The sequence below is a fragment of the Aerococcus sp. NPDC058936 genome (assembly GCF_042741995.1).
In the GTDB taxonomy this organism is placed as follows: Bacteria; Bacillota; Bacilli; order Lactobacillales; family Aerococcaceae; genus Aerococcus.
Window position 1 is genome coordinate 1 of sequence record NZ_JBHYKZ010000007.1, and the last position, 115,343, is coordinate 115,343.

The following is a 115,343-nucleotide window of genomic DNA, read 5'->3' on the forward strand; positions in this document are numbered from 1 at the left end:
TGAAAATGAATAATGGAAAAGAATATATAAAAAGCCAGGCAATCTAATGATTACCTGGTAGAAATTACTCATCAGTCCTATTTGACGAAGAGCCATAATCTAAAAAACGCTACTGATGTTCTTAGTTTCCTAAGTGCATTAGTAGCGTTTTTGTTTTGCTTTAGTTATTGCCTTCTTCTAAGCTTTCTACTTGGCTTTCCAAGGCTTCGATACGGGTTTCCATTTCCTGGATTTGAAGATTGATTTCTTCGGCAGTATCGATTGTTGGCGCCACATCTTCATTAGGGTTCATTACCATAATTAACCAAATTAAAAGAAAAATAATGGCCACGGCAAGGGTGATGTATAACCAGTTTAACTTGGGGGACCCTTTGTCTAGATATTCCAGAGTTTCCTCAACTTTTTGTCGGTCCATGTTCTTTAAACGATTATATAGTTCATTCAAGTCGTTTTCGTTATTTTTTTGATTGTGTGACATGGTCAACCTCCTTTAATTTGTGTGCAAAAGTAAGTGAGAGCTAAATGCTTAGAAAGCCCATTCTCCTTGTCGGAAGATAGGGAATACATTACCATCTGCATCGATACCATCGATATCCATTTCTGCTGAACCAATCATAAAGTCAACATGAACATGGCTGCGGTTAACGCCTGCTGCCTGTAATTCTTCTTCTGACATGTTAGTTCCGCCTTTAACATTAGTTGGGTAAGCAGCACCGATTGCCAAGTGGTTTGAAGCATTCTCATCAAATAGCGTGTTGTAAAATGTTAGATTACTTTGAGAAATTGGTGATTTATGTGGCACTAGGGCAACTTCACCTAAACCCTGCGCGCCATCATTGTTGAAGACTAAATCTTTCATGATTTGCTCACCTTTATCAGCTGTAACGTCTACAATTTTACCGTCTGCAAAGGTTACTTTGATGCCTTCAATTGTAGAACCAGCGTAAGATAGTGGTTTTGTTGAAGTCACGTAACCATCCATTACGTTTGTATCTGGTGCTGTGAAAACTTCTTCAGTTGGCATATTAGCGATAAATGGTGAACCTTCAGGGTTAAAGCTTTGAGCAGATACCCAGATGTGACCATCAGGTAAACCTAATGTTAAATCTGTACCAGGTGCAGTGTAATGTAATTTTTTGAATTGTTTGTCGTTTAATTTTTGTGCTTTTTCGTCTAATAAGTCACGGTGGTTGTTCCAAGCTTCTACTGGATCAGCTTCGTATACACGACTAGCTTTGAAGATGGCATCCCATAATGCATCTGTTGCCGCTTGATTATCTTCAGCTAATTCAGGGAAAACGTGTTTCGCCCAGCCGTAGTCAGCCGCTGCTGCAACTGTCCATTTAACTTGATCGTTCATTGTCGCATTACGGACAACTTTTAATTTCTGACCGCGACTTGTTTGAACGGTATCAATTTTGCTTGGGTCAATACCATTCAATAAATCTGGGTCACCAGAAACGATAGAAAGGCGTGATACTTTTTGATTTAAAATTAAATCTTCTTGGCGGGCTACAGTATAGTCTGCAACTTCAGCTAAATCTTCTGTAGTTTGGTATTCGAAGTCTAAGCGATTAGTGTAATCATCTTTCCAAGTGAAGTGTACACGACGAGCACCGTTTTCATAAGCATGTTTTGCTAAGAAGTGGGCTAGAGGGGCTTGGTCGACAGCAATGTAAATCATTACATTGTCACCTCTTTGTACGTTAATGCCTTTTTCGATTAATAGGTTTGCATATTTGTCTAATAATTGGTCAAAATTTTCCATGTAAATGATGTCCTCCTAGGATTGTTTTTTATTGATGTTGTTGATAGCTGTCTACACATTGCTGGGCAAGTCGTTCAATTAAAGGGATATCCTCATCTTCAGGATACAACTCAATCTTCACAGCTTCACCAGCTTGAGTAGCACCGGTTTGTTTGAATTGTTCGGTAAAATCATCAACAGATTTACAGAATTCTTCGTAATCATATTCGCCTGAACCTAAGGTCGCAAAAACCTTACCTGTTAAATCAACGTCCGCCAATTCTTCGTATAAGTCTACAATTTCATCCGGCAAGTCTGCAGCAGCGCCGTATGTATAAGTGACGACAACGCAGATGTCTTCCTCTAGAAAATCGGTCGCATATACAGATTGGCATTCCACCATACGTGCATCTACGCCCAAATTAACTAAGGATTTGGTCATAATATTTGCTATTTCTTCATCGTTTCCCGTTAAAGAAGCAAAGGTAACTAGTGCCTTTGGCAATGTGATTCGCTCCTTTCAATTTAAAATTTCATTCCCATATTAAAATTATAGCAAAAAAAGCACTCTTTTACGATATAGAGTGCTTTCATTCATTGGATATTCACTTTTTTATGCTAAACGGTAAGTATCGATATTTTCAAAAGCTTCTTGCGTTTCTTTTGGTAGTTGCATTTTCATATAGTTGATAATGATTTCAAATAAGACACGTGCATCATTGAAGCGGTTTTCTGCAATCAACCGTACTAAGTCACCTAGGTACATCATGAAAGGATACATATCCAAAATGAAATCTTTTGGTTCATCCGTATGGTATTTCTCTAAAATAGCTGTCATCACAGTACGTGAACACTCTAAAGCTTCCTTAACTAGGAAGTCATGATTACCGATATCCAAAATTGTTTTTAATAATGCTTCACTAGTAGTAATGAAGTCATCGAAATGTTTTACTTCGTATGCTTTTTTTACTGCTTGAACTTTCTCTTCTAAGATGTCTTGGTAGTCTTCGCCTTTAACCTTTTGTTTAATCATTTGATCCAACATCCGGTAACTGATAATTAATTCATAGCGTAAACGGTGGGCTACGAAGTCAACTTTCAGCGCATGATCTCCGACGAAGAATCCGCGATACGGAATCATATCTACAAAGCCTTCATCTGCTAAGGTACTTAAAGCAGCACGAATAGGACTTCGACTGATATCTAAATCTTCAGAAATAAAGGCTTCAACAATATGAAAGCCGGATTTCCAGTTTTCACTAAGTATCTGATCTTTAATATGTAAGTAGGCAACTTGTTCTAATTTTTGCGTTTTTCCCATGCCATTCACCTCGCTCAGGTCATTGGTAGATACGTTTCATATTTGGTTTCTTAAAATATGCAATAACGTTTTCTTGCTTCTTTAATCATACCAGTTAAATCGAGAAAAAGCCAAAGATTATCATTAAAAGTTATAAAAAATAAAACGGTTACATGATATAATGGATGATTGATTAATTTTATTCCGTTTGATTTTAGGGTATAATGAACGTGAATATAAAGGAAGGACGAGAGTGAATGATAACATTAAAATCTGCCCGTGAAATAGAAGGCATGAAAAAAGCAGGAGCTTTACTAGCTAGTATCCATGAACAATTGCGTCCAATGATGGTTCCTGGTGTAACCACAATGGAAATAGAAGCTTTTTTCGATAAGAAAATTACTGAAGCAGGTGCTATTCGGGAACAAGTAGGCTTTGAAGGTTATGAATATGTAACTTGTATATCTATTAATGATGAAATCTGTCATGGATTCCCTGCACCTAACCGCGCATTAAAAGATGGCGATATCGTCAGTGTTGATACTGTCTTATCATTAGACGGCTATTTTGCTGATTCTTGCTGGACATACGGGATTGGTCAAGTTGACGAAGAGGGTCAACGTCTAATGGACGTAACGAAGAAAGCCTTAGAATTAGGGATTGAGCAAGCACGTGTTGGTAACCGTATTGGCGATATTGGTGCGGCTATTCAATCTTATGTCGAAGGGGAAGGTTTCTCTGTGGTACGTGAGTTTGTGGGTCACGGTATTCAACCAACTATGCATGAGGGTCCATCAGTACCACATTTTGGTGTGGCTGGAAAAGGGCAACGTTTACGTGCCGGCATGACGATTACCATTGAACCAATGGTAAATACTGGTAAATGGCAATCCAAAATGGACGCTAACGGTTGGACTGCCCGCACAATTGACGGCGGACGTTCAGCACAGTATGAGCACACCTTAGCTATCACTGAAGATGGGCCAATTATTTTAACGCAACAAAAAGATTAAGTACCATAACGGAACCATTAAGGGCAGTCTTGCAAACTTAATGGTTTTTTTTGGCATAAATAATTATTAAGATTATTTAAATTGAAATGAAGTTAAATTTCATTATGCTATAATGTAAATTGGTATAGATTGCTTAAGTTTCACAAGACAAACTAGATATTTTTAGCAAAGAAAACCCAGCAATTTTCCTAATAATTCTCCAGAGGAGCGCTTATGACAAAGCAAGATAATCAAAACAATCAAGCCCCTAGCCGGCACAAAAATAGAAAAGAGAAATCGTCATTTTTGAGTACTATATTTTCAGCTAAGTGGTTACCCAAAGAAAAAAGAACTTATTGGATTTTAGGGGCTGCCACTTTAGTAGTCCTTATATGTGCGATTGCTTTTAAAGTATATGCTGATATTTCAGGTTTTGGTTCTGATATTTATGAGGATGTGAATTCAGAGCAACTCCGTGATGCAGATACCCAATTAAAAAATGGCGAACCGATTACGATTTTACTAACAGGTCTTGATAGTGGGGCGCTTTATTACGCGGATGTTGAGGAGTCACGGACGGATGTGATGATGGTCTTCACCATTAATCCAAAGACCAACGAATCAACTGTCGTATCTATTCCAAGGGATGCCTTAGGGGTCCAAAGTAATACGGATGAATTTGACAAATTAAACCACGCATATATGAATTATGATGGGATTGAAGGAACAATTAACTCCCTACAACGCTATTTAGATATGCCAATTGATTATTATGTGAATGTCAATATGCAAGGGTTTATGGACGTGATTGATGCCTTGGGTGGTGTCGATATTACGCCAACCTTAACTTTTACTCAAAACGATGTTTCTTTTACAGAAGGCGAAACACGTACCTTATCTGGAATAGAAGCAATGCAATACGTCCGGATGCGTAAATCGGATCCTGAAGGTGATATTGGCCGTGAAAAACGACAACAACAATTGATCGAAGCAGTAGTAGATAAGGTCATTTCACTTGGAACAATTACCAATTACAATGACATCTTAGATGCCGTCGGTGATGATATTAAAACAAATATTACAGTAGATAATATGTTTGCCTTACAAGCCAATTACCTACCAGCTATGGATAATTTAAATAAATTAGTCTTTGATGACTACGTTGACCTAAACCTTGATTTTGGTTATTACATGTTAATTCCTGAATTAGAGCGTTTAGAAAATGTATCCATCATGCAAGACAACATCGATTATGAAACAACCAATTCAGCCGTAGTTTATCCTGTTGAGTATGGGGTTGAATCAACCTACTTCCCAGTGTCTGACTTAAATTGGGACGGCGTCTTGACAGATGACGAGATGGCCATTCAACCAGGTATATATTCAAGGGAGGACTTGAACGAACTGGTCAAATACATCTTTGGTTATTCAATTAATGACTACTTAGAATCAACAGGGAACACAGACTTAATCGATGAAAATGAAGATCAAACGATTCCGACGACTTTAGATGATGAATTGCTAGAACATATTACTGCTGGTTTTGACCCGAGTGGCACTGTGACTGAGGACACAAGTGATGACTTGGATACTTACGGTGGTACAACTATTAAAGAAGACACGGGCACATATTACGATTCATCTACTTATTCGGAAACATCTGATTATACAGATACTTATAGTGATGAAGCGTCGGCAACGGGTACAGAAAGTTATGAAGCACCGGTGCCATCTGAATCAACGACAGTACCTGAAGGAAGTGTGCCGGAAACGAGTCAAGAGGCAACTGCTACTTCAGAAGTGTCGGTTACATCTGAAGAACCTGTGACTGATACACCTGTTGAAGAAAGTACTGTTACAGAATAAATCATAGAAATAAACAGCATAGAATTTGTAAAAGTTTTTATATCTATCTTTGAGGAGGAGGGTTTATATGGCAAATAGAGAAAGTCGCCATCGTAGAAGTCAAGGGGAAGCGTATTATAAGGAGCGTCCTCGTAAGAAACGTCGTGGTTTATTGGGGTGTTTTGGTTGGATATTGTTAGCCTTTTTAATTATTGGGGGCGGGATTCTTGCATACTCATACTACCGAATTGACCAAACAGGAGACGCGATTTATCAACCAGCGGACGCTGATGGTGCGGATCCGGTAGAAGAAGTCCGCGATGAAGAAGTGACTGTTTCGGATAAAGAGCCAATTTCTATTTTACTCATGGGGATGGACTCAGGGGGGACAAGAACAACTGGTGAACAAAATACTGACGTCATGATTCTTATGACCATTAACCCGAATACACAAACTGCTAAAATGGTATCCATTCCACGTGACACTTATATTTCAAGTATTGATTTCAAGATTAACGGTGCTTATGCCATGGCCGGTGGGGCGTCTGGTTCAATCAATGCAGTCCAAAACCTATTGAATGTGCCAGTTGACTACTATGCCTTAGTGAATATGACAGGTATGATGAACATCATAGATGCGATTGGTGGGGTGTCCTTATACAACAACTTCACTTTCTCTCAAGATGAATATACCTTCCCAGAAGGTCAAATTACCTTGGAAACAGGTGCTGAAGCTCTAGCATACGTTCGTAACCGTTACGATGATCCAAATGGTGACTATGGTCGTGCTGACCGTCAGCGTCAAGTGCTATTAGCCATCTTAGATAAGTATTCTGATGTGTCTAATATTGGGTCTCTAGGTAGCTTGTTTGACACAGTACAAACCAATGTGGTTACTGACTTAACTGTTTCAGATATGACCCAATTAGCCTTGAACTACCGAGTTGATTCTGAAAATGTTGAATCTACTACCTTAGTGGGTACTGGCGATATGTCGACAGGTATTTACTACAATATCTTATCTGAATCACAAATTTCAGAAACCTCTGCAGAACTTAGAGAACATTTAGAGTTAGATTAGCTTTATGCTTGTAAAAGGGGAGTCGTGTGTAGAGCACGGCTTCTTTTTTTTGAAAAATTCTGCCTAGTTGGCATTTATAACGTATAATAAAGGTAATATTCATACATGAGGAGGAATGTTTAAATGATTGGTGTAATTGGTAGTATTTCGACAGATTTCGTTGTAACGACAAATCGCGTACCAAAGCAGGGAGAAACTGTATACGGGCAGGCTTTTGAAACAACTTTTGGTGGTAAAGGGGCCAACCAAGCGGTAGCAGCAGCAAGACTAGGTGGACAAGTGCAAATGTTTGGTTGCGTTGGTGGCGACCAATTTGGACAAGAAACTAAGGCGAATTTAGCGCGAAATGGTGTGGATGTGACAGCTGTTAAAACAATTGAAAATACGACAACAGGTTCAGCCCATATTACTGTTTTTGAAGGGGATAATGCCATCGTTTATGTGCCTGGTGCTAACCAAGAAGTGACCATTGACTACTTGAAATCAGTGGAAGCGGACTTGTTAGCTTGTACCTATTTCGTGATTCAAAATGAAATCCCTATGCCATCTATTCAATATTTAATCGATTTGGCAGACACGCATGACATTAAGGTGACTTATGACCCAGCGCCTTTTATTGAGATTGACAAGGCCTATTTAGAGAAAGTAGACTATTTATTGCCAAATGAAACAGAAGCTAAAGAGATGTTTGGTGATTTGGATACGGATGTATTATTAGGCCAATACCCAGCTCAGTTATTGGTTACAATGGGTGGCGACGGGGTCCGTTACCATGATGGAGAAGCAGCTGTCCATGTGCCAGCGATTAAAGGGAATGTAGTGGATACAACTGGTGCTGGCGACACCTTCTCAGGTGCTTTTACCGTGGCCTTATCTAAAGGTAATAGCTTAGCTGACGCCATTCAATTTGCCTCAATTGCAGGTTCTTTATCTGTTCAAAAATTTGGTGCCCAAGGTGGGATGCCAACGATTGATGCCTTAAAAGCACACGAAAAATTTAATGATAGCTGGAAAGTATAATAATAGATTTTTTTTTGCAATAGGGAGACTAGTGATAAGCTAGTTTCTTTTTTTGTTAAAATAAAAATGTTATGAGATTAAAAGTTCGTCTTTCAATATAAATTCTGCGAGGGTTAAGTTGCTCGTTTTGAATTTAGTAATGTTCGGGTTATTTTCAAAGGGTAATGTTCGTTAATTGACGAAAAAGTCAGTCCGTTTATGCCTTGATTTGGATAAAATATGACAAATTGCTGAAAAAACGAATAGATAAAGCTTGCAATTCAGAAAGTAGGTGTGTAGAATACGAATTGGTGTTTACGGACACCTTTTGTTGTTGAAGATATTGATAGAGAGAAAGGCGAGTTGAATTCGTGGAAACTTTTGATTATGAACAAGTCCAATTAATACCTGCTAAATGTGTGATTACAAGCCGTAGCCAGGCAGATACTTCAATTGAATTTGGAGGTCGTGAATTTAAAATACCAGTTGTGCCAGCAAACATGCAAACTGTATTAAATGAAGAGTTAGCTGAGGAATTGGCGCGCAAAGGTTACTTCTATATTATGCACCGTTTTGAACCAGAAAAACGTATGCCATTTATCAAGCACATGAATGCTGAAGGTTTATTTGCGTCAATTTCTGTTGGTGTAAAACCAGAAGAATATACTTTCATCGATGAAATCAAAGCAAGTGGTGAACGCGTAGACTACATTACAATTGACATTGCTCACGGTCATTCTGAGACTGTTATCGATATGATTAAATACATTAAAGAACAAATTCCGGAAACATTTGTGATTGCTGGTAACGTGGCAACACCTGAAGCTGTGCGTGATTTAGAAAACGCCGGTGCTGACGCGACTAAAGTAGGGGTTGGACCTGGTCGTGTATGTATCACTAAAATCAAAACTGGTTTTGGTACTGCTGGTTGGCAATTACAAGCGATTAAATTATGTGCTAAAGCAGCGCGTAAACCAATTATCGCTGATGGTGGTATCCGTACAAACGGTGATATCGCGAAATCTGTACGTTTCGGTGCATCAATGGTTATGGTTGGTTCATTATTAGCTGCCCACATTGAATCACCAGGTGAAACTGTAGAGGAAGATGGTGTAACTTACAAAGAGTACTTTGGTTCAGCATCTCAATTCCAAAAAGGCATCTACAAAAACGTTGAAGGTAAGAAAATGTTGATCGAAAGTCGCGGTAGCTTATGGCACACAATGCGTGAAATGGAAGAAGATTTACAATCAAGTATTTCATATGCTGGTGGTCGTGACCTAGGAGCTTTACGTACGGTTGACTACATGATCGTACCAACTATTTACAACGGTGACTAATTTTAAGCCCGATGTTATAACCATCGTTAATCATAAAGCTTTCAAAGGGGCTGTGGCTAAAAGCTACAGCCCTTTTCTTGACGAAAAAATTGGTCAATATTGGCTTGTTAGCCATGAAATTGTAGGTCCTTTTGCCCAGAAAAAATGGAAATATGGTATGATAATAGGCAGATATTTTGTGAGAGGGAGGTGTTGTTGGTGGCTGGTAAAAATCAAAAGAAACCTAAGGATAAGCGGTTATTTGCCATGTTGGTTTTGGCGGGATTGATCCTATTTCTATGGGTTGGTAACCGGATGGCGGAAGAACGATTGGCTGAGCCGGTTGAGGTGGCCAAAGAGGTGTCCCGGACGTCGTCGATTTACCAAGAGATTTTGGAGGACCACCAATTAGCGTCGTCGTCGTCGCGCGTGCGTCAGGCGGAGGAAGGAAACAAGAACGACCAGACATCTTCTTCTATAGAAGAAAGTAGTGGGAATGGGGCAAGTTCTTCAACTGAATCAAGTGTTGACTCGACATCTGAAAGCCAACAAGGAGCATCTTCGCTGGAAGAAGCTGAGGATTTAGGTCAGCTCTACCATCAGAATCCGCCTAGTGTGCCGGACGGGCAGGCCTATGTTGAAGTGAATGACAATGTGCCCATTTTTACGGATGCGGATTTGACGAATGTTGAAGAGTCTTGGGAGCGGTATAGCCCTTTGGATGATCTGGGTCGGGTGTCTGAAGCCAATGCCTTGTTAGGGGTGGACTTGATGCCGGCTGAATCGGAACAACGAGAAGCTTTGACCGCAATTACCCCAACTGGTTGGCAACAAAACCGGTATGATATTGTATCGGCAGGCTGGTTGTATAACCGAAGTCATTTAATTGGTTTTCAGTTGACTGGTCAGCAGGATAATTTGCTGAACTTGATGACTGGGACTAGGTATTTCAATGTGGAAGGTATGCTTCCTTTTGAAAACTATGTGGCTGCCTACGTGGAAGATAGTGAAAATCATGTCCGCTATCGGATTACCCCTTTATTCATGGGGGGTGAACTCCTGGCGCGCGGGATTTTCATGGAGGCCTATTCCATTGAGGATGAGGGAGAATTGCAGTTTCATGTCTATATTCCAAATATTCAACCAGGGATTGAGATTGATTATAGCGATGGTTCCAATCAATTAGCAGTATAAAATAAAGAGTCTGACTTGATTAAGAAGCATTGAGATCAAGTCAGACTCTTTATTTATTTATATGCTTTTACTTGCCGCTCTAGAAATTGCTCGGCGATTTGTTGTCCAAAGGCAAAAGACATTTGTGCATTATTGTTGCCGTATTGTGTAGTCATAATCCAACGACCTGTTAAGAAGAGGTTGTCGAGCGTTCCATACCGTTGAGAAATGACTTGTCCTTGAGGCCAGGTTATAAGCACACCACCGTCCAAGGCAGGGGTAAATAAGTCACGGTCAACCATGTTTTTTATGAATATATCTTGCTGTGTTGCCGGCAGTAATTGACTTTCAAATCCAGCTGCATTCACTAAAATATCCACATGCTTGCTTGAACCGTTCTCAAAAATCAGTTCAAACCCCCCATCACTATGCGGTTTGATATCCGCCAGTTTACTTTGGAAGGTCACCTTTCCCTCATCATACCACCGCATAATATCCTCAAGGGCTTCATGTGTCATTTGACTTCTGAAATGTTCAAAAATAGGCATATATTCTTGCTTATATATATTGCGGTCAAGTACCGACATGCCCATGTATATATAAGGCAAATAAGGGGTGACAATACCCGTATAAATTTGGAATATATGTAAATCGCGATCGTAGTGGGTTAATTCTTGACGAATCTCCGTGATAGCGCCACTACCATATCGGTCGATTACGCGTTTAACATCTACTTTATTAACTGCCATATCTGCCATAAAAGTTTCCAAAATATTATCTAGTGGAATATAACCATTATGGGCTGACTGTTGATTTTTAACCCAATCCATATTAAAAGTAGCCTGAATATAACCATCATATGGCCCTTGTTTGACAGAGGAGAATGGTGTAGATCGTGTAAAGAAAGTAATGGAACGAGCGAGCTGATTTCCATAGTGGTATTGAAGGTATCGCATAACATCTAGACCAGTTAAGCCGGATCCAATGATGCCAATCTTTTTACTTGGATCAATGGTAGCAAGTTTATCCTTTACCGGGTATGGATCATGGATGTATCCACTGTGCCCCATTAAATGATAGTGATCCGCATAAGGTGGATGCCCAATATTTAAGAAAACGGCGTTATAGATGGTGTTTTGCCAATGACCATCAGCTGTTTGTAATTGGTAGTAGCCATTCTTTTCCTGGCTACCTGTAATATGACTGCCTGCTTGATCGACAACTTGGATGTCTTGAATACGTTGGTAATGGATATGAATATGGTCATTGTCTAAATAATGTTTCATGCGGTCCTTTAAATAATCACCGTATATTGCACGGGGGATAAAGGCTCCTGGATTACAGTATTCTTTGTGGTAGTATGACAACCAGTCTAATAAATCATTAGGATTATCTGCTTCGATAGATAAATCTTTCGCATATGAATTCATTACTAACTTATGGTCGTCCTCTTGATAGGGGAAACCGTTGCCTAAGGAAGTAGCTTCATCATAAATATCAATGGTTAAGGGTTGTTGTGGATATTGGTTTTTAAAATCAATTAGGGCTTTTAGGCTGCCATTTCCAGCTACACCTAATCCTACAATCGCGATTTGCATAGTGTTCTCCTTGTAAGTTGTTTAAAAAATTTGTTGTAGGGACGAAAGGATATTGAAATATATTTAATTATTGCGTCTGCATTCCCCATTTTAATATCGCTATAGATTATAGCATATTCCTATAGTTTATAAGAAAATCCTACGAGATATTTGTAAATCAAAAGAGGATAGGATTAAAATTCCCTAAATTTTATCTTAATGTAATGTTGTTTTATGTTAGGATATGGTATTTTTGTTGAATACGAAAAGGAGTTACAATAATGAAACCAAATTTGAAGAAACAACTGACAATGCGTGAGCTCGTTGTCGTAGCGTCGACTTTGTTTGGCCTATTTTTTGGTGCCGGTAATATCATTTTCCCTGTCTTGATGGGACAAATGGCCGGCGACAATGTTTGGCAAGCGAGTCTTGGCTTTATCATCACTGCAACAGGTTTACCGTTATTAGCGGTAGCTGCTATGGGGATGACTCACTCAGAAGGGGTCTTTCATTTAGCGAGTAAGATTTCTAGAAAATATGCCTTATTCTTTACAGTGGCGCTTTACTTAACGATTGGTCCATTCTTCGCTAGTCCAAGGACAGCATCCGTATCTTTTGAAGTGGGTTTTGCGACCACTAGTTTCGCTGATTCACCTGTGGCGCTATTGATTTATTCGATCTTATTCTTCGGGGTGGCCTTATCCTTATCTCTTCGTCCGTCTAATATCATGGATTATATTGGTAAGTTCTTAAACCCCGTCTTCTTAGTTTTCCTAGCGATCATTTTTGTTCGTGCATTTACTATGCCAGAAACGAGTGTGGCTGAAGTTGACGCAATTGGCAACTATACAAATCAAGCCTTTTTCCAAGGGTTCCTAGAAGGGTATAATACCATGGATGTCTTGGCGGCCTTGGCATTTGGGATTATCATTATCCGGTCAATCCGCAAATTAGGGGTCAACGAACCTAAAGCCTTGGCCAATTCAACCGTTAAATCAGGGTTATTAACAGCGATTTTAATGGGCCTAATTTACTTCAGTTTAGCCATCTTAGGCACACAAAGTCGTGGCTTTATTGATGTTCAGGAAAATGGGGGCGTAGCGCTTTCATTGATTACCCAACACTACTTCGGTACAGCAGGTTCAATCTTGTTAGCCATTGTGATGGTATTTGCTTGTTTGAAAACAGCTATTGGATTAATCGTAGCCTGTGCAGAAACATTTGAAGAGCTATTCCCAAATAAATTATCATTAACACAATGGACGATTTTATTTGCTGGCTTATCATTTATCGTTTCAAATGTTGGTTTAACCACGATAATCGGCTTATCAACACCAGTATTAATGTTCCTATATCCACTGGCAATCTCACTTGTGATTTTAGCCCTATGTGAACCCGTCTACACCAGTAAGCATGTCTACCGATGGGTAACTGGCTTTACGATGGTTGCGGCCTTGTTTGACTTCATTAAAACATTACCAGAGGGCATATTCAACCTAGTTGGTGGAGACGCAATTGGTCATTTCGCCCAAGCAGTCTTACCGTTTTACGCCTACGGATTCGGCTGGCTAGTCCCAGCACTTCTTGGACTTGTTATAGGTATTATCCTTACTGAAAAAGATAAAATAGCTAGTTAAACGAATCGATAACACCTCTACTTCTTGATTTGAAGTGGGGTGTTTTTTGTTTGCAACATTCAACTATCGTTTATAAACTTTATAGAGACTATTTTTTATTGCATATATTAACTGTTACAGATGCCAACAAAATATAGTAAATGTACATTTTCTTCTAGTGCCCTGGTAACAGTATCCTTTAAACGCTTATCATCTGTAATAAAAATACTACTGAACTTGAAGCGCGCTGTAATGACTAATGAAACTTTACGAACAATCTAGTTATGGGAACTAGGAAAAGGGGTAAGTGTTAAAACTAGCCCTTTTTTTTGACTCGCGGTCATGGTAAACTATGTCGACACCATTTTTAGTACAATGATGTATTTTTAAGGAGACTCATATATATGAAAACAGCAATTATCGTTGATTCAACAGCAACTTTACCAGAAGACCTTAGCAACTTGGAAAATGTATTCCAAATTAAACTGAGCGTTATATTTCCAGACGGGGAAGTCCGTGAAGATTCTAGTGATCCCCAAGTGATTTCCGACTACTACAATCAACTAGAAACAATGACAGTACTGCCTACAACATCACAACCGACAAACGGCCAAATCTATGACGTATATGAAGAAATCGTCAAAGCGGGCTACGATGAAGTGTATGGCGTGGTCATTTCAGGTCAATTAAGTGGGACTAAATCGTCATTAGAAGCTGTGTCACGTGAATTTACTGATCAAGTAACGACGCATATTATCGATGCTAAATCGACTTCAGGGGTATCGCAACACCTTGTTCGCGAATGCTTACGTTTACTAGAAGCAGGCTACGAGGCGGAAAAAATCGTCCCAGCTTTAAAAAAGGTAGCAGATGAGACAGAAACTTATATTATGGTAGGATCATTGGATAACCTAGTAAAAGGAGGCCGGTTATCAGCTGCCGGTGCCTTCTTTGGTAACCTATTAAAAATCACACCTTTAATTAAAATTGATCAAACGGGTGCGCTAGAAGTGATTGATAAAATCCGTACTGACCGTAAAATGAAAGAAAAATTCAAAGGAATTTACGAGACTGCCCACGCTAGATATGGTCACCGGTTACATGTGTCTGTAGCCCACTCAAATGCTTCAGAACGTGCCTTAGAGCTTGTTGCCAATATGTCAGATGATATGGATATGTCACAAGTAACTGTCTCTGCATTAACGCCGGTTGTAGGGACCCATGTAGGGAACGGTTCGATTGGAATCTTTTTAGTGGTAGATGCCGAATTGTAAAACGAGAGAAAAATGCGATTTATCGCATTTTTTTTGTTATAATATACTGTAAATCAACACAGGAACCAAGTGTTACAAGGAGGAAAATATTATGCGCTCAGCAATCATTGTAGATAGTACATCCAGTTTGCCTGACGAATTAAAAAACCATCCCGATGTGTACGAGGTAACTTTAAAGATTGCTTTTAAAGATGGCGAAGTGATGGATGATACCACTAACGAAATGAGTTTAAAACACTTTTACCACAAAATGGTGAGTGAAGACGAATTGCCAACCTCATCTCAACCCGAACCAGCGGACTATTACCGAATTATGGATGAACTAGTAGCTAAGGGTTACGACGAGGTTTACGGGGTCTTTATGTCTAGTAAACTGAGCGGGACCTTCCAAACAGCCCGTATGGTCATGCAAGAATATCAAGATCGAATCAAAGTTCACTTAATCGATACCAAGGCTGTATCCATTATCATTACCCACGAAGTGAAAGAATTGATTCGTTTGATTGAATCAGGCTATAAAGCTGAACAAATTATTCCAGCCATCAACCAAATGATTCAAGATTCAGAAATTTATGTCTTTATTGAAGATTTAAACAACTTGGTCAAAGGTGGCCGGGCTAAGGCAGCCTCAGCCTTTATCGGCTCTGTATTAAAAATCTATCCTATTCTACGATTTGAAGATGACGGGACAGTAGATGTTTTTGAGAAGATCCGTACTGAAGGAAAGATTAAAAAATCTTGGTTGCGTATCTATGAAGAAGCCCGTGCGCAATTTGGTGACCGTCTGCATTTAGGCTTTGCCCACGGTGATGCCTATGATAAAGCCATTGAATTCAGAGACTTTTTCCTAGAAAACTATCCAAATGAAGACATCATTATCCGTTATTTAACACCAGTTATAGGGGTTCACGGCGGTAAGGGTGCCTTAGGTATGGGGTTACTGGTAGACGCTGACTTAGACTAAGTGGAGGCTATATGTTATCAACACTAATTTACTTGGAAAATGACTTGGATCAATACTTGATGCTCCACCGGACGAAAAAAGCCAACGACGTCAACCATGGGAAATGGATTGGTATCGGCGGCAAATTTGAACAGGGTGAATCACCTATGGAATGCTTGGAAAGAGAAGTCAAAGAAGAAGCTGGCCAGAAATTAAAAGCAGCCGTTTTCCGGGGGATAGTCACTTTTATCTATGCTGACCAGGAACCCATGTATATTTTCTTATATACAGGTCGACTAGAAAATAATAAGGTCGGGCAAACCAGAGAAGGGGACCTAGCTTGGGTAGATAAGGACAAGATTTTTGACTTAACCCTTTGGGAAGGCGACCGTATTTTCCTCAAAGAATTGATTGGGTCATCTACATTGATGGATATTAAATTGGTATATGATGAAAATGATGTTTTAAAATTGGTTGAAAAGCGGTAGAGTATATAGTAGTGAAAAATGAATGATTGTTGTGAAATTGTAAGGTGACTTTACCAATTTTTTACATATAAATTGTTTACATATAGTATATTGTAGAAATGAAAATTGCCCTAATTAAAAAAAGATTCAAGTATTCTGGATCTTTTTTGTGTATATAGTGATCACAGTACTTCATTCACTACATGAAAAGGAGGGAATGTAATGATAGATATCCATAATCATATATTACCAGGCGTGGATGATGGCGCTAAAGATATTGAAATGGCAATAGAGATGGCGAATGTCGCTGTTCAAGAAGGGATTACCCATATCTTAGCCACACCTCACCACCGTAATTCAGAGTTTGTTAATGAACGTAGCAAGGTTGAAGAAGCTGTTGGGCAACTGCAAGTAGAACTTGACCGCAGAGGCATTGATTTAGTTGTATTCCCTGGTCAAGAAATCAGACTCCACGGTGAGTTGTTAGACCACATTGATCAAGGTGAAGTTTTATTTACAGATTTAGATGGCCATTATGTTTTAATTGAATTTCCAAGTCATGAAGTACCACATTATGCGGAACAAGTATTCTTTGATTTATTGTCACGAAATATCCGCCCAATCATCGTTCATCCGGAACGAAATCAAAAGATTATTGAAAAACCAGAAATATTAAAACGTTTTGTGGACATGGGTTGCTACGCACAGTTAACAGCAGCTTCGTATTTAGGGGAGTTTGGTTCTGGTGTGGAAGAAACGAGTCGTTTGTTGATTGAGGAAAATCTAGTCCATATGCTCGCTTCAGATGCCCACCGTCCACATGGACCTAGGGGCTTTAATATGGAGGCAGCTTTCAATAAAATGCAGGCTGAGTATGGGACTCGTATTGTATTTGATTTTAAAGCCAATGCGAAAAGTTTGGTGAATGGGGATCCAATGATTACCAATTTTGATTTAGACCAACCAAAACGTAAGAAGAAATTTTTTGGTTTGTTTTAGTTTGTTGGATTATAGTTTTAAATCAATTGATCAGGAAAAAGAAAAGCACAAGTTGGGAGCGTAACGCGTAAATGAATTTTTCTAAATACCAAAAATATTCGATACTAGCGATTGCTGATTTTGTATCGATATTAGTCGCTGGTTTTGCCGCATATCTATTACTTGAAATTTATGTTGGTTTAACCTTATCAGTGACGTTAGGTTTATCTATTATCTATTTCATTACTTATATGTTAGCTAGTTTAGGAACAAAAAACTACAATTTGATTATCCGTTATATGAGTTTTAAAGGGGCTTCAGATTTACTGATTACCCATTTTATTGCGTCAATTTTAACCCTAGCGTCAGCAGCAATCATTTATAGAAGTTTTTCCATTCGTTTTGTTTTTTTATTAACTGTATTTGCTATAGGCCTAACCTTTTTATCGCGAGCTACATGGCGATTAACAATGGACCGTAGAGAAAACGCACAAAACGGTGAAGGGGTCTTTGAGCCAACTTTACTTGTAGGTGCAGGTCGAGGTGGGAATACTTTCCTTAAACAATTTAAAAATGATGGAGCTTACCGATTCGTTGGCTTTGTAGATGATGATAAAGAGTTATTACATAAGAAATTGGATAACTTGAGCATCTTAGGTTGCATTAAAGATATTCCAAGTATTATCGAACAATATCATTTACAAAACATCATTATTACGGCACCAACCTTACCAAGTGAAAAGATTGAACAAATCTTAGACTGGGGTATTGAATACGACGTGGATGTTCGTCAAATGCCTTCAGTTGAAAAAACGCTATTGGGCTATCAAATGGATACAGTATCTGGACCTAAAGAAATTGAAATTTCTGATCTTTTGGGCCGTGACGAGGTTGAGTTAGATGATGAAGATGCCTTCCGTCAAATCTCTGGTAAAGATATCTTAGTAACAGGTGCTGGGGGTTCAATTGGTTCTGAAATATGTCGCCAGGTAGCTAAATTCGCACCTCAAACGATTTATCTTTTAGGTCACGGAGAAAACTCAATCTACTTGATCAACCAAGAGTTCGCTCAAAAAGACTTACCAAATACTCGGATTATTCCAATTATTGCGGACGTTCAAGATAAAGAACACATTGAACAAATCATGCAAACCTACAAACCAGATATCGTTTACCATGCAGCAGCCCATAAACATGTGCCGTTAATGGAAGCAAACCCAACTGAAGCAGTGAAGAACAATGTCTTCGGAACAATGAATGTTGCGAATGCGGCTAAAAATGCTGATGTAGATGTCTTCGTTATGGTATCAACAGATAAAGCAAATAATCCACCAAATGTAATGGGTGCTTCAAAACGAATTGCGGAGATGCTAGTTACTGGAATGGATAAAGTTTCAACGCACACAAAATTTGCTGCCGTACGTTTTGGTAACGTACTAGGCTCACGAGGATCTGTTATACCTGTGTTCAAGAAACAAATTGAAAAAGGTGGACCAGTTACAGTCACTGACTTTAGAATGCGTCGTTACTTTATGACGATTCCTGAAGCTAGTCGCTTAGTTATCCAAGCTGGCGCTAAAGCAGAAGGTGGGGAATTGTTTATCTTAGATATGGGTAAAGAAGTTCTGATCCTAGATCTTGCTAAAAAAATGATTAAATTATCAGGATTTACTGAAAAGGAAATTCCAATTGTAGAAAGTGGTATCCGTCCTGGAGAGAAACTATATGAAGAATTACTGCTAACAGACGAAACAACTGGTCAAAAAGTAGATGATAAGATTTTTGTTGGGAAAATTACGAGCCAGCCAATTGAAGAAATCTATGAATTTGTTGAATCCTTAGATTTAACTGCTGTAGATGATGATCGTTTAAATAAAAAATTAATTGAATTTGTTCATCGTGATGCGAAAACGTCGGAAAATGGATAATGAGAAATAAGTAAAAATCATAAATAAATCAATATCTTATTGAAAACTTAAAAACTGATATGGTAGACTGACATAGTTATGATAATATATTCAAATAGGAAGTAAATAATATAAATTATATTTGCTCGAGGAGGACGAGATGAACGACACCCAAGAAATCTCTTTAATTGAGATACTGAATATTCTTACTGCGAATATTTGGAAGATTATTTCAACCACAGTTATTGGGATTGTATTAGCAGCTTTAGTGACATTTTTCTTGATGACACCAAAATATACATCTACAACTGATATTGTTGTGAATAACACTGCTACCGCCACTACAGAAAATACAATCACTCAATCAGGCCTACAAGCGAACTTGACACTTTTAAACACTTACCAATCATTGGTAAGCCGTCCATTAGTTCTTGATCCCGCCATTGCAGAGGTACCTGAAGCAGAAGGTATGACGGCTACTGAATTAGCAGAAAACGTGACAGTTTCTATGGATTCAGATTCATTACTATTTACCATTTCTGTAGAAAATGAATCACCCTATGTTGCTGCTAACTTAGCCAACGCAATTGCTGTATCTTTCTCTGAAATTGTACAACAAGTATTACAAGTAGAGAACGTTTCGATTGTAACCCCAGCTGAACCTGGTCAATCGCCAACTTCACCAAATGTGATTTTAAACATCATCATTGGTGCGTTATTAGGATTGATTGTCGGTGTTGTATTGCAATTAGTCAATGCAATGTTAGATAATTCAGTTAAGAGCAGTGATATCGTTGAAGAGCTTGGTTGGACTTTATTAGGATCTATTCCACAAATGGATAAAAGTAAGGTTGAAGATACGCGCTTCAAAGGTAATACAGTTAAAGATGGTTCTAGAAACCGTCGTCGTGTCTAGGAGGTTCAATTTTGTTTAAGAATAATAGAAAACATTTTGACAAGATGAATGCAGAACAACGCCGAGGCGCTAGTTTAATTACTGTTACGCAACCAAATGACGTCATTTCTGAATCTTTCCGTCAAATCCGTACGAATATCCAATTCTCAATGGTTGACCGTGATTTTAAATCAATCATGTTCACATCATCTGGTGTTTGGGAAGGTAAATCAACTGTTACAGCCAATACTGCTGCTGTAATGGCACAACAAGGCTTGCGTGTCTTATTAGTAGATGCTGATTTACGTAAACCAACAGTAGCCAAAACATTTAATATCAACACAACTGTTGGATTGACTAGTTTACTAACAGATCGTGATGCTAACATCATGGATACTGTAAACTATGTTGCCGATGCAAATATTTACATTTTAGCAGCTGGTCCAATTCCGCCAAACCCATCTGAACTACTAGGTTCAAACCGGATGGCTGAATTAATCGGTGAATTAGAAGAAATGTTTGACTTAGTTATTTTTGATACACCACCGATCCTAGCTGTTACCGACGCACAAGTTGTTGCAACGCGTGTAGATGGCGTGATTGTGGTTGTTCGTTCTGGAATTGCTAACAAAAACGAAGTACGCAAAACAAAAGATTTATTGGACGTGGTAAATGCCAACGTGATTGGTGCCGTATATAACGGGGAAGATGCCAATAAATTGGGCTATGGTTATGGATATGGCTACGGTTATGGCTATGGTCAAAGCGAAACAAGCAAATAATCGATTTCAAATTAAGGGATAGGGTTTCGGCTCTATCTTTTTTTTGCGCTTGCGCATCGGAGTAGTCCAGATGGCTAGGGATTTCGATTGCTTTTTGGACGTCTTTTGATAATGATTTTGATTCTGGGTGTGTTATTCTAGTCAAAGAAGTAAAATAACTTGTGAATTTTGACAAAGGAGAATAAGCAAATGGATTATAGACGATTTGGCGATGTGTTAGTTGTACGACTTGATAGAGGCGAAGAGATTATTTCTACTTTAGCAGAATTAGCTAAGCGTGAGAAAATCTCTTTAGCAACTGTTCAAGGGATTGGGGCTTGTGACCAGGTGAAATACAGCCTATACAATGTGGCAGAGCGTTCATACAGTCCTAACGAATTAAGTGAAGAGTTAGAGCTAACTTCATTGAACGGCAATATGTCGATGATGGACGGCGAACAATATAACCACCTACATGCTACGTTTGGCCGTGCAGATGGGTCAGTAGTTGGTGGCCACTTAAACGAAGCCATTATTTCAGGTACTGGAGAAATTTTTGTTCATATGATTTCTGGGGAAGTGGAACGGTCGAAGGACCAAGCAGAAACCGGTTTGAACTTGTTCGATTTCAATAAATAAGATCTTTGTTCGTCTGATTGGAAAATGAAGATCATCTTATTAACAGAAAGTTCCCTAACTAACAAATTGTAAGCTGAATTCTTGTATTAATTCGGATTTGAAATTATAATAGAACTATCTAAAAATATATTCAAAAATGAACGGAGAATAACGATGACAACAATGAAAGAGAAGTTTGGTTTTAAACCAAATGAAGGCTTGCAATTTGGCCTGTATTCTTTAGGTGACTATGCCCCAAATCCACATACCAACCAAGGGGTAGGGGAACAAAGAAGAATTCAAGAATTAATCGAAACAGCTAAGCATGCTGAACAAGCAGGCTTAGATATTTTTGCCCTTGGTGAATCTCATCAAGAACACTTTGTCTCTCAAGCCCATGCAGTCATTTTAGGGGCCATTGCCCAAGCGACGAATAAGATTAAATTATCATCTTCATCAACTGTTGTATCGACATCTGACCCGGTTCGAATTTATGAAAACTTTGCGACTTTAGATTTAATTTCTGACGGGCGGGTTGAATTAGTAGGTGGTCGTGCCTCTCGAATTGGTTTATTTGAGCTGTTAGGTTATGAATTACGCGACTATGAAGAATTGTTCGAAGAAAAATTTGAGTTATTAAATTACATAAACCAACAAGTTGAAAAGGGTGAAAAAATCACTTGGGAAGGGCAATTCCGCCACCGTTTAAACCAAGCAGAAATTTTCCCTAAACCAAAAGACAACTTCATTCCAATTTGGCGAGGTGTAGGTGGCCCTTCAGCGTCAGCAGTGAAAGCAGGGCGTGCGGGTATCCCGATGGTCCTAACGACTCTAGCTGGACCAGCGATGGCCTTTTATCCAGCTGTAGAGGCTTACCACGAAGAGCTAGCGAATCTTGGTATAGACCCAACAACTTATCCGTTAACAACAGCTAGCCCCATGTATATTGCCCCTACAGGTCAAGAAGCATTGGCAGAGTTTTACCCACATGTGAAATCATCATTCTTACATTCAAATGGCTCTATTTTCCCTAAGCAGCAATTCGCTCAGTCAAGATCTGTTCAAGATACGATGATGGCGGGCAGTCCAGAAATGATTGTTGATAAATTGATTTATCAATATGAAGTTTATGGTATGGATCGGTACATCGGCCAAATTGATATGGGTGGTGTTCCGATAGATAAAATCAAACGAACCATTGATTTACTAGGTGAAAAGGTCATTCCTGAAGTGAAGAAGTACACCAAAAAAACTAGTGTAGATCAACAATTGCAATAGAAAATAACAAGGAGCTGAATATCACTAATTCAGCTCTTTTTCTTTGTTCAAAAAAATACAGACCACTATTAAAACCGCTATCTTCTTGCTGTTTAAATCTCATCGTAAGTACTTACAACAATATTTACCAAGTAAATATTTAAATAAGGTTGACGAAAATGTGATTTGCGCGTTATCTAATAATGTGCCAAGTTAAGACAAGGAATTATACAGGGACCGTCCCTTTACTTATCAAGATAGTTAGGGCAATAAATATGCATACAGCTTTGGGTGAACCACTCATAAAACTACTTTAATCAAAAACGCTTAAATAAAAAGAGCAGGTGCACCCACTTACTTCAATAGGGGATACCTGTTTTTTTTTTCTACTTCAAATAATCATAATCAACGGGGCTTTGGATCATGGTCTTAAACTGGTTAAAATCTGCCGAATTCCCAAGCGCCCACATAGCCTTCATGACTAGGGCTTCGCTGGTGATATTCGCTGTTTCAATAATATGCTTTTCCCCTAGGATTGACTGACCAACTGCATAGACCTCATAATCAGAACCTTCCATTGGTACTTGAGTGGTTAAAATCACATATTTTCCATGGTTAACGGCTGCCCGAATTTGCCCTGCATAATCAAGAGCTGTCAATTGTGGAATCCCGCCGATCCCAAAACCTTCAATAATGATGACATCCACCAACTGACAATAGGATTCAATGACTTGGGCAGGAAGGCCTGGCGTTAATTTAATCAAGCCCACGCGCGGATTCAGTTGGTTGTAGAATTTAACTGGCCCTAAATCACTAGATTGATTTAAGATAGGTAAAACCCTTTGTGACCGGACAACTGCCCGGTTGGCGAAATCAATGGTTTGGAAAGCTTGGTAAGACCGCGACCGGACTTTGCGCGACCGGGTGCCCAGTAAGACCTCCCCGTGGAATACAATCGATACGGCGTAGGCCTGGTCAGAAATGGCATAGGTTACGGCGTCTAGGATATTTTTCACGCCATCATTACCAATTTTTGATAGGGGCACTTGTGACCCAGTAAAGACAATTGGTTTGGTACTGTTTTGAACCAGGTAAGATAAAGCAGCAGCCCCGTAGGCCATAGTATCTGTCCCGTGCACGACAACAAAGCCGTCATAGGCCTCGTATTGGTCCTGGATAACTTGGGCCATCTGCAGCCAGTTTTCCGGTTGCATATTGGTTGAATCGATAGACAATAGGTTGACTGCCTCATAAGTAAAGTCTAACCCAGAAGATGCTAGGATTTCAGTCAGTTCTTGGTTGATAGTCCCGGCAACAAGCCCGTGGTCGGAATCCTGAGCCGAAATCGTCCCACCAGTCAGTATAAATAAAACGCGCTTGGTCATGAAATGCTCCTTATTAAAAATATTTACGCCCATTATACCACGAAAAAGCGTACCAGAAAGGATCTCCGGTACGCACGTTTCCGTTATCATATGATGATTATTGACGGATTTGCCCATCCCCATAAATCACATATTTATAAGTCGTTAAGGCTTCAATCCCCATTGGTCCGCGGGCATGCAATTTCTGAGTCGAAATCCCTATTTCACCACCAAAACCAAATTTATCGCCATCTGTAAAGCGAGAAGAGGCGTTAACAACCACCGCAGCAGCATCAATATCATCTACGAATTGACGGGCTACCGAGTAGTCTTGAGTTACAATCACTTCTGTGTGGGCAGATGAATAAGTTTGGATATGTTCAACCGCTTCATCATAGCCAGAAGTTACCTTGACCGCAATTTCATAAGCCAAGAATTCCGTCGCATAATCTTCCTCATTGACAGGTAGGATATCGATCTTTCCTTGCAAGATTTCCCGGGTTCTTTGATCCCCGTGCACCACAACCTTGTCCGCCGTAAAGGATTCAACGATTTGTGGCAAAAAGGCTTCCGCGACTTTTTCGTCGACTAGTAGGTTTTCTAAAGCATTACATACTGAAACCCGCTGTAGCTTGCCATTTTTCAAAATGGCTAAAGCATTATCTAAATCAGCCGCTTCATGCACGTACAGGTGGTCGTTTCCGATACCTGTCTCAATTGTTGGCACAGTCGCATTTTTCACGACATTTTGAATCAAGGCTGCACCACCACGTGGAATTAAGACATCTAAATATTGATTCATCTGCATAAATTGAGTCGCTAAGGCCCGGTCAGGATTGTCGATCAAGTTGACCGCATCTGTTGTTACGCCAGCTTCAGATAAACCAGCTTTAATGGCTTCAATAATGGCCAAGTTGGATTGAATCGTTTCGCTACCCCCACGTAAAATGACCGCGTTACCGGCTTTAAAGGTTAGGGCAGTAGCGTCTGCTGTTACATTTGGACGTGATTCAAAAATAATCCCGATAACCCCAAGAGGTACACGTTTCTTCCCAATCTCAATGCCATCTTCCGTAAACCACATTTCATCCGTTTGCCCGATAATATCCGGTAAATTCGCCACCTTTTCAAAACCAGCGGCCATATCGTCAATCCGACTTTTAGTTAAGGTCATGCGCTCAATAAAGCTTTCGGGGCGCCGATCAGCCTCTCGTGTATTTTCAATATCGGCCTGGTTCGCCTCTAAAATCGCCGCTTGCTTGGCCCGCAAGGACTTGGCCATTGCTAATAAAGCTGCATTTTTTTGTTGGCTTGGCAATTTGCCTAATTCTCGTGAAGCCACTTTTGCAGCTTTACCAAGATTCACTAAACCTTGTGCATCAATCATGTCTGTACCTCCATTACATTAGAATTATGAGTATTTTCTCATGTTGTTCATTAATTATAACCATTTCTCTTGAGAAAGGCTATTGGATTTGCTTATTCTGGCATGAAAAGTGTCCCAATTGATTCTCCTTTAACTAAGTCTAAAATCTGCATAGGGTCTTCTGATGACATAATTACCGTCATTTGTCCAGATTTTAAAGATTCATTAGCAGCCGTCAATTTCGTTTCCATTCCACCAGTTGAAAAAGCAGAAACATCGCCTTTAGCCATATCCATTAAGTCGTCAGTCACCTCATGCAAGACATCAAAGCGAACCGCATCAGGATTTCGCTTCGGATTGTCATCATAAAAGCCGTCTACATCTGTTAGGAAAATCAACAAGTCCGCATCCATAGTGGAAGCAACCAAGGCAGATAGGGTATCGTTATCACCAAAACGGGTTTGGTGGTCCATTTCATCAACTGCTACTGCATCGTTTTCATTGATAATCGGTAAGATTTTTTGCCCTAATAAGGCATTCATGGCATTCTTGTAGTTGTTGTAAGAATCCGGGAAGTCGATAATGTCCCGTGTTAACAAGATTTGCCCGATAAATTGGCTGTAGTAGTTAAATGACCGACTATATAAATTCATCAAAGCTACTTGTCCAACAGCGGCAGTCGCTTGCTGTGACGCCATATCGGTAGGTCGGCTGGTTAAGCCCATTTTGACAGAACCAACACCAATCGCACCTGAGGTTACAAGAATCACTTCCTTACCATCTTGAATTAAGGTGGAAAGAGCCAAAGCTAGGCGGTCAATCCGGTAATAATTGATTTGATTTTGACTATCCAAAAGAGAATGTGTCCCAATTTTCACAACAATTCTCTCTGCGCTTAAAATTCCTTCACGATTCATCTCATTCATCCTCATCTAAAAATTTTATATATTAAAATTAGTTTTACTCTTTTTTAATCGAATTGAAATCTCACTCTGTTATTATATCATAGAGGGCCTGTGATTTTTAGGCAGGTAAAAGAGAAATGGGAAAAAACGAGGAGTGACTTTTGTGTCAAAAATGAATATCAGTCTATTTAACAAGGCCTATATTGCTGTTGTATTGGCTTTTATCTTAGTTATTGCAGCCTACGATGTCAGCTATAGTAAGACCAATGCAGACGAAGAAATGACTAGTAGCCAAGAAGTAAATACTCAGCAAGCAACAGACGGTAGCACTGACCAGACAAGTGGTGATAATGCTACTGATGATGCAGAAAAAAAGGCTGAAGCACGAAAAGCTGAACTAGCAGAAACCATTACTACACCAGTCGCATCAAATGCGACAACCGATGAAGAAGCAAGCCAAATGGCTGAGTTTTCAGCTGACTATGCTGATGATATCCAAACTTATTCTGTGAAGGATATCGCAACAAATGTAGCTGCTGCGCTGGAAATGGACGAAACTGCAGCCTTAGCCCAGTTGCTGGCAGACCTACCTAAAGAAGTTGACGTAGATTCAGCACAATATCAATTAGTCAACAAACTTAACCCATTACTAACCGAACCAGTGGTGGATTTTGCTTATGCAAATTCAGGGAAATTATATAACGCTGCAATCACAGATGCTTATACTGCACTAATGGACGGAGCAACAAATGCTGGATATACACTTGCTACTATTTCTGCCCACCGAACAATTGCTTACCAAGCACAAAATGTGGAGAATGGTTTTCGAGATTATTTAGCCCAAGGCTATTCAGAATCAGAAGCGCGTGACCTAACAAATGCTTATTTTGCACCAGCTCAAGCCAGTGAACATTCAACTGGACTAGCCTTTGACTGGTTAGGAACTGAATGGACAGGTATCGGTGGCAGTTTAGATGAGGCTTATGCAGACCAACCATCAGCTCAATGGCTCTCAGAAAATGCCCAAGATTATGGCTTTATTTTACGGTACCCACAAGGAAAAGAGCAGGTAACGGGGTATAGCTTTGAGCCATGGCACTACCGTTATGTCGGGGTAGAAGCTGCGCAATATATCACTAAGTATGACATCACATTAGAAGAATTCTTAGCCCTAGTAAACTATCAAACAACATTAACAGCAGAAGGATTAGTTTAATGGGCTGACTTGATTGTGAACAAACTAAAAGAATCCAGCAAAAAGCGCCCGAACATCATGATCGAGCGCTTTTTTAATGGATATTATCTTTAGAAATTAAAGTCCATTGTTGCAAAGTAGTCTTCTGGTGTTTCTGGGCGACGTATTTGTTTAAATGTGCCGTCTTCTTTTAACATGACTTCTGCTGAACGTAATTTAGCGTTGTATTGGTAACCCATTGAGGCACCGTGTGCACCTGCGTCGTGGATCCAGATGTAGTCGCCAATGTTTGTTTTTGGTAATTGACGGTCGATAGCGAATTTATCGTTGTTTTCACATAGACCACCTGTTACATCGTATGTTTGGTCGGCAGTTTCGTCTTCTTTGCCTAAAACAGAGATGTGGTGGTAAGCACCGTACATTGCTGGACGTAATAGGTCAGAGGCTGATGCGTCTAATCCTAGGTAGTCTTTATAAGTGATTTTTTCATGTAGGACTTTGGCTACTAAACCACCATTTTCAGCTAACATCCAACGACCTAATTCGGTAAAGATGGCGACGTCGCCTAGGCCAGCTGGTTCCATGATGTCTTCGTAAGCTTGGCGCACACCGTCACCGATGATATCGATGTCTGCTGGTGTTTCTTCTGGTTTGTAAGCAACCCCAACACCACCAGATAGATTGATGAAGGCAATGTTTAAATCAGTTTGGTCTTTTAATTCAACCGCTAATTCAAATAAGGTACGGGCTAATTTTGGATAGTATTCGTTTGATGTCGAACCAGAAACTAAGAATGAGTGGATACCAATATTTTTCACGCCGTAGTCTGCTAATTTTTGGAAGGCTTGGCGGGTTTGTTCTGGTGTCATACCGTATTTGGCGTCACCAGGATTATCCATGATGCCGTTAGCGACTTCGAATGTCCCACCCGGATTGTAACGGATACAAACTGTTTCTGGGAATTCACCTACATGTTCTTTGAAGAAATCAATATGGGTGATGTCATCAAAGTTAATGATCGCACCAAGTTCAGCCGCTTTCTTGAAGTCGGCTGCTGGCGTAACGTTAGATGAAAACATAATATCGTGACCTGAAAAGCCAACTTTGTCGGCTAGTACAAGTTCTGTATAAGATGCACAGTCTACGCCCATACCTTCTTCTTGCATAATTTTCAATACGTGTGGATTTGGTGTGGCTTTAACAGCGAAATATTCATGGAAGTTAGGGTTCCAAGAGAAAGCTTTTTTTAGACGACGACAGCGATCTCTGATACCGGCTTCGTCGTATAAATGGAATGGTGTAGGGATTTCAGCGGCAATTTCTTCAACTTTTGCCAGGCTAGTAAATGGACGTTTGTTTTGCATGAATTGTTGTCTCCTTTAAATTTAATCTTACTCTCATTATGAAGAAAAAGGGTGGTTTATGCAAGCCAAGAATCTTTGTCTGGTAATGACCTTATAAAAAAGACAACAATATGAAAAATCTATGTGAATTGGCTTGACAATTTTTTTAATTAAATCTATGATAATGCTATTGAAAGACGCAACTAGATGAATGACAGCCATATTCGAGGGGATTTTTTGATGAAAATGAACAGCCTACATACGAATAATCGCTTTTACTTTAGCTATTTTAGGTAGTTTGTATTTATGAAATCTGTTTTAGATCATAGATACAAACGTCAGTAAACAACTGAACCGTATCTATGATGGCTAAATATTTTGTTGCGTAACAAGTGGCCACGTAGAGATAAAATCTATTGTGGCATAGCTAGATATTTTAGCGCTATAAGCACCTATTTAGATTTTATCTGGATAGGTGCTTTTTTTCTTTGGATTGATTATAAAGGGGAGTAAATAATGAAAAGATTGAGCTTAAAGAAGGGCCTGGTAACTTTACTAGCCAGTTTGGCTATTTTTGCGGCTGGCTGTGAGAATGCTGAAGACAATGGCATTTTAGATATCGGTATTTTGTCAATTATGGACCACAATTCCTTAAATGATGCGGAGCAAGGTTTTATTGATGGGATGACTGAACTGGGTTATGAAGAGGGCGTTGACGTGGTTTACCACCGGATGAATGCCCAGGGTCAGCAAGCCAACTTGTATCCAATGGCAGGACAATTGTTGAAGAATTCTGAGCTGGTTTTAGGTATCGGAACGCCGACGATTCAGGCACTAGCCGTGACGGAAGAGGAGAAACCACTCCTTTTTACAGCCGTAACTGACCCTATAACAGCAGGTTTGGCGGAATCACTAGAGGGTTCGGGCCGAAATGTGACGGGAACAAGCGACCAGATGCCGGTTGAGAAGCAAGTTGAGCTCCTAATATCGATTAAACCTGAAGCGGAAAAAGTTGGCATCATCTACAATACAGGTGAGGTCAACTCGCAAATTCAAGCAGAACAAGCTGAAGCAGCCATTATAGCGGCCGGTAAAACGCCAGTCATTCGTACAGTCACCTCAACTAATGATGTACAACAAGCCTTGAATTCTGTGATGTCAGAAGCGGAATTGTTATATATTCCAACAGATAATATCATGGCAGGGGCAGCGTCAACGGTTGGTGCGGTTTCTGAACAATATCAAGTGCCGGTTGTTGCTGGATCAATTGACCAAGTGGAAGATGGTGGATTGGCGACTTATTCGTTAAACTACTACGAATTGGGACGTCAAACAGCTGAAATGGCAGCACGTGTAATTAAAGGCGAAGATCCTTCGACCATGCCGATTGAGCAAGCTGAAGAATTAGAATTATATGTAAATGAAGACGTGGCGGAAGCGCTGGGCATCGATCCTGACAGCATCCAAGTGGCAGAATAAAGGGAAGAGAGAGGATTTTAACATGAGTGTTATTTTAGGCAGTATATCAGAAGGCTTGTTATGGGGATTATTGGCGATGGGGGTTTACTTAACTTACCGAATCCTAAATGTGGCCGATATGACAGTTGAAGGATCGTTTTCTTTAGGGGCAGCCTTGGTATCACGGTTAATTTTTGAATTTGCCATGGAACCTTGGATGGCCACCTTACTATCATTTGTTATTGGGGCAGGTGCTGGACTAATTACTGGTTTATTACATACGAAATTGAAAGTACCAGCTTTGATTGCATCTATTATTACCATGACTGGTTTGTACTCTATTAACCTACGTATTTTAGGTCAAGCCAACTTGCCATTATTAAGTCAAAATACCTTGGTCACTCAAATGCGTCAATTAATTGAAGATAAGACTTTAGCAGTTATCGTTATTGGTTTAATCGTTGTTGTAGCCATCGTAGCCTTACTTAAATGGTTCTTCGATACGCAAATTGGTTTAGCCATCCGTGCCACAGGTGATAACTACATGATGAGTGAAGCCAACGGAATCAATACAGACTGGACAAAGATTATCGGCTTCATGGTAGCCAACGGATTGGTTGGTTTATCAGGTGGTTTATTAGCACAAAACAATGGCTATGCCGATGTCAACATGGGTGTTGGGGCCATGGTTATCGGTTTAGCCTCTGTAGTCATTGGTGAAGCCATCGGGAATAACATCACCTTTGTTAAACGATTATTAGCGATTGTATTAGGGTCAATCATTTACCGTTTACTATTACTATTGGTATTAGAACTAAACTTCAATCCAAACGACGTTCGTCTATTCTCAGCCTTAATCCTAGCCGTAGCGCTTGGGGTACCAGCTGTTCGTCAACACGGTAAAAAAGTTATGAAAAACTCAATCACAACCAAAGAAGATTAGAAAGGAGATTGACCAATGACTAGCGTATTAACATTACAAAACGTACATAAAACATTTGAAGCCAAAACACCAAACGAAAACCACGTATTAAAAGGGATCGACCTAAAGGTGGAAAAAGGGGATTTCATCACTATTATTGGGGGTAACGGGGCCGGAAAATCGACTTTCCTAAATGCCATCGCCGGTTCGCTGTTGGTAGACCGAGGGGCTATTAAAATTGAAGATAAGGACGTGACTAACCTAACTGCCAACAAACGCGCAGGCCTAGTATCACGCGTATTCCAAGACACACGAATGGGAACTGCTAGCCGTTTAACTATCGAAGAAAACATGGCTATTGCAGACCGTCGCGGACATTTATTTGGATTTGGACGAGGGGTCAACAACAAACAACGTGAACAATTTAAAGAAGCCTTGAAACTATTGGACTTAGACTTGGAAAATAGATTAACTGCTGAAGTTGGCTTGCTTTCTGGTGGACAACGTCAAGCATTAACATTATTGATGGCGACTTTGAAAAAACCAAAAGTCTTATTATTAGACGAGCATACAGCCGCCTTAGACCCTAAAACTTCGGATATGGTATTGAAACTAACAGAAGAAGTGATCGAGCGTGACCAATTAACAGCCTTGATGATTACCCATGATATGGAACAAGCTATCCAAATGGGTAACCGCTTGTTGATGATGGATAATGGCCGTATCTTGATTGATATCTCAGGTGAAGAGAAGAAACAATTAACCGTACAACAATTATTAGACATGTTCAAAAAACAATCAGGACGCGCATTAAACGATGACGCTTTAATACTAGGCTAAGAGCAGGACCGTTCAGCTCAATAACGATTGCAGTCTAAGTTGGTACTACACGCAGTGTGGTGCAACTTAAGTTGAATCGGACTTGGGTTTGTCGAGCAAACTCGACTTGATTGAACCCATGCAATTGTAGTTTAGAAGGTCTTCGGCTATCACAATATAAATGATCTTTCATAACTGTTGGGGATGATTCAAAATCATTCGTATACATTAGACTGTAGTGGTTAGGCCAACTAGCTCACTAAGATATGAGGACGGCCGCATCATGAAGAATATCGTCTTCCTTTAGACACAAAAAGACCGCCAGGGTTTTCCTAGCGGTCTTTTGATTTCTAAATTAGGCTTCTACGGTTAGTTGTTCACCGATTGCTGCTAAACGTGCAACGATTTCATCGTGTGACCAACCTTTAGCTTGTACGTAACGGTTGCGTGGGTGAACACGGCATTCGTGTGTACAACCACCAAGGTGTTTTTCTTGGTTTTCTTCTGAAGCTAAGATTTGTTTGTTGCATTCTGGGTTACCACAGTTTACGTAACGCTCACATGGTGTACCGTCGAAGTAGTCTTTACCAACGATTGATGGGTCAACGTGGTTGATTGGTACAGAGATGCGGTCGTCAAAGACGTACATTTTCCCTTCCCATAAGTCGCCACGTGTTTCTTCGTCTTGGCCGTAGTTTTCGATACCACCGTTTAATTGGCTAACGTTTTCGATACCTTCACGGATCATCCAACCTGAGAATTTCTCACAACGTACGCCACCAGTACAGTAAACAAGGACTTTTTTGTCCATGAATTTTTCTTTGTTTTCGCGTACCCATTCAGGTAATTCGCGGAAGTTACGGATATCAGGGCGGATAGCGCCTTTGAAGTGACCAAGATCATACTCATAGTCGTTTCGTGTATCTAATAAAACAGTATCTTCATCTAACATTGCTTCGCGGAAATCAGCTGGATCTAAGTGAGTACCAGATAATTCGTTGGGATTTAAATCTTCTTCTAAGTTTAAAGAAACGATTTCTTCACGGTAACGTACGAACATTTTTTTGTGTGCGTAGTCATCCGCTTCGTTAATTTTAAACCATAGGTCAGAAAATTCTTCCATAGCATGCATGTGGTCCATGTAGCGTTCGGTTGCTTCTTTTGGACCAGATACAGTACCGTTGATCCCTTCATCACCAATTAAAATACGGCCTTTTAAGCCGATTGATTTACAGAATTGTAATTCGTCTTTTGCGAATTGCTCTGCATCTTTAATAGGTACATATTTGTAGTAAAGTAGTACCTGGAATTCGTTGTTATTCATTTATTATTCCTCCATCATATTGCAGGTATGACTGCGAGTTTTTACGGATTATATTATAAGGCATAAATCAAGGATTAACAAGTACTAAATATGTTTCGATTGTTGAAAAAAGTCTACAAGCCTGTTTTTACATTAAAGAAACATGCTATAATAGATTGGGAAATATGGATCGATTACATGAATTTTTAAGTAAATCGTTAGTAGGGGTTAGTTATGAATCATAAAGGAACCAAGACAATAGAAACACAACATCTATTGTTGCGTAAGTTCAAAACAAGTGATGCCAAAGACATGTTCAAGAATTGGGCAGGGAATATAGCAGATACAGAATTTGTTACTTGGGACAAGCACCAATCCGTTTCTGATAGTAAGAGTATTTTAGAGAAATGGGATAAACGAAAGGACAGAAGTAAAACCTACAGATGGTGTGTGGAAGACAAAGATTCTGGAGAAGCAATAGGAGAAATCGCAGTGACTGAAGTGCATAAAGACACCCAGGCTGCAGACTTAACCTTCTGTATGGGTCAAGTCTATAAAGACCAGGGGTTGGCCAAGGAAGCTTTAGAAAATATTGTGCATTTCTTGTTTAAGGAAGTGCAAATGAACCGTTTGTCTTTTGATCAAGATAGTCGAAATGAAGCTGACAGACAATTGGCTTTAGCCTTAAACTTCGAATATGAAGGGCTACGAAAAGCAGCTTTAGCTAATAATTCAGGCATTTCGGACATGGCCTTGTATGGTGCTGTAAGATAGTGTTTAAAGTGAATAAAGAAAAAGGTATGTGATAGAAAACATCACATACCTTTTTCTTTTACAATATATTATAAAACTTTGTCTAAGAATTCTTTTGTACGGTTGTGTTGTGGATTACTGAAGATATCTTCAGGTTTACCTTCTTCAACAACATATCCACCGTCCATGAAGATTACACGGTCAGCTACTTCACGGGCAAAGCCCATTTCATGTGTTACAACGACCATGGTCATACCTTCTTTAGCAAGGTCCTTCATAACGTTTAATACGTCACCAACCATCTCTGGGTCAAGTGCTGATGTTGGTTCATCAAACAGCATGATATCAGGATTCATTGCTAAAGCGCGGGCGATGGCCACACGTTGTTTTTGTCCACCAGATAAAGAGTTTGGAAAAGCTTCTGCTTTATCCGCTAAGCCTACTTGTTCTAATAAAGACAAAGCTTGTTCTTTGCTGGCATCTTTTTGTGTCTTACCTAACTCAGTTGGCGCTAGGGTAATATTCTCCAAAACGCTTAAATGTGGGAATAGGTTAAAGTGTTGGAATACCATGCCGATATTTTGGCGGGCTTTATTAATATCAATAGATTTGTCGGCAATATTTGTGCCATCAACTAAAACTTCACCGCCGTTAATGTCTTCTAAACGGTTTAAACAACGTAAGAATGTTGATTTACCAGACCCTGATGGCCCGATGATACAAACTACCTCACCTTGGTTAATGGTTAAGTCGATCCCTTTAAGGACCTCATTTTTACCGAAGCTTTTCTTTAAATCATTTACAATAACTTTTGCAGTTGCTGTTGTTTCAGCCATTTTCTCATCCCTCTCGGAGTTCATTCTTATTCATCTACTCGTATATTTTCGATTGATAAATTTAATGGTATTTTAATTTGAAATGGTCACTTTGTCAACTTTTATCACAAGCTTTAATTGTAATGTAAACTTTGAGGGGCACTGATTGATTGATCTGGGGTATTTTGATATATTTTGTGTATTAGATTGGACAAGAAAGAGAGGTAGTAAATTGAAAAAAGTATTAGCTGCCGTAGATATTCAGCAATTATTCATCATCACTTTAGGGACTTTAAGCATGACCATCGGTTTGTATTTCTTTTTAGTACCTGATTCCCTTGTCGGTGGGGGTACTGGAGGTATGGCCCAGGTATTGGCACCTTTTATTCCGCTACCTTATTCAGTGATTCTTTTTGCCATTAATATAGTCTTACTGGTCATTGGGATTAAAGTGATTGGTAAGGAGTTTGGCGGGACAACCCTGTATTCTGTTATCCTCTATTCAGGCTTTTATGCCTTATTTGAACGGTTTGTGCCTGTGACAGGGGCAGTTGCTGATGATCCCTTGGTCAACTTGATTTTGGGGCAAGTCCTCCTGTCAACTGGTGTCGGCCTAGTTTTTAATGCCGGTGCCACAACTGGTGGGGTAGATATTATTGCCAAAATAATGAACATGTACCTACCTGTCAACTTTGCGACAGGGGTCATGATTTCTGATATGACCATCTTGTCTGCCAATATGCTAGTATTTGGGATTGAACGAGGATTGTATGCCGCAATCGGGGTTCTACTGGCCAATGTCGTTGTTGACCGCGTAATCACTGGTGGTTCCGCAAGATACAATGTGAATATTACGTCAGAAATTGCAGGGGAAATCAACGATTTTATTTTGATAGAATTGGCCCGTGCGACAACAATCTATACGGCTAAGGGTGGCTATACCAAGAAATCACGTGCGGTGATTACAACAGTTGTTGACCGTGAAGAATTATTACGTTTGAAAAACCAGGTAACTGAAATGGATGCGAATGCTTTTATGTATGTGTCGCCTGTATCTGAAGTGACTGGGCGCGGATTCTCCTTTGAAGTAAGAAGAAAACAGTCTCAAATTGCTAAACTAAGAGAGCGTGCGTTGAAAGGAAAAAATTCTAGTATCAAGAATTAGCCTTTTTGTTCCAATAATCATGTATAATAAATATATATATCATAAGAATGATAGCAATACGAACGGAGGGCTAGTGTGAGAACAGATGAATTATATTCAAAGTTGATCAATTTAGGATTTATAGAAAACTACTATGTAGCTAGCAAAGAATACAAGGATGGGTCAAAACATCGGATTTTGAAAATTTATGATGATGATTCCAAACTGGCCGAAGTAGCTTTAGACCAACCATACATGATTCGCACAACCTATGAAGGGTTTGAGGCTAGAAATGAACTTGAAAAACAAGCTTTATTAAACTTACTCATCAACTATGCACAAACACCAATTGAAGGACGACAGTCAGCCCTATATTTTGCCTATTACCATGATTTAAATAATATTGTGCATTTTATCAAACGTCTACGAAACAAACGTTTAACGGACGATATGATTCCATTAGCTTATTTTACTACGCTAACACCAGAACAAAGGGAGAGCTTCTTATTCTCAATGTCTGAATTTGATGATTTCCCAGAGGCATACCGACCACGATTTACACCAGATTCATTTGTTAAAGTGATTTCTTATGAAGAATTCTCGCAAAATATCCATGACCGCTATAACCTGGATATGCCTGAGGCAGAACCATCATACAGTAGAGCTGATGAAGAGGAAGATGATGTTAAAGAAGACGGCGATAACAACCAAGACAGCGACACGACACTTGGCGACGTCCATGATATCTTAGATTTTAGAAATAAATCTGACGATGACCAACCTGACCAATAGGATATATAACAAAAGAACCACTCTATCAGCGCTAGTCGGCATGGATAGGGTGGTTCTTCTTTTTGTAAATTTTAAAGAATAGTCTGCGTATTTTGTTGTGCATACTTCTTCGGAGAGGTGTTGAATACCTTCTTGAATGAACGGTAGAAAGTAGAGTAGTCACCGAATCCGGATGCGTCGGAAACGTCTTGTAAGGACATTTTGTTGGTGCTCATATGATTGATTAATTGTGCAGCATAGTTGGCACGTTTCGCAATTAAATATTCGTGGAAGTTTTGGTTCATTTCTTTACGGAATAGTTTTGATAAATAATATGGCGAAATATCAAATACTTGTGTAATCCGGTCTAATTGTAAGTCAGATTCTTTAAAGTGTTGATCGATATAGTAGATGATGTGACTAAAGTGTTTGTCCTCTTTATAATCACCAGACATAGACGGGATTTTCTTCGCATGGTAGACGTTCATCAATGAGTGGTATAGGTGAAAAGCAGTTGCGAAGGTAGTTTCTTCTACTTCTTCATCACTATAAGTAAGAATTTTATTTAAATGAGTAATTGTCTTATCCAGATTTTCTTTATCTAAACGGTAATGCCCCGGTTCATTATAAAAGCGAATAATATCTTCATAAAGATTATCATTTACCATAGCATATTGATGAATCAACTTCTCAGGTACCATGCAGCTAAAACGGGTATTATTAATACCTTCTTCACTAGTCATTAAATGCGGAATGTTAGGTGGAATGATCATAATATCACCATTGTAAAGTGTGTAACTGATATCATTTACGATAAACTGACATTGATTACCTAAGTAGAATAGAATTTCAAAATGGTCATGATAATGCATACTAGCAGTAATACTAGAGTATTCTGCAAGATCCATACCAATTTGCTCAAGTGAAGGAATATTATTATAAGATTTAAACATCATTGTGCGTCGTTCATCATGATAGCTAAGAGATAAATGTTTCTGAAATGTATTAACGGCAATTGCTTCCAAGAGTTCACCTTCTAATTTAACTTTCTTCATAATAATTTATACTTTGCAATATTTAACTTATGACTATAGTGTACTAAACTTGTACAAGCGGTTTCAAGACTTTTTATAATTTAATTTTAAGAAAGGCATTGTACCGTAAAAAACCTATTATATATGGTATAATTTAGGAGAAAATGAGGTCTTTGATAACCAATGCCAGTTATAATCAGATATCATATAGTATTTTACGACAGTCAGGAAAAATACACTTTTTAACACTGCGCAACTTTAGAATCTAAATTGAAAAAATATTTTAAAGGGTTTTTGGTTTCAATAGCACAAAAAAAACAGTACAATAAATTTTGGTGTAATGAAGAACCTATTTTATGCTGAAATTTATTGCTTTAGGAGACGAGCTTATGGATAAGGACCAAGAAAAACTTATACAAAGAATTCAAGCTGTGCCAACTGATGATTACAGCTACTGCATTCAAGTTATCTCTAAAATTTTAAGAGATAACCACAAACACACCAGCGATGATGAATTTATTAAAGCCTTTAATGAAGTGATGACGGAAAAATTCCCGAATCAATCAACAGATTACAATCAAATGATTGCTGAAATTAAAATGCAAGATGATGTCGAATTCGTTAAACGCATTCGCAATATTATGGCAATCGATCCAGTCCGCGCCAATTTTGAAATGTCATTATATATTCGCCGGATGGAAGACGATTTCGACCAATTCACACCTAAGAAAAACATAAAAAACTTAAGTATCTATGAGGAATTAGACTTATTCCAGTTTATTTACCATAATGAACCAGGTCTAGAATTAGCACCAACAACGCGTGACTATGCTGGGATGTATGTAGAATATGCCAAGGTGCAAATTCAAGCCAATGAATGGCGTGAAGCGATTGACTCATACCAACAAGCCTTATTATGGAATCCCTATGATGTAGACACTATCTACGCCTTAGCGGAACTATACCAAGAAATGGAACAGTACGGGATGTCTTACCCAACCGTTCTTAATGGCTTGAGTTATTCACTTAGAGTGGAAGACCTAGCTTATGGTTTTGCCTTAATTGGGGATTTCTATTACCATAAAGAAGACTTTGAGAAAGCCTACATGTTATACCATATTTCACTGATGTGGAATGAAAATGATAATGCCAGAGCAGGTTTAGAAGTCTTAGCAGAATTAGACCGTGAGTGGCCTGCAATTCTTGAAGGCAAGGAACAAGAAGCCTTCCTTGACGATCTGGGCTTAAACGACTACCCATCAGTGGATATGTTAACTGCTTTAAAAGAAGCCGCATTCCGCTTTAACGAGCACGGCGAATATGAAGCGGCCTACGAATATTTAGCCATTTATGAAGATATTCTGGGCAATGTTGACCCGCAAGTGACGGCAGTTTTAGACCAACTAGAAGCTGACCACCCTGATTTATTGATGGAAGAATTGGACCATGATCACGATCACCACCACCACCATCATTAAGCTATAAAAATTACAGAGACGAGACCAATTTGAGATTCATATCGGGACTCGTCTTTTTTTTTGCGAAAAATAATCACTGCCAGAAAGCTGGCTTGTGATATAATTGTTGCGTACAAAAATTGAGCGCGTGCAATAAAGGAGAATGTTATGATACCTAGATATACCCGTCCTGAAATGGGGCAAATCTGGTCACAAGAAAATAAATATGCCTCTTGGTTGGAAGTTGAAATTCTTGCAACAGAGGCATGGGCAGCCTTAGGGGAAGTCCCTAAAGAGGATGCGCAAGCTATTCGTGAAAAGGCCACTTTTGATACAAAACGAGTGGAAGAAATTGAAAAAGAAACCCGTCATGATGTGGTTGCCTTTACCCGTAATGTGTCTGAATCATTGGGCGAAGAACGTAAATGGGTGCATTATGGCTTAACGTCTACGGATGTTGTGGATACGGCTCAAGGTTACCAATTAAAACAAGCAAATGATTTAATTCGTAAAGGTTTAGACCGATTCTTGCAGGTGTTAAAAGCACGTGCGATTGAACATAAATATACTGTTACGATGGGGCGTACCCATGGTGTTCATGCTGAACCAACGACTTTTGGTTTGAAAGTAGCGCGTTGGTATTCAGAATGTAAACGAAATATCCAACGTTTTGAAGCGGCTGCGCGCGGTGTTGAAGCAGGTAAAATTTCTGGTGCAGTAGGTACATACGCCAATGTACCGCCATTTATTGAGACTTATGTGTGTGAACACCTAGGCATTAACCCACAAGAGATTTCAACGCAAATCCTACCACGTGACCTACATGCTGAATATATTTCATCACTCGCTTTAATTGCTACAATGATAGAAAATATTGCGACAGAAGTCCGTTCACTACAAAAATCGGAAACACGTGAAGTGGAGGAATTCTTTGCAAAAGGGCAAAAAGGGTCAAGCGCAATGCCACATAAGCGTAACCCAATCGGTTCAGAAAACATGGCTGGATTAGCCCGTGTTGTTCGCGGACATGTGATGACTGCTTATGAAAACGTGACTTTATGGCATGAAAGAGATATCTCTCATTCATCTGCCGAACGGATTATCCTACCAGATACAACGATCTTAGTAGATTATATGTTAAATCGTTTCGCAAACATTATGGAAAAACTCACCGTCTTCCCTGAAAATATGAAACGCAACATGGATGCTACTCACGGTTTAATCTACTCACAACGTGTATTGCTAAAATTGGTTGATGCAGGCTTATCACGCGAAGCAGCCTACGATTTAGTTCAACCATTAACAGCAATCGCTTGGGACGAAGGCAAGCACTTTAAAGGGCTTGTCGAAGCCAATGAAGAAATCGCTAGTCACCTAGACCAAGCAGCTATTGAAGACGCCTTCGACTACCACTACCACATCCAAAAAGTGGATGATATCTTCAAAAAATTAGGACTAGTTGAAAAATAATTTAATGCAAAACCGCAATGACAGCATACAAAAGGTCACAGTACTTAACCCAGATTAGGGCAAGTACCGTGACCTTTTTTGTTGGTATACGAAAAACTTGTTGCTAGTAGCAGGACTCATCATTATTTTTGCCCGAGGATAGACTATACCTTTCATCCTACTTTTAAGGCAACGATAGGTAAAGAAACAGTAGAAGGCTGAACATAATCAAAAAAGGAGATGCTTACGATTCTCCTTTTTTTGGTACCTCATGCGGTCTAATATGATAATGCTTAATAAAGGCTCTATAGAAGTTACTATAATCATTAAAGCCAGCTTTTTGCCATGACTCTGTGATAGACAAGCCACTTTCTATCAAGGTATAGGCATAGCCCAACCGCAAGTCCAAGATGAATTGATATATGGTTGAATGGAAGTAAGGCTGGAATACTCGGTTGACAGTTGACGTTGAAATGTCGAACTTGTCTGCAATGTCTTGAAGGGTTAAGTCTTTTCGGTAGGAATCAACAATAAAATGTTTAATTTCGTAGGCTAAAATCTCTCTTTCAGACATCTCTAACCGGTTTTGGTTTGAAGCAGAACAAAGTCGATACAATTCAAGGAATATGGTCGATACTATACTAAAGACCATTTTCTTTTGAATGTTGTCTTCAGGCCGTTTCAATTCCAACTGTAATTGAATCAAAGTTTGTAGTAGATGTTGCCAAGTGACGAAAGAGAAGCTGAAGACATGTGGTTCATCAAAAATGTGTTTAATTTCAGGTGTTTCCACAAAATCATTGGCAATGGCATCTATGTAAGGTTCGCCTAGGGATAAAATATAGGCGTATATTTTTTCTTCTGTTGGTTTATGGTCATCAACTTGAGGACTACAATCTTTTTCCGGTAAGATTAACCGTCTCATAATCGGTTCAGGTAAGACAACAATTTGGCGCACTGAGACGTCAATTTTTTTGTCGGCTAACTCAATAGAGAAGGGTCTAAGAGGAATCAAGAGTTCGTTTCGATGAAAAGAAGAACGATTATAAATGTCAACCATTTGCTGATCAACTTTTTTCAGTTTGATTCGAAATGGTGGTGTTCCAGTTGGCATAAATCAAAGCTCCTATTTTAAATATTCAATCTATCACTTATCAGTAGCAATAAAAGAAAGGGCGTGCACTGATAAGTTACACACCCTTTAATATACCACAATTTACTTTAGAATTGAAAAGACTATATCAAATTCAATCGTTTCATTTCAGCTTCTAGTGCAGCCACTGTTTCTTCTTGGGCAGGGACCAGTGGTAGACGCACTGAACCTGTATCGAAACCAAGCATGGACATGGCTTTTTTGATTGGAATTGGATTTGGCTCACTGAATAAAATGTCGATTAATGGTTTAAAAGCTGTTTGAATTTCAGCCGCTTTTTTAAAGTCACCATTTAAGGCATAATGCGTCATTTCGTGTACTTGTTTTGGTGCAATATTAGCCAAAACAGAAATCACCCCATGGCCACCCAAACTCATTAATGGAATAACTGTATCGTCGTTACCAGAGTACACATCAAAATCAGGACCGACGTGGTAGCGCGCATCTACTGCATTGGCTAAATCACCAGTTGCATCTTTAATGGCAACAATGTTATCGATGTTTTTAAGTTCCGACAATGTTTTAGGGGCAATAGACATTCCTGTACGACCTGGTACATCATATAAGATAATCGGCGTTGTTTTCACAGCATCTGCAATGGCGCTATAATGCGCCAATAAACCAGCTTGGCTCGTTTTTAAATAATAAGGCGTTACAGATAGAATAGCATCTGCACCTGCGGCTACACAGTCTTTCGTTAATTGGATTCCGTGGGCAGTATCATTAGAACCAGCACCGGCTATCACGGGTACCCGGCCATTGACTTTTTCCACGCAGAATTTTACTAATTCAACTTGTTCTTCGTCAGTTTGTGTTGAAGCTTCACCAGTTGTTCCTGCAACGACAATGGCATCTGTACCATTTTCAATTTGAAATTCAATCAACTCCGCAAACACATCGTAATTGATATTTTGTTCTAATGAATTATCATAAGGGGTAACGATGGCTACCGCAGAACCTTTAAAAATTGTCATGAGAATCCTCCTATATTGTGTGCAATTTGTAATTGTTTTTATGAAAAAACGATCAGATAGCTTGAGTATAAAAAAAGGCAGACAAGAGCATCACTCTATGTCTACCTAGGAAAACGTGTCAAAAAATACTGATAGCATTCAATAATCCTAACAGTTTTTAATCCCTAGCATAAGACAAGCGCTCCGCACCTTAATGGGTATTAAGGTTTGACAGGGATAACCCTCTTAGGTATTACCCCCAACACAGAAAATCTGCATTTCGGCACAACCACCTTTCACCATCGGCTACTGATTGGTTGCGCATCCTCTATATCTATACTTTCTATTCGTATAATCGTTAGTTTAAAACTAACATGACTACCAATTAAAGGCAAGGGCTAAATGAAAAAACTATTAGATTTCGCAATCGTTATTTCATTTTCTTTTTCTTATTAGACGTATAAGCTCTGGGCAATCGTTGACTTAAATTCGTCAATACTTCATGGGCAATCGTTCCAGCATGACTAGCAACGTCCACCACATCAACAGTTTGGCCGCCATTTGTCCCAATTAAGGTCACTTTAGCGCCCACAGGCATCTCATGGGGTAGGCGAATAATCATCTGGTCCATACAGATCCGGCCCACGCTCGGACACCGCTCGCCGTCAACAATGGCATCCAATCCCAAATAATTTCTTTGCCAGCCGTCCGCGTAGCCAATCGGTAGGGTAGCCACCCATTCATCCGAACCAGCCACATAATCAGCCCCGTAGGAAATCGTATCGCCCGCATGCATTTGTTTGACGTAGATAATTTCCGTCTCCAAGGTTAATGCTTGCTTGAAATCAACCGGCGACGCCACATCTTCCATACTTGGAATGGAACCGTATAAGCCCAGGCCAAGTCGCGCAACATCCAAAGTTTTTTCCGGGTACCAAAGGCTTAAGGCAGAGTTTGATTGATGGAAAAGGGGAGTGTACCCTAATGCTGAGTAGTCCAATTTCCCAAGCAAACTTTCAAAAAAGTCAGATTGGGCTTGAACCTTATCCTTACCATGGTCAGTGAAGGAATCAGCTGTAGCATAGTGGGTAAAGACTGAAGCCAACTTAAATTTCTTCGGATGTTTGGCAATGTAATCAATGATTTTCTGTGCTTCTTTAGCAGACCGCACGCCAATCCGTCCCATCCCAGAATCCACTTTAAGGTGGACATTCAATTGATGAAGGCGAGAAAAGTCTTTATCGTGTTTCTTGGCATATTTTAAATAGTCTAAGCTAGACACTGTCACACCAATTTCTAAATTGGCTAAAAGCCAAGCGTCGTCTGGATCAGTCAAGCCTAAAATCATGATAGGGGCAATAATCCCAGCGTCTCTTAATTCTAATGCTTCATCCGCAACCGCGACCGCAAAACCGTCGGCACCGCGAGATTGGAGGGCGTCGGCTATTTTGACGGCACCTAAACCATAGCCGTCAGCCTTAACAACTGCCATGACAGCTTTATTACCGATATGCTTTTTAATAGCGAAATAATTATGAATAATCGCATCTAGAGACACGATGGCCTTACTAGGGCGATGATAACCAATGGTCATAGTTTAAACCTCTCTTTAATCACATGGATTGATTGAAATAGATAGTAAATGACGTTAATACCGCGCATTCCACTTCTCATTTATTATACCACTTGTGGGTAAAAACTCGAAAGAAGGGTCTCTAACTTAAGGAAAAGCTAAGTTAGTCCAATCCTAAGCTCACCTTAGTGGTCATTTAAATTTTATCAGAGGTAGAGATTTGTAGAAACTTCGGTACATAACTATTGTAAGTAAGGATCCAAGGAACAACTCGGTCTCTTGGAAAAATGTACTCGATACCAACAGCGACAATGGCTCCCAAGAAGGTATCTAACACCCGAAGTAGGGCATAGACATATTGGTTGTGCTCTGGAATATTGAAGACAATGACAAGGAAAGTGGCGCTACCACCAATAACCCCTTGTGGATTCTTAACGAGAAGGTTAGTTTGAATCGTAATTAAAATACCTAAACCGCCTAAAAGTGCAGTAATCAAATAATGGTCAGGCAATAACTTATGTAAAAAAATATAAACTAATGAGGCAAAAGCCCCACAAACAATGGCTAAGGTTCTACGCAAACCAAAAGAAAGCGACGAAGTGACGTTAGCCCTTTGTGAAAATACCGCTGAAAGGGCAGCAATTTGCGGGTCAATAGGGATAAATGCTGAAATAAGAACAATAATAAAGACACTCAATGAAGTCTTTAGGGTCCGCATACCAATATGAAAACTTTGTTTCACTGAAATAAGCTCCTTTAATTAAGAGGGAAAGTTGAAAAATTTCCCTTCTCTACAATTTGAAATTTCTTGTAAATAGATTATACTAGGAATACTGGATAAAATGAACTAAATAATAAAGGTGGTGCATCAGGTGAAGCGGCAAACATATCGCCAAGCGAAAAAAGCGCTTGAACGCGAGAAGAAGAATAACCAAAAAAAGTATGGAAATCCTTTTTCAGATGACATTAAATCCTCAGTACCTGAGACAACACTCACACAGGATACTGCTGAATTTAACGTCGAAACGTTTGCGGAAACACCTGTGCCAAAAGAAACCTTCCAAGACTTAGACACCAATGAAATCTTCTTCGAAAGACAAAAACAAAAACAATACTTTTGGTCTGGTTCAAGCAATCACTCCCGCAAAGTACTGGTATGGATTATTCTAGCCCTCGCCATCCTAGCAGTAGTCTTGCTCGGACCGCGCGTTTTCGAATTCTTCCAAATGATCTTTAAGTAGAAAAGGTGCGACAGAAGTCGTTTAGAAATAAAACACTAGAATAATAGTAAAAAGCGCCCTTCACTTGTCGTGATGGGCGCTTTTTGAAGCTTATCATTTAAATATTTGGCATCATAAAATGAAAAATAGGGTATTGGTGGACTGTGTAACCAGTATTATTTTGGTTGTTTCTTAAAAGAGAAGCGATTGAAATGGCAGATACACCAAATCAGCAAGTCATAGGAAGAAGCGTTAGGAGGAGTTTCTTCATTTACCTGGCACGTCGTGTATATAAGTAGACTAGTATTTAGATGAAAAGTGGTTAGGATCCTGTAATATGAAATAAATCTAAATTACTACATAGGGTAGATGAATATTAATCTAAAAAACACGACGACTGTCGTGTTTTTAGTGTGCAATGTTTTATTTTGGTTGAATAATAAGCATATCTTTGGTGAAGTGGTTCAAGTTTTCAGTGCCACCATCATGCGCGATTACTAAATCTTCAATACGAACGGCTGTATTACCAGTCAGGTAAACACCGGGTTCGATTGAGAAGATATTGCCATCTTTAATGGTATCTGTATTAGCTTTTGACACATCGCCTTTCTCATGAACTTCGCGTCCGATGAAATGGCCTAGTCGGTGGGTAAATTGATCACCATATCCTTGGGCTGTAATGTAATCACGCGCTGCAGCGTCCACATTCGCCAAAGTTTCGCCAACCTTGACAGCGTTAATACCACGTAAATTGGCTTCAAGCACGATGTCATAAACCCTTTTGGCTTCAGCACTAGGCTCACCGTAATAAACGGTACGGGTCATGTCGGAACAGTATTCTTCATGTTTACAGCCGATATCAATGACAATCGAATCACCCAGTTTCGGCAAGGTATGGTCAGATTCATGGTGTGGGTCAGCACCGTTTGAACCGTAGGCGATAATGGGTTCGAATGAAAAGCCGGCATCTGCGCCTTCTTCATCGTAAATACGGGCTAATTGATCTACTGCAGCCAATTCGTCTAAACCAAGTGGTAAGACTTCTTCGATTAAACGAGCCATGGCACGGTCGTTAATATCTGAAGCTTTACGCATTTTTTCTTGTTCCTCATCGGTTTTAATGGCTCTTTGTGCATCCACTAAGTCAGAACCTACTTCAAAAGTGGCCTGGTTGTATGTTTTGGCGATGGCTAATAGTTGGTCAGCCCGCCACAATTTATCCACGCCGATTCGTAGTGGGGCGTCGGTTGCTGGGAAATCCGCTAGATTTGCAAAGGCTTCAGCGATTGTGTAGTTATCATCCACCCAAGTGACGTCAACATCAGCTAATTCGTCGAATACAAATAGTTTGTTAGCGATAATTTGTGGACCTTTGTCCGGCTGTATAATCAATAACCAAAAACGTTCCATGGGGTCAAAAATGACACCAGTGTAGTAGTCGATGGATGCCTTGTCGCTAATGATTAGGGCATCTAAGTTGTGGTTTTTAACTTGTTGTTGAATGGTTGTTAGTCTGTTGCTATGTTCTTGATCCATATATCCTCCATCTCTTCTTACAGATAGCCGTCAGAAGAATCTTCATTATATTTCTCTTCAGCTTCTGGATGTTCCTCAATATATTCCTCAAATTCATGTAAGGTCATACCATCATGGGTTTCAAGGAAGTCCTCGCGGCGGTCTTTACGGTATTTGACCATTTTTTCTTTAAATATTTCACCAGTAGTCGGCGGTGTCCAGGAAACGGCGTTAGCGCCTGCTTCAATTACCTTACGAATGGTGTCTTCATTATTACCACCAGTTGCGATAATCGGCACATCTGGGAAATCCCGGCGAATCCGTTCAACGATAGCGGCTGTTTCTTTGCCCCCTGAAACGTTAAGGATATCCGCACCGGCAGAAATTCGGGCTTCGATATCGTTATAGGCAGAGACAACTGTCGCTACAATTGGGGAGTCGACTGTGTGCTCAATATCTAGAATATTTTCTGCGGTCATCGGCGCATTCACCACCACCCCTTGGACCCCTGTCGCTTCGGCAAAAAGGGCAATATCTACGCTACGCTTACCCTGAGTTGTACCGCCACCAACACCGGCAAATACAGGTTGACTGGCTACTGATGTCACTGCTGAAATGATCGCAGGATGCGGGGAGAATGGGTAGACAGCTAAGACGGCATCCGCATTACAGTATAGGATTGTGGCGACGTCAGTTGTAAAGACAAATGATTTTAAAGTTCGTCCAAAAACGCGAATACCGGATGCTTCATTAATAACTTCTGGCACCATCACCATATCGCTTCTAAACTGAGAAGAGATATTTTGAGAGCCGTTTTTTGGTTGATTCAACGCTATAACCTCCATTTAATTGATTGAATGGGTGTTTCAGATAGTTTTAGTCTTATTATAGTACTTATATAAAAAGAATGACAATTCAAAATCTCGACATGGCGTCATATCAAGTAAAAAAGTGCTCAAATGATTCAAATATGAAATATAAAATAACATTGGTGCCCAAACATGTTAAGAAATCTATCAAATAAGTTGACACTTGCTTAAGAAATGATTAGAATTATTTTATCTTTATGCAAGAATCCTGTTTACATTCAAGTTTATTGCAATTGTATTCAAAAGGAAAAATCAAATAAGAAGAGGTGCTATGATGATTACATTTGATCATGTTGAAAAATATTATGGTAAATTCCACGCGTTGAAAGACATTAATCTGAAGATAAATGAGGGTGAAGTTGTGACCTTGATTGGACCTTCTGGTTCTGGTAAATCAACGTTGATTCGGACGATAAATGCTTTAGAGAAGGTAGACTCAGGCCATTTGATTGTTGACGGTAAAGATATTACAGACCGCAACACTGACATCCGTCAAATTCGTCGCGACTGCGGTATGGTGTTCCAACATTTCGAATTATATCCTCACATGACGGTGTTAGAAAACGTGACATTAGCACCTTTAAAAGTCTTGAAGAAAACCGATAAAGACGCCCAAGATAGAGCAGAGCGTTTATTACAACGTGTAAACATGTGGGATAAACGTGATGCTTACCCAGGTCAATTATCTGGTGGGCAAAAACAACGTGTGGCCATCGCTCGTGGCCTAGCTATGCGTCCAAAAATGATGCTATTTGACGAGCCAACTTCAGCCCTTGACCCAGAAATGGTTGGGGAAGTATTGGACCAAATGAAACGTATCGCTTTTGAGGACAACATGACTATGGTTGTTGTAACGCATGAGATGGGCTTTGCCAAAGAAGTATCGAATAGAACCATCTTTATGGCAGACGGAGAAATTTTAGAAGACCGTCCATCAAAAGAGTTCTTCGAAGATCCTCATGATGAACGGGCCATTCAATTCCTAAGCAAGATCTTAGTCTAATCACCAAGTCACGCTTAAGAAAAGAGGGAAATACTATGAAAAAACTATGGCGAATTGTCGCGCTAGTGGCTTTTGCTTTCTTGGCTACGGCTTGTACAAGCACTGCTGCTAGCCAACAGGATATTGCTGAGCGAATCGACAGCGAAGCCTACCCGGTCATCACTTGGGGGGTAAAAGTCGATACCAACTTATTTGGGAAATATAATATTGAGGAAAATCGTATCGAAGGTTTTGATATCGATATGGCGAAAGAGATTACTAAGCGTGTCGGTGGGGAAAATGCCGAAGCTGAATTTGTTGAGGTAACCTCTAAAACCCGTATTCCTTTACTGAAAAACGGGAACGTAGATGCTTTGATTGCAACCATGACCATCACAGAAGATCGGTTAAAACAAGTTGACTTTAGTCAAGTGTACTTTGATGCCGGGCAAGCCTTGATGGTACCTGAAGATTCTGATATCGAAGGTGTTGAGAGCTTGACAAGTGAACATACCATTTTGGCGGTAAAAGGGTCTACATCAGCCCAACGAATTAAAGAAGCAGCGCCGGATGCGAATATCTTAGAGTTAGAAAACTACGCTGAAGCTTTCACGGCCTTAAAATCAGGTCAAGGGGACGCGATGACCACGGATAATGCTATTTTATTAGGAATCATGGAACAAAATCCAGGTTACAAAATTGCTGGATCAACCTTTACAAAAGAACCATATGGTATTGCCATCAACAAGGGCCAAGATGACTTCTTAAATGAAGTAAACCAAGCCATTGATGACATGGTAGCTGATGGTACGTATCAAGAAATATATGCAAAATGGTTTGGTGACGATACTGAGTCATCAATTGCAGAGTAGGGAGGTTGAGCACATGTTTGAATTATTAACAAATTATTCTGATTTAATTATTGAAGGATTTATCAATACCTTGATTGCATCAGTGATCGCTCTGATTGCTTCCTTAATTCTTGGTGGTTTAGTGGGAATTATCCAGACCTTAGAAAACAAGGTTTTAGCTAAAATTGGAGATATCTTTGTAGAATTTTTCCGTAATATTCCTTTATTGATTATTGTGATGTTTTTCTATGTAGTTATTCCTTTATACGGGATGGATATTACCGGATTCCAATCAGGGATTATCGGTTTAACACTTTATACATCAGCCTTTATCGCGGACGTTGTGCGTTCAGGGATTGAAGCTGTACCTAAAGGTCAAAGAGAAGCAGGTATTTCACAAGGGATGACTTATGTACAAACGATGCAGTACGTGGTTTTACCACAAGCTGTGAAAATTGTGATTCCACCATTAGGTAACCAATTTATCAACTTAGTGAAAAACTCTTCTATTCTAGCTATGGTAGCTGGGTTAGATTTAATGTATTACGGTGATTTAATTGCCAGTGAAACCTTTAATACTCTAGGGACTTACACAATGATCGCATGTATATACTTGGTCATTACAGTACCTTTAACTTTATTAGTTTCATATATTGAAAAACGATTAGCACAACAGGACGTACGTTAGAAAGGAGCGGTAATAGATGGATTTTGCAGGTGCATTTCAATGGATGAATATCCAGTTTTTACTTGATGGTCTATGGGTTACGCTTCAAGTAACGTTTTACGCTATCATCTTCTCGTTAATTTTAGGTGGTATCTTTGGAGTTGTTCGTTATATGGGGATTCCAATTTTATCTAAAGCTTTAGGGCTTGTTGTCGATATTATTCGTAACTTACCTTTACTATTGATTATCTTCTTTACTTATTTTGCTTTGCCACAATTAGGGATTCGCTTAAATATTTTCTGGGCAGCAGTAGGGGCCTTGACCATATTTGAATCAGCCATGATTTCAGAAATTATTCGTGGTGGATTGAATGCTATTCCAAAAGGGCAGGCAGAAGCAGGGATTTCAACCGGTTTAACCCGTGTTCAAACCTTGGTATATATTTTATTACCGCAAGCTGTGCGGTCAATGGCACCTTCGATTGTGTCGCAATTGATTGCCTTGATTAAAGATACATCGCTTGCGACAATCATTTCCTTACCGGAATTGACGCATAATGCGAAGATTATCTACAACCAAAATACAGCATATGTGATACCAATGTTTGTGATCATGACCTTCCTATATTGGTTGGTATGTTATACCTTGTCTAAATTTTCAAAATACCTATCAAACCGACGTTCTAGCAAGGCCACAGCAAAAGATGGCGCTTTGAAAACACCGGCATAGTATAGTTCAATCGGTTGGTCTTCGTTTTTCCTATCATAGCCTTTGAACTAGGATGCGAACCAGGGCGTTAAGACAGATATGCGTCAGATTCATCCTCCATCATCGCGAAGGTATGCTAGAAAAGCATCGGCTTTAGCCTTGAAGAAGTCGTGCTTTCAAAGGACCACAAGAATATGTAGGTTGATTGTAAAATAAGATATTTTTTTGACATTGGGCTTAAGTTGTTTCATGAAGCTGAAAACAGGTTAGGGACTCAAAAAAACATGTCTGTGTTCGATATTTTTTATATTAACAAGGGGTCGAGATTTTTTCTCGATCTTTTTATTTGCCCAAACAATGTGATAAATAAAGAAAAATGAAAAAACTATGATAAAATAACACCATCATGAAAATCGTAAAAAGAAGGAGGCGGTTGCTTGTCTCAAGCAATGAACGCACAGAATAAACAGGGTGGGCTTTCAGGTTCTACCTTGAAATGGATTGCCATGGTCACCATGATTATTGACCACATGGGTGCAGCCATTTTACTGCCTTTATTAAATAATGGACAACTAGAAAGTTTTCATTATTCCCTGGCTTATACGGCTTATACCAGCTTTCGGCTAATCGGGCGGATTGCTTTTCCGATATTTTGTTTCCTATTGGTTGAAGGTTTCTTCCATACCTCTAATAAACAAAAATACGCTATAAGGTTAGGGGCTTTTGCTTTGATATCGGAAATTCCTTTTAACCTAGCTATTAGTCAACAATTTTTTGATTTGGCCTATCAAAATGTATTCTTTACCTTATTGTTGGGGTTATTAGCAATCTGGTTGGCTAGTATAATGAAATTCCGCTGGCTAGGTATTATCGCTATCGTCTTATTAGCAATCGCTGCTGAATATTTCAATACGGATTACGGCATGTTCGGCGTTATTTTAATTGGTGTTCTTTATATCACCAGAGATCAACGATTCATCCAATCATTTGCTGGAGCTGTACTCGTTTTATGGGAAGTGACTGCACCGATATCTTTTGTAATGACCTACTGCTACAATGGACTAAGGGGTCGTTACAACGCCAAATGGCTGTATTGGATTTACCCGATTCATCTGCTGTTATTCGGCTTAATTGCCCGTTATTTCATCATTTAGCCTATTCAGATAACACAAAAAATTTAAAATTTAGAAAAACTAGGAGAATAATATGTTAGATAAAATAGATTTCGCACAATACATACCACAAATGATTGAAGACATCCAAGGTTTGGTCCGTATTCCATCTATTCGCGATGACGAGGCGGCTACAGCAGATGCACCTTATGGACCTGAAGTCCGCAAGGCACTAGATTTTATGCACGATTTAGCTGTCCGTGACGACATGAAAGTTGGGGATGTTTTCCCATATACCGTTCACATGGAACCCCAAAATGCGGGGACTAACCACCGGGTGGACGTTGCTAGTCATATTGACGTCGTACCTGTAGGAGCCTTGTCAAATTGGACCAAAGAACCATTTGGCGCTGAAATTGTCGACGGACGTATGTATGGCCGCGGAACATCAGATATGAAACGGAATGCCGTCTTGTCATACTATGCCGTTAAAATCTTGCAGGACTACCAAATTCCCTTAAAAAATACCATCCGTATCGTGATTGGGTCTGACGAAGAATCGGACATGACGGACATTCCACAATACGTAATTAAAGAAGGGGCGCCTGACTTCGCCATCACACCAGACGGGCAATTCCCATTACAAATCGGGGAAAAAGGAGCCACAACTTGGAACTTCAAGGGCGATTTAAAACTAGATACCATCATTAAAAGTGTAGTCGGCGGAGCCGGGTCAAATGTAGTGCCATCAGAAGCGACATTTGTCATCGCTGACACCTTAAATCTCGGTCTAGAAACTTATGCTCATAACAAACAATGGCCAATCGCTATCAAAGAAGAAAATGGCCAAACAATCCTAACTGTTTACGGCATTTCTGCCCACGCCTCAACACCAGAAGCAGGGGACTCAGCGATCACCCGTGGTTTTGAAATCATCGCCAATACCTATTCAGATGACTTGGCCAACAAGTGGACACGCCTATTTCGTCCTTATGATGGGTCAGGATTTGATGTAGCCCGTAACCACGAAATTATGGGGCCATTGACCTTAAACCAAGGTGTTATTGAGAAAACGGCAGATGGGCAAATTGCCTTTACCATTGATGTCCGTTACCCAACAAATATTACCGAACCGGAATTGACAGCCGCCTTCACCAAAGAATTCGCGGATATCCCATTTGTGAAATCCTTTGATACAGCACCAATACTATCTGACGTAAATTTACCAGCCAATCAACTATTATTAAATACCTTCCACAAACATTTCCCAGACCACGCTATTGAACCTATTATCTCTGGTGGGGTATCATATAGTAAAGTAATGCCGAATTGCGTATCATTTGGAATGAACTTCCAACATGATGCACATGTAGCGCACCAAGCAGATGAGTACATCGAAATGGATACATTAGAAGATTTATTAAAACTATACACAGACGCTTTCATCCAACTTGGTCAAGCAGATCATTTAGGGTAGGAAGACAAATAAGGGAGTCATATGGTGAACGAAAAAGAATTAGTTGGGGTTGCAGCAGCCCAATATGTTGAAGATGGTATGGTCGTTGGATTAGGCACAGGCTCAACAGCCTATTACCTGATTAGAGAACTAGGCAGACGGATGAAAGAGGAAGGCTTAACCTTTACCGGTGTACCAACCTCCATTCAGTCAGCCGAATTAGCAACCAGTCTAAACATTCCAATAGCCTCATTAAATGATGTCCCAGCCATTGATCTAACAATTGATGGCACAGACGAATTTGATCCAGCCTTAAACGGCATAAAAGGTGGCGGGGGTGCGCACCTGATTGAGAAAATTATCGCAGTGAATAGTGAACGCGTCATTTGGATTTGTGACCATAGCAAGCAAGTAGACCAACTAGGTGCTTTTCCACTGCCAATTGAGGTTATCCCAGCGGCTAGTCAACACCTATTCTATGCCTTTGAAGATAAAGCTTACGCCCCAACATTCCGTCAATTACCGGACGGCAGCAAATTTATCACCGATTCAGGCAACTACATCATAGACCTTCATTTAGAAAAAATAGTAGACGCAGTCAAGTTGGCTGACGAGTTGATTCAAATGGTCGGTGTTGTAGAACATGGCTTATTCTTAGGAATAGCGAACAAAGTCTTAATGGCTAATGATGGGCAAGTCGTAGAATTTAATGGGTAGTATATGCGTTAATATCGAGTTAGGTATTTTCCTAGCTCGATTTTTTTATGCAGTTTTTAATAAAGGGGAAAATATAAATTTAGACCGAAAATGAGTGAATGGAGGTGGGGGAATTTAAGAAGAGGAAGGTACTTTTACAAAGCAGTAAAATATTTTTAAATGATAGGACCTTGTTACACTGCTTCTCTTCTAAACATGATGACTGGATCATCATTTTTTCTTAAATGCTCAATATCATTGCGTATTTTGTTAATGATAGATATTCATAAAAAAACGTCAAAAAACAAAGAAAATCATTTTTTGACGTTTTAATCATAGTATATTCAATTAGCTATGCCTAATCATCATCTGAAATTAGAAAACCTTGTACAATCGTAAAAATGATTAAAAATAGATACCATAGTATTTTACGGTTTCTTTTTTTCTGTGCCTTACTAGTTGGCATATGCTTAACCCCCTTACAGATAAATAACTTTTTTGGTATGTCTTATTATACCATGAAAAAGATTAAATTTTAAAGTGATAGCCTATAAATAGGTATCTCCTTACATATCATTATAAAAAATTGCAATTATTGCCATTTTACTATTGAAAAATGTAAATGTTGGTTCTAAATCATTAGCGGTTATCAAAGAAAATGTTGAACGTATGGATTCGGTTGAACGCGGTGGAATTCCTGATGATGAAGTAATATTAGATGAATAATCACTCACGTTTCTTACGAAACTGCAGTAGCGGAATTTGATGCTACTGACGTCGTATCAAAGTAAGTCTTTTGATACCTGATTCCTCGTCACTAAAACAGTAACCAATTGACCAGACATGTGCCATTTAGGATAGGTAGGACAAATTGTCGTGTCTATCTTTTTTTATGAAAAAATTTGTTCAGAATTTCCTAAGAATGCTACAAATACGGATAGTGAGGGGAAACTATGATAAAATGATAGGTGATAAATTACGTTATACATATAAAAATGATGTTGGGAGAGTAACGAATATGAATATTGGTATAGATAAACTGCATTTCTTCACACCACATGTCTATGTGGATATGGAAGAACTGGCTGAAGCTAGAGATGTTGAGCCGGCGAAGTTTACAGTTGGTTTAGGTCAAACCCAGCAAGCAGTGGCACCCTTAACCCAAGATCCAGTTTCAATGGCAGCTAATGCAGCTTGGCCAATTTTAACAGCAGAAGATAAAGAGGCAATAGATTTCATTATTGTGGGATCAGAATCAGGTGTCGACCAATCAAAAGCAATGGCAGTCCATGTACACCAGCTTTTGGGGATTAACCCATTTGCTCGTGCTATTGAAATGAAAGAGGCATGTTATGCAGCAACTGTAGGTATTCAAACGGCGGTATCCCATATTGCTCGTCATCCTGAGTCAAAAGTCTTGGTGATTGCAACTGACATAGCTAGATACGGCTTGAATACGTCAGGAGAATCAACACAAGGGGCAGGTGCCGTGGCTATGCTAATCAGTAAAGACCCTCGTGTGGCTGTGATCAATGATGATGCTGTTTCTTACACTGGGGACATTTACGACTTCTGGCGTCCAAATTATTCTACATATGCCCAAGTAGATGGTAAATTCTCTAATGAACAATACCTCTTTTACTTAGAGACAGTGTGGACTGAATATAAAAAACGAACCAATAAAACGTTAGCTGACTTTAAGGCTTTAGCCTTCCATTTACCCTATTCAAAAATGGGCTTAAAAGGATTACGCCAATTATTGCCAGAAGTGGATGAAGCTAAACAAGCTAATCTAACCGACCAATTTGAAGCAAGTCGTATTTATAATAAACGCGTTGGTAACATCTATACAGGTTCTTTATATTTAAGCTTGATATCCTTGTTAGACCAAAGTCAAAATCTTGAAGCTGGGGACACTATTGGATTGTATTCTTATGGTTCAGGTGCAGTTGGTGAATTCTTCTCTATTTCTTTAGTAGATGGTTTCAAAGATATGCTAGCAGTAGATAGGCACGTAGCAATGTTAGACAATCGTGTACAATTATCCGTTGCCGATTATGAATTGATTTTCCAAGAAGAATTACCAACAGATGGTAGTCAATTAGTCTTATCTGAAGATGAAGAGCAATTCCAATTAGCCGGTGTTGAAGATCATAAACGACTATATAAATAAAGAAAATCGTTACCTACAAGAAGTAAACTGAACTTCAAGCAGGTAACGATTTTTTTAGGCATTTCGTAATTTCTTTAATAATTCTTTAGCGGTCGCCAAGTTTTTGTGATCAGCTTTTTCTAATGCTGATAATAATTGGTTAATTTCCTGGTCACCTTGTGCACCTGCTTGGATGGCTAGGGACTTGGCTTGTAGTTCCATATGTCCAGCTTGAATACCTTCAGAAACAAGGGCTCGGACGGCTGCAAAGTTTTGGGCTAACCCAAGTGATACAGCAATTTCCATCAGTGTTTTAGCGTCTGCTTGACCTAGTATGGACTTGGTCACTTGAACAGTTGGATGGATACCAATAGACCCACCAACAGCACCTAAAGCTAAAGGTAAGGTAAGGGCACCAGTTAGCACTTCGCGGTCAACGTCGTATGACCAAGTGGCCAATCCTCGGTATTGTCCGTCTCTGGCCGCATAGGCATGCACACCAGCTTCAACTGCTCGCCAGTCATTACCTGTAGCTAATACAAAAGCATCTACACCGTTCATAATCCCCTTGTTGTGAGTAGTTGCCCGGTATACATCCACTTGAGCCAACTGACTCGCTAATGCTATTTTTCTAGCAACTTCACTTCCTGAAACCTCCCCCTTATCCAATAGCTGGGCTGGAATCTCACAAGTCGCCGTTGCCGTAGCTTCCACTGCATAATTCGATAGAATAGCCATCAACCCATCAAGACCAGGAATAAAATCCACATGGTGTATGATATAAGCTTTTAAAGCCTCCAACATGGTATTCATCATATTCGCACCCATCGCTTCTTTGGTATCAATGGTTAGATATATAACGAAAAAAGGGGCGCTACGAGCGCTTGCTGGGTAGTATTGACTGCGGATGGACCGCGCACCGCCACCACGTCCAACGATAGAAGGGTAGGCAGCATTGGCAACAGCTAGTAAGTCATCTGCAACTTCATTCACCCAGTTTTCAAAACGTAGGGCTTGGGTATCATTTTCAACCCCCGTAAAGGCAATTTGTCCAGTCATCAGACGCTGGTTGACTTGTGTCTTAAATCCACCAGCTTGCTGAATCGTTTTCCCACCATTTGATGCAGCCGCAATCACAGAAGGTTCCTCAGTAACCATTGGAATTTGGACCTCTCGATTGTTGATTAGGAAGTTGAGTCCTAGACCATAAGGGAGACGGTAGGTAGAAAGGGTATTTTCAACCATATTATCGGCGATTTCAACAGTTAAGCCCTGACCATTCTTTAAGAATTCTCCTTGGTCACCGGTAATTTGTTCCTTGTCTACTAAAATATCAATACGTTCTTGCCGAGACTTTTTATAATAAGCTTGGAATTTGTTTTGAGACATATTTACTCCTTCTTCAATAAAGAAACGGACCAGTATACCTAGCCCGTTTAGTTTAAGAATTATAAATTATTGCGCTTTCTGTAGGTAGATATTATCGTTCATCACCTGACCATCAACGATTAAAACGAAAACTTGTCTAAAGTCGTCGAAATCGATGCGGTTGTCATGGCCTAAAAATTTTAAAGCATTCTTTCTTATGGGAACTTGGCCAATATGGGTTTCTAGTACCTCGTCATAGGCGGAAAAATCCGTCTCATTGGTCCGCAAAACTAGGTCAACTTCCTGTTCATTAGAAATACGTAAATATTGTGTATCACTTAAACAAATATGTTCAAATTGTGATAATGATTGCAATTTATTGATCGCTTTATTTGAAAAAAATAGCTTCAAATTTCTTCCCCCCATAGGCCTCAAAATAAAAGAATGCAAAAATATGTTCTTAAAAATATATCATATTGATGATATTAATACAATAGTGTGGTTTTAATCAACCAACGCTCAATACTATTATACCTTAAGTCAGAACGATTATAAAATGTTTGTGATTACCACTTGCTAAAGGTGCAAGAAAAGCATATACTAAAAGAAATAATATACTTGTATGCACTAGGGGAGCTTTTGCTGAGATGTTTAAAAACAGACCCTCATAACTTGATCCGGTTTATACTGGCGTAAGGAAGTGTTCAATAGCCATTTGTTGGTGAATGATTTAATGCGTTAAATCGTTGAATACATTGAGAGGTCGTGTTTGTCACAATTGTGATAGATGCGATTTTTTATTTACTTTGTTGATATTTCAAAATAGCTTGCACTGTGCCTACAAAAGAATGGAGAAGAAGAAATGAGATCAGTTAAGTTAAATGAAAATATCGAGGCCGCTATTGCAGCAGTAATTGCTTTTATAGTATCGATGATACCGATTGACATTGGCCCAAGTTTCGGAGTCCAAATATCACTAGCCATTATTTATATTGTAGCGTTTAGAAGAGGGATTCGTGCTGGTTTACTGTCAGGATTCTTGTTAGGACTGATTAAATTTATTTCTGGATTTGCCAGTATTTTAACTCCAGTACAAGGTATTATAGAATATATATTTGCCTTTGCCTTAGCAGGATTAGCGGGTATTTTTGCCCTACAAATCCAAGAAGCAGCAAAGAACAATCATGAAAAAAATCTTTTCCTATATATTGGATTGGCTACTTTCATCGCCATATTTGCAGAATACTTTGTTCATTTTCTAGCCGGTGTAGCCTTTTGGGGGCAATACGCACCAGAAGGCATGAGCCCATGGGTGTACTCAGCTATCATGAACGGCATGTCGGGACTTGCGACATGGGGCGCATGCTATGCCATCTCTTATCTACTAATCAAAACTAATAAGAAAATTATCCTAGTTGAAAAATAAATACCCGCGAGCAAAACAGGGCAGTGACGTAGCAATCATGCCCTGTTTTTTCATGCATATAGTTATTTGTTAAAATAAAAGCCAAAGGTTTTCTAATTTTTAAAGAAAAAAACCAGAGTGAAATAAATCACTCCGGTTTTTTTGATGAAAGAAATCGAAAACTCTTAGTTTTCAGTATCTTCGACAATTTCGCCTTCTTTTTCATCGATTACTTCTGGTTCAGCAACCTCTGCATCTGGGTCAACTTCTTCTGGCTCTTCAACTGGCGCAGAAATAGATACAACAACCTCTTCAGCATCTGTTACTAATTCGATGTCGCTAGCAAGTTTTAAGTCACCAGCAGTTACTGAGTCACCAATAGCTAAGCCTGTAACGTCAACTTCAACTGAGTCTGGCGCGGTTGCTGGGTCAGCAACAACATCAATTTCAAGTGTTGTTGTAGAAGCTACACCTTCTTGATCTGCTAAAGCATCTTCGTTAACAATAACGATAGATAATGGCATTTCAAGTTTTTGACCTTTTTTAATCGCTTGTAAAGAAATGTTGTAAATAGTTGGTTTCAACGCTGATTGTGAAATTTCACGTACGTAAACTGTATGTGTTTTACCATCTAACTCTAAATCAAATACTGAGTTAAGACCTAATTCACGACGAATTTGTTCTACATCAGAAACTGATAATGAGATGTTAATTGGATCTAAGTCACTAGCGTACACAACGCCTGGAACTAAATCTTCTTTACGTAATTGTTTAGCTGCTGAAGTACCAGAGCCATCACGTTTTTGAGCTGTAAATTTCATTCGAATACCTCCTGAGTATATACGTTTGTATTTACGTTTCCTACAATTTAAAAATTTAGGAACACAATTAATGTTAACACATGTGAGTAATAAAATCTATTTTAAGCTATAAACATGCAATAATTCATATGAATTTTCTAATAGAGAATTATGAGAAAAAGTAGCCTACACTGCCATAAATGTGCCTTCTATGGTAAAATAAAGCAAATATAAAGAGTGACTGACATAGATAAAAATGATCAACAAGGTAATAGGAGTCGCTTAGGAGGATTAAGATGCAATTTAAAAGTACACGTAACCAGGATAATATCGTGACAGCTTCACAAGCCATTGTTCAAGGACTAGCAACTGATGGCGGGCTTTACGTCCCAACAGAATGGCCTAGTATTGACCTTGATTGGTCTGAATTAAAAGAGATGACCTACCAAGAATTGGCTTATTTTGTTATGTCTATCTTTTTTGATGACTTTTCAGAAGCGGATTTAAAAGCATGTATCGATGGGGCTTATGATGAAAAATTTGATACGGATGTGATTGCGCCTTTAGCAAAAGTTGGCGATGACTACTATTTAGAATTATTCCACGGTCCAACGATTGCCTTTAAAGATCTAGCACTACAAATTTTACCGCATTTAATGAAGAAATCAGCTGAAATGAATGCCAACGACAAAGAGATTGCCATTTTGACAGCTACTTCAGGCGACACTGGTAAGGCAGCAATGGCTGGATTCGCAGATGTACCAGGTACAAAAATCATTGTCTTCTACCCACAAGGTGGGGTTTCGACTATTCAAGAAAAACAAATGGTAACCCAAAAAGGGGATAACACCTTTGTGGTGGCGATTGAAGGGAACTTTGATGATGCACAAACAGAAGTGAAACGCTTATTTAACGATGAAGCTTTACGCGCTGATTTAGCGTCAGAAAACATCCAATTTTCATCAGCCAACTCAATGAATATCGGGCGCTTAATTCCGCAAGTGGTGTACTACTTCTACGCATATGCCCAATTAGTGAAACATGAAGAAATTGAAGCAGGCAGTCCGGTCAACTTTATGGTCCCAACAGGAAACTTCGGGGACATCTTAGCTGGTTACTATGCACAAAAATTAGGTCTTCCGGTTGGTAAATTGGTTTGTGCTTCTAACGATAACACTGTCTTATACGACTTCTTTAATACAGGTGTTTATGACAAAAACCGTGAGTTCAAATTAACGATTTCACCATCTATGGATATCTTGGTTTCAAGCAACTTCGAACGGATGTTATTCCACGCCTTAGGAGATGACGTGGCTCAATTGTCAGCCTTGATGAATGACTTAGATGAAAAAGGGCGGTACGAATTCCCAGCTGATGTTAGCGAGAAATTTGCATCCTTCCTTGGCGAGTTCGCCGACGAGGATGAAACTAAAGCTGAAATTGACCGCGTATACCAAGAATACGACTATTTAATGGATCCACATACTGGTGTTGCATCAGCGAGTCTACAAAAATTGAAGGCCAAAGATGCCCTAAGTGGACCAAGCGTTGTTGTGTCAACAGCTAGCCCATACAAGTTCCCGCAAGCTGTTTTGAAAGCGATTGGACAAGATGTTGAACATGCGACTGACGATGAATTGGTAGCCAACATTCAATCTGCAGGAAACCGCGATTATCCAAATGCCATCAAAGAAATCCAAACTGCTGAAGTACGCCACAACCGTGTATCGACTGTAGCGGATATGAAGGCAACAGTTGTGGATATTTTAACTGGAGAATAAGTCAATTGGAAAGCGGAGGAGACCATGCTTAAAGGATTAAATTTAACAGTTGTTGTCACAGGTGGCATCGCGGCGTATAAAATCCCAGATTTTGTCCGTACCCTCATTAAAGCGGGGGCTAATGTGCGTGTGGCCTTGACACCGTCTGCTAAGCAATTTGTCACACCATTTACCTTTGAAGTTCTAATCAAATATCCACCATTAGTTGAAGGGGCCAATAGCCCCGATACTGTGGCCCATATCGCTTTAGCTGATTGGACTGACTACGCTATCGTTATGCCAGCGACCGCCAATACAATTGGAAAATTTGCTAATGGCATTGCGGATAACGAAGCATTATCCATGATGTTGGCCTTGAAATCGCCTCTCTTATTCGTGCCAGCTATGAACGAGAAAATGTGGGCCAACTCAGCTACTCAGCGTAATGTTGACCAACTCCGTTTAGACGGCCATATTGTGGTAGAACCAGATACCGGATTCCTGGCAGAAGGTTATGAGGGTAAAGGCCGGATGCCAGCCCCTGAAGCCGTGTTCCAAGCCTTATTAGCTTACATTGCCATCGATAAGCAGGCTAAAAATCTTGATTTAACCGGTCATAAACTATTGATTTCAGCCGGCGGGACTACCGAGAGATTAGACCCCGTCCGTTTCTTGACCAACCGTTCTTCTGGCAAAATGGGTTTGGCTATCGCCAATGCCGCCGCCCTTGCTGGCGGGCAAGTGACCCTAGTCCGTACTGACCATGCTAAAAATCTGCCTGTTCTACCCGGCATAGAAGTGGTCACCGTCGAATCAGCACAAGATTTGTATGACACCATGCACGAATATGTCACAGACAAGGAGATTGTTATCATGTCTGCCGCTGTTTCTGACTACCGGTCTGCCCATCCAGCTGATCAAAAGATGAAAAAAGACCAACTATCTAATCAAGATGGGTTGACCATTCAATTGGCCGAAAATCCTGATATTTTATCTAGTCTGCCTAAAGAAGGGCATTATACCGTTGGCTTTGCTGCTGAAACACAAAATGTCATTGAATACGGGCGCGATAAGTTGGTTAGAAAAGGCGTCGACATGATTGTAGCAAATGACGTTTCAGACCAAACAATCGGCTTCAATACAGATGACAATCAAGTGACCTTAATCACTAAAGATAGTGAGCATCTTTTAGAAAAACAAAGTAAAGTCGGTGTAGCAGTTGAACTGTTAGCCCGTATACAAGACGAAATCAAATAACGCAAAAAAATGATGCCGGAATCGAAATCCAGCATCATTTTTTCGTATATTGATAAATAATTAATCTTACATTACTCGTCGCCTAACAAGTGGGTATGCTCGTCAAGGGCGAATGGTGTTTCCTCACTGATGTGGTCGTAGAACATGATCCCATTTAAGTGGTCAATTTCATGTTGCAATACGATGGCTGGGTAGCCTGAGAAACGTTTCTTATATTCGTTACCGTCAATATCGTTGTAAGTAACTGTAATGCGGGCGTGACGAGGAACATAACCTGGTACGTCGCGGTCAACAGATAAACAACCTTCACCTTCACGAAGACAAACACCTTCAACAGAATGGCTGACAACGCGCGGATTTAAGAATACACCGTTTAATAATGGCTCGGCATTTTCTGGATCCATCAAGTCGGGCACTAATAGGGCAGTCATTTGAATAGATACATCTAATTGTGGCGCAGCAATCCCAACGCCACCACGTAAACCATATTTTTCAGCTAATTCTTCATCTTGGCTATTGCGTAAAAATTCCATCATATCATCAGCTAACTGACGAATTTCATCAGAAACTGGGAAAGTAATTTTTTCAGCTTTCTTGCGTAAGGTAGGATGTCCTTCGCGAATAATATCTTCCATAGTAATCATCTGAACAACTCCTTTTCTTCTATCATAACTGGTATATTTTCTCATAAAAAGACTTTGAATGCAAAAAAACCATACTATGTAAACTAATTCACTAGGTGAAACAGAAGTTTAACAATGACTATTACAGTTTAAAAACACCTTTAAAACAATCTATTTTCTATTTAATCAAAAAAGGCTTGGTTGTAGTAAAAGATGAATATTACTATCAAATTAACAATGGAAGGGTTTTCTGATAATGGTTTCTGTATTATAATAGATTTTGTTGCAAAAATTGCAAAAAGATTGAAAAGGCTCGCATGATTTGATAAAGTAAATCAGTAAGGTAAATAAAATAACACAGATTAACGACAGTATGTGTAATTTTTATAAAAGAGAGGAATGTGTTACAAATGGCTAAATTACCAGTGGATTATGAAGCACAGCTAGATGCTATCAGTGCCCAATTTCAAATGGTTCAAATTTTAGATGAAGATGGCAATGTTGTTAACCCTGACATCATGCCTGATTTATCAGATGAAGAATTAGTTGAGTTAATGAAAAGTATGGTTTTCTCACGTACACTTCATGAACGCTCAATGGCATTGGCAAAACAAGGTCGTTTAGGTTTCTACGCACCTACTTTAGGTCAAGAAGCTTCTCAAATGGCAAGTTCTTTTGCATTTACTAAAGATGACTGGTTATTCCCAGGATATCGTGATATCCCTCAATTAATCGCTCACGGTTTAAAAATCTCTCAAGCATTCTTATGGTCTCGTGGACATGTTGAAGGGAACAACTACCCGGCTGATCTAAATGCAATGCCACCACAAATTATCATTGGCGCACAATACATCCAAGCGATGGGTTCTGCTCGTGCACAAAAGTTAAATGGTGACAAAGCTGTAACATTCACATATACAGGTGACGGTGGTTCATCCCAAGGTGACGTATACGAAGGTATGAACTATGCTTCTCGTTACAAAGCACCAGTCGTATTCTTTATCCAAAACAATGGTTTTGCGATTTCAACACCTCGTTACAAACAAACAGCTGCTGAAACTTTAGCGCAAAAAGCGGTATCTGTAGGTATCCCAGGTATTCAAGTGGATGGTAACGATGCTTTAGCGGTTTACGCTGTATCTAAGCAAGCACGTGAATGGGCATTAGCTGGCAACGGCCCTGTTTTAATTGAAACAGTTACAAACCGTTTAGGCGCTCATTCTACGTCAGGTGATGATCCTAAGATCTATCGTACGCAAGAAGACATCGACAGCTGGACTAAACGTGAACCCTTAATCCGTATGCGTGCATTCTTAGAAGGTAAAGGTCTATGGTCTGAAGAAATCGAAAATGAATATGTAGAACAAGTTCGTGAAGAAATCAAGGAAGCTGCGAAAGAAGCTGACATGGCACCTAAACAAACAGTTACGCAATTCTTAGAAAACATGTTCGAAGTGCCTGGACAAAATATTCAAGAACAAATTGAAGCATATTCAGCAAAGGAGGCTAAATAATTATGGCTAACTTAACAATGATCGAAGCGATTACTGAAGCGCTAGACCAAGAAATGGCTCGCGATGAAAAAGTATATATTTTTGGTGAAGACGTTGGTAAAAACGGTGGTGTTTTCCGTGCGACTAAAGGTTTATTCGACAAATATGGCGAAGAACGTTTAAGCGATACACCGTTATCTGAATCAGCTATCGGTGGTATGGCAATTGGTATGGCATTACACGGTTTCCGTCCAGTAATGGAAATCCAATTCTTTGGTTTCGTATTTGAAGTATTTGACTCAATTGCTGGTCAAATGAACCGTACACGATTCCGCATGGGCCAAACTCGTAACTTACCTATCACTATCCGTTCGCCATTTGGTGGTGGTGTGCATACACCAGAAATGCATGCGGACTCATTAGAAGGTTTAATGGCACAAACGCCTGGTTTGAAAGTTGTTATTCCATCTAGCCCAAGTGATGCTAAAGGTTTATTAACTGCTGCAATTCGTGATAACGACCCAGTATTATTCTTAGAGCACATGAAACTTTACCGTTCATTCCGTGAAGAAGTACCTGAAGAACAATACGAACTAGAAATCGGCAAAGCTAACCTAGTTCAAGAAGGTTCTGATTTAACAATCATTGCTTATGGCTACATGGTTCGTGAAGCAATCAAAGCGGCTGATGAATTAGGTAAAAATGGTGTTTCTGCTGAAATCGTTGACTTACGTACAGTGTCTCCATTAGATATGGCAACAATTACAAAATCAGTTGAAAAAACTGGTCGCGTAATAATCGTACAAGAAGCACAACGTCAAGCGGGTATTGCGGATAAAGTGGCTTCAGAAATTTCTCAACGTAGCATTTTATCTCTAGAAGAACCAATTAAAGTGGTAGCTGCGCCAGATACAGTCTTTCCATTCGGTATGGCTGAAAATACTTGGTTACCAAATGCAACTGACATTGTTGCAGCTGCTAACGAAATTACAGGCAAATAGGGATTAGGGGCGTGACACTGATGTCAAAGCCCCCTTTATTACTTGTTAACATATAAACTTTGAACTCAAATTAGAAGGGATGAATAACAAATATGGCCTTTGTATTTAATTTACCAGATGTCGGCGAAGGTATGGCGGAAGGCGAAATCGTTTCATGGCTAGTAGCTGTAGGCGACCAAGTCAACGAAGAAGATCCAATCGTTGAAATCCAAAACGATAAATCAGTAGAAGAAATTTACTCACCAGTTTCAGGTAAAGTAACTGAATTACATTACAGTGAAGGTGATGTTGCCATGGTTGGTACGCCATTAATCACTTTTGAAGGTGAAGGATTAGAGGATAACGCAGCTGGATCAGCGGCTGCAGAAGAAGCTGCAGCACCTGCACCAGCGGTGGAAACACCAGTTGCCCCTGCAACAGGTGGCGGCGTATACCAATTCACTTTACCAGACGTAGGTGAAGGTATGGCTGAAGGTGAAATCGTTTCTTGGTTAGTTGCTGAAGGCGACGACGTAAATGAAGAAGATTCATTAGTTGAAATCCAAAACGATAAATCAGTTGAAGAAGTAGCTTCTCCTGTAACAGGTAAGATTGTTCGTATCTTAGTTGAAGCTGGAACAGTTGCTAACGTTGGTGATGTATTAGCTGAAATCGATGCACCTGGTCATAACTCAGAAGCGTCAGCACCAGTTTCTACACCAGAATCACCTGCACAAGAAACAAAAGCAACAGATCCAGCAGCTGGCGTATCTACAAACGCATCAGCTGGTAACGTACCAGTTGCTTCTGACCCTAACAAACGCGTATTAGCAATGCCTTCTGTACGTCAATTTGCTCGTGAACAAGGGGTTGACATTACAGCTGTTGCGGGTACTGGTAAAAATGGTCGTGTCTTACGTGAAGATGTTGCCAACTTTAACGGCGCAGCAGCTGTTGCGCCTGAAGCACCAGCTAGAGAAACTGCACAAGCTGCAGCGACACCAGAAGCACCAGCAGCTAAACCAGCTACGAAAGCGCCAGCAGCAGTTGCTGATAATTCAGACCGTGTAGAACGTATCAAGATGACACCGATGCGTAAAGCAATCGCTAAAGCAATGGATACTGCTAACCATACAGCACCTTCTGTTACATTGTTCAAAGACGTTGAAGTTTCTAAATTATGGGATCACCGTAAGAAATTTAAAAACGTTGCGGCTGAACGTGGTACTAAATTGACATTCTTACCATACGCAGTGAAAGCTTTAATTGCTGCAGTTAAGAAATACCCTCAATTAAACGCGTCAATCGACGATGCAAGCCAAGAGTTTGTACACAAACATTACTACAACATTGGTATCGCAACAGATACAGATGCAGGTTTATACGTGCCAAACATCAAGAATGCAGACACTCGTTCAATGTTTGATATTGCTGATATCATCAATGAGAATGCTGCTAAAGCACACGCTGGCGAACTTAAAGGGCCAGACATGGCTGACGGTACAGTATCTATCTCTAACATCGGTTCTGTTGGTGGTGAATTCTTCACACCAATCTTAAACTACCCAGAAACAGCGATCTTAGGTTTCGGTGCAATCAAATCTGAACCAGTAGTTAATGCTGATGGTGAAGTTGTTGCTGGTCGCGTATTGAAATTATCATTAACATTTGACCACCGTATCGTTGATGGTGCAACTGGTCAACAAGCGCTTAATGAAATCGCTCGTTTAATGGCTGACCCTGAATTATTATTAATGGAAGGATGATTTTAGAATGGTAGTAGGCGCATTCGCAATTGAATTAGATACAGTTGTTGTTGGTTCTGGACCTGGGGGCTATGTAGCTGCCATCCGTGCCGCGCAATTGGGGCAAAAAGTAGCTATCGTTGAACGTGAGTTCATCGGTGGTGTCTGCTTAAACGTTGGATGTATTCCATCTAAAGCCTTGATCCAAGCTGGTCATGCTTACCATAACGCTAAAGGCGGCGACGCTGTCTTTGGTGTAACTTCTGGTGACGTTAAATTAGACTTCGCGCAAACACAAGACTGGAAGAACAATACAGTAGTAAATACGTTAACTTCTGGTGTTGAAATGTTACTTAAAAAGAACAAAGTTGAAATCATCCGTGGTGAAGCTTACTTCAACAACGAAAATGAATTTACCGTAATGGGTGACGATGATTCTCACCAATTATACTCATTCAACAACGCAATCGTTGCAACAGGTTCTACACCAATCCAAATCCCTGGATTCAAATTTGGCGGCCGTGTTGTAGATTCAACAGGTGCTTTAAACTTTGAAGAAGTTCCTGAAAGCTTAGTTGTTATCGGTGGTGGGGTTATCGGTTCTGAATTAGGTATGGCTTACGCTAACCTAGGTTCTAAGGTAACAATCTTAGAAGGTTCTCCTCAATTATTACCAACATTTGAAAAAGATATGGTAAAAGTTGTAGAAAAAGAAATGAAGAACATCGGTATTGAAACAACTGTCAACGCGTTGGCGAAAGAAGCTGTAGACAACGGTGACTCAGTAACAGTTAAATACGAAGTGAAAGGTGAAGCTAAAGAAATAACTGCTGACTATGTATTAGTATCTGTTGGTCGTCGTGCGAATACAGCAGACTTAGGGTTAGAAGCAATTGGGGTTGAATTAACTGAACGTGGTTTAGTAAAAGTTGATAATCAAGGGCGTACCTCATTGAAAAACTTCTTCGCAATCGGTGATATCACACCTGGTGCGGCTTTAGCGCATAAAGCATCTTACGAAGGTAAGATTGCAGCCGAAGCAATCTCTGGTAAACCAGCAGCTATTGACTACAAAGTAATGCCATCGGTAGCCTACACTACACCTGAATTAGCGTCTTATGGATTAACTGAAAAAGAAGCTAAAGATCAAGGTTTAGACGTGAAAACTGTGAAATTCCCATTAGCTGGTAACGGTCGTGCATTATCATTAAACGCTGGCCAAGGTTTCATCCGCTTAGTAGCGACTAAAGAAGATGACGTATTAGTTGGTGCGCAAATGGTTGGTATCTCTGCTTCAGACGTTATGGCTGAAGTTGGCTTAGCAATCGAAGCAGGCATGAACGCAGAAGACATCGCTTTAACAATTCATGGCCACCCAACATTATCCGAAGCTGTAATGGATGCAGCTGAAGGATTATTGGGTATGCCAATTCATATGTAATAAGTTATCAAACCCTATCAAATCAATATTTGGTGGGGTTTATTTTTGTGGTTTTATAATAAATAGTGTTGGTGAGATTCAATTGAGTCTCATCGGCACTATTTATTATAGAACCAGATGAATTAAAAGAAATAGCTGATGTAGATAAGGAATCCGTAACGACTCAATTGCGATTAAAAACCGCAGTGACAACTGATACGGGCATGCGTATCATAAATGATGATAAAATTGAAAACAATTTACAGACAAATGTTAGCGAGACCTTTACGAATCTAGCTTTTTTTGTCTTCCGGTTAGGAGCAGACAAGATAGTTGCCTGGAACACAAAATTAACGTCATGTTTAGTAACAAAACTAAACAGAAAAAGTGAAATGGATCGACATGAGGGGGGGGGGACATGGCCTTTGATTATGAACTGGATTTCGCTCAGATAAACTTCCGGGACCAGCCTGAATTGTATCGAGTGGGCCGAGGAGAACAAGGGGTGCTTCTGGTAGAACCTTATAAAAGCGAGATACTACCACATTGGCGTTTTAAGACTCCAGAAATTGCTAAAGTATCTTCTGACAAAATCTACCAGCTGTTTTTGGATTACCAGGCAGCCGGTGATTTTGTGGGTATGGATATGAGTCGGAAGTTTCTTCAAATGGGCTACACTAGATCTAGACGTTACGCCAATTACAAAGGTGGTCGCAAATATGATGAAAATGGCGACATAAAAGAAAGAATAATAGACGAAGAAAAAGCAAAGTCAGCTACCATTTTTGAAGAGAAGTGGAAAATTGTGAGGAAAAATGAAGCGTATTTAAAGTTGAAGAAAGAACATCAGAAAAAGTACGGCTGAAAAGAAGACATTCCTAAGGAGCGAGTGGTATGATAGAGAAAATAATTCTATCAAAGGAGGGGTTATAGAACATGGTCAAGGCATTTGGCTTATTTTTTGAAGATAAACGTATTTGGCTTATTCTAGGAGGGAACGTGCTCTTTTCTTTCATTTTAGCGATTGGTGTTATCTTGCTCGACACCAGAATGATAAATGTGGTGGACTATTTCCCGACTGTTTTTCTAACGAGCGTCAATCTGGCCAAATCAATCCTGAGCCTGCTAGCGGGTTCCCTTTTTTCAGTGGCAACCTTCACGTTTGGGACGATGTTATCGGTCATTTCGTTCTACTCATCTAATTTCAGTCCCCGGATTGTTGAGAATTTTCTCTTACAGAAAACATCTATGCAAACTTTGGGGATTTTTCTTGGTGGTTTTATTTATTGTCTTTCCTCTTTGTTTTTTATGCGCAATTCAGAAGATGAATATTTGGTTGTTTCGGCCTCCATTGCCTTATTGTACGCCCTTGCCTGCGTTTTTTATTTTACGAAGTTCGTTTATAATGTGGCAATATCCGTACAATTGAACCATCTTGTGACTAAATTGTACAAGGAGGCCGAGTCAGTTGCGGATGAAACGATTGAATACTTTCAAGAAATGCCTTTGTTGGATCATCTTCCTCAAATAGACACGCTACACATCTTCACAGTAAAGGCTAACGAGAGTGGTTATGTTGAATATATTAATTTTAATCGACTAGTTGAACTGAGCAAGGAATTCAAAGGCACCATAGTGCTACATCTAAGAATAGGAGAGTTTATTTCCGCAAATCAGCCGCTAGTCGATTTATACACTAACCGAAAAGTTAAAGATGAATCACAGCTCCAAGCGGTAATAAACCGCACCCTAACTTATGAAGAAAAACCTTCTTCTATGTACGATCCAAATTTTGCTCGAGCTAAATTGATTGAAGTAGCTCTGAGGGCGGTTTCGCCAGGCATAAATGATCCTAATACCGCCATTTATATCTTAAACTACAAGGCTTTGTTGGATTCAAAATTTGCCAGTATACCAGGAAGGTTTGTGGTAATGGGCGAAGACACTGATGAGACATTTTCTTCGGGAGGTAACGTGATTTATGATTTCAATAATTTTCCAAAAGACTTATATGAAAGTTATTGGCAATTAATTCACTATATGAAGCAAGATATTTCTGGAGTGGTGGCACTGTTTGACTCTTTGTTGACAGTTGCTTATTCTGCACATCCGAAGAAGCTAAACTATATTAAGGATTACAGTAATTATCTGTTTAATCTAACGAGTCCCAATTTTACGGAAAGACTAGATATTCAAAATATCGAGGAACGCCAACAACGTATTCTAGGGATTAACAATCCTGAGCTAGAGGAATGAGCTTGAAACTGAAAACTATCTGTGTTATTTTTCGCTGAAAGGTTTATAATATTCTCTTTAGTTCAAAACACAAAGAATGCCGGTTTAGTTCAGTTGGTAGAGCATCGCACTCGTAACGCAGTGACTTACAGATGTATTTACTTTAGAAGGAACCCAATATTAAGATCCCTGTAAGATATAGAAATGGCGTTAGGACTAAAAAATCCTAACGCCATTTTTATTTATACAAGCGATATTAGTTTTCAGCTAACTCTTTTTCGTAGTCAGCTTGTGGGTTATCAGAATCTGACCAAATTGGGATCGAGCTACCACCAGAGATTTCTTCAATCTTCACTTTTGTTTCTTCAGATTGGTAAGCTTCTACAATGGCTTGAATATCTGGATTGTCCACTTGGTCTGCTGTCGTTGCAATGATATTTTTCTTCACGGGGTCAATATTTGACGCATCATCAGTATCTACATAAATAGCGTCTTCAGGGTCCAATCCGGCATCCATCAACATGTCACCCCCGATAGTAATCAAATCTGCATCCCCAAGAGAGCGTGCAATTTGTGCCGGATCCATCTCGATGATTTTGATGTTTTTCGTATTTTCAACAACGTCTGCTTTAGTTGGCGCAAAACCTGCATCCTCGTCCAATTTAATTAAACCGATATCTTGCAAGCCTAAGAAAGCACGTTCCGCGTTAGTTGCGGAATTTGAAACTGCAACGGTAGCACCTTCAGGAATAGCATCTACGTCAGTAATTTCAGGAACTGCGAAAATGTACATCGGTGACACAATCGTATAGGCAATCGGTGTAATCTTTGAATCACCAAGGTCTTTAGCGTATGCGCTCAAGAAGGAGATGTGTTGGAAAGCATTTAAGTCCAATTCTCCATCCTCTAAAGCTCGATTTGGTTGTGAGTATTCTGAGAAAGTGACTACTTGAAGGTCAATCCCTTGGTCCTCTAAACGTGTCGCCACATCTTCCCAAATTTCAGCCGTCACATCACCAACCACACCAACTGAGTATTCCCGTGGTTCTTCAGTAGTTGCTTCACTAGATGACGCATCTTCACTTGCACCATTTCCGCAAGCTGCAAGAAGTAAAGCACTGGTAACAGCCAAGCTCAATTTCAAACTTTTCTTAATATTCAATAAACTTCTCCCCAATCATTAAATGATAGTTGTATTTTAACCGAGGGGCGGGGCGATGGCAATCAAATAAAGCGAGAACCTAGCCCTTATTTTGCCCATACACACTAAATGCAAGCTGCTATTGCGGAAGCTGAAGATTGCTAACTTTATCAATTGAAAATTAAATGACGATGAAAACTTGAAAAACTGATGGGTAAGTTATCTCTTTTACATATTTTCCGCTATAATAAATATGAAAACGGAAGCGGAGGAATACGATGGCTAATAATTATCAATATCCAATCGATTTGGATTGGACCAGTCAAGAAATGGCGACAGTAGTGAAGATGTGGAATGGCTTAGAGCAGGCGTATGAATCAAGCATCAACCGTGAGGAATTACTGAATCGGTATAAAGCATTTAAGGAAGTTGTCCCAAGTAAGATGGAAGAGAAGCAGTTAGGCAACAGCTTTGAGAAAATTTCTGGTTATCAGCTTTATGGCACCATCAAAAAGGCAAGAAATTCGGAAACCAAAACCATTTCAATGCCGTAAGGCGAACAAGTTGAATCATTACAGGGTGAAGTAGGAGGCATGTAAATGTTAGAAGCGCGGGCAGCGTTGGTGAAAGAGTGGGTTGAAGAAGCGACAACCTATATCCATGACCAATTGAATAGTGAAATCGAAATAGAAAGTAAATCCAACCGAAAAGATCTTGTTACCAACGTAGATAAAGAAGTTGAATTACTATTTAGAAACAAGATTGCAGCCAATTTTCCAGACGACCGTTATATCGGTGAGGAGAAAATGGGTGACACCCCGTCCAGTCTGGCTGGCGGTGTATGGATTGTAGATCCCATCGATGGCACAGCCAATTTTGTCCTACAGCAAAATCACTTTGCCATCATGGTCGCTTACTACGAAAACGGCCTTGGAAAGCTAGGTGTTGTATATGACGTGATGAATGATGATTACTTTGAAGCCATCGCTGGTCAGGGGATTAAACGAAACAGCCAAGTCTTTCAACCACCATTCAAGGACAAAAGCCTAAAAGACTCCTTGATTGCGGTCAATGGGGGCATGATCATGACTGACGCTTATAAAGTACAAGAACTAGTCAAAGAATCTATGGGTCTTCGTATTTATGGGTCAGCGGGCATTGAAATCATTGCCTTGTTGAAGGGTGAAATCGCCGCTTACGTTTCACCAAGGTTGCAACCCTGGGACATTGCTGCCGGCCAAGTCTTGGCAAATGAAGTGGGCATTCAAGTGTCGCAATTTACTGGCGAACCGGTTGATTTATTGAACCGAAATCAGGTATTAGCAGCCTACCCGTCAGCCTACCGACGAATGATTGAAAATTTGAAGGGTCCAAGATAAGCAAGCATTGTACTTTTCATATCAAGAGGGGCTTGAACTTTGTGATTTATTTGGTCGACATAATCGAAAAAACTAGTAATTTCAATTGATAAGTGATACGATATTATGGCGGTTTTATTACGAGAAACTTTGTTAAAGTTTATAACTAGGGGTTTTAGGGTAAAACGGTTTCATAAACTTGACAAATAATTGATACAAATTTTGTATTTATTATATAAATGGAGGAATTTTTAAAAATGGCAAAACGTGAAGATATTCGTAATGTTGCAATCATTGCCCACGTTGACCACGGTAAAACTACTTTGGTTAACCAATTGTTGGAACAATCAGATACTTTAGATGAACGTACAAAAATTGATGAGCGTGCAATGGACTCTAACGATATCGAGAAAGAACGTGGTATCACCATCCTAGCTAAGAATACAGCTGTAAACTACAAGGGTCACCACATTAACATCATGGATACTCCAGGACATGCGGACTTCGGTGGTGAAGTTGAGCGTATCATGACAATGGTAGACGGTGTGGTTTTAGTTGTAGATGCTTACGAAGGTACAATGCCGCAAACGCGTTTTGTATTGAAAAAAGCGTTTGAAGCGAACTTAACGCCAATCGTTGTTGTTAACAAAATTGATAAACCATCAGCTCGTCCATCAGAAGTTGTAGACGAAGTATTAGACTTGTTTATCGAATTAGGTGCAGATGATGAAATGTTAGACTTCCCAGTAGTATACGCTTCAGCTTTAAGTGGTACTTCAAGTCTTTCTGACGATCCAGCTGACCAATCAGAAACAATGGACCCAATCTTCGATACAATCCTTGAAGAAATCCCAGCACCAGTTGATAACTCTGAAGAAGGTTTACAATTCCAAGTATCGTTACTAGACTATAACGACTACGTTGGTCGTATTGGTATTGGTCGTGTATTCCGAGGTACTATCCGTGTAGGTGACCAAGTTACCTTAATGAAACTTGACGGTACTGAGAAAAACTTCCGTGTAACAAAATTATTCGGTTTCTTAGGTTTAGAGCGTGTTGAAATTAATGAAGCGAAAGCCGGAGAACTTATTGCTGTTTCTGGTATGGAAGATATTTTCGTTGGGGAAACAGTTGTAGATTCAAGCATCAAAGAGGCTTTAGAGCCATTACGTATTGATGAACCAACACTACAAATGACTTTCTTAACAAACGATTCACCATTCGCAGGTCAAGAAGGTAAACACGTAACTTCTCGTAAATTAGAAGAACGTTTACGTTACGAATTACATACTGACGTTTCATTACGTGTAGACAATACAGAATCTCCGGATGCATGGGTTGTTTCAGGTCGTGGTGAGCTTCACTTATCTATCTTGATTGAAAACATGCGTCGTGAAGGTTACGAGTTACAAGTATCTCGTCCAGAAGTTATCATCCGTAACATTGACGGCGTGAAATCTGAACCTTTCGAGTTAGTTCAAATCGATACACCTGAAGAATACCAAGGTTCAATTATCGACGCCTTAAACCAACGTCGTGGTACTATGGTAGACATGATCTCTACAGGTTTAGGTACAACGCGTTTAACTTACCATGTACCAGCTCGTGGTATGATTGGTTTCACCACTTACTTCATGTCATTAACACATGGTTACGGTATCTTGAACCATACATTTGACCACTATGCACCATACATCAACGAACCAATCGGTGGTCGTCGTAACGGTGCCTTAGTATCAACGGATACTGGTAAAGCAACTACTTACGGTATCATGCAAGTTGAAGACCGTGGTACAATCTTTGTTAACCCAGGTACACAAGTATACGGTGGTATGATTGTTGGTGAAAGTACACGTGAAAAAGATATTGTTGTAAATATTATCCGTTCTAAAAACTTAACGAACGTTCGTTCTTCAAACAAAGACCAAACAGCTTCAATTAAAACACCGAAACTAATGACACTTGAAGAATCATTAGAATTCATGGATGAAGATGAGTACTGTGAAGTAACACCAGAAAGCATTCGTTTACGTAAAGCAATCTTAAACGAATCTGAACGTGCAAAAGCAGCTAAAAAGAAAAACTTAGGTTAATTTGATTAATGCGCTATAGCCTAGCTAAATAATTCTTTAAGACGTAGACCATCTGTCTGCGTCTTTTTTATGGTAACTTTTTACTGAGAAGATTAACAGTAGGTTGACCAATAAACCATGTTTTATTTTTCTATAAAATGCAATAGGTTTACGCTAATACATTAGGTAATTATGCTATAATGGATAACTGAGTATTAGGTAAAAATACCTATGCTAACTTCTAGAATCATCGGATATTTAACATCACTTAAAATCCATAAAGGAGGGCTATTGTGCCAACAGAATCTAAAAGAAAAAAAGCCCAAGCAAATAAAGAAAAACAAAAAGAATCCAATGCATTAGATAAAGAAAAAGCAAAAAAACAGTCGAAAAAAGCGCGGAAGCAAGCGAAAAAGGATCAAAAGCAAGCTAAAAAAGAAAGAAATCATGAAGGACCAACTTGGTTTAAACGCGTCCTTGCCCATTGTGAAGATTTAGATGGGAAGATTCTGATATTATATGGCTTGCTGCTGACAATTGGATTATTGATGGTGACAACTGCTTCATCTTACCTAGCGACTTCATCAGGTCAAGCGACATACTACTATCTGGTTAGGCAAATATTCTTTGCGGTAGTAGGTTTGTTCACCATTATTCTCATCTATATTACAAAGCCAAAAATATGGCGACATCGTCATGTTCAAAAGTTAATGTATATAGGAGTCACGGTCCTATTAGTTTTCACTTTCATATTTGGGGAAACAATTAATGGTGCTCAAGGTTGGATTGGGGTTGGTGCCTTCTCCATTCAGCCAGTAGAGTTTGCAAAACCTGCTTTGGTTCTATTAGTCGCTAATTTCTTAGCGAAGGATGAGGTTCAGAAGACGATTGTTGAAATAAATAGTCCATTTAAATTGATTACTCAATACAAAAAAGAGGCTGCAGCTATAGGTATTTGGTTAGTGCTCGTAACCTTCTTCCCAGATGTAGGTGGGGTACTCATTCTTGGGTCTTTATTTGTAATCCTCCTATTAAATTCTGGCCTAACAATGAAATGGCTGACCAGAGCAGTTCTAGTAGCAGTTGTTGTGTATATTTCAGTTGTTATTGTCTTGAATCTATTTGATTTATCACATATCGATAATTATCAGGTTGCTCGCTTTACCTCTTTTATTAATCCATTCGCAGATGCCCAAGATACGGGGATGCAATTAGTTTACGGCTATTATGCCTTATCAAACGGGGGTATTCTTGGCCGTGGGGCAGGGAACTCAATTCAAAAACTGGGTTACCTACCGGAAGCCCATAATGACTTCATTATGGCCATTATTGGCGAAGAATTCGGCTTGTGGGGAATTTTATTAGTCCTAACCTTGTACTTTGGTCTGGTTATTTACATCTTCCACAAAGCCATTAAGATGCGCCGGACATTTGACCAAGCAGTTTTAGTTGGTGTCGGTTCTTACTTCCTGATCCAAGCCTTTGTAAACCTGGGCGGGGTATTAGGACTGATTCCATTAACTGGTGTTACCTTCCCGTTCATGTCCTACGGGGGTTCCAGCCTACTTGTAACCAGCATCATGATTGGGATTGCCTTGTCCGTTATTGCCTCAGACCAAGCGTGGCGGCGTGACCTTCGGGCAAGAAGAGGACACAATAGACAGAACGAAATTGAAAATTAGTATGCATGCTAAGGGCAGACTTTTAAAAAGTGCTGCTCTTTTTTTAGTTGGATTATAATTTAAAAAATTGTTTACATTTATTAAAAAGGTTAGATTCTATGAAATAAAGCTAAGTTTTAAAGTATTTGGGCACCACTACCCATATTTATGCTTGAGAAAATCGGGTTAAAAAATCGGTATTCAGAACGTTAAATAACTATATTAAGCTTCCCTATAATGATTAGGTATAGAGTAAGCGCTAAAAAAATGCCATAATAGCAACAAGGATTTTCTAACTGGTCGATATAATGTATCTATAAAGAATTATGATAAAAAAATGAGATTTCTTTCATTTTTAGATACCAAAATGATTTCAAATATGTCAAAATATGATACAATTGGCTAGTGGAAACAAGCGTCAAGAAATGAGAGACGTAAGAGAGGGAGTTACTATATATGATAAATAAAGTGTTAGTTGCGAACCGTGGGGAAATCGCAATCCGTATTTTCCGAGCGTGTTTTGAACTAGGCATTAATACTGTCGCAGTTTATTCGCAAGAGGATGAAGGATCAGTTCACCGTTTCAAGGCGGATGAGTCTTATTTATTGTCTAAGGATAAAAAAGCAGTTGAGGCTTATTTAGATATCGAGTCAATTATACAAATTGCTAAAGATGTGAATGCTGACGCGATTCACCCTGGTTACGGCTTCCTGTCTGAAAATACTGAATTTGCGCGTCGTTGTGAGGAAGAGGGCATCAAGTTTATCGGTCCTTCACACGAAATTTTAGATATGTTCGGGGATAAAGTAAAAGCTCGTGAAGCTGCTAAAAAAGCGAATATTCCGTTGATTCCAGGTTCTGATGGACCAGTTGAAAGTCTTGAAGAAGTGGTTGAATTTGGTAAAACTGCTGGTTACCCAATTATCATCAAAGCTGCCCTAGGTGGTGGTGGACGTGGTATGCGTGTAGTGCGTTCAGAAGATGAAGTAGCAGAACAATACCGTCTAGCGGTTTCTGAAGCGACTAAAGCTTTTGGTTCAGGTGAAGCCTACGTTGAGAAATATGTAGAAGGACCTAAACATATCGAAGTTCAAATTATGGCTGATGAGCAAGGAAACACTATGCATTTATGGGAACGTGACTGTTCAGTTCAACGTCGTCATCAGAAAGTGGTTGAGGTTGCCCCAACTGTAAACATGTCAATGGAATTACGTAACCGAATCTGTAATTCTGCCCGTGACTTCTTAGATTCAGTGGACTACGCTAATGCCGGAACTGTTGAGTTCTTACTAGATGGCGATGACTTCTACTTTATCGAAGTAAACCCTCGTGTCCAAGTAGAACATACAATTACAGAGCAAATCACTGGTGTGGACATTGTGCAAACGCAAATCCGTGTTGCTGCAGGCGAAAGCTTAAGTGAAATTGGTTTACCAGCACAAGAAGACTTACCATTAAATGGTTTTGCAATCCAATGTCGTGTAACGACAGAGGATCCAAATAACAACTTCTTCCCAGATACAGGTAAAATCAATACTTACCGTTCTCCAGGCGGTTTTGGTGTCCGTTTAGATGCGGGTAATGGTTTCCAAAATACGGTTGTTAGTCCATACTTTGACTCAATGATCGCTAAGTTAATCACTTACGGTACAGATTTCGAAGATACAGTAGCCAAAACCGACCGTGCCTTAAGAGAGTATCGTGTGCGTGGGGTTAAGAACAATATTCCGTTCTTACGTAACGTTGTAAACCATCCTGTCTTCCAAGCAGGTACTGCAAACACTGTATTCATCGATAATACACCTGAATTGTTTGATTTCCCTAAAGAACGTAACCGCGACCGTGGGAACAAAGTCTTACAATACATCGGGGACATCTCTGTAAATGGCTTCCCGGGTATTGAAAATGAAAAAGGGCACTTCGAGACCATCGCAACCCCTAAAATTGAGCTAGTAGACCGTAATGGCCTATCGGCTAAACAAATTTTAGACCGTGATGGCGCTAAGGGTGTTCAAGACTTCATTAAAAATTCAAATGACCTATTATTAACAGATACGACAATGCGTGATGCGCACCAATCGTTGATTGCGACTCGTATGCGTACGCGTGACATGGTGAAACCAGCTAAAGTGATGGAAGATGCTTTGCCAAACCTATTCTCTATGGAAGTTTGGGGTGGGGCGACATTTGATGCAGCCTTCCGTTTCTTAACTGAAGACCCTTGGAACCGTCTAGCGCAGTTGCGTGAAGCAATGCCGAATACCCTGCTACAAATGTTATTCCGTGGTTCAAATGCGGTAGGCTATACTTCATACCCAGATAACACGTTGAAAGCCTTTATCGACCAAGCTGCAGCTTCAGGAATTGACGTCTTCCGTGTGTTTGACTCATTAAACTGGACGAAACAAATTGAAAAACCAATTCAATATGTGAAAGATGCTGGTAAGATCGCTGAAGCGACAATGTGTTATACAGGTGATATCTTAAATCCAGAGCGTACTAAATATTCTCTAGACTACTATGTGAAGTTGGCTAAAGAGTTACAAGCGATGGGTGCAGATATTATTGCAGTGAAAGATATGGCTGGTTTATTAAAACCTCAAGCTGCTTATGCATTAATTTCAGAATTGAAAGACAATGTAGATGTGCCAATTCACTTGCATACGCATGATACTGCGGGCAACGGTATCTTAACTTATGCTGAAGCATCTCGTGCTGGTGTGGATATTGTTGATGTGGCATCTTCTGCCTTTGCTTCGACAACTTCACAACCATCTATGCAGTCACTATACTACGCTATGGAGTATAACGACCGTAAACCAAATATTCATGTACAGAACGCTGAGAAAATTAACCAATACTGGTTAGGTGTGCGTTCTTACTATGATGAGTTTACTTCAGGTTTAGAGGGTCCAGAAACTGAGATCTATGATACTGAAATGCCAGGTGGTCAATACACTAACTTACAACAACAAGCGAAATCTGTTGGGTTGGGTAGCCGCTGGAACGAAGTGAAAGAGATGTACCATGATGTGAACTTCTTATTCGGTGACATAGTTAAAGTTACCCCTTCATCTAAAGTAGTTGGAGACATGGCTTTATTCATGGTTCAAAATGATCTTTCAATTGAGAAATTCTATGCAGAAGGGAAAAAATACGACTTCCCTCAATCTGTGATTGATTTATTTAAAGGTAAAATTGGTCAACCAGAAGGCGGTTTCCCGCAAGATGTATCTGACATCATCTTAAAAGGCGAAAAAGCTTCTACTGATCGTCCAGGTGAACACTTAGCGCCAATTGATTTTGAAGCCACTCGCCAAGAATTGATTGAACGTTTAGGCGACGAAGATGTTGATGATAAAGATGTGTTATCTTACATCATGTACCCAGAAGTCTTTGTAGACTACCGTCATAAACTTGAGCGCTATTCTGACGTTTCAATCATCCCAACACCAAGCTTCTTCTATGGTATGAAGACTGGTGAAACAGTCAATGTTGAAATTCAAAAGGGTAAAGTCTTATACATCCGCTTGATTCAAATTGGTGAACTTGATGAAACTGGCCAACGAATTGTCTTCTTTGAATTAAACGGTCAATCTCGTGAAATTATTGTACGTGACGCTAATGCACAAACAACGGCAGCTGTTCGTCGTAAGGCTGATCATAGCAATAAAAATCATATTGCTGCAACCATGCCAGGTACAATCCTTGATGTTCAGGTGCAACAAGGTGATGAAATTGAAGAAGGTCAATTATTGTTAATTTCTGAAGCCATGAAGATGGAAACTACTTTGAAAGCACCGCGTAAGGCTGTTGTGAAAGAATTACTTGTTGCCAACGGCGATCAAGTAAATTCTGGTGACTTACTATTAGTCTTGGAATAAAATAAGAGGTGATAATAGCGGGCCAGCAAGTTTGGGCCCGTTATTTTGCCATATAAAGGTTTAAGGGTTACTGGCAGATGAATTCCTGTTATAATGAGATTAAAGCGAGTGATTAAAGGAAGTCGATAATATGAGTATTTATGATCAAGCACAGTCTCGACAAGCATTGATTGTGTGGATGTATTCAAATAAAAAAGTTAAACAGTTACAAAAGTACGGTTTCGTTTATTATGTGTCGCGGAAGATGAAGTATGCGGTTTTGTACACGGATGTGTCGGAAGCGGACCACATTCAAAAGAATCTTGAGAAGTTGCATTTCGTACGCAAGGTGGATGTATCTCCTAGACAGGCGATGGCGACGGATTATGCGACGGCCTTTGATACCTATGCGGCAGACTTGATGGCCAAGAAGGATTCGGATGATAAAGATCGTTTAAATGAACGGTACGCTTAATATATAATAAAATAGATAGTGAATGAAAGTTTGAAGGGACCTTGGGATTGAATGTGCCCAGGGTCCTTTTTCAATCTTTGGAGGAGAGTCAGTATGGAGTTTGCACCATTTTTCTATTTGGAACTGAAAGAACATATTTTAGATGTGCCTTATACCTTGGCTAAGCGGCGAATCCGTGTCCTCTTACCTAAGGACTATGAAGCGCATCCGGACAAGCATTATCCCGTTGTTTATATGCATGACGGGCAGAATGTATTTCATTCTAAGGAAGCTTTTTCGAAACACTCTTGGAAAACGATTCACGCAATCAAGCGGAATCCGGATTTACCAAGCATGATTATTGTCGGTATCGATAACGGTGAAGAAACGCGGACCTTGGAATACCTTCCGTGGACGCTCAAGGATGCCTACGATCCAAGACTATCTGGTCAAGGGGGACGAGGTGCTGAGTTTTCTGAGTTTGTGGTGACCATTGTCAAAGACTTTGTCGACAAACACTACCGGACTATACCAGACGCTGCCCACACGGCGATGGTAGGGTCTTCCTTTGGGGCGACTATTTCGACGTATCTTGGCGCTGCTTATAAGGACAAAATTGGTCGGTTAGGGATTTTTTCATTAACCAATTGGGCAGTTGCGCAAGATTTTGACCGGTTTATTGAGCGGGTGGATTTACCAAAAGATCAACGAATTTATATTGAATGTGGGACAGAAGAAGGGGACGAGGTAGATGAGATGATCATCGGTCCTAATACCGAGCAGGCTTACATTACCGACGCCATTAAATATAGCCAACAGGTGATGCAGGCAGGTGTGGCGCCGGAAAATGTGTCCTTGAATATTTTCTATGGCGATGAACATTCTGAAAAGTATTGGTCCAAACACCTACCAGATTGTTTACGTTTTATCAGTCAAGGTTGGCCATTATAAACTTTTATGATTTGGGTAATACTTGATAAGTCTTCTAAAAGAATTTAAACTGATCATTTATATCAATTTAGATAAATGACACTTTTCCAACTAAAAGTGTACTTTCTATGGCTTAATCGCATCTTGACGACGATGTCTTGGAAAATGTCTATTATCAAAAAACGAATACTGTAAATATCAATACCAGGGTTTACATAGTCAATTTAGTTATTTAACTAAATCGACCATGTAAACCCTCTTTTTTTTTGTGGAAAATTTGAGATGACTATTTTTTTGGATAATAATGAGTTTTGAAAAAATGATTAAAATAATAAATCTTAACTTTTTTTATACTATGTATATAAAATTGATGCGCATCAATTTTATATCTTTCAAAAATGAATACACTGTAGTTGTACAAAAGTATAGGAGGGATTTATATGCAACAGATTATTTTGAAACATAAAAATCATATTACGGTTATTAGTGGTTTGCTTATTATAATAGGTTTTATTGCACATTTCATTTTTACTAATACGGTTATCTTTAACAGTGCTTTTATCATTGCTTCCATATTTGGTGTTATGCCCATTGCGATACAGGCTTATCAGGCTATGAAAGTAAAAGTAGTGAGTATTGATGTTTTAGTAACGATAGCGGTTATTGGTGCTTTCTTTATTCAAAATTACGAAGAGTCAGCTATTGTTACTTTTTTATTTTTATTTGGATCATATTTAGAGCAGCGTACACTTAAGCAAACACGATCTGCGATTAAAGAGTTGACAGAAATGGCTCCAGAGACCGCTTTTAAGCAATTGAACGAGGGGCAATTTGAAGAAGTAGATATTGATGAAGTAGAGGAAGGAGATATTCTCTTAGTAAAAACTGGCGCTAAGATTCCAGTAGATGGTAGGGTAACTACTGGAAAGGGACATGTAAATGAGGCTAATATCACTGGCGAATCTTTACCTCTAAAGAAAGAAAAAGGTGACGAAGTATTTGCCGGTACCATTATGGATAATGGGACTATTCAAATAGTCGCTGATAGAATTGGGGAGGATTCTACATTTGGTCGAATTATTGAATTAGTAGAAGAGGCACAGGATTCTAAATCGGAAGCTGAGCGATTTATTGACCAGTTCTCTCGTTGGTATACACCTGTAGTACTTATTATTGGGTTATTAGTTTGGGTATTAACTAAAGATACGGCACTAGCAGTTACTGTATTAGTACTCGGTTGTCCAGGAGCCTTGGTCATTGGTGTACCAGTTTCAAACGTGGCGGGTATAGGAAATGGTGCAAAAAATGGTATTTTATTTAAAGGTTCTGAAGTGATTAGTCATTTTGCGAATGTAGATACAATCCTATTTGATAAAACAGGTACATTAACTGAAGGAAAGCCTGAAGTGGGCGAATTTGTTTACTATGGAAATAATCAAGAGGAGGATTTATCTCTATTATTCTCGGTTGAAAGGGAATCTGATCATCCCTTAGCAGTCGCTATTACGAATAAGTTAGCGCAATATAAACTACGACCTGTAGAGCGTACACAGGTTATAAAAGGTGGGGGCATAATTGCTCACGTTGATGGACACGTCGTTGCAGTAGGGAATAAACACTTAATGGAACAAGAAAGGATACCACTATCTGCTGATGTGCTTAAAAAATTAGATACATTAGAAAGAGACGGTAGTTCAATTGTATTAACAGCAGTTGATCATCAGTTAATGATTTTAATGGGAATCCGTGACCAGGTTCGACCAGGTGTTAAACAAGACCTACAAAAATTAAAATCACTTGGTGTTAAAAATCTCATTGTATTATCAGGGGATAATCAAGGTACTGTTAATTTAGTTAAAAAGGAGCTAGGATTAACCGAAGCCCATGGCGATATGCTGCCTGAGGACAAGCAAGCATTTTTAAAAGAAAGACAGTCTACTGGTGAAATTGTTGCTTTTATTGGTGATGGTGTGAACGATAGCCCCTCTCTAGCTACTGCAGAAGTAGGGATAGCTATGGGAAATGGAACAGATGTAGCCATTGAAAGTTCAGATATTGTTTTGATGAATTCCAATTTTAATCGTCTCCCCCATGCTTTAGGTTTAGCTAAAGGGACATATGCGAATATGCAACAAAATATTCTTATTGCTGTTGGTGTGGTGATAATATTACTCTTTAGTTTATTATTCAGTGAATGGATGTCTATGTCAATTGGTATGTTAGTTCACGAGGCAAGTATTTTGGTTGTTATTTTAAATGCAATGAGATTAAGAGGATATCAATTAAAATAATTGATCTGTATCAATTATTTTTAAAAAAATACCTTATATAATTTATTTAAAGGAGTGATAGATATGACAAAAGCAACATTAAAATTAGAAACATTAACTTGTCCATCATGTTTACAAAAAATTGAAAGTGGTTTAAAACAGACCGCTGGTGTAGAAAAGGATTCTGTAAAAGTACTGTTTAATGCAAGTAAGGTAAAGGTGGATTTCGATGAAGAACAAGTCAATTTGAGTACAATTGAAAACGCTATTGAAAACTTAGGATATTCCGTTATTAGTTCAAAAGTAAAGGAAGGTTTATAAAATGACAACAGTAAACGAAAGACAAGAAAAATTAGCTGCTGAACAAGCCTATAAAGAACACATTCACCATACCAAGATTAATGCTGCAGCTGTTACAGATCATGTACTGGCCAATATTCATACCTTACATGTAAAATTACATCAATATCACTGGTATGTAAAAGGGGCAAATTTCTATTCATTGCATGAGTTATTTGAAAAACTGTATAATGAGAATGAAACATGGTTTGATAAAATTGCAGAACGTTTACTAGCTTCGGGATTTAAGCCAGCATCAACAACTGCTAAATTTCAGCAATTTGCAATAATTTCTGAAGATCCGTCTGAAAAATATTATTCTGCTGAAGAAATGGTCTTACAGTTAGTAGAAGATTTTAGAACTAATCGTGAATTTACCGTTCGTGCATTGCGTTTAGCTCAAGAAGAAGCAGATGATGCGTTAGAGGATTTACTAATTAGTTATAAAGATTATTTAGATGTAAATATTTGGCAACTTCAAGCCTTTGTTAATAAGGATGCGTTAGAAGACGATGATTATATAGATAACGATTAATTAGGAGGAAAGTTGTATGGCACACCATCATCACCATAGTCATGTAGATTGTATACGGTTAGTACCAATTTTTAACCACCTAAACGAAGAACAAATGAGTTTAATTGCACAATCAGCGCATGAAGTACATTATGCAAAGAATGCGTTGTTATTTGGAAATGGTGATAAAGATGACACATTATATATCGTAAATAATGGACGTGTACGTATTTATAACTTAACTGAATCCGGTCGTGAACAAACGGTACGCATACTAAATCCTGGTGATTTTATGGGCGAAGTGGCTATTTTTCAAACTGAAAGTTACCATTCCAATTATGCTGAAGCAATATCAGAAGTAAGCATATGTAGAATCCATAAAAAAGATATGGATAACTATCTAGACGCTTACCCAGAAATTATGAGACGAATACTTTCAGATGTTACGAAACGTTTACAGGTATCAGAAAAGCAAACGATGCAGGTTGGTATGGAGCAGGTAGAGTCTCGTATTATTAATTTTCTAGCAGAATATGTTGAAGATGAGAAAAACCATACTTATGTGACATTACCAATGTCAAAAAAGGAGCTAGCTTCTTATTTGGGTACAACACCTGAAACAATAAGTCGGAAGTTCTCTTCGTTAGAGGATAAAGGCTTAATTAAACAACATACGCATAAATATATTGAAATATTTGATCTAGATGAATTATTATTTGCATCGAGTTAAAGTGATCGCTATCAAAAAATAGAATTAATAAGGGAAATTAATATAGTGCTTTTATTTGTAAAATAGTTAGTAATAAGGAATACTAGTTACTCATGAAACACTAAAAGGAATAACTTTTTAGAAATTCTAGGAATATGATTAAAGTGTCTAAAGAAACCGTAAGAGAATAATACTCTCACGGTTTTTTTCTCTACAATAGTATCAGTTTTCAAGAAAGTCCTTAATAGTCTTTCTATTCCTAGTTCATCAATATGAATGTGATAAGGCATTAGGGCATTATAAAAGAATATGAACTAACATCAACCTACTTAGTCTAAAGGCCAGTACTTTTCTTATTAGTAGCATTTTTTTCTTCAAGAACTACGCTAACTAAATTTGAAACCACGTATTGAATGAGTTGTTTGACTTTTCGGGTGAATTCTTCACTTGAGACATAGCTGATTAATTGTTTAGAAATGATTGCTATAATAGCTTTCCCAGCTTTCACAGCAAATTCTGAAAGTTTATTTTTCATTTCTTAGCCTCCTTTTTTAAGTCTCTCAGGATTTTCTTCAAGAATCTGTTCTTAGTATTTTTTTCCAAAAATTCATAGGCAGACAAAGTGAGTTCTTTTTCAGTAAGGTTATCACTTAGTTCAACTTTTGATTTTAGATTATAGTAAAGTGCCTTTGGTTTTAGATCAATCTCTTGTTTAAACTCACTTATTTTGTTATCAATCTCTTGATTTATTTGATAATCGATGTCATTTAGAAAATTATCACTTGGTAGAGAGGACTTGTAGGAACTAATTTCATTTTGAATATTATCGCGAAGTATTACGGCATTCTCGTCTTTAAATTCATCTACTCTTGCAAGAACGTTACCTATTACTGTGTTATTTTCTTCCATGATACAACCCCCATTTTTAGTCGTTTATTTTATAAGTTCTTATTTCTTTTATTATAGTTGAAAAGTTATAGGGAGAGTAGCGAAAAAAGAAGAATTAATCGTTAAACTTACAACTAATCAAAAGAATAATAATAAAGATTAGGAACACTAATAGGATTAGCGGGATTAAGAGAAATTAATGGAACTTGGTAAACAGTATAAAATATTTTATTTAGAATCATCTGTAACCAGATGAAAACTCTACTCAATCGAACTATAAGAATAAATGACTCTTAAAAGTAGCAAAGTAATAAACAACCCCTCTAGAAAACTAGAGGGGTTTCGTATTGGCTAAATTAATAGCATGCTATATCTTTAAAGTGTGACTTTATTTCCTTTTTTTAATCCTAAATGACCGGAACAAATAAAATCAATTAAAGCCTCCTTGATATATTATATTTGTCCTAGTTGATCCTCCCTTTATCCAATTTCCCATTGAGTTGCTGTTACAATTGCATGTCCTTTTGCATAGAACTGTATTTGATTTTGATCTACTTGTGAATAAAGACGCGACGTAAAGACTTCTAAACCATCATTCACAAATATTTCGACGGAGGACTCATCCATAAACAATTGAATCTGTAGTTCTTCTTCAGAAAAATCGCATTTCCTTAAAGTTCCAAATTCAGCAGTTGATGTTTCACCAGATTGCCCCCGATCAAAAACTAATTTTTTTTCTACTCGGTCATAGTAGAAATTGGTTACTTCCTTGTCGCCCATTCGAAAACTTAGACCTACATATTGTCCAGTTATATTAGTAAAAGATGCTTGGAGTTCGTAAGTTCTAGCAGAAAATTGATTAACAATTACTACTTCGTTTTCTAACTCTATTTCTACTGTATTTTTCTTCCCACGTAGTAAAGCTAGTTCAGGTACAGGTTTCTGATAAATTTTCCCGTTTTTTAAACTGATTTCACGCAAAATTGTTAAACAGTGAGCCCATCCAAATTCATCTGTAACACAATCGACACCAGGAAGACCTAACCATCCAACTAACAATTGACGTCCATTTGGATCAGTCATTGTTTGAGGCGCGTAAAAATCAAAACCTCTATCTAATTCTGTGAAGTCCTCAGTTACATGAAAAACCCCTTTAGTAAAATCAAGGGGATTTCCTAATAAATAACCAGATTGATAAATATTTTGATATTTATCTCCTTTCTCGGTCATCCCTTGAGGTGAAAATAAGAGAACCCCATGATTGTCTAACTCAAAATAGTCTGGACATTCCCACATAAATCCTTGATTTTCTGAAGTAATATTCCCTTTTAATTCTATTGCTTGTTGATACGTCCATTTTTCTAAATCATCTGAAACATAGTAAACAATTGCTCCTTCATGATTACTTGTTTCTGCTCCGATAATACAGTAATAGTAACCATTTTGTTCAATAATTTTAGGGTCTCTGAAGTTATCCGTGTATCCTTCGGGTGAATCTATAATCAACGGTTTTTGAGATTTCTTGATGTTGTTATCTTTGCCCATTACTGCATGACATTGATAAGGAATTCGCTTCCAATTTTCTGTTCGAGTGTTGCCTGTATAGAACAAATGTAATTGGTCATCTTTCACGAATCCTGTACCTGAGAAGACACCATGGCTATCGTATTTAGTATCGGGGCTCAATGCAATACCTTTATCTTCCCAATCAACCAAATTATTAGAAACCATGTGATACCAGTACTTCACGCCATGCACTGGACCTAGAGGAAACCACTGATAAAATAAGTGATACTGGCCGTTATAATAGCTAAAGCCGTTTGGATCATTTAATAACCCTGTTTTAGGTTGAATATGAAAAGTTTGTCGATAAGGTCCCTCATCAACTTTTTTTCTCAATTCTGTCATATAAGCGCTAGAAACATCATCAATCTTTTTGTAACGCTCTTTTTTTGTCCATTCCATTTATAAAATCCCTCACAATTTCCTTTTTTAATTTATTTTTTTATCTTATTGGTTTTCGCAAATAGTATTGTAAAAATAAACGTTACAATAAAAGCTATTCCTAATGAAATTAAATATTGAATCATCGATTGTGGTCGAATGACAATCACTCCTGGTAGACCAGCGGGCCCTTGTGATAAGGATAAAACATTCATCCATGTAGCGTAAGCTGCTCCTGTTGCTGATCCAATAAGGGCTGCAATAAAAGGATATTTGAGTTTCAAATTGACACCAAAAACAGCGGGTTCAGTAATCCCTAGTAAAGCTGATACGCCTGCCGCTGAAGCAATGGATTTCATTTTAATATCTTTTTTAAATAGGTTAAACACTGCTAAAGCAGCAGCACCTTGTGCCACATTGGAAGCAGCTACAACTGCAAAAGTTGGTGAACCTCCAAGTGTTTCAATATTAGCCAAGATTTGCATTTCAGAAGTAACCAAACTATGGTGCATACCTGTAATGACAAGTAATGGATATACAACTCCATAAATGGCTCCTCCTATAGGTCCTAACTCAAAGAATAACCACATTACACCGTTAGTCATCCAATCTCCGACTACTCTCATGACAGGACCAATAGCTACAAAAGTAAAAGTTGCTGTAAGTAACACTGCAAGTAAAGGTGTAACGATGTTGTCTAACATCATTGGAATAAATTTCTGCAATAATTTTTCTATTTTAGCTAAAACAAAAGCAGCTCCAATTACAGGTAAGACTGTACCTTGATAACCTACTTTAGCGATTTCAAAACCTAAAATATTCCATACCGGTAAATTATTATCCAGTAATGCTTGACCATAATCATAACCATTTAATAAGTCGGGATGAATCATTAATGCACCAATAACCGCACCTAAAACAGGGGTCGCACCAAAAGTTTGAGCCGCGTAAAATCCAATCAGGACAGGGAGAAATACAAATGCAGTATTAGAGAAGAGATTAATCATTTCTGCTAAATCTGAAAATTGTGGGTAAGCCTCGATTATTGTCTGATTAGGAATAAATAAACCTTCGGCTGTTAATAAATTATTTAATCCCATTAATAATCCCGAAGCCACTAAAGCTGGTAAAATTGGCACAAATACATCTGCTAGCGCTTTCAAAATTTGTTGTATAATATTCAATTTTGTTGAAGCTATTTCTTTCAATTCATCTTTACCTATTTCAGATAGATTAGTTTGATTTAAAAACTCTTGATAGACCTTGTTTACTAATCCAGTGCCTAAAATTATTTGAAATTGTCCACCATTATTAAATGAACCTTTAACACCGTCAATTTCAGAGATAGTATCTGTGGCTATAAGACTGTCGTTTTTCAAAACTATCCGCAATCTAGTAGAACAATGGGCAGCTGAAACAATATTTTCCACTCCACCAACTCCAAGAATAATATCTGTTGCTATCTTTTTACTATCTAACATATTTACTATACACCTCCATAAGATTTTAAAAATGAAACGTTTCATTTTTAAAATATAAACAAAAAAAAACAAGTTGTCAATTATTTTTGGCCTTATAAATTATGGGGCTGATGGAGAAGCCCCTTTTTTAAAGGAATGAAAACTTGTTTTATATATAATAAATCTAATCTCTAGTTGTTGTTCCGGGTTGATATGTTATTGGTAAAATTGTTTGTAAACGAACTTCTTTTTTTTCAATAATTTTGAATAGACACTTCACTGCTTCAGCTGCAATTTCTGGAACTGATTGTCGGATGCTAGAAAGATATATTGGACTATTATTAGATTGTTTACTGCCATCAAAACCAATAACTTGGATATCTTCTGGGACTCTTTTGCCGTTCTGGTGAAGTAAATCAATAACTTCCATAGCTTGTTCATCTGTTACCACAAATATTCCATCTGTTTCATTATTTATTATTTGTTCTTGAACAAATAAAGATAATTGTTCTCGAAACTCTCGATGATGTCCTTCATAATAAAAACTTTTCCAATCAATCTTATTAGTTTTACAGTAATCCTGAAAACCACGATAACGATCTCTTGTAGAATTTTCATAAATTGAACCATAGCCAATAAACGCCAATTTAGTTGCGCCAGCTAGCTGTAATTTTTCAGCAGCTAATTTACCTCCCATAAAATTATCACTCATAATTGTTGGTATTTTTTCGGAAAAATAACGATCTATACTTACAACTGGTAGTTCACTAGAAATATAGGCATCTACATTACTATAAGATAAGGTAATTAAGCCATCAATTTTATTTTGACGTGCCATTGTAATATAGGCAACTTCATTTTCATAATTATTTATAGTGTTGCATAACACTAATTTAGTTTGATAATATCTTAATTCTGTTTCAATATAAAATGCTAGTTCACTAAAGAAAGGATTCCAAATAGTTGGTATAAGTAAGGCAATTGTATGTGTTCTATTTGTTCTTAATCCAGTAGCATATATATTTTTCTCATAGTTTAACTCTTTGATTGCTTCTTCAATTGCTATTTTTGTTTTTTCTTTTAGCTTACCACCGTTCAAATATTTTGAAACACTTCCAACAGATACATTTGCTAACCTTGCAACATCTTTAATTGAAGCCATGTTTATCTCCTTCGCACTAAATTTATACAATTAACAATACCATTATTATATAAATCGCTCAATTAAGTTATAAGTAGATAAAATATTTAACTATACACGCAGATAGACGCCTCCTAAATCTTGCAGATAAGATTTTATTTTACTTTTACACCAAATTTTTAATGAGTGTCATAAGTCATCATCATATTGCGTTTTAAAATTTTATATGAAAGAAGATTATAATGAAATACGGATATACACGTGGAAGTAGGACACAACAACAGTTAACCTCTCAAATTCCAATGCTAGAAACAGAACACGGCGAAAAATATATGCAAATAAATGATTTAGACATAATCATCATTCAAAATTTACGGATTTACTTATTCAATTGCATCCTCAGCATATTTTAGTGGTTAAGAAAGTTGATTAGCCAGGTGTATAAAGGAAGCTTGGAAGGTTATAGAATGCCTTTTCATTTAAAAACTTGATATTCATATTTTAAATCTTGTATTTATTGAAAGTTCATCAACTGGACGTTAAAACTTCACTGTCTTTAGTGCTTTTGAAGATTGCTAACGAGATTTAATTGTAGAACGAACAAATAAAGGTAAGCAAATTGCGATGTAAAATCTTAATTTAAGGGGGGTTTCTTTATAATATATGCAACAACAAATAGCACATGTTTTCCAATTATTGGAAAACATGTGCTATTTGTTCTTTTATGTCACTAAATTTGATGTAGGTACCCGATGTTGTCGAGTCCGTGGCTAGAGCATGACATCGGTAATATAAGTACACGTATTGTAGATATATTAAGTGATCGAGGAAAGTTCATCTGCTAAATTATTTCCTTGCCTATCCATTGCAGATAAGTAACTATGTAAAAGAGGTATGGTATAAGATGTTTACGCCATATTTGAAAAGTATTCCAGTATTGTTATTGATTATCATAGATGAAGAATTCAAAAGGTTCAGTACTATTTGAACCATCAAATTGTTCGAATAAACCTGATTGATCAAATGATAAACTACCTGCACGATGCATTCCTTTGTAATCATAGAAAGGATAATTACATGAAGAGTCAGTGAATAGGTAGTAATTTGCCACATTTTTTGCTTCAAAATAATCTTTAGCGGCTTGGAATAATTTGCTGCCGATTCCTAGACCTTGGAAATTTGGATCCATAATAAATAAGACGATGCGACCATCATAGGCGGTACTTGCTTGCGCTTTTTCTAGTAATTTTGCATCGTATTCATTTTCTATTATCATTCGGTCATAAAAATAGTCGGCAATTTCCTGACCTTGTGCGTGGATAGTTGCAGCTGATTCAGCTGTTGACCGCATTAACATTCGTCCGTATTTAGGCTCTGAATCTGCGGATACTAAAATAACACCAGCAATCTGGTCGTCAACTTCCGCAACGGTTGCCATTGATGCATCACTCAACGAGCTGTTTAAGTTTAAGTCAACGTAAGCATCAGTTGCTTCTGGGTATGCTTCATAGTCTGATTTAAACCAAGCGCCTCGGTTTAATGCGTGTATTGCTGGATAGTCTGCAGCTTGGGCAGATCTTAAAATAACTTCTTGTGTCATAAAACACCTCCACTTTCCATTCTAACCGATGGCCATATTAAGTTCAAATGATACAGAGTGACCGCTATGCGGGGCTTTAAGAGGGGGAATGAATACGTTTCCTATAACTTAGATGCGATTGCTTTTAGTCCGATTACCGCTTATAATGAATGAGAGATTCTAATCAAAAATTAATATAATATACAAGCAAAAGACCTTGAGCGGAGGAACTTACATGAATTTCATTGTGACATCACCTTTTTATCCAGAGAATTTTCAATTATTTACTAACCGGTTAAAGCAGCAAGGATTTAATGTGCTTGGCATCGGTCAAGAACCTTATGACCAATTACCCCAATCTTTAAAAGATGATTTGACTGAATATTACAAAGTCAACGACTTAGAAAATACTGAAGAAGTTAAAAAAGCTGTTGCTTACTTATTTTTCAAGCACGGGAAAATTGACCGCATTGAGTCGCAAAATGAACATTGGTTGAATTTGGAAGCTGAGATTCGTGAACAGTTTAATATTCCTGGCAACAAGCCAAAAGATTTGCGCAAGGTTAAATTTAAGTCTGAAATGAAGAAATTATTCGCCAAGGCGGGAGTGCCAGCGGTTCCAGGAAAAGTGGCCAATAAAAAGGGTACCGTCAACCGAATCGTCAAGGAACTGGGACTTCCATTAGTAGCCAAACCCAATTCAGGTGTGGGTTCATCAGGTACCTACAAGTTAAAAGACCAAGACGCGGTCTACAAATTTTTAGAGGAGTGGGACGAGAAAGATGCCTACTTCTTTGAACCTTATATAGAGGACGGGAAGTTATTGTCGTATGACGGTTTAATCGACCAAAACGGGGATATTGTCTTTGAAACAAGCTTGTATTATCGCGACCCAACTTTGGAGGTATTAAAATACCAGTTAGACTATGGTTATATTATCCAAAAGGAAATTCCGGAAAAATTACGTGCCTATGGTCAAGCAATCGTCAAACAATTTGGCATGAAGGAACGGTTTTTCCATATTGAATTCTTTAAAAATGGGGACGATTATCTAGTGGTTGAATATAATAACCGGGTTGCGGGCGGTTATGCTATTGATATGTATAACTATGCCAATCATGTAGATTTATTCCGTCAATTTGCCCGTATTGTGGACGGTCAACCTTTTGAAACGTCGACTGAGCCTGCTCGTTACTGCGTGGCTATTACCCACCGTGATCAAAATACTTATGCCCACGATGAGGCGGCTTTGCGCAGTCATTACGGCGACCGATTTGTCTTCTCAAAACGTTTACCAGACGCTTTTGCGGCCTTACAAGGTAACCAATTCTATGGTATTTTAGCGGATACAGAAGCGGAAATTGAAGAAATTTTCCACTACGTCCACCAACATAAAGAAGGTTAGCTTTACACTGGTTGTCATTTTACCCAAAACTGGAGGAAACCCAATGAATGCAGAATTCTTACACCATTATTCAGGTCACTTAAATCAAGAAATGTACTTAAATCGTTATGGCCACGCAGGTATTCCGGTAGTGGTATTCCCGTCATCTGGTGGTTCTAAAGATGAATTTGCAGACTTCGGTATGATTGAAGCTGCACATTATTTCATCGAAGCAGGAAAAGTCCAATTCTTCACTCTATCATCCCATGACCAAGAATCTTGGTTACACAAAGGTAAGTCTCAACATGACCGCGCTGAAGCCCATAATGCTTACGAACGTTATGTGCTTGATGAAGCTATCCCGTTCATCAAGCACTATACGGGTTGGTTTGAACCAATGATGACAACGGGTTGTTCGATGGGTGCTTACCATGCCTTAAACTTCCAATTGAAACATCCGGATGTCTTTAATAAAACCATTGCCTTATCAGGTGTTTACGACGCCCGTTATTTTGGTGGTGATTTCGGTGGTGACTTAGCTGTTTATTACAACTCGCCAGTGGACTACATTTGGACCTTGAACGATCCGTGGTTTATCGACCACTTGCGCCAAGCAGATATCATTGTTTGTACCGGTTTAGGCGACTGGGAAGCAGACGGTCTGCCCGGTTACTACAAGTTGCGTGAAGCTTTCGAGCATAAGAATATCCCAGCCTGGTTTGCAGAGTGGGGGCCAGATGTGTCTCATGACTGGATCTGGTGGCGTAAGCAACTGCCGTATTTCCTAGGCTATATGGTGTAGATTCATTTAAATATTGATTGGAAAAGGACGTCATGTGGTAAAGCACAGCGTTCTTTTTTGATGAGGTCTATATCAGAAATATCTCAGATTAATTTTGGGGATCCCTTTTTCAAGGGGTCACTTATAGGTGGGTGGTCTTTGATATGGTAAAATATAGACAAATTTTAAAACGTGGGGTGACAAGTCTATGCGCGTCATAGCTGGAAAATTTGGGAAACATCGTTTAAAAGCGGTGCCAGGGGATAATACCCGACCAACTACAGATAAAATCAAGGAATCGTTATTTAATATTATTGGCCCTTATTTCGATGAGGAGACAAGAGTTTTAGACTTCTATGCGGGGTCTGGAGCACTTGGAATAGAAGCTATTTCAAGAGGGGCAGCAGTGGTTTACGGTTTTGAAAAGAACCGGCAAGCACAAGCAACGATTAAAGAAAATGTTGCTGCTGTGCGGATTGAGGACCAGTATGTCTTGAAGGCAGGGGACAACCGCAAGGCCATCCAACAATTACGTCAAGCAGATAAGGACCTGCAATTTGACTTGGTATTCTTGGACCCACCTTATAAAGGGCAACAATTAGAAGATGTGATCAACGGCTTTTTAGCGGATAATTGGCTGGCACCGGATGCCCGCTTAATTTGTGAATTAGACAAGCGAGACACACTGCCAGAAGCCTTCGGACCACTCAAACAAATCAAAGATGTGACATACGGTATTACCAGAATCCTGGTATACCGAATGGAGGAAGACTAGATGACAACAAAAGGAAGAGCCTTATACGCCGGGTCTTTTGACCCCTTAACCATGGGCCATGTGGATATGATTGAACGGGCAGCCAAGATGTTTGATTACGTCTACGTCGCTGTCGCAACAAATACCACCAAAACCTCTTTATTTACTGGCGAGGAGAAATTAGCTTTAGCCCAGGAAGCCACTCAACACCTAGATAATGTGGAAGTAATCTACTTAAAATCTGGCCTAACAGTGAATTTCGCTAGAGAATTGGACTGCGGTATTCTGATCCGCGGTTTGCGTAACGGCAGTGACTTTGAACAAGAAACTAATATCGCCCTAATGAACAAGCACCAAGCGCCAGATATCGAGACCGTTCTTTTATTATCAAGTGAGAAATACCGCTTTGTTTCAAGCTCCATTATCAAGGAAGTCGCTAAGTTTAATGGGGACGTGTCTGGCGTTGTACCGCCAAATGTCAACCAAGCGATTAAAGCCAAATACGCTGAATTAAATGGTTAATTTTTTTGAAATATGAGTCGACGCTTTTAACTGATCTTGCCGTATATAATAGGTGAGGTGATCATCATGAAGCAGTTGCGGGCGTGGTTAAGACAATTTCAGTTAGATATTAAAGAAAAGAATATCCAACAAGTGTGGTTCTTGTATAGACCCTACTTGCTGGGTATTTTTATCGTCTTTTTGACTGTGAGTGGATTAGGTATTTACGGACTTAGTCAGGTATTTCAAGGCAGACAAGGCCAAACTGACGCCTTAGTGGTAGAGGCAGAAGCGGACGAAGGAATCTCCGACTTGCTAAGCTCAGACGAGCGTCTGTCGGAAAATGTGGTAGTTTCATCAAGTGCGGTGAGTGGTACAGCAAGCGAAATCTCTAGAGAAGAAGCTGATGAAGAAGTTGATGAAGAAACCGAAAATATCGCGAGTAGCGCAGCCAATGAAACCTGGTATGTAGACATTAAAGGCGCAGTAAAAATCCCACAAGTTGTCCCAGTGAACCCAGGTATGCGGGTTCATGATGTGGTTGAAATGGCGGGTGGGGTAACTGGAGAGGCAGACCAAAGTCAGGTGAATTTAGCGCAATTAGTGACTGATCAAATGGTGATTTATGTCCCTAAAATGGGCGAAGAGGTCAGTCCTTCAACTGAAGCATTGGTTGCTGGTTCCCAGGTCACAGAAAGTGCTGTATCCGAGAGTTCTGGGAACGCCACAAGTGACGGGGACCTGGTTAATATCAATACTGCAGATGCTGCAATGCTACAGACCTTATCTGGTATAGGGGAGAAGCGGGCGGCCGATATCATTAATTACCGAGAGGCGAACGGTCTATTTGAAACCGTCGATGACCTAGACCAAGTTTCAGGTATTGGGGAGAAAACGATGGAGAAGTTACGGCCTTTAATTACGGTGGATTAAGATGCCATATAAATTAGTCCTCCATAGTTTAGGTATCCTTCTACTTGCTATTGTAGCCTTGACCAATAGTCCTTGGGCCTGGCTTTGTTATGGCTTATTTGTGGTCCGTGTGCTTGCTTTAAAAGAGGGTAAATTTCTGCTACAACTAGTGTTTGTGCATTGTTTACTCGGCGCTTATTTTGCCTATCAAGATGCTAGTCGACACAGTATCCTAACTGGGGCAGAAGAAGAATTGGTTATGGATGTGGCCATCACTGATGTAAAAGTTGAAGGCAATCTGTTGTCTTTTCAAGGGACTGCACTCTTAAAGGGACAAAATGAAAAGGTGCAAGTATTTTATATACTTGAAGACGAAGCGGACCAGAAAGCTTGGTTAGATAATGAACAATCTTTTCAGGTTACCCTTACCGGTACGTTAGAACAAGCGGATGAAAACCAAAATTTTCATCTGTTTAACTACCGGACTTATTTAAAACGGCAAGATATCTATTGGATCATGTCACCGGATGCCATTAACATTAGCGGTGATTTGAACCACAGTCAATATTGGTTAGCCAACCAAAGGCAAGCCACCATTAATTGGCTGGCAACAATTCAAAACCCGACCGTATCAGCCTATACCTTGTCCCTCTTTTTCAATGAAATGGATGCCCTTGAAGGGGAAGTATTAGATGCCTATCAAGCAATCGGTCTGATTCATTTGTTTTCTATTTCCGGTTTTCACGTCCAATATTTCCTGAATTTTTTCAAGAAAATCCTTCTCCGATTAGGCGTCACAGTAGAATCTTTTGACTATTTCGCCGTTGCCATCCTACTCATATACACCGTCTTCTTAGGGTGGCCCTACGGTATGATTCGGTCTTTTGTGGCTTATACCTATAACGTCCTCAAGAAGCGGTGGGGCGGGCAACCTTCATCCCTCGTAGGCACTTCCTGGTCCATGATCCTACTTTTAATCATAGACCCACGCATTATCTTTAGCCTGTCCTTTCAGTTGACCTATGCCTTGTCCTATACCATTTTATTTACCGGGAAATTTATCCAAGCCAAATGCCGACATTCTCTACAAATCGAAATCTGGCAAAGTTTTATCTGCAGTTTAGTCACCATTCCCTTTTTAACCATGACCTACTTTGAATTCTCCTGGGTGTCCCTTATCTTAAACTATGGTTATTCTTGGTTATTCGCCACCTTTTTATTTCCCGGACTCCTATTGATTTTACTCATTCAAATCACCAGCTTAGGCCCTTATTTCGTCTGGCTACAAGCTGGATTAGCTTACTTGATTGAGGGGATTGAAATGCTAGCGCTTTTCGCTGAAAAATGGACTTGGTTTCAGTGGGTGACGGGTAGGCCACAAATTGCTGTATTGGTATTTTTTGTGGTCACTTTACTCATGTATCTAGCGAATCTTTCAAAAGCGAAAGTCAGTAAAAGCTTGCACGGACTTTTAGCGCTTAGCTTAGTTTTACTGTATTTGAACCCTTATTTACACAGATATGGGCAAGTAGCCATGCTAGCGATTGGGCAAGGGGATACCTTTTTCCTAGAAATGCCTTACCAAAGAAAGGTCTATTTAATCGATTTAGCGGGGAAAATCAACTTCACTACACTTTTAGCTGACCAAGATCCATCCAAATCCTGGCAATTACGGGACAGTGAAAGTATCGCTGAAAGGCAAATTATTCCTGCCCTTAAAGCAGCCGGCACAAGGACAATCGATGGGGTGTTTTTAACTCACGGCGACTTCGACCATATCGGATCATTTGGTGAAATCGCCAAGGCCTTTAAAATCGAAACCTTATATTTACCCATCGGAATGAACGCGGACACAGAATCCTTAACCACATTGCAGGTGGCAATCGAGGCCGGGAAAAATCCCAAAATGGAGATTATCTGGCTTAAATCGGGAGACCAGGTGGCCCTTGACCAAACAACTAATTTACAAGTTTTAGCGCCGGATAAATCAGGTGCAGGAGAAAATGCGGATTCTTTAGTCTTATATGGTAGAATAGGACTTCATGACTTTCTATTTACGGGAGATATAGATGGGGCAGCGGAGGATGCACTGCCGACTGTTCCGGTCGATATTTTAAAAGTTGCCCACCATGGATCAGATCATTCAACGCCAGCTGACTTTATCGAGAGGACTAACCCAAAAATCGCTTGGATTTCAGTGGGTAAGGGCAACCGTTATGGCCATCCAGCTGACCGGGTGGTGGCTGATTTAGAAGCCAATCAAACAAAAATATACCGGACGGATACAATGGGCGCTGTCCACTATATTTATTGGCCGAAATCCGCTAAAATAGACAGTGTGCAATCAAATTAGGAGGTAGGTTATGGAATTACAAAAGGCATTACAGGCGCTAAATAACGGGCAAATTGACCCCATATATGTACTACAAGGGCCTGAAACCTACTTAATCAACCGGTTTTTAACGGCTATCGAAAGCCAGTACTTACAAGAAGACGCCAACGCTATGAATTACATGTCCTTTGATATGGAAGAAGACAGCTTGGCGGATGTAATGGTTGAAGCCAACACTATTTCATTTTTCAATCAACCAAGACTGATTTTAATGCGGCAACCAGCTTTTCTAACTGGGTCACAGAAGAAGAATGCCATCAAGCAGGATGACACATCCTTAATCGAATACCTGGATAATCCAGCTGATGATGTGGTTTTAGTCATTGTGGCTGATTACGAATCCTTAGATGGCCGGAAGAAAATTGTGAAACAACTCAAGAAGAAGGCCACATTTGTGGATACCTCTGTCATGGCCGAACCTCAAGTGAAGGACTATATGCAGCGGTACGTGGCTTCAGAAGGCGTCGATATGACCAGAGAAGCCATGGCCTTATTCTTGAAACGAACCAATTTCCAGCTTACCCAGTCCATTCGTGAGATGGACAAGTTGATTTTATATGTAGGGGATGAGAAAAGGATCAATCAGCGAGATGTAGACTTGTTGGTGACACCGTCATTGGATGACAATATCTTCCATCTGACGGACCATATCATGCGTCAAGATTCGGCCGCTGCTTTAAGGTTATACCGCGAACTGATCGCACAGAAAAATCAACCCATCGCCATTCTGGGTTTACTTCAGTCTAACTTCCGCTTGTATACGCAAATTATCCAATTGAAGAAAGCGGGTTACGACCAAGGATCAATCGCTGAAACTATTGGCGTTCATCCATACCGAATTAAAATGGCTGGCCAATCGATTAACCCTTATTCGCCGAATTTACTAATGGTAGGTTATATGAAGTTGATTGAATTAGACTTTGATATTAAACAGGGAAAAGTAGACCAACATCTCGGAATTGAGTGGTTTATTTTAGACTTTTGTTCAGGTAGGGCAGCTAGTTAAGACATATATGTGAGAAAAAAACAGGCAACAAAAAAAGCAGGAAAATGCGTACGTCATTTTCCTGCTTTTTATAATGATCGGTTTTGGTAACACCATTTACCAAGGTCGATTATGCTTTTTTAGCTAAGCGAGCTTTTTCACGAGCAGCTTTGTTAGCGTGGATTAATCCTTTGCTAGCAGCTTGATCTAACATTTTAGAAGCGTTACGGAATAATTCATCCTTGTTGTCTGCGTTTTCTGCAGCAGCTTGTTCAAAACGTTTAACAGCTGTACGTACAGAAGCGATTTTCGCACTGTTACGAGCGTTAGCAGTTTCGTTTTGACGAGCACGTTTGATTGCTGATTCAATATTTGGCATTAAAAACACCCACTTTCCTGTCAAATTATAAAAGTGAACTTGTCACTAACAGACAATATTATACAGAAATAATAAGGGATAAGTCAAGGTAAATTTAATGAGTCTTATTTAACCTGTTATTAACAAGTGATAATGGCCTAAGTATCCATAAGGGAAAGTGTCTGGGGCAGATCAAACTTGGTGGAAATAGCGAGCTAATCACTATCATTATGAATATGACTTGTTTCTTGTAGATGGATTTTGGTCAAAAATCACATGATATTTAAAGGGAAATGATGACGTCGATTTTGAAAACTGATAGCAGTTTCCACTGAACCGTTAACCAAGTCGCGAACCCCCTTTTTCCAAGGGCTAAGGTTTCGGCTTTAATCACTTAGGTGGTATAATATGAGGGTATGTAATTGTGTATTTTAAAAGGAAGAGAGGTTCATGATGATAAACCAATTTGATTTAGTTTCGGAATATGAACCGAGTGGGGACCAACCGGAAGCCATCAGAAGAATTGTGGAACAAGTGGAAGCTGGCGACAAGGCGCAAGTCTTACTAGGTGGTACGGGGACTGGGAAGACATTTACCATGGCTAATGTGATCGCCCAAACCAACCGACCAACTTTGGTATTAGCCCATAATAAGACACTTGCTGGGCAGTTATATGGTGAATTAAAGGAATTCTTCCCGAATAATGCGGTGGAGTATTTCGTATCTTACTACGACTATTACCAACCGGAGGCCTATGTGCCGTCAAGTGACTCCTATATTGAAAAATCAGCGTCCGTGAATGACGAAATTGATAAGTTGCGTCATTCGGCGACGTCTTCTATTTTGGAGCGTCGGGATACGATTGTAGTAGCTTCTGTTTCTTGTATTTATGGGTTGGTGAATCCTGCAGAATATCGTGATCACGTGATTTCTGTTAGACAAGGACAGGAATTATCTAGAGACGCTTTTATGCGTCGTTTAGTTGAAAATCAGTATGAACGAAATGATATCGACTTCCAGCGTGGCACTTTCCGGGTGCGCGGGGATATTGTCGACGTATTCTTATCATCTCATGATTCTTCATCGATTCGAGTGGAGTTTTTTGGTGATGAAATTGATCGCATCCGAGAAGTGGATGCTTTAACAGGTGAAGTCCAGTCTGAAGTAGAACATTTTCCCATTTATCCAGCAACCCACTTTGTGGTAGACCATGAACAAGTAGAGAAATCAGTCAGATCGATTGAAGCTGAATTAGAAGAGCGTTTGAAAGAATTGAATGATGAAGGGAAGTTGCTTGAAGCACAACGTCTAGAACAACGTACCCGCTATGACATCGAAATGCTTCTTGAAATGGGTTACTGTAACGGGATCGAAAACTACTCTCGTCATATGGACGGACGTAAACCTGGTGAAGCACCATATACCTTGCTAGATTTCTTCCCAGAAGATTTCTTATTAATGGTGGATGAGTCACATATGACAATGCCGCAGGTGCGTGGAATGTATAATGGAGATAAGGCTAGAAAACAAGTTTTAATTGACCATGGTTTCCGTTTACCTTCAGCCTTGGATAACCGACCATTAAAATTAGAAGAGTTTGAAGAAAAATTAAACCAGACCCTATACGTATCCGCCACACCAGCTGATTATGAAGTTGAGAAATCCGGGGAAGATAATATTGTAGAACAAATCATTCGACCAACGGGCTTGCTTGATCCTACTGTGGAAGTTCGACCAATTGAAGGTCAAATTGATGATATTATTAGTGAAATTAATGACCGGATCGAACGAGAAGAGCGGGTATTTATCACCACTTTAACCAAACGAATGGCAGAAGACTTGACTGATTACTTGGAAGAAGTGGGCATCAAGGTAAAATACCTGCATTCAGATATCAAGACGTTAGAGCGGACGGAAATCATTCGTGACTTACGTTTAGGTGTGTTTGATGTGTTAATTGGGATCAACTTGTTACGTGAGGGGATTGACGTGCCAGAGGTATCCCTAGTGACTATCTTGGATGCAGACAAAGAAGGCTTCTTGCGTAATGAGCGGTCACTTATCCAGACCATTGGACGGGCAGCGCGTAATCAAAATGGTCATGTTATTATGTATGCTGATGGAATCACCGATTCTATGCGCCGTGCCATGGATGAAACGGCGCGTCGTCGTGCTATCCAACAAGCTTACAATAAGGAACATGGGATTGTACCGCAAACTATCAAGAAAGAAATCCGTGATGCTATTCGAATTACCCATGTAAATTCTGAAGAAATGAGTAATTCCCTAACAGAGCAATTACGGGCTCTAAAACGGGATGATAGAGAGCAAGCCTTACGGAATGTGGAATTAGAAATGAAACAAGCTGCTAAGGACTTGAACTTTGAAAAAGCCGCAGAACTTCGTGATATTATCATGGAATTAAAAGCAGAAATGAAGAAATAGCTATTACTTGTCTTAGCTATACAGTAAGCGTAGCTTGCCTTGGATATTGCATAAGATTTTTAATAACAAAAAAGGCATCGCTTTGTCGGCGGTGCCTTTTTCTTTGATTATTTTTCTTTTAAGTGACTATCCTTTATTTTCCGATGCTATTCTATCTGCTATAAAAAGATTAAAGTAATTCAAGCAGAGGATTAACCAAGTAGCGCCTATAGACCAACCGGCGATGATGTCAGATAGATAGTGGACGCCAAGGTATAAGCGAGACGCACTGATAGCAACTACCATGAAGATAGTAAAGCCAATTAAGTAGGGCATCATCTTTGGATACTTATCTTTAAAATAATACCAAGTTAAGAAAGCTAGGGTTCCCCATGCAAGTACTGCACCAGTTGCATGGCCAGAAGGGAATGAATAGCCCCCTTGGTCAACAAGGTGCGAGACGTAACTCGGGCGCGGCCTTTGGATGATATATTTAATTAGGTCAACAAGAGGCCCAACGCCAACTAGAATAGTGAAAACTATCCAAAGGAATACTTGCCATTTTCGGCTGATATAGTAGAAAATAACAGCTATCATCAGCGTGAGGGGAATAATTCCTTGGGCATTACCAATGAGGGTGAAGGATTGTACAAAAGTTGTAAAAGGAGCTGGGCCCCATTGATAGAGATGCTGGCCAATATTTTGGTCGATGACTGTTAAAAAGTCGATGTCAATCATTGCTGTTAAACAGATTAAGATAAAGGGTATTGCGGTGATGGCAGATGCCATTAAATAAGGTTGAATTGGATCTTTTTTCATTGCGTGCCTCCATGACGATATTATGCCTTATTGTATATATTGTAGGAACATTTCGCAAGAAACTAAAGGTTGATTGTCCAAGGGTTGGCGTATTGGGAAAGTTTTGTGTCTTTGAATATGTCACGATTCCTTCTTTATCAAAACTCGTATTAAATTTATTTTTTAGTGTGATAATGACAGGGCGTTTTGCGATAGCTATGGTTTATTCAATCAGCTCATGTTTTTAGCACATTAATAGAATTAGGAGTTAGATGGGTATTGTGGATAAAATTTTTGATGAGTTTTAGCTGAGGCCACATCTACCTAGCATGCCTTAGCGGTGAAAGAGGATGTGGTGACGTATATCAGTCTGTGAGCTTTAGACCCTACAGAATGAATAGTCAGCCAAGCCCAGAGACCAAGGCTCTGGATTGTCCCACCGCATGTAAGGCTATGATGGGTAAGTGCAGGCCGGAGGACTAAAAATTTCAGTACACCTTAGATTAATCGATACAGTACATTTATGCTTGCTAATTTCCCCAAGATTCCATTTGCATTATAAGTTGATTGTGTGTATAATGTCAGATGACCGTTTACTTCGCGAGTTGAATCACCAACGCTTGTCGCAGTTTACGGCGAATATTATGAAAGAGGTGTTGTCACATGGCAATTTCAAAAGAACGTAAAAACGAATTAATCCAACAATTTGCACGTCACGAAGGAGATACTGGTAGCCCAGAGGTACAAATCGCTATCTTAACTGAAGATATCAACTCTCTTAACGAGCATGCACGTACACACAAAAAAGACCACCATTCTTACCGTGGTTTAATGAAAAAAGTTGGTCACCGTCGTAACTTGTTAGCTTACTTACGTAACAAAGATGTTCAACGTTACCGTGATTTAATCAAAGCATTAGGCTTACGTCGTTAATTCTTATAAATATGATCTTAAAGCGGGATACATTTGTGTCTCGCTTTTGTTGATTTTTAACCCTTTTTATAGGAAAATAAACTGGTATGGAATAAAAGCGCCAACAGTTGTTCACTACTATGCAAATTTGTGAGTATCAAGTCTTGATCTTAGAAATTTGTTTAGTAGCAAACTTGTTGGCAGTATGCAAATAAAGGAGCATGTTAGAACATGGAAGAAAAGCAAGTGTTTAAGATGAATTGGGCCGGCCGCCCGTTATCGATCGAATACGGTCAGGTAGCTAAACAAGCCAATGCAGCGGTATTGGTTCGTTACGGAGATACTGTCGTATTAACTGCCGTAGTAGGAGCAAAAGAAGCTAAGCCAGGACAAGACTTCTTCCCATTACAAGTAAACTATGAAGAAAAAATGTACTCAGTAGGTAAAATTCCTGGTGGCTACATTAAACGTGAAGGTCGCCCAAGCGAACATGCAACATTAACAGCGCGTTTGATTGACCGCCCAATCCGTCCAATGTTTGACGAAGGGTTTACCAATGAAGTGCAAGTGATTAATACTGTTTTATCAGTAGACCCAGACTGTTCACCAGAAATGGCAGCAATGTTTGGTTCATCAGCAGCCTTAACAATCTCAGATATCCCTTTTGACGGTCCTATTGCAGGGGTGAATGTTGGTCGTGTGAATGGTGATTTGGTGATTAACCCAACAGTAGAACAGCAAGCACAATCTGATTTAGAGTTAATTGTTGCTGGTTCTAAAGATGCCATCAACATGGTAGAGTCTTCAGCTGCAGAGTTATCTGAAACAGAAATGCTTGAAGCCTTAATGTTTGGTCATACATCAATTCGTGAATTGTGCTACTTCCAAGACGAGATCCGCGAAAAAGTTGGTCAAGAAAAAATGGACGTCCAATTAAATACACCGGATAACGTATTGGTTGCTGAAGTAACAGCACAATACAACCAACAAATGGTTGAAGCAATCCAAACTTTTGACAAGTTGGAACGTGAAGAAAATATCGAAGCGGTTAAGGTAGCGATTATCGACCACTACAGCGAATTATATGCGGAGCATGAAGATGCTGCGACCTTAATGGATCAAGTGCGCCAAATCGCTCACCAATTAGAATATAAGGAAGTCCGTCGTTTAATTACTGACGATAAAGTTCGTCCTGATGGTCGTAAAATTGACGAAATTCGTCCTTTAGATTCAGAAGTTGGCTTATTACCACGTACACACGGTTCTGGTTTATTCACTCGTGGACAAACCCAAGCCTTGTCAGTAGCGACATTAGCCCCCTTATCTGAAGAACAACGTATTGATGGTTTATCTGGTGATGTTACCCAACGTTTCATGCACCACTACAACTTCCCTCAATACTCAGTAGGTTCAACCGGTCGTTACGGTTCACCTGGCCGTCGTGAAATTGGTCACGGTGCTTTAGGTTACCGCGCCTTAAACGAAGTATTGCCAAGTGAAGAAGACTTCCCGTATGCAATTCGTTTAGTTGCTGAAGTATTAGAATCTAACGGTTCATCATCACAAGCATCTATTTGTGCAGGTACTTTAGCGCTTATGGACGCAGGTGTACCAATTAAAGCACCAGTTGCTGGTATCGCAATGGGTCTAATCATGGATGAAGACGAAGAAAACTACACTGTTTTAACAGATATCCAAGGTCTAGAAGACCACTTAGGTGACATGGACTTTAAAGTAGCCGGTACAGAAAACGGTATTACTGCTCTACAAATGGATATCAAGATTAAAGGGATCACGGAGCAAATTCTACGTGAAGCTTTAGACCAAGCGCATAAAGCGCGTGTTGAAATCTTAGGTCATTTAGCGACTGCAATTGACGCACCACGTGCTGAATTAAGTCCTTATGCACCAAAAATTGAGCAAATGCAAATTGATCCAGATGACATTAAAGTGGTTATCGGTAAAGGTGGGGATACCATCAACAAAATTATCGATGAAACAGGTGTTAAAATTGATATCGATCAAGAGGGTGGCGTAAATATCGCTTCAGATAACGCGGAAATGATTAAACGTGCGAAGGAAATTATTGCTGAATTAACCTTGAAAGTTCAAGCAGGTGAAGTGTATGAAGGAACTGTCAAACGCATTGAAAAATTTGGTGCCTTTATAGAAATTGCTAAAGGTAAAGATGGTTTAGTGCATATTTCTCAACTGCAAGAAGAACGAACCAATAATGTGGAAGACGTCGTGTCTATGGACGAAAAAGTACGCGTGAAAGTGACAGAAATCGACAATCGTGGCCGTATCAACTTGACGATGAAAGGTTTAGACGCTGAGTAATATTCAGATATTTTATATAAGAGAGCATCCGGTTTTCTAATTGGGTGCTTTTTTATATAGGTAAATTAAATTAAATGGCGTTATCTATTTCTCGTATATAGCCGAATTTCAAATAAAAAATTGGTTCTAAATTTAAATAAAATACAATGTTTGTATATAAAAATATAAAAAACGTCTTTTAACTAAAAGGTTATTGTGTGTAGGAAGTTGATGTATCAATGGTTTTCTTACTTTTCTAGAAATGATTACAACAAAAATAAAAAATGGCTAAAAATAACTAGCTATATAATTTCCGAAACCTTACTATATGAGTGAGATAGTTGTTTATTTCAAAAAAATTTATTTGGGAGAATGAGAAAAATGAACAAAAAAACAATCGCATTAACACTATTAGGTCTAGCATCAGCATTTGCATTAACAACTACCAGCGTGAAAGCAGTGGAGACAACAAATACAACTGGTTCTAATATCACTATTCAAGGATCAGATCTATCAGTTTCGAACGTAACTGATAAATTAGAGTTTCGTAACTTAACTATCGATGGCGAAGGAAGTGCACGAACATCATCTGCAACAGGTGATTTGCAATTAATCATTGCTGATTTACGTGGTACTCGTGGAGGGTGGCATGTAACGGCGGAACATACTGGCTTATCAACATCAGATGAAGGCGATCGGTTAGATGGAACAACAATTTCGTTAACGGGGGCTTCTTTAACAAATAATGTGGATAGTAGTACTAACGCACCAACACTCGATCTAACATCACCTCTTTCAATTGGTACAGAGTCAGTTTTGATTTCTAATGCTGCTGAAGGTAATGGTATGGGGTCTTGGGTTCATTCATGGACAGCAGGTAATATTAATTTAACTATTCCTGCAAAAGAAGCGCGCGATATGTATGCAGATCAATATACGACTACTATCAATTGGAACTTGGTTGCTGGGCCACAAGTCACAGAGTCGATACCAGCTGAATAATCAAATCAATCATTTTTTATTGCCCACCATATTGTGTTGGTGGGTACTTTTGTTTTAAGGAATGGAGTTAACATGTATTACAAAAATAAAGTGTTTTTTGGCTTGACGGTTTTAATTTTCTTGGCATTTTTCTTTATTATTCAACCAGTTCAAGCAACAGAAAACGAAGCGATTGGCTATTCAGTAGCACCGGTTATACCTGCTAATCAGTTAGGTGATACCACTTCTTATTTTGATCTGCGGATTGAGCCTAATCAAGAACAGACCATTCAAGTGGAACTATCAAATGGTTCAACAGAAGATAAGACTGTTTCGGCTCAGTTAGCCAATGCGACAACAAACGTTAACGGATTGATTGTTTATGAGGCTGACACAAATGATAATATCGACCCGTCTTTAACAGCGCCGCTTACTGAATGGACATCTTTATCTTCCAATGAAGTCATCATTCCAGCGGGACAATCAACAACGTTAGACATTACAATGAATGTCCCAGAAGAAGCTTTTGATGGTGTTAAATTAGGTGGTATAATTTTCCAAGAAGTCACGGAAGAGGGAACAGGAGATGCATCAGGAGAACAGGGTGTAGCGGTTCGAAACGCCTATACCTATATTATTGCTCTACAAGTATCTGAAAACGACAATGAAGTCCCTATTGATTTCGCTATTGGAAAAGTTTCACCTGAATTAGCTAACGGAGCCAGAACAGTAGTCGCGCAAATTCAACACCCACAAGCGCGTTTAACTGGTGGCGTTTCTATCCAGGCCGATATCTTTGAGCAAAATGGCGAAAGTCTGATTGCTAGCAAAACAATGGAAGATGTGTCTTTTGCACCTAATTCAACCATGCCTTTTACACTCGAATGGGATCACGCACTAAAAGCTGGTGACTATCGTATTGATATGGTTTTAACAAGAGATGGCCAAGAGTGGGATTTTACAAAAGAATTTACCATTCAACCTGAAGAAGAGGCAGAAATTAATGAGGCCGCAGTGACTGAAGTAGTAGATGATTCAGTATCATTACCAACTTGGATAATCATTGTTGCCATCCTAGTGGTGATTGTGATTATTGCCTTAGTGGCTTATGTATTGCACTTGAAACGTAAATTAAAATAAGAGTGTAAACATTACACCGACCTATAGAGTAGTTGACCAACAAGTGAGTTAGCTGCTCTATTTTCTATACCGTTCTAATTGAGTGTTTTCTCATTTTTATTTCATAATATTGTCATTTTCATTGAGAAATAGGCTAAGCTCTGATAAAATGAAACAGCGGGTACGAATACTATCGAATATAAACAAAAGGATGAATCAATTATGGCAAAAGAGTATAATGTAGCAATTGTCGGGGCAACAGGTGCAGTTGGGGAACAATTACGTCACTTAGTTGCAAAAGCAAATTTCCCAGTAAAAAATATCAAGCTATTAGCATCAGCACGTTCAGCAGGTAAAGAATTACCAGTAGGCGATAAAAACTATGTGGTTGAAGAATTGACTAAAGATGCTTTTGAAGGGGTAGATATTGCCTTTTTCTCAGCTGGTGGTGACCGTTCAATCGAGTTTAGCCAAGCAGCCATTGATGCTGGTGCAGTCGTAATTGATAATACATCTGCCTTCCGTATGGATGAAAATACACCATTGGTAGTGCCAGAAGTTAACCCACAAGCATTGAAAGACCATAATGGTTTGATTGCCAACCCTAACTGTTCAACAATTCAAATGGTTGTGGCTTTAAATCCAATCCGTGATGCTTTTGGTTTAGACCGAGTGATTGTTTCTACTTACCAAGCTGTATCAGGTGCAGGGGCGACTGCTATTGAAGAAATGCGTCAACAATACCGTGATATTGAGGCAGGTAATGATATTCAAACACCTGGTATCTTACCGGTTGGTGGTGACGAAAGACATTATCAAATGGCTTACAACGTATTGCCGCAAATCGATAAATTCCAAGACAACCACTATACGTATGAAGAAATGAAAATGACCAATGAAACCAAAAAAATCTTGGGTGATGATACGATTGGGGTATCTGCGACATGTGTGCGTGTGCCGGTTGTTTACGGTCACTCAGAGTCTGTTTACTTTGAAGTAGATAAAGATGACGTAACACTTGAAGATATTCAAAATATTTTACGTGACGCACCGGGTATTGTATTGGAAGATGATATCAACCAACAACTATACCCTCAAGCAGTGAATGCTGAGAAGAAAACTGAAACATTTGTTGGCCGTATCCGTAAAGACTTAGACTTCCCACGTGGTTTCCATATGTGGGTTGTTTCTGACAACTTATGGAAGGGTGCTGCGTTGAATTCAATTCAAATTGCAGAACAAATGGTAGCTGATAAATTAATCTAGTTTATGTTATACTTAAGCTAGCGATGTGCGGGCAATGTGGCGAAGCGTCATTGCACCGCACTTTTTTTGAGTGAAAAATATATCCGACCTGACTAACAATTTGCGTCAGTTTGGATACAGGCTGCACTAACTATTTAGCGTGCATCCAGACTTTATAAAAATAAACCCAATATATTAGGAGGCAATAATATGAGTGATATTAATATCATCGCTCTGGGTGGTGTCCGTGAAAACGGGAAAAACATGTACCTAGTCGAAGTTGACGAAGCAATCTATGTCTTAGATTGTGGTCTTGTATACCCACCAGATGAATTATTAGGAATTGATATGATGATTCCAGACTTTACATACTTAAAAGAGAACCAGGACCGTGTAGCAGGGGTTTTCTTAACCCACGGCCATGCGGATGCGATTGGTGCTTTGCCGTATTTATTAAAAGATATTCAAGTACCCGTATTTGGTACTGAATTAACAATTGAATTAGCGAAAATTCAAACGAAGAAAATTGGCTTGAAGAATTATCAAGACTTCCATATTATTTCAGAAGACAATGAAATTGATTTTGGAAATGTCGTGATTAAATTCTTTAAAACGACTCACTCTGTACCAGAATCAGTAGGGATTGAAGTATCTACACCAGAAGGTTCAATCGTTTATACTGGTGACTTCAAATTTGATATGACAGTTTCAGATGCATATAAGACAGACTTTTCGCGTATTGTTGAAATTGGTCGTGACGGTGTATTCGCCTTACTATCAGATTCAAATGCAGCAGAAAATATGAAACCAAATGCAACTGAAGTTGAAATTGAACAAGGTTTGTTGAAGGAAGTGCGTAACGCTAAAGGTCGTGTTATTGTTGCGGCAGTGGCATCAAACTTAATGCGTATTCAACAAGTTTTAGATGTTGCAAGCAAACTTGGTCGTCGTGTTTTCTTAGATGATACTGAATTAGAAGAAATTATTGACGTGGCTATTCGCTTAGGCAAACTATCAATTCCATCAAAAGACTTGATTACCAACTTGAAAGACCTTGGTCGTTTTGAAGATCACGAAATTATTTTCCTAGAAACTGGAAAATCTGGGGAACCATTAACAACCTTACAAAAAATGGCTTCAAGTCGTCACACCACAGTGAACATTAAAGATGGGGACAAGGTCATCATCGTGACTACACCTTCTTATGATATGGAGAAAGTGGTAGCAGAAACGAAAAATGATGTTTACCGTGCAGGCGGTGAAGTGGTTGAATTAGCTCAAGCGTATGCATCAAGTGGTCATGCGAGTCCAAAAGACTTACAATTAATGATCAGCTTATTGAAACCAAAATATGTGGTCCCAATTTCAGGTGAATACCGTCTCATGTCTGCCCACAAACACTTGGCAACTGAGGTAGGTATTCCAGAAGAAAATGTCTTCTTATTAGACAAAGGGGATATCTTGACCTATAAAGATGGCAATATCCATATCGGTGGTGCCGTGCCAGCTTCAAATGTATTGATTGATGGATCAGGTGTTGGAGATATTGGTAATATTGTTCTACGCGACCGCCGTATCTTATCTGAAGATGGTATTTTCTTAGTTGTCCTAACTATTTCGCGTCGTCTAGGTAAAATCTTATCTGGTCCAGAAATTATTTCTCGTGGTTTCATCTATATGAAGGCTTCTGAAACCTTATTAGATGAATCAAAAGACCTTGTCGTTGAAGTGACTGAGGAAAATCTTAAAGACAAGAACTTTGAATGGTCTAAATTGAAAGGTGACATCCGTGATGCACTAAGTAAGAAATTATATAGTGAAACCCAACGCCGTCCGATGATTTTACCAGTCATTATGGAAGCTTCAAACTACCATCCTGACAAAAAAGATAAGAAAAAAGGAAAACAAAACTAAGGGGGTCCGGCATGAACGCGTCACAAAAATTAGTAGTCTGGGTTGAAGGGTTATTATTTGTCATCCTGGCTTTATTAATTGAAAGCATCTTCCCAGAAACCATTACAAGTTACAATATTACTGTAGCGATTTCGTTAACCCTATTGGTTTTCTATTCATATAGAAGAGGATCAATAGCAGGTTATATCGCCGGTGCAGTACTTGGTGCAGTAGTGGGGTATTTACAAGTAGAGAATGTACAAACAGAGTGGATGGTGCTAGTGGCTAGTGCAATCCAAGCAGCGATGGTTGGGTTATCAGGCAAATTTGCCCGAAACTTACAACGGACTTTATTCAACCGTCGTATGTCTAGTGTATACCTAAACCTGATTACCGGGACAAGTATGACTTTTGCCGCATTCTTCATCCTAAAATTTATCTTTAATCAATATGTGCTAAATGTTGGTCAAGTGGCAGATGGTACATATGCGATGAGTATGTTATGGTCATTCTTGGCTAACTTAGCCTTGGCCTTAATCATCTTGGTGATCATCTTGAACGTGTCATCGAAATATTGGATTCCAAAAAATACGCCATATATTTCACGAAAAGAACGTTCACGATTATTGAATGACTAACTCGTTCATTATATCTTGTAACAATAAATAACGTTTTAGAGCAAACAGACAGTCCTTGGAATTTTCAATCGACCTACTTGTTTGCTCTTTTACTTTCAAAAGGGGAAAACATGGGTTTATATATTTTATATGGGATTTTAATTCTATTCCTGTTAAACACCATCGCCGCAGTCATTACCATCCTCAGACAAGATCGTCCTGTGGCGACTATTTGGGCTTGGCTACTGGTCCTTATATTACTGCCGGGTGTAGGGTTTATTATTTACTACTTTGTAGGGCGGAAAATTTCCGACCAAAATATCTTTAGGATCCGTAACCAAGAAGTTTATGGTTTAAATGGTCTAAAAGAAAAGTATTTAAATAAAGATGGTAAACAGAAAAATGTTGACCATTATCCGCGTGGTATTAAAAAAATGATGCGTCTCTTGTTTAAGAGTGACTATTCCATCTTAACTGACAACAATCATGTCGAAATCTTTATTTCGGGCCAAGAAAAAATGGACCGGCTAGTTTCGGATATCTATGCTGCAAAGGATTCAGTACATGTCCAATACTATATTTTTACTGATGATGAAGTGGGTATGCGGGTAGTAGATGCTTTAGTTGACCGAGCTGAAGCCGGATTAGAAGTAAAACTGATGGCGGATGCAGTAGGCAGTCGATTATTGACTAAGGGTTCAGTTAAAAGAATGGAAGAAGCAGGGGTACAGTTTGAAAGTTTCTTCTCAAAAAGTCCCTTCTTTATTTTAAATTTTCGTCTAAACTGGCGTAACCACCGTAAA

Annotated in this window: 101 protein-coding genes and 2 riboswitches (1 of these 103 running past the window's edge); of the genes, 70 read left to right on the plus strand and 31 right to left on the minus strand. The window is 39.2% G+C overall.

What is annotated here, in order from left to right; translation table 11 throughout:
* Nucleotides 1-160 precede the first annotated feature (160 nt).
* The 4 genes from ACFW0C_RS06530 to ACFW0C_RS06545 all read right to left on the minus strand — a co-directional run bounded on the left by ACFW0C_RS06530 (nt 161) and on the right by ACFW0C_RS06545 (nt 3,068).
* Nucleotides 161-478: a hypothetical protein gene (locus ACFW0C_RS06530; RefSeq protein WP_378106328.1), complete on the minus strand. Its 318-nt coding sequence runs from the start codon at nt 476-478 to the stop codon at nt 161-163.
* Between the two features lie 48 nt (nt 479-526).
* Nucleotides 527-1,774 carry an aminopeptidase gene (locus ACFW0C_RS06535; RefSeq protein ID WP_378106486.1) on the minus strand — a complete coding sequence of 416 codons (1,248 nt, stop codon included), beginning with the start codon at nt 1,772-1,774 and terminating at the stop codon, nt 527-529.
* A 22-nt stretch (nt 1,775-1,796) separates the two neighbouring features.
* A complete protein-coding gene (locus ACFW0C_RS06540; RefSeq protein WP_378106330.1) occupies nt 1,797-2,252 on the minus strand; it encodes a flavodoxin in 456 nt (151 codons plus the stop codon).
* Nucleotides 2,253-2,360: 108 nt separating this feature from the next.
* On the minus strand, nt 2,361-3,068 hold the full coding sequence (locus ACFW0C_RS06545; protein WP_378106332.1) for a GntR family transcriptional regulator: 708 nt from the start codon (nt 3,066-3,068) through the stop codon (nt 2,361-2,363).
* Between the two features lie 236 nt (nt 3,069-3,304).
* Between ACFW0C_RS06545 and map the strand changes: the two genes are divergently transcribed.
* The 6 genes from map to ACFW0C_RS06575 all read left to right on the plus strand — a co-directional run bounded on the left by map (nt 3,305) and on the right by ACFW0C_RS06575 (nt 10,477).
* On the plus strand, nt 3,305-4,060 hold the full coding sequence (gene map / locus ACFW0C_RS06550; protein WP_378106334.1) for a type I methionyl aminopeptidase: 756 nt from the start codon (nt 3,305-3,307) through the stop codon (nt 4,058-4,060).
* 213 nt (nt 4,061-4,273) lie between these two features.
* Entirely contained in the window at nt 4,274-5,905 is a 1,632-nt protein-coding gene (locus ACFW0C_RS06555) for an LCP family protein (RefSeq protein WP_378106336.1), read from the plus strand.
* Nucleotides 5,906-5,972: 67 nt separating this feature from the next.
* Nucleotides 5,973-6,965 carry an LCP family protein gene (locus tag ACFW0C_RS06560; protein ID WP_378106338.1) on the plus strand — a complete coding sequence of 331 codons (993 nt, stop codon included), beginning with the start codon at nt 5,973-5,975 and terminating at the stop codon, nt 6,963-6,965.
* A 123-nt stretch (nt 6,966-7,088) separates the two neighbouring features.
* Complete coding sequence (gene rbsK, locus ACFW0C_RS06565) at nt 7,089-7,985, plus strand: ribokinase (protein WP_378106340.1); 897 nt, start codon at nt 7,089-7,091, stop codon at nt 7,983-7,985.
* A 350-nt stretch (nt 7,986-8,335) separates the two neighbouring features.
* Nucleotides 8,336-9,304: a GMP reductase gene (locus ACFW0C_RS06570; RefSeq protein ID WP_378106342.1), complete on the plus strand. Its 969-nt coding sequence runs from the start codon at nt 8,336-8,338 to the stop codon at nt 9,302-9,304.
* A gap of 198 nt (nt 9,305-9,502) precedes the next feature.
* Nucleotides 9,503-10,477 (plus strand): DNA/RNA non-specific endonuclease, encoded by a 975-nt coding sequence (locus tag ACFW0C_RS06575; RefSeq protein WP_378106344.1) that lies wholly within the window; start codon nt 9,503-9,505, stop codon nt 10,475-10,477.
* A 53-nt stretch (nt 10,478-10,530) separates the two neighbouring features.
* On the opposite strand, the gene ACFW0C_RS06580 is transcribed toward ACFW0C_RS06575, so the two are convergent.
* Nucleotides 10,531-12,054 carry an FAD/NAD(P)-binding protein gene (locus ACFW0C_RS06580; RefSeq protein WP_378106345.1) on the minus strand — a complete coding sequence of 508 codons (1,524 nt, stop codon included), beginning with the start codon at nt 12,052-12,054 and terminating at the stop codon, nt 10,531-10,533.
* A 260-nt stretch (nt 12,055-12,314) separates the two neighbouring features.
* Between ACFW0C_RS06580 and brnQ the strand changes: the two genes are divergently transcribed.
* The 10 genes from brnQ (at nt 12,315) to ACFW0C_RS06630 (ending at nt 22,770) form a co-directional block, all read left to right on the plus strand.
* The gene (brnQ, locus tag ACFW0C_RS06585) at nt 12,315-13,670 is read left to right on the plus strand and encodes a branched-chain amino acid transport system II carrier protein (RefSeq protein ID WP_378106346.1); all 1,356 of its coding nucleotides are present in this window, start codon (nt 12,315-12,317) and stop codon (nt 13,668-13,670) included.
* A gap of 383 nt (nt 13,671-14,053) precedes the next feature.
* Nucleotides 14,054-14,923 (plus strand): DegV family protein, encoded by an 870-nt coding sequence (locus ACFW0C_RS06590; RefSeq protein WP_378106348.1) that lies wholly within the window; start codon nt 14,054-14,056, stop codon nt 14,921-14,923.
* A 91-nt stretch (nt 14,924-15,014) separates the two neighbouring features.
* Entirely contained in the window at nt 15,015-15,887 is an 873-nt protein-coding gene (locus ACFW0C_RS06595) for a DegV family protein (RefSeq protein WP_378106350.1), read from the plus strand.
* A gap of 11 nt (nt 15,888-15,898) precedes the next feature.
* On the plus strand, nt 15,899-16,354 hold the full coding sequence (locus ACFW0C_RS06600) for an NUDIX domain-containing protein (RefSeq protein ID WP_378106352.1): 456 nt from the start codon (nt 15,899-15,901) through the stop codon (nt 16,352-16,354).
* A 201-nt stretch (nt 16,355-16,555) separates the two neighbouring features.
* Nucleotides 16,556-17,332, plus strand: coding sequence for a tyrosine-protein phosphatase (locus ACFW0C_RS06605; protein ID WP_378106353.1), 777 nt, complete (start codon nt 16,556-16,558; stop codon nt 17,330-17,332).
* A 71-nt stretch (nt 17,333-17,403) separates the two neighbouring features.
* Nucleotides 17,404-19,239 (plus strand): polysaccharide biosynthesis protein, encoded by a 1,836-nt coding sequence (locus ACFW0C_RS06610; protein WP_378106355.1) that lies wholly within the window; start codon nt 17,404-17,406, stop codon nt 19,237-19,239.
* A gap of 139 nt (nt 19,240-19,378) precedes the next feature.
* Nucleotides 19,379-20,134: a YveK family protein gene (locus tag ACFW0C_RS06615; protein ID WP_378106357.1), complete on the plus strand. Its 756-nt coding sequence runs from the start codon at nt 19,379-19,381 to the stop codon at nt 20,132-20,134.
* Between the two features lie 11 nt (nt 20,135-20,145).
* Nucleotides 20,146-20,895: a CpsD/CapB family tyrosine-protein kinase gene (locus ACFW0C_RS06620; RefSeq protein WP_378106358.1), complete on the plus strand. Its 750-nt coding sequence runs from the start codon at nt 20,146-20,148 to the stop codon at nt 20,893-20,895.
* Between the two features lie 189 nt (nt 20,896-21,084).
* Nucleotides 21,085-21,513: a PPC domain-containing DNA-binding protein gene (locus tag ACFW0C_RS06625; protein ID WP_378106359.1), complete on the plus strand. Its 429-nt coding sequence runs from the start codon at nt 21,085-21,087 to the stop codon at nt 21,511-21,513.
* A gap of 153 nt (nt 21,514-21,666) precedes the next feature.
* Nucleotides 21,667-22,770, plus strand: coding sequence for an LLM class flavin-dependent oxidoreductase (locus tag ACFW0C_RS06630; RefSeq protein ID WP_378106360.1), 1,104 nt, complete (start codon nt 21,667-21,669; stop codon nt 22,768-22,770).
* Between the two features lie 365 nt (nt 22,771-23,135).
* On the opposite strand, the gene ACFW0C_RS06635 is transcribed toward ACFW0C_RS06630, so the two are convergent.
* The 3 genes from ACFW0C_RS06635 to proB form a co-directional block, all read right to left on the minus strand.
* Entirely contained in the window at nt 23,136-24,134 is a 999-nt protein-coding gene (locus ACFW0C_RS06635) for an asparaginase (RefSeq protein ID WP_378106362.1), read from the minus strand.
* Nucleotides 24,135-24,231: 97 nt separating this feature from the next.
* Complete coding sequence (locus ACFW0C_RS06640) at nt 24,232-25,500, minus strand: glutamate-5-semialdehyde dehydrogenase (protein WP_378106363.1); 1,269 nt, start codon at nt 25,498-25,500, stop codon at nt 24,232-24,234.
* A 92-nt stretch (nt 25,501-25,592) separates the two neighbouring features.
* Nucleotides 25,593-26,396: a glutamate 5-kinase gene (proB, locus tag ACFW0C_RS06645; protein WP_378106364.1), complete on the minus strand. Its 804-nt coding sequence runs from the start codon at nt 26,394-26,396 to the stop codon at nt 25,593-25,595.
* Nucleotides 26,397-26,556: 160 nt separating this feature from the next.
* Between proB and ACFW0C_RS06650 the strand changes: the two genes are divergently transcribed.
* Nucleotides 26,557-27,600 (plus strand): M15 family metallopeptidase, encoded by a 1,044-nt coding sequence (locus ACFW0C_RS06650; RefSeq protein ID WP_378106487.1) that lies wholly within the window; start codon nt 26,557-26,559, stop codon nt 27,598-27,600.
* An 89-nt stretch (nt 27,601-27,689) separates the two neighbouring features.
* Here the strand turns inward: ACFW0C_RS06650 and ACFW0C_RS06655 are convergent, their stop codons facing one another.
* Nucleotides 27,690-28,943, minus strand: coding sequence for a diaminopimelate decarboxylase family protein (locus ACFW0C_RS06655; RefSeq protein WP_378106366.1), 1,254 nt, complete (start codon nt 28,941-28,943; stop codon nt 27,690-27,692).
* 495 nt (nt 28,944-29,438) lie between these two features.
* On the opposite strand from ACFW0C_RS06655, the gene ACFW0C_RS06660 reads away from it, so the two are divergent.
* Genes ACFW0C_RS06660 through ACFW0C_RS06670 form a run of 3 tightly spaced genes read left to right on the plus strand, consistent with a single transcriptional unit; the run spans nt 29,439 to nt 32,142 of the window.
* On the plus strand, nt 29,439-30,401 hold the full coding sequence (locus ACFW0C_RS06660; RefSeq protein ID WP_378106367.1) for an ABC transporter substrate-binding protein: 963 nt from the start codon (nt 29,439-29,441) through the stop codon (nt 30,399-30,401).
* Nucleotides 30,402-30,423: 22 nt separating this feature from the next.
* The gene (locus ACFW0C_RS06665; RefSeq protein ID WP_378106368.1) at nt 30,424-31,323 is read left to right on the plus strand and encodes an ABC transporter permease; all 900 of its coding nucleotides are present in this window, start codon (nt 30,424-30,426) and stop codon (nt 31,321-31,323) included.
* Between the two features lie 15 nt (nt 31,324-31,338).
* Nucleotides 31,339-32,142 (plus strand): ABC transporter ATP-binding protein, encoded by an 804-nt coding sequence (locus ACFW0C_RS06670; RefSeq protein ID WP_378106369.1) that lies wholly within the window; start codon nt 31,339-31,341, stop codon nt 32,140-32,142.
* Between the two features lie 334 nt (nt 32,143-32,476).
* Here the strand turns inward: ACFW0C_RS06670 and ACFW0C_RS06675 are convergent, their stop codons facing one another.
* Nucleotides 32,477-33,445: a rhodanese-related sulfurtransferase gene (locus tag ACFW0C_RS06675; protein WP_378106371.1), complete on the minus strand. Its 969-nt coding sequence runs from the start codon at nt 33,443-33,445 to the stop codon at nt 32,477-32,479.
* A gap of 213 nt (nt 33,446-33,658) precedes the next feature.
* Here ACFW0C_RS06675 and ACFW0C_RS06680 point away from each other — a divergent pair, with 213 nt between their 5' ends.
* Nucleotides 33,659-34,198 (plus strand): GNAT family N-acetyltransferase, encoded by a 540-nt coding sequence (locus ACFW0C_RS06680; protein WP_378106373.1) that lies wholly within the window; start codon nt 33,659-33,661, stop codon nt 34,196-34,198.
* Between the two features lie 68 nt (nt 34,199-34,266).
* Here the strand turns inward: ACFW0C_RS06680 and ACFW0C_RS06685 are convergent, their stop codons facing one another.
* Complete coding sequence (locus tag ACFW0C_RS06685; RefSeq protein WP_016896446.1) at nt 34,267-35,013, minus strand: amino acid ABC transporter ATP-binding protein; 747 nt, start codon at nt 35,011-35,013, stop codon at nt 34,267-34,269.
* 211 nt (nt 35,014-35,224) lie between these two features.
* Between ACFW0C_RS06685 and ACFW0C_RS06690 the strand changes: the two genes are divergently transcribed.
* Nucleotides 35,225-36,157, plus strand: coding sequence for a YitT family protein (locus ACFW0C_RS06690; RefSeq protein ID WP_378106375.1), 933 nt, complete (start codon nt 35,225-35,227; stop codon nt 36,155-36,157).
* A gap of 75 nt (nt 36,158-36,232) precedes the next feature.
* A complete protein-coding gene (locus ACFW0C_RS06695) occupies nt 36,233-36,928 on the plus strand; it encodes a hypothetical protein (RefSeq protein WP_003142992.1) in 696 nt (231 codons plus the stop codon).
* 71 nt (nt 36,929-36,999) lie between these two features.
* Here ACFW0C_RS06695 and ACFW0C_RS06700 read toward each other — a convergent pair whose 3' ends face one another.
* Nucleotides 37,000-37,962 (minus strand): helix-turn-helix domain-containing protein, encoded by a 963-nt coding sequence (locus tag ACFW0C_RS06700; RefSeq protein ID WP_378106376.1) that lies wholly within the window; start codon nt 37,960-37,962, stop codon nt 37,000-37,002.
* 368 nt (nt 37,963-38,330) lie between these two features.
* On the opposite strand from ACFW0C_RS06700, the gene ACFW0C_RS06705 reads away from it, so the two are divergent.
* Together ACFW0C_RS06705 and purB are read left to right on the plus strand one after the other, a co-directional pair.
* Nucleotides 38,331-39,419 (plus strand): hypothetical protein, encoded by a 1,089-nt coding sequence (locus ACFW0C_RS06705; RefSeq protein ID WP_378106377.1) that lies wholly within the window; start codon nt 38,331-38,333, stop codon nt 39,417-39,419.
* 147 nt (nt 39,420-39,566) lie between these two features.
* Complete coding sequence (gene purB, locus ACFW0C_RS06710; protein ID WP_378106379.1) at nt 39,567-40,868, plus strand: adenylosuccinate lyase; 1,302 nt, start codon at nt 39,567-39,569, stop codon at nt 40,866-40,868.
* A 223-nt stretch (nt 40,869-41,091) separates the two neighbouring features.
* Here purB and ACFW0C_RS06715 read toward each other — a convergent pair whose 3' ends face one another.
* The 4 genes from ACFW0C_RS06715 to ACFW0C_RS06730 form a co-directional block, all read right to left on the minus strand.
* A complete protein-coding gene (locus ACFW0C_RS06715) occupies nt 41,092-41,961 on the minus strand; it encodes a helix-turn-helix domain-containing protein (RefSeq protein WP_378106381.1) in 870 nt (289 codons plus the stop codon).
* Between the two features lie 122 nt (nt 41,962-42,083).
* Nucleotides 42,084-42,974, minus strand: a complete 891-nt coding sequence (gene dapA, locus ACFW0C_RS06720; protein WP_290491716.1) for a 4-hydroxy-tetrahydrodipicolinate synthase — start codon at nt 42,972-42,974, stop codon at nt 42,084-42,086.
* 169 nt (nt 42,975-43,143) lie between these two features.
* Nucleotides 43,144-43,292: riboswitch (Lysine riboswitch) on the minus strand.
* Between the two features lie 91 nt (nt 43,293-43,383).
* Nucleotides 43,384-44,547, minus strand: a complete 1,164-nt coding sequence (gene alr / locus ACFW0C_RS06725; RefSeq protein ID WP_378106383.1) for an alanine racemase — start codon at nt 44,545-44,547, stop codon at nt 43,384-43,386.
* A 175-nt stretch (nt 44,548-44,722) separates the two neighbouring features.
* Nucleotides 44,723-45,268: an aromatic acid exporter family protein gene (locus ACFW0C_RS06730; RefSeq protein ID WP_378106385.1), complete on the minus strand. Its 546-nt coding sequence runs from the start codon at nt 45,266-45,268 to the stop codon at nt 44,723-44,725.
* Nucleotides 45,269-45,398: 130 nt separating this feature from the next.
* On the opposite strand from ACFW0C_RS06730, the gene ACFW0C_RS06735 reads away from it, so the two are divergent.
* The gene (locus ACFW0C_RS06735) at nt 45,399-45,767 is read left to right on the plus strand and encodes a hypothetical protein (RefSeq protein ID WP_003142982.1); all 369 of its coding nucleotides are present in this window, start codon (nt 45,399-45,401) and stop codon (nt 45,765-45,767) included.
* A 402-nt stretch (nt 45,768-46,169) separates the two neighbouring features.
* Here ACFW0C_RS06735 and ACFW0C_RS06740 read toward each other — a convergent pair whose 3' ends face one another.
* Nucleotides 46,170-47,282: a M24 family metallopeptidase gene (locus ACFW0C_RS06740; protein WP_378106387.1), complete on the minus strand. Its 1,113-nt coding sequence runs from the start codon at nt 47,280-47,282 to the stop codon at nt 46,170-46,172.
* A gap of 17 nt (nt 47,283-47,299) precedes the next feature.
* The gene (locus ACFW0C_RS06745; RefSeq protein WP_378106389.1) at nt 47,300-48,091 is read right to left on the minus strand and encodes a hydrolase; all 792 of its coding nucleotides are present in this window, start codon (nt 48,089-48,091) and stop codon (nt 47,300-47,302) included.
* Between the two features lie 313 nt (nt 48,092-48,404).
* Here ACFW0C_RS06745 and ACFW0C_RS06750 point away from each other — a divergent pair, with 313 nt between their 5' ends.
* The 8 genes from ACFW0C_RS06750 to ACFW0C_RS06785 all read left to right on the plus strand — a co-directional run bounded on the left by ACFW0C_RS06750 (nt 48,405) and on the right by ACFW0C_RS06785 (nt 56,776).
* Nucleotides 48,405-49,133, plus strand: coding sequence for an amino acid ABC transporter ATP-binding protein (locus ACFW0C_RS06750; RefSeq protein WP_378106489.1), 729 nt, complete (start codon nt 48,405-48,407; stop codon nt 49,131-49,133).
* Between the two features lie 35 nt (nt 49,134-49,168).
* Nucleotides 49,169-49,984, plus strand: coding sequence for a glutamate ABC transporter substrate-binding protein (locus ACFW0C_RS06755; RefSeq protein ID WP_378106391.1), 816 nt, complete (start codon nt 49,169-49,171; stop codon nt 49,982-49,984).
* Nucleotides 49,985-49,997: 13 nt separating this feature from the next.
* Complete coding sequence (locus ACFW0C_RS06760; protein ID WP_378106393.1) at nt 49,998-50,651, plus strand: amino acid ABC transporter permease; 654 nt, start codon at nt 49,998-50,000, stop codon at nt 50,649-50,651.
* A 16-nt stretch (nt 50,652-50,667) separates the two neighbouring features.
* Nucleotides 50,668-51,360 (plus strand): amino acid ABC transporter permease, encoded by a 693-nt coding sequence (locus ACFW0C_RS06765; RefSeq protein WP_378106395.1) that lies wholly within the window; start codon nt 50,668-50,670, stop codon nt 51,358-51,360.
* 416 nt (nt 51,361-51,776) lie between these two features.
* A complete protein-coding gene (locus tag ACFW0C_RS06770) occupies nt 51,777-52,493 on the plus strand; it encodes a TraX family protein (RefSeq protein WP_378106396.1) in 717 nt (238 codons plus the stop codon).
* Nucleotides 52,494-52,545: 52 nt separating this feature from the next.
* Nucleotides 52,546-53,928 (plus strand): Sapep family Mn(2+)-dependent dipeptidase, encoded by a 1,383-nt coding sequence (locus ACFW0C_RS06775; RefSeq protein WP_378106398.1) that lies wholly within the window; start codon nt 52,546-52,548, stop codon nt 53,926-53,928.
* Between the two features lie 21 nt (nt 53,929-53,949).
* Entirely contained in the window at nt 53,950-54,624 is a 675-nt protein-coding gene (gene rpiA, locus ACFW0C_RS06780; protein ID WP_378106400.1) for a ribose-5-phosphate isomerase RpiA, read from the plus strand.
* Nucleotides 54,625-55,621: 997 nt separating this feature from the next.
* Entirely contained in the window at nt 55,622-56,776 is a 1,155-nt protein-coding gene (locus ACFW0C_RS06785; protein WP_378106401.1) for a hydroxymethylglutaryl-CoA synthase, read from the plus strand.
* A gap of 54 nt (nt 56,777-56,830) precedes the next feature.
* Here the strand turns inward: ACFW0C_RS06785 and ACFW0C_RS06790 are convergent, their stop codons facing one another.
* The gene (locus ACFW0C_RS06790; protein ID WP_378106403.1) at nt 56,831-58,144 is read right to left on the minus strand and encodes a hydroxymethylglutaryl-CoA reductase, degradative; all 1,314 of its coding nucleotides are present in this window, start codon (nt 58,142-58,144) and stop codon (nt 56,831-56,833) included.
* A 66-nt stretch (nt 58,145-58,210) separates the two neighbouring features.
* Nucleotides 58,211-58,534, minus strand: coding sequence for an iron-sulfur cluster biosynthesis family protein (locus ACFW0C_RS06795; RefSeq protein WP_378106405.1), 324 nt, complete (start codon nt 58,532-58,534; stop codon nt 58,211-58,213).
* 208 nt (nt 58,535-58,742) lie between these two features.
* A riboswitch (TPP riboswitch) is annotated at nt 58,743-58,839 on the plus strand.
* A 146-nt stretch (nt 58,840-58,985) separates the two neighbouring features.
* Here ACFW0C_RS06795 and thiT point away from each other — a divergent pair.
* Nucleotides 58,986-59,549: an energy-coupled thiamine transporter ThiT gene (gene thiT, locus ACFW0C_RS06800; RefSeq protein ID WP_378106407.1), complete on the plus strand. Its 564-nt coding sequence runs from the start codon at nt 58,986-58,988 to the stop codon at nt 59,547-59,549.
* Nucleotides 59,550-59,713: 164 nt separating this feature from the next.
* Here the strand turns inward: thiT and ACFW0C_RS06805 are convergent, their stop codons facing one another.
* On the minus strand, nt 59,714-60,349 hold the full coding sequence (locus ACFW0C_RS06805; protein ID WP_338191121.1) for a 50S ribosomal protein L25: 636 nt from the start codon (nt 60,347-60,349) through the stop codon (nt 59,714-59,716).
* A gap of 269 nt (nt 60,350-60,618) precedes the next feature.
* Between ACFW0C_RS06805 and thrC the strand changes: the two genes are divergently transcribed.
* Complete coding sequence (gene thrC / locus ACFW0C_RS06810) at nt 60,619-62,109, plus strand: threonine synthase (RefSeq protein WP_378106490.1); 1,491 nt, start codon at nt 60,619-60,621, stop codon at nt 62,107-62,109.
* Between the two features lie 24 nt (nt 62,110-62,133).
* Nucleotides 62,134-63,345 (plus strand): bifunctional phosphopantothenoylcysteine decarboxylase/phosphopantothenate--cysteine ligase CoaBC, encoded by a 1,212-nt coding sequence (coaBC, locus tag ACFW0C_RS06815; protein WP_378106408.1) that lies wholly within the window; start codon nt 62,134-62,136, stop codon nt 63,343-63,345.
* Between the two features lie 71 nt (nt 63,346-63,416).
* On the opposite strand, the gene def is transcribed toward coaBC, so the two are convergent.
* The gene (def, locus tag ACFW0C_RS06820) at nt 63,417-63,989 is read right to left on the minus strand and encodes a peptide deformylase (protein WP_378106410.1); all 573 of its coding nucleotides are present in this window, start codon (nt 63,987-63,989) and stop codon (nt 63,417-63,419) included.
* A 389-nt stretch (nt 63,990-64,378) separates the two neighbouring features.
* On the opposite strand from def, the gene pdhA reads away from it, so the two are divergent.
* The 6 genes from pdhA (at nt 64,379) to ACFW0C_RS06850 (ending at nt 71,862) form a co-directional block, all read left to right on the plus strand.
* Nucleotides 64,379-65,482 (plus strand): pyruvate dehydrogenase (acetyl-transferring) E1 component subunit alpha, encoded by a 1,104-nt coding sequence (gene pdhA, locus ACFW0C_RS06825; RefSeq protein WP_378106412.1) that lies wholly within the window; start codon nt 64,379-64,381, stop codon nt 65,480-65,482.
* Nucleotides 65,483-65,484: 2 nt separating this feature from the next.
* Nucleotides 65,485-66,462, plus strand: a complete 978-nt coding sequence (locus tag ACFW0C_RS06830; protein WP_378106414.1) for an alpha-ketoacid dehydrogenase subunit beta — start codon at nt 65,485-65,487, stop codon at nt 66,460-66,462.
* A 92-nt stretch (nt 66,463-66,554) separates the two neighbouring features.
* Nucleotides 66,555-68,207: a 2-oxo acid dehydrogenase subunit E2 gene (locus tag ACFW0C_RS06835; RefSeq protein ID WP_378106415.1), complete on the plus strand. Its 1,653-nt coding sequence runs from the start codon at nt 66,555-66,557 to the stop codon at nt 68,205-68,207.
* Between the two features lie 7 nt (nt 68,208-68,214).
* Complete coding sequence (gene lpdA, locus ACFW0C_RS06840; protein WP_378106417.1) at nt 68,215-69,627, plus strand: dihydrolipoyl dehydrogenase; 1,413 nt, start codon at nt 68,215-68,217, stop codon at nt 69,625-69,627.
* A 397-nt stretch (nt 69,628-70,024) separates the two neighbouring features.
* On the plus strand, nt 70,025-70,471 hold the full coding sequence (locus tag ACFW0C_RS06845) for a DUF4385 domain-containing protein (RefSeq protein ID WP_378106418.1): 447 nt from the start codon (nt 70,025-70,027) through the stop codon (nt 70,469-70,471).
* 71 nt (nt 70,472-70,542) lie between these two features.
* Complete coding sequence (locus ACFW0C_RS06850; protein ID WP_378106420.1) at nt 70,543-71,862, plus strand: DUF2254 domain-containing protein; 1,320 nt, start codon at nt 70,543-70,545, stop codon at nt 71,860-71,862.
* Nucleotides 71,863-72,097: 235 nt separating this feature from the next.
* On the opposite strand, the gene ACFW0C_RS06855 is transcribed toward ACFW0C_RS06850, so the two are convergent.
* Nucleotides 72,098-73,003 carry a MetQ/NlpA family ABC transporter substrate-binding protein gene (locus ACFW0C_RS06855; protein ID WP_378106422.1) on the minus strand — a complete coding sequence of 302 codons (906 nt, stop codon included), beginning with the start codon at nt 73,001-73,003 and terminating at the stop codon, nt 72,098-72,100.
* 257 nt (nt 73,004-73,260) lie between these two features.
* On the opposite strand from ACFW0C_RS06855, the gene ACFW0C_RS06860 reads away from it, so the two are divergent.
* The 11 genes from ACFW0C_RS06860 (at nt 73,261) to ACFW0C_RS06910 (ending at nt 87,174) form a co-directional block, all read left to right on the plus strand.
* Nucleotides 73,261-73,536: a UPF0223 family protein gene (locus ACFW0C_RS06860; protein ID WP_378106424.1), complete on the plus strand. Its 276-nt coding sequence runs from the start codon at nt 73,261-73,263 to the stop codon at nt 73,534-73,536.
* A gap of 45 nt (nt 73,537-73,581) precedes the next feature.
* Complete coding sequence (locus ACFW0C_RS06865) at nt 73,582-74,361, plus strand: inositol monophosphatase family protein (protein WP_378106425.1); 780 nt, start codon at nt 73,582-73,584, stop codon at nt 74,359-74,361.
* A 236-nt stretch (nt 74,362-74,597) separates the two neighbouring features.
* Nucleotides 74,598-76,433, plus strand: a complete 1,836-nt coding sequence (typA, locus tag ACFW0C_RS06870; protein WP_326133115.1) for a translational GTPase TypA — start codon at nt 74,598-74,600, stop codon at nt 76,431-76,433.
* A 272-nt stretch (nt 76,434-76,705) separates the two neighbouring features.
* A complete protein-coding gene (locus ACFW0C_RS06875) occupies nt 76,706-78,094 on the plus strand; it encodes an FtsW/RodA/SpoVE family cell cycle protein (protein WP_378106426.1) in 1,389 nt (462 codons plus the stop codon).
* Between the two features lie 435 nt (nt 78,095-78,529).
* On the plus strand, nt 78,530-81,958 hold the full coding sequence (locus tag ACFW0C_RS06880; RefSeq protein ID WP_378106428.1) for a pyruvate carboxylase: 3,429 nt from the start codon (nt 78,530-78,532) through the stop codon (nt 81,956-81,958).
* Between the two features lie 130 nt (nt 81,959-82,088).
* Nucleotides 82,089-82,412 (plus strand): YlbG family protein, encoded by a 324-nt coding sequence (locus ACFW0C_RS06885; RefSeq protein WP_378106429.1) that lies wholly within the window; start codon nt 82,089-82,091, stop codon nt 82,410-82,412.
* A 93-nt stretch (nt 82,413-82,505) separates the two neighbouring features.
* The gene (locus tag ACFW0C_RS06890) at nt 82,506-83,342 is read left to right on the plus strand and encodes an alpha/beta hydrolase (RefSeq protein ID WP_378106431.1); all 837 of its coding nucleotides are present in this window, start codon (nt 82,506-82,508) and stop codon (nt 83,340-83,342) included.
* A 419-nt stretch (nt 83,343-83,761) separates the two neighbouring features.
* Nucleotides 83,762-85,612, plus strand: a complete 1,851-nt coding sequence (locus ACFW0C_RS06895; protein WP_378106433.1) for a heavy metal translocating P-type ATPase — start codon at nt 83,762-83,764, stop codon at nt 85,610-85,612.
* A gap of 63 nt (nt 85,613-85,675) precedes the next feature.
* The gene (locus tag ACFW0C_RS06900; RefSeq protein ID WP_016896718.1) at nt 85,676-85,912 is read left to right on the plus strand and encodes a heavy-metal-associated domain-containing protein; all 237 of its coding nucleotides are present in this window, start codon (nt 85,676-85,678) and stop codon (nt 85,910-85,912) included.
* A gap of 1 nt (nt 85,913) precedes the next feature.
* Nucleotides 85,914-86,465 carry a Dps family protein gene (locus ACFW0C_RS06905; RefSeq protein ID WP_378106435.1) on the plus strand — a complete coding sequence of 184 codons (552 nt, stop codon included), beginning with the start codon at nt 85,914-85,916 and terminating at the stop codon, nt 86,463-86,465.
* 16 nt (nt 86,466-86,481) lie between these two features.
* Nucleotides 86,482-87,174, plus strand: a complete 693-nt coding sequence (locus ACFW0C_RS06910) for a Crp/Fnr family transcriptional regulator (RefSeq protein ID WP_378106437.1) — start codon at nt 86,482-86,484, stop codon at nt 87,172-87,174.
* A 313-nt stretch (nt 87,175-87,487) separates the two neighbouring features.
* Here ACFW0C_RS06910 and ACFW0C_RS06915 read toward each other — a convergent pair whose 3' ends face one another.
* From ACFW0C_RS06915 to ACFW0C_RS06940, 6 genes are all read right to left on the minus strand, one after another.
* Nucleotides 87,488-87,688 (minus strand): hypothetical protein, encoded by a 201-nt coding sequence (locus ACFW0C_RS06915; RefSeq protein WP_378106438.1) that lies wholly within the window; start codon nt 87,686-87,688, stop codon nt 87,488-87,490.
* Nucleotides 87,685-88,062 carry a hypothetical protein gene (locus ACFW0C_RS06920; protein ID WP_378106439.1) on the minus strand — a complete coding sequence of 126 codons (378 nt, stop codon included), beginning with the start codon at nt 88,060-88,062 and terminating at the stop codon, nt 87,685-87,687. Before ACFW0C_RS06920 ends, ACFW0C_RS06915 begins: the two co-directional genes overlap by 4 nt.
* Before the next feature lie 459 nt (nt 88,063-88,521).
* On the minus strand, nt 88,522-90,006 hold the full coding sequence (locus ACFW0C_RS06925) for a glycoside hydrolase family 32 protein (RefSeq protein WP_378106440.1): 1,485 nt from the start codon (nt 90,004-90,006) through the stop codon (nt 88,522-88,524).
* A 32-nt stretch (nt 90,007-90,038) separates the two neighbouring features.
* Entirely contained in the window at nt 90,039-91,466 is a 1,428-nt protein-coding gene (locus ACFW0C_RS06930; RefSeq protein ID WP_378106442.1) for a sucrose-specific PTS transporter subunit IIBC, read from the minus strand.
* Between the two features lie 163 nt (nt 91,467-91,629).
* Nucleotides 91,630-92,607: a LacI family DNA-binding transcriptional regulator gene (locus tag ACFW0C_RS06935; RefSeq protein WP_378106443.1), complete on the minus strand. Its 978-nt coding sequence runs from the start codon at nt 92,605-92,607 to the stop codon at nt 91,630-91,632.
* 919 nt (nt 92,608-93,526) lie between these two features.
* Nucleotides 93,527-94,186 (minus strand): GNAT family N-acetyltransferase, encoded by a 660-nt coding sequence (locus ACFW0C_RS06940; RefSeq protein ID WP_378106445.1) that lies wholly within the window; start codon nt 94,184-94,186, stop codon nt 93,527-93,529.
* A 214-nt stretch (nt 94,187-94,400) separates the two neighbouring features.
* On the opposite strand from ACFW0C_RS06940, the gene ACFW0C_RS06945 reads away from it, so the two are divergent.
* The 7 genes from ACFW0C_RS06945 (at nt 94,401) to holA (ending at nt 101,895) form a co-directional block, all read left to right on the plus strand.
* Nucleotides 94,401-95,570, plus strand: coding sequence for an acetyl-CoA carboxylase biotin carboxylase subunit family protein (locus tag ACFW0C_RS06945; RefSeq protein ID WP_378106446.1), 1,170 nt, complete (start codon nt 94,401-94,403; stop codon nt 95,568-95,570).
* 43 nt (nt 95,571-95,613) lie between these two features.
* Complete coding sequence (locus ACFW0C_RS06950; protein ID WP_378106447.1) at nt 95,614-96,351, plus strand: esterase family protein; 738 nt, start codon at nt 95,614-95,616, stop codon at nt 96,349-96,351.
* 187 nt (nt 96,352-96,538) lie between these two features.
* Nucleotides 96,539-97,105: a 16S rRNA (guanine(966)-N(2))-methyltransferase RsmD gene (gene rsmD / locus ACFW0C_RS06955; RefSeq protein WP_378106448.1), complete on the plus strand. Its 567-nt coding sequence runs from the start codon at nt 96,539-96,541 to the stop codon at nt 97,103-97,105.
* Nucleotides 97,106-97,606: a pantetheine-phosphate adenylyltransferase gene (gene coaD / locus ACFW0C_RS06960; RefSeq protein ID WP_378106449.1), complete on the plus strand. Its 501-nt coding sequence runs from the start codon at nt 97,106-97,108 to the stop codon at nt 97,604-97,606.
* Between the two features lie 66 nt (nt 97,607-97,672).
* Entirely contained in the window at nt 97,673-98,518 is an 846-nt protein-coding gene (locus tag ACFW0C_RS06965; protein WP_378106450.1) for a helix-hairpin-helix domain-containing protein, read from the plus strand.
* Nucleotide 98,519: 1 nt separating this feature from the next.
* A complete protein-coding gene (locus tag ACFW0C_RS06970) occupies nt 98,520-100,850 on the plus strand; it encodes a DNA internalization-related competence protein ComEC/Rec2 (RefSeq protein ID WP_378106451.1) in 2,331 nt (776 codons plus the stop codon).
* Between the two features lie 10 nt (nt 100,851-100,860).
* Entirely contained in the window at nt 100,861-101,895 is a 1,035-nt protein-coding gene (gene holA / locus ACFW0C_RS06975; RefSeq protein WP_378106452.1) for a DNA polymerase III subunit delta, read from the plus strand.
* A 109-nt stretch (nt 101,896-102,004) separates the two neighbouring features.
* On the opposite strand, the gene rpsT is transcribed toward holA, so the two are convergent.
* On the minus strand, nt 102,005-102,253 hold the full coding sequence (gene rpsT / locus ACFW0C_RS06980) for a 30S ribosomal protein S20 (RefSeq protein WP_003143716.1): 249 nt from the start codon (nt 102,251-102,253) through the stop codon (nt 102,005-102,007).
* Between the two features lie 429 nt (nt 102,254-102,682).
* Here rpsT and uvrB point away from each other — a divergent pair, with 429 nt between their 5' ends.
* Nucleotides 102,683-104,677, plus strand: coding sequence for an excinuclease ABC subunit UvrB (uvrB, locus tag ACFW0C_RS06985; RefSeq protein ID WP_378106453.1), 1,995 nt, complete (start codon nt 102,683-102,685; stop codon nt 104,675-104,677).
* Nucleotides 104,678-104,803: 126 nt separating this feature from the next.
* Here uvrB and ACFW0C_RS06990 read toward each other — a convergent pair whose 3' ends face one another.
* Nucleotides 104,804-105,475 (minus strand): phosphatase PAP2 family protein, encoded by a 672-nt coding sequence (locus ACFW0C_RS06990; RefSeq protein WP_378106455.1) that lies wholly within the window; start codon nt 105,473-105,475, stop codon nt 104,804-104,806.
* A gap of 642 nt (nt 105,476-106,117) precedes the next feature.
* On the opposite strand from ACFW0C_RS06990, the gene rpsO reads away from it, so the two are divergent.
* From rpsO to cls, 8 genes are all read left to right on the plus strand, one after another.
* Complete coding sequence (rpsO, locus tag ACFW0C_RS06995) at nt 106,118-106,387, plus strand: 30S ribosomal protein S15 (protein WP_016896738.1); 270 nt, start codon at nt 106,118-106,120, stop codon at nt 106,385-106,387.
* A gap of 210 nt (nt 106,388-106,597) precedes the next feature.
* A complete protein-coding gene (gene pnp, locus ACFW0C_RS07000; RefSeq protein ID WP_378106457.1) occupies nt 106,598-108,706 on the plus strand; it encodes a polyribonucleotide nucleotidyltransferase in 2,109 nt (702 codons plus the stop codon).
* 360 nt (nt 108,707-109,066) lie between these two features.
* Entirely contained in the window at nt 109,067-109,687 is a 621-nt protein-coding gene (locus ACFW0C_RS07005; RefSeq protein ID WP_378106458.1) for a WxL domain-containing protein, read from the plus strand.
* Between the two features lie 72 nt (nt 109,688-109,759).
* Nucleotides 109,760-110,806: a DUF916 and DUF3324 domain-containing protein gene (locus ACFW0C_RS07010; protein ID WP_378106459.1), complete on the plus strand. Its 1,047-nt coding sequence runs from the start codon at nt 109,760-109,762 to the stop codon at nt 110,804-110,806.
* Between the two features lie 201 nt (nt 110,807-111,007).
* Nucleotides 111,008-112,051, plus strand: coding sequence for an aspartate-semialdehyde dehydrogenase (locus ACFW0C_RS07015; RefSeq protein ID WP_378106460.1), 1,044 nt, complete (start codon nt 111,008-111,010; stop codon nt 112,049-112,051).
* Between the two features lie 189 nt (nt 112,052-112,240).
* The gene (locus ACFW0C_RS07020) at nt 112,241-113,944 is read left to right on the plus strand and encodes a ribonuclease J (RefSeq protein WP_378106461.1); all 1,704 of its coding nucleotides are present in this window, start codon (nt 112,241-112,243) and stop codon (nt 113,942-113,944) included.
* Between the two features lie 11 nt (nt 113,945-113,955).
* Nucleotides 113,956-114,561 (plus strand): energy-coupled thiamine transporter ThiT, encoded by a 606-nt coding sequence (locus ACFW0C_RS07025; RefSeq protein WP_378106462.1) that lies wholly within the window; start codon nt 113,956-113,958, stop codon nt 114,559-114,561.
* 110 nt (nt 114,562-114,671) lie between these two features.
* A protein-coding gene (cls, locus tag ACFW0C_RS07030; RefSeq protein WP_378106463.1) for a cardiolipin synthase crosses the window boundary here: on the plus strand, nt 114,672-115,343 show its 5' end (the start). The gene runs 777 nt beyond the window's last position; the window shows 672 of its 1,449 coding nt (coding positions 1-672); its start codon is at nt 114,672-114,674; its stop codon lies beyond the right edge, outside the window.

Bases quoted from the DNA above. Each gene is read 5' to 3' on its own strand.
- ACFW0C_RS06560 (WP_378106338.1), top strand. From the start codon at position 5,973: ATGGCAAATAGAGAAAGTCGCCATCGTAGAAGTCAAGGGGAAGCGTAT.
- ACFW0C_RS06835 (WP_378106415.1), top strand. From the start codon at position 66,555: ATGGCCTTTGTATTTAATTTACCAGATGTCGGCGAAGGTATGGCGGAA.
- def (WP_378106410.1), bottom strand. From the start codon at position 63,989: ATGATTACTATGGAAGATATTATTCGCGAAGGACATCCTACCTTACGC.
- rbsK (WP_378106340.1), top strand. From the start codon at position 7,089: ATGATTGGTGTAATTGGTAGTATTTCGACAGATTTCGTTGTAACGACA.
- proB (WP_378106364.1), bottom strand. From the start codon at position 26,396: ATGAATCGTGAAGGAATTTTAAGCGCAGAGAGAATTGTTGTGAAAATT.
- ACFW0C_RS06910 (WP_378106437.1), top strand. From the start codon at position 86,482: ATGGCACACCATCATCACCATAGTCATGTAGATTGTATACGGTTAGTA.
- ACFW0C_RS06965 (WP_378106450.1), top strand. From the start codon at position 97,673: ATGAAGCAGTTGCGGGCGTGGTTAAGACAATTTCAGTTAGATATTAAA.
- coaD (WP_378106449.1), top strand. From the start codon at position 97,106: ATGACAACAAAAGGAAGAGCCTTATACGCCGGGTCTTTTGACCCCTTA.
- ACFW0C_RS07015 (WP_378106460.1), top strand. From the start codon at position 111,008: ATGGCAAAAGAGTATAATGTAGCAATTGTCGGGGCAACAGGTGCAGTT.
- ACFW0C_RS06895 (WP_378106433.1), top strand. From the start codon at position 83,762: ATGCAACAGATTATTTTGAAACATAAAAATCATATTACGGTTATTAGT.
- ACFW0C_RS06940 (WP_378106445.1), bottom strand. From the start codon at position 94,186: ATGACACAAGAAGTTATTTTAAGATCTGCCCAAGCTGCAGACTATCCA.
- ACFW0C_RS06700 (WP_378106376.1), bottom strand. From the start codon at position 37,962: ATGAAGAAAGTTAAATTAGAAGGTGAACTCTTGGAAGCAATTGCCGTT.
- ACFW0C_RS06950 (WP_378106447.1), top strand. From the start codon at position 95,614: ATGAATGCAGAATTCTTACACCATTATTCAGGTCACTTAAATCAAGAA.
- ACFW0C_RS06785 (WP_378106401.1), top strand. From the start codon at position 55,622: ATGAATATTGGTATAGATAAACTGCATTTCTTCACACCACATGTCTAT.
- ACFW0C_RS06900 (WP_016896718.1), top strand. From the start codon at position 85,676: ATGACAAAAGCAACATTAAAATTAGAAACATTAACTTGTCCATCATGT.
- alr (WP_378106383.1), bottom strand. From the start codon at position 44,547: ATGACCATTGGTTATCATCGCCCTAGTAAGGCCATCGTGTCTCTAGAT.
- ACFW0C_RS06945 (WP_378106446.1), top strand. From the start codon at position 94,401: ATGAATTTCATTGTGACATCACCTTTTTATCCAGAGAATTTTCAATTA.
- ACFW0C_RS07020 (WP_378106461.1), top strand. From the start codon at position 112,241: ATGAGTGATATTAATATCATCGCTCTGGGTGGTGTCCGTGAAAACGGG.
- ACFW0C_RS07025 (WP_378106462.1), top strand. From the start codon at position 113,956: ATGAACGCGTCACAAAAATTAGTAGTCTGGGTTGAAGGGTTATTATTT.
- ACFW0C_RS06580 (WP_378106345.1), bottom strand. From the start codon at position 12,054: ATGCAAATCGCGATTGTAGGATTAGGTGTAGCTGGAAATGGCAGCCTA.
- ACFW0C_RS06970 (WP_378106451.1), top strand. From the start codon at position 98,520: ATGCCATATAAATTAGTCCTCCATAGTTTAGGTATCCTTCTACTTGCT.
- ACFW0C_RS07010 (WP_378106459.1), top strand. From the start codon at position 109,760: ATGTATTACAAAAATAAAGTGTTTTTTGGCTTGACGGTTTTAATTTTC.
- ACFW0C_RS06750 (WP_378106489.1), top strand. From the start codon at position 48,405: ATGATTACATTTGATCATGTTGAAAAATATTATGGTAAATTCCACGCG.
- holA (WP_378106452.1), top strand. From the start codon at position 100,861: ATGGAATTACAAAAGGCATTACAGGCGCTAAATAACGGGCAAATTGAC.
- rpsO (WP_016896738.1), top strand. From the start codon at position 106,118: ATGGCAATTTCAAAAGAACGTAAAAACGAATTAATCCAACAATTTGCA.
- ACFW0C_RS06790 (WP_378106403.1), bottom strand. From the start codon at position 58,144: ATGTCTCAAAACAAATTCCAAGCTTATTATAAAAAGTCTCGGCAAGAA.
- ACFW0C_RS06905 (WP_378106435.1), top strand. From the start codon at position 85,914: ATGACAACAGTAAACGAAAGACAAGAAAAATTAGCTGCTGAACAAGCC.
- ACFW0C_RS06610 (WP_378106355.1), top strand. From the start codon at position 17,404: ATGAATTTTTCTAAATACCAAAAATATTCGATACTAGCGATTGCTGAT.
- ACFW0C_RS06715 (WP_378106381.1), bottom strand. From the start codon at position 41,961: ATGCCAACTGGAACACCACCATTTCGAATCAAACTGAAAAAAGTTGAT.
- ACFW0C_RS06670 (WP_378106369.1), top strand. From the start codon at position 31,339: ATGACTAGCGTATTAACATTACAAAACGTACATAAAACATTTGAAGCC.
- ACFW0C_RS06595 (WP_378106350.1), top strand. From the start codon at position 15,015: ATGCGCTCAGCAATCATTGTAGATAGTACATCCAGTTTGCCTGACGAA.
- ACFW0C_RS06530 (WP_378106328.1), bottom strand. From the start codon at position 478: ATGTCACACAATCAAAAAAATAACGAAAACGACTTGAATGAACTATAT.
- ACFW0C_RS06760 (WP_378106393.1), top strand. From the start codon at position 49,998: ATGTTTGAATTATTAACAAATTATTCTGATTTAATTATTGAAGGATTT.
- pdhA (WP_378106412.1), top strand. From the start codon at position 64,379: ATGGCTAAATTACCAGTGGATTATGAAGCACAGCTAGATGCTATCAGT.
- ACFW0C_RS06660 (WP_378106367.1), top strand. From the start codon at position 29,439: ATGAAAAGATTGAGCTTAAAGAAGGGCCTGGTAACTTTACTAGCCAGT.
- ACFW0C_RS06655 (WP_378106366.1), bottom strand. From the start codon at position 28,943: ATGCAAAACAAACGTCCATTTACTAGCCTGGCAAAAGTTGAAGAAATT.
- ACFW0C_RS06605 (WP_378106353.1), top strand. From the start codon at position 16,556: ATGATAGATATCCATAATCATATATTACCAGGCGTGGATGATGGCGCT.
- coaBC (WP_378106408.1), top strand. From the start codon at position 62,134: ATGCTTAAAGGATTAAATTTAACAGTTGTTGTCACAGGTGGCATCGCG.
- ACFW0C_RS06665 (WP_378106368.1), top strand. From the start codon at position 30,424: ATGAGTGTTATTTTAGGCAGTATATCAGAAGGCTTGTTATGGGGATTA.
- ACFW0C_RS06615 (WP_378106357.1), top strand. From the start codon at position 19,379: ATGAACGACACCCAAGAAATCTCTTTAATTGAGATACTGAATATTCTT.
- ACFW0C_RS06755 (WP_378106391.1), top strand. From the start codon at position 49,169: ATGAAAAAACTATGGCGAATTGTCGCGCTAGTGGCTTTTGCTTTCTTG.
- ACFW0C_RS06635 (WP_378106362.1), bottom strand. From the start codon at position 24,134: ATGACCAAGCGCGTTTTATTTATACTGACTGGTGGGACGATTTCGGCT.
- ACFW0C_RS06865 (WP_378106425.1), top strand. From the start codon at position 73,582: ATGTTAGAAGCGCGGGCAGCGTTGGTGAAAGAGTGGGTTGAAGAAGCG.
- uvrB (WP_378106453.1), top strand. From the start codon at position 102,683: ATGATGATAAACCAATTTGATTTAGTTTCGGAATATGAACCGAGTGGG.
- ACFW0C_RS07005 (WP_378106458.1), top strand. From the start codon at position 109,067: ATGAACAAAAAAACAATCGCATTAACACTATTAGGTCTAGCATCAGCA.
- thiT (WP_378106407.1), top strand. From the start codon at position 58,986: ATGAGATCAGTTAAGTTAAATGAAAATATCGAGGCCGCTATTGCAGCA.
- ACFW0C_RS06590 (WP_378106348.1), top strand. From the start codon at position 14,054: ATGAAAACAGCAATTATCGTTGATTCAACAGCAACTTTACCAGAAGAC.
- ACFW0C_RS06830 (WP_378106414.1), top strand. From the start codon at position 65,485: ATGGCTAACTTAACAATGATCGAAGCGATTACTGAAGCGCTAGACCAA.
- ACFW0C_RS06915 (WP_378106438.1), bottom strand. From the start codon at position 87,688: ATGAAAAATAAACTTTCAGAATTTGCTGTGAAAGCTGGGAAAGCTATT.
- ACFW0C_RS06935 (WP_378106443.1), bottom strand. From the start codon at position 92,607: ATGGCTTCAATTAAAGATGTTGCAAGGTTAGCAAATGTATCTGTTGGA.
- ACFW0C_RS06990 (WP_378106455.1), bottom strand. From the start codon at position 105,475: ATGAAAAAAGATCCAATTCAACCTTATTTAATGGCATCTGCCATCACC.
- rpiA (WP_378106400.1), top strand. From the start codon at position 53,950: ATGGTGAACGAAAAAGAATTAGTTGGGGTTGCAGCAGCCCAATATGTT.
- ACFW0C_RS06705 (WP_378106377.1), top strand. From the start codon at position 38,331: ATGGATAAGGACCAAGAAAAACTTATACAAAGAATTCAAGCTGTGCCA.
- purB (WP_378106379.1), top strand. From the start codon at position 39,567: ATGATACCTAGATATACCCGTCCTGAAATGGGGCAAATCTGGTCACAA.
- typA (WP_326133115.1), top strand. From the start codon at position 74,598: ATGGCAAAACGTGAAGATATTCGTAATGTTGCAATCATTGCCCACGTT.
- ACFW0C_RS06845 (WP_378106418.1), top strand. From the start codon at position 70,025: ATGGCCTTTGATTATGAACTGGATTTCGCTCAGATAAACTTCCGGGAC.
- ACFW0C_RS06545 (WP_378106332.1), bottom strand. From the start codon at position 3,068: ATGGGAAAAACGCAAAAATTAGAACAAGTTGCCTACTTACATATTAAA.
- ACFW0C_RS06775 (WP_378106398.1), top strand. From the start codon at position 52,546: ATGTTAGATAAAATAGATTTCGCACAATACATACCACAAATGATTGAA.
- rpsT (WP_003143716.1), bottom strand. From the start codon at position 102,253: ATGCCAAATATTGAATCAGCAATCAAACGTGCTCGTCAAAACGAAACT.
- ACFW0C_RS06640 (WP_378106363.1), bottom strand. From the start codon at position 25,500: ATGATTGATGCACAAGGTTTAGTGAATCTTGGTAAAGCTGCAAAAGTG.
- ACFW0C_RS06630 (WP_378106360.1), top strand. From the start codon at position 21,667: ATGACAACAATGAAAGAGAAGTTTGGTTTTAAACCAAATGAAGGCTTG.
- ACFW0C_RS06805 (WP_338191121.1), bottom strand. From the start codon at position 60,349: ATGAAATTTACAGCTCAAAAACGTGATGGCTCTGGTACTTCAGCAGCT.
- ACFW0C_RS06930 (WP_378106442.1), bottom strand. From the start codon at position 91,466: ATGTTAGATAGTAAAAAGATAGCAACAGATATTATTCTTGGAGTTGGT.
- ACFW0C_RS06885 (WP_378106429.1), top strand. From the start codon at position 82,089: ATGAGTATTTATGATCAAGCACAGTCTCGACAAGCATTGATTGTGTGG.
- ACFW0C_RS06920 (WP_378106439.1), bottom strand. From the start codon at position 88,062: ATGGAAGAAAATAACACAGTAATAGGTAACGTTCTTGCAAGAGTAGAT.
- ACFW0C_RS06740 (WP_378106387.1), bottom strand. From the start codon at position 47,282: ATGGATCAAGAACATAGCAACAGACTAACAACCATTCAACAACAAGTT.
- map (WP_378106334.1), top strand. From the start codon at position 3,305: ATGATAACATTAAAATCTGCCCGTGAAATAGAAGGCATGAAAAAAGCA.
- ACFW0C_RS06765 (WP_378106395.1), top strand. From the start codon at position 50,668: ATGGATTTTGCAGGTGCATTTCAATGGATGAATATCCAGTTTTTACTT.
- rsmD (WP_378106448.1), top strand. From the start codon at position 96,539: ATGCGCGTCATAGCTGGAAAATTTGGGAAACATCGTTTAAAAGCGGTG.
- dapA (WP_290491716.1), bottom strand. From the start codon at position 42,974: ATGACAATTTTTAAAGGTTCTGCGGTAGCCATCGTTACCCCTTATGAT.
- ACFW0C_RS06675 (WP_378106371.1), bottom strand. From the start codon at position 33,445: ATGAATAACAACGAATTCCAGGTACTACTTTACTACAAATATGTACCT.
- ACFW0C_RS06685 (WP_016896446.1), bottom strand. From the start codon at position 35,013: ATGGCTGAAACAACAGCAACTGCAAAAGTTATTGTAAATGATTTAAAG.
- ACFW0C_RS06860 (WP_378106424.1), top strand. From the start codon at position 73,261: ATGGCTAATAATTATCAATATCCAATCGATTTGGATTGGACCAGTCAA.
- ACFW0C_RS06555 (WP_378106336.1), top strand. From the start codon at position 4,274: ATGACAAAGCAAGATAATCAAAACAATCAAGCCCCTAGCCGGCACAAA.
- ACFW0C_RS06880 (WP_378106428.1), top strand. From the start codon at position 78,530: ATGATAAATAAAGTGTTAGTTGCGAACCGTGGGGAAATCGCAATCCGT.
- pnp (WP_378106457.1), top strand. From the start codon at position 106,598: ATGGAAGAAAAGCAAGTGTTTAAGATGAATTGGGCCGGCCGCCCGTTA.
- ACFW0C_RS06680 (WP_378106373.1), top strand. From the start codon at position 33,659: ATGAATCATAAAGGAACCAAGACAATAGAAACACAACATCTATTGTTG.
- ACFW0C_RS06890 (WP_378106431.1), top strand. From the start codon at position 82,506: ATGGAGTTTGCACCATTTTTCTATTTGGAACTGAAAGAACATATTTTA.
- brnQ (WP_378106346.1), top strand. From the start codon at position 12,315: ATGAAACCAAATTTGAAGAAACAACTGACAATGCGTGAGCTCGTTGTC.
- ACFW0C_RS06925 (WP_378106440.1), bottom strand. From the start codon at position 90,006: ATGGAATGGACAAAAAAAGAGCGTTACAAAAAGATTGATGATGTTTCT.
- ACFW0C_RS06600 (WP_378106352.1), top strand. From the start codon at position 15,899: ATGTTATCAACACTAATTTACTTGGAAAATGACTTGGATCAATACTTG.
- ACFW0C_RS06650 (WP_378106487.1), top strand. From the start codon at position 26,557: ATGAATATCAGTCTATTTAACAAGGCCTATATTGCTGTTGTATTGGCT.
- ACFW0C_RS06850 (WP_378106420.1), top strand. From the start codon at position 70,543: ATGGTCAAGGCATTTGGCTTATTTTTTGAAGATAAACGTATTTGGCTT.
- lpdA (WP_378106417.1), top strand. From the start codon at position 68,215: ATGGTAGTAGGCGCATTCGCAATTGAATTAGATACAGTTGTTGTTGGT.
- ACFW0C_RS06625 (WP_378106359.1), top strand. From the start codon at position 21,085: ATGGATTATAGACGATTTGGCGATGTGTTAGTTGTACGACTTGATAGA.